87 protein-coding genes, 17 tRNA genes, 3 rRNA genes and 4 riboswitches (2 of these 111 running past the window's edge) are annotated in these 115,343 nt (G+C 37.6%); of the genes, 28 read left to right on the top strand and 79 right to left on the bottom strand.

Annotation, left to right across the window (positions count from 1 at the left end; all coding sequences use genetic code 11):
* From MHB65_RS01620 to MHB65_RS01605, 4 genes are all read right to left on the bottom strand, one after another.
* A protein-coding gene (locus MHB65_RS01620) for an ABC transporter substrate-binding protein (RefSeq protein WP_342442280.1) crosses the window boundary here: on the bottom strand, positions 1-814 show its 5' portion. It extends 248 nt beyond the left edge of the window; 814 of the gene's 1,062 nt are visible here — the first part of the coding sequence; the start codon lies at positions 812-814; the stop codon falls past the left edge of the window.
* Between the two features lie 19 nt (positions 815-833).
* Positions 834-1,520, bottom strand: coding sequence for an ABC transporter ATP-binding protein (locus tag MHB65_RS01615; RefSeq protein WP_342442279.1), 687 nt, complete (start codon positions 1,518-1,520; stop codon positions 834-836).
* Between the two features lie 3 nt (positions 1,521-1,523).
* On the bottom strand, positions 1,524-2,306 hold the full coding sequence (locus MHB65_RS01610; RefSeq protein WP_342442278.1) for a class I SAM-dependent methyltransferase: 783 nt from the start codon (positions 2,304-2,306) through the stop codon (positions 1,524-1,526).
* A 547-nt stretch (positions 2,307-2,853) separates the two neighbouring features.
* Positions 2,854-3,474 (bottom strand): TetR/AcrR family transcriptional regulator, encoded by a 621-nt coding sequence (locus tag MHB65_RS01605; protein ID WP_342442277.1) that lies wholly within the window; start codon positions 3,472-3,474, stop codon positions 2,854-2,856.
* A gap of 123 nt (positions 3,475-3,597) precedes the next feature.
* Between MHB65_RS01605 and MHB65_RS01600 the strand changes: the two genes are divergently transcribed.
* The 3 genes from MHB65_RS01600 to ugpC all read left to right on the top strand — a co-directional run bounded on the left by MHB65_RS01600 (position 3,598) and on the right by ugpC (position 7,975).
* On the top strand, positions 3,598-5,784 hold the full coding sequence (locus MHB65_RS01600) for an MMPL family transporter (RefSeq protein WP_342442276.1): 2,187 nt from the start codon (positions 3,598-3,600) through the stop codon (positions 5,782-5,784).
* 141 nt (positions 5,785-5,925) lie between these two features.
* The gene (locus MHB65_RS01595) at positions 5,926-6,786 is read left to right on the top strand and encodes a helix-turn-helix domain-containing protein (protein WP_342442275.1); all 861 of its coding nucleotides are present in this window, start codon (positions 5,926-5,928) and stop codon (positions 6,784-6,786) included.
* 106 nt (positions 6,787-6,892) lie between these two features.
* Positions 6,893-7,975, top strand: a complete 1,083-nt coding sequence (gene ugpC, locus MHB65_RS01590) for a sn-glycerol-3-phosphate ABC transporter ATP-binding protein UgpC (protein ID WP_342442274.1) — start codon at positions 6,893-6,895, stop codon at positions 7,973-7,975.
* A 119-nt stretch (positions 7,976-8,094) separates the two neighbouring features.
* On the opposite strand, the gene MHB65_RS01585 is transcribed toward ugpC, so the two are convergent.
* The 8 genes from MHB65_RS01585 to MHB65_RS01550 all read right to left on the bottom strand — a co-directional run bounded on the left by MHB65_RS01585 (position 8,095) and on the right by MHB65_RS01550 (position 16,819).
* Positions 8,095-8,976 (bottom strand): MurR/RpiR family transcriptional regulator, encoded by an 882-nt coding sequence (locus MHB65_RS01585; protein ID WP_342442273.1) that lies wholly within the window; start codon positions 8,974-8,976, stop codon positions 8,095-8,097.
* Positions 8,977-9,027: 51 nt separating this feature from the next.
* Positions 9,028-9,933, bottom strand: a complete 906-nt coding sequence (gene murQ, locus MHB65_RS01580) for an N-acetylmuramic acid 6-phosphate etherase (protein ID WP_342442272.1) — start codon at positions 9,931-9,933, stop codon at positions 9,028-9,030.
* Positions 9,934-9,954: 21 nt separating this feature from the next.
* Positions 9,955-10,953, bottom strand: a complete 999-nt coding sequence (locus MHB65_RS01575) for a BadF/BadG/BcrA/BcrD ATPase family protein (RefSeq protein WP_342442271.1) — start codon at positions 10,951-10,953, stop codon at positions 9,955-9,957.
* The gene (locus MHB65_RS01570; protein ID WP_342442270.1) at positions 10,940-11,767 is read right to left on the bottom strand and encodes a carbohydrate ABC transporter permease; all 828 of its coding nucleotides are present in this window, start codon (positions 11,765-11,767) and stop codon (positions 10,940-10,942) included. Before MHB65_RS01570 ends, MHB65_RS01575 begins: the two co-directional genes overlap by 14 nt.
* Before the next feature lie 12 nt (positions 11,768-11,779).
* The gene (locus tag MHB65_RS01565; RefSeq protein WP_342442269.1) at positions 11,780-12,727 is read right to left on the bottom strand and encodes a sugar ABC transporter permease; all 948 of its coding nucleotides are present in this window, start codon (positions 12,725-12,727) and stop codon (positions 11,780-11,782) included.
* Positions 12,728-12,813: 86 nt separating this feature from the next.
* The gene (locus tag MHB65_RS01560; RefSeq protein ID WP_243456373.1) at positions 12,814-14,106 is read right to left on the bottom strand and encodes an extracellular solute-binding protein; all 1,293 of its coding nucleotides are present in this window, start codon (positions 14,104-14,106) and stop codon (positions 12,814-12,816) included.
* 17 nt (positions 14,107-14,123) lie between these two features.
* The gene (locus MHB65_RS01555; protein WP_342442268.1) at positions 14,124-15,143 is read right to left on the bottom strand and encodes a serine hydrolase domain-containing protein; all 1,020 of its coding nucleotides are present in this window, start codon (positions 15,141-15,143) and stop codon (positions 14,124-14,126) included.
* 161 nt (positions 15,144-15,304) lie between these two features.
* Positions 15,305-16,819: a DHA2 family efflux MFS transporter permease subunit gene (locus MHB65_RS01550; protein ID WP_205446544.1), complete on the bottom strand. Its 1,515-nt coding sequence runs from the start codon at positions 16,817-16,819 to the stop codon at positions 15,305-15,307.
* A 157-nt stretch (positions 16,820-16,976) separates the two neighbouring features.
* On the opposite strand from MHB65_RS01550, the gene MHB65_RS01545 reads away from it, so the two are divergent.
* On the top strand, positions 16,977-17,888 hold the full coding sequence (locus tag MHB65_RS01545) for a TetR/AcrR family transcriptional regulator (RefSeq protein ID WP_342442267.1): 912 nt from the start codon (positions 16,977-16,979) through the stop codon (positions 17,886-17,888).
* A 666-nt stretch (positions 17,889-18,554) separates the two neighbouring features.
* Here MHB65_RS01545 and MHB65_RS01540 read toward each other — a convergent pair.
* Complete coding sequence (locus MHB65_RS01540; protein WP_342442266.1) at positions 18,555-20,198, bottom strand: HAMP domain-containing sensor histidine kinase; 1,644 nt, start codon at positions 20,196-20,198, stop codon at positions 18,555-18,557.
* The gene (locus MHB65_RS01535) at positions 20,195-20,896 is read right to left on the bottom strand and encodes a response regulator transcription factor (protein WP_342442265.1); all 702 of its coding nucleotides are present in this window, start codon (positions 20,894-20,896) and stop codon (positions 20,195-20,197) included. Before MHB65_RS01535 ends, MHB65_RS01540 begins: the two co-directional genes overlap by 4 nt.
* Positions 20,897-20,999: 103 nt before the next feature.
* Between MHB65_RS01535 and MHB65_RS01530 the strand changes: the two genes are divergently transcribed.
* From MHB65_RS01530 to MHB65_RS01520, 3 genes are all read left to right on the top strand, one after another.
* Positions 21,000-22,145 carry a DUF418 domain-containing protein gene (locus MHB65_RS01530; RefSeq protein ID WP_342442264.1) on the top strand — a complete coding sequence of 382 codons (1,146 nt, stop codon included), beginning with the start codon at positions 21,000-21,002 and terminating at the stop codon, positions 22,143-22,145.
* 208 nt (positions 22,146-22,353) lie between these two features.
* Positions 22,354-22,908 (top strand): DUF1273 domain-containing protein, encoded by a 555-nt coding sequence (locus MHB65_RS01525; RefSeq protein ID WP_205446539.1) that lies wholly within the window; start codon positions 22,354-22,356, stop codon positions 22,906-22,908.
* 100 nt (positions 22,909-23,008) lie between these two features.
* The gene (locus tag MHB65_RS01520) at positions 23,009-23,323 is read left to right on the top strand and encodes a hypothetical protein (RefSeq protein WP_342442263.1); all 315 of its coding nucleotides are present in this window, start codon (positions 23,009-23,011) and stop codon (positions 23,321-23,323) included.
* 623 nt (positions 23,324-23,946) lie between these two features.
* Here the strand turns inward: MHB65_RS01520 and MHB65_RS01515 are convergent.
* The 4 genes from MHB65_RS01515 to MHB65_RS01500 form a co-directional block, all read right to left on the bottom strand.
* Positions 23,947-25,341: an L-cystine transporter gene (locus MHB65_RS01515; RefSeq protein WP_205446537.1), complete on the bottom strand. Its 1,395-nt coding sequence runs from the start codon at positions 25,339-25,341 to the stop codon at positions 23,947-23,949.
* A 287-nt stretch (positions 25,342-25,628) separates the two neighbouring features.
* Positions 25,629-26,072: a hypothetical protein gene (locus tag MHB65_RS01510; protein WP_205446536.1), complete on the bottom strand. Its 444-nt coding sequence runs from the start codon at positions 26,070-26,072 to the stop codon at positions 25,629-25,631.
* Positions 26,073-26,165: 93 nt separating this feature from the next.
* Positions 26,166-27,116 (bottom strand): GGDEF domain-containing protein, encoded by a 951-nt coding sequence (locus MHB65_RS01505; protein ID WP_342442262.1) that lies wholly within the window; start codon positions 27,114-27,116, stop codon positions 26,166-26,168.
* Positions 27,094-27,975, bottom strand: a complete 882-nt coding sequence (locus tag MHB65_RS01500; RefSeq protein ID WP_205446534.1) for an EAL domain-containing protein — start codon at positions 27,973-27,975, stop codon at positions 27,094-27,096. Before MHB65_RS01500 ends, MHB65_RS01505 begins: the two co-directional genes overlap by 23 nt.
* A 295-nt stretch (positions 27,976-28,270) precedes the next feature.
* Here MHB65_RS01500 and MHB65_RS01495 point away from each other — a divergent pair, with 295 nt between their 5' ends.
* From MHB65_RS01495 to MHB65_RS01480, 4 genes are all read left to right on the top strand, one after another.
* Positions 28,271-28,456, top strand: coding sequence for a hypothetical protein (locus tag MHB65_RS01495; protein WP_205446533.1), 186 nt, complete (start codon positions 28,271-28,273; stop codon positions 28,454-28,456).
* Positions 28,446-29,864: an amidase gene (locus MHB65_RS01490; RefSeq protein WP_342442261.1), complete on the top strand. Its 1,419-nt coding sequence runs from the start codon at positions 28,446-28,448 to the stop codon at positions 29,862-29,864. The genes MHB65_RS01495 and MHB65_RS01490 overlap by 11 nt, the downstream gene beginning before the upstream one ends.
* A gap of 160 nt (positions 29,865-30,024) precedes the next feature.
* Entirely contained in the window at positions 30,025-31,185 is a 1,161-nt protein-coding gene (locus MHB65_RS01485) for a PucR family transcriptional regulator (RefSeq protein WP_342442260.1), read from the top strand.
* Positions 31,186-31,288: 103 nt separating this feature from the next.
* Entirely contained in the window at positions 31,289-32,185 is an 897-nt protein-coding gene (locus tag MHB65_RS01480) for a DMT family transporter (protein ID WP_205446530.1), read from the top strand.
* Positions 32,186-32,219: 34 nt separating this feature from the next.
* On the opposite strand, the gene MHB65_RS01475 is transcribed toward MHB65_RS01480, so the two are convergent.
* Positions 32,220-32,789, bottom strand: a complete 570-nt coding sequence (locus MHB65_RS01475; protein WP_342442259.1) for a YitT family protein — start codon at positions 32,787-32,789, stop codon at positions 32,220-32,222.
* 181 nt (positions 32,790-32,970) lie between these two features.
* Between MHB65_RS01475 and MHB65_RS01470 the strand changes: the two genes are divergently transcribed.
* Positions 32,971-34,260, top strand: coding sequence for a DUF2252 family protein (locus MHB65_RS01470; protein ID WP_342442258.1), 1,290 nt, complete (start codon positions 32,971-32,973; stop codon positions 34,258-34,260).
* A 617-nt stretch (positions 34,261-34,877) separates the two neighbouring features.
* On the opposite strand, the gene MHB65_RS01465 is transcribed toward MHB65_RS01470, so the two are convergent.
* Complete coding sequence (locus tag MHB65_RS01465; RefSeq protein WP_004227692.1) at positions 34,878-35,399, bottom strand: DUF2179 domain-containing protein; 522 nt, start codon at positions 35,397-35,399, stop codon at positions 34,878-34,880.
* Positions 35,400-35,610: 211 nt separating this feature from the next.
* Here MHB65_RS01465 and MHB65_RS01460 point away from each other — a divergent pair, with 211 nt between their 5' ends.
* On the top strand, positions 35,611-36,522 hold the full coding sequence (locus MHB65_RS01460) for a hypothetical protein (RefSeq protein WP_342442257.1): 912 nt from the start codon (positions 35,611-35,613) through the stop codon (positions 36,520-36,522).
* Between the two features lie 22 nt (positions 36,523-36,544).
* Here MHB65_RS01460 and MHB65_RS01455 read toward each other — a convergent pair whose 3' ends face one another.
* Both MHB65_RS01455 and MHB65_RS01450 read right to left on the bottom strand, forming a co-directional pair.
* A complete protein-coding gene (locus MHB65_RS01455; protein WP_342442256.1) occupies positions 36,545-36,931 on the bottom strand; it encodes a DUF5071 domain-containing protein in 387 nt (128 codons plus the stop codon).
* 135 nt (positions 36,932-37,066) lie between these two features.
* Positions 37,067-38,113 carry a DUF3883 domain-containing protein gene (locus MHB65_RS01450; protein WP_342442255.1) on the bottom strand — a complete coding sequence of 349 codons (1,047 nt, stop codon included), beginning with the start codon at positions 38,111-38,113 and terminating at the stop codon, positions 37,067-37,069.
* A 244-nt stretch (positions 38,114-38,357) separates the two neighbouring features.
* Here MHB65_RS01450 and MHB65_RS01445 point away from each other — a divergent pair, with 244 nt between their 5' ends.
* Positions 38,358-38,987 (top strand): hypothetical protein, encoded by a 630-nt coding sequence (locus MHB65_RS01445; RefSeq protein WP_342442254.1) that lies wholly within the window; start codon positions 38,358-38,360, stop codon positions 38,985-38,987.
* 209 nt (positions 38,988-39,196) lie between these two features.
* Here MHB65_RS01445 and MHB65_RS01440 read toward each other — a convergent pair whose 3' ends face one another.
* The 8 genes from MHB65_RS01440 to MHB65_RS01405 all read right to left on the bottom strand — a co-directional run bounded on the left by MHB65_RS01440 (position 39,197) and on the right by MHB65_RS01405 (position 47,865).
* Positions 39,197-39,604 carry a helix-turn-helix domain-containing protein gene (locus MHB65_RS01440; protein ID WP_342442253.1) on the bottom strand — a complete coding sequence of 136 codons (408 nt, stop codon included), beginning with the start codon at positions 39,602-39,604 and terminating at the stop codon, positions 39,197-39,199.
* A gap of 431 nt (positions 39,605-40,035) precedes the next feature.
* Entirely contained in the window at positions 40,036-41,334 is a 1,299-nt protein-coding gene (locus MHB65_RS01435) for a nucleobase:cation symporter-2 family protein (RefSeq protein WP_342442252.1), read from the bottom strand.
* The gene (locus MHB65_RS01430) at positions 41,334-41,918 is read right to left on the bottom strand and encodes a xanthine phosphoribosyltransferase (protein WP_205446513.1); all 585 of its coding nucleotides are present in this window, start codon (positions 41,916-41,918) and stop codon (positions 41,334-41,336) included. Before MHB65_RS01430 ends, MHB65_RS01435 begins: the two co-directional genes overlap by 1 nt.
* A 135-nt stretch (positions 41,919-42,053) precedes the next feature.
* Positions 42,054-42,155: riboswitch (purine riboswitch) on the bottom strand.
* A 164-nt stretch (positions 42,156-42,319) separates the two neighbouring features.
* Complete coding sequence (locus tag MHB65_RS01425; RefSeq protein ID WP_205446512.1) at positions 42,320-44,143, bottom strand: APC family permease; 1,824 nt, start codon at positions 44,141-44,143, stop codon at positions 42,320-42,322.
* 118 nt (positions 44,144-44,261) lie between these two features.
* Positions 44,262-44,411, bottom strand: a riboswitch (cyclic di-AMP (ydaO/yuaA leader).
* Between the two features lie 190 nt (positions 44,412-44,601).
* Positions 44,602-45,126: a PepSY domain-containing protein gene (locus MHB65_RS01420; protein WP_342442251.1), complete on the bottom strand. Its 525-nt coding sequence runs from the start codon at positions 45,124-45,126 to the stop codon at positions 44,602-44,604.
* Between the two features lie 90 nt (positions 45,127-45,216).
* Positions 45,217-45,888, bottom strand: coding sequence for a PepSY domain-containing protein (locus MHB65_RS01415; protein ID WP_342442250.1), 672 nt, complete (start codon positions 45,886-45,888; stop codon positions 45,217-45,219).
* Positions 45,885-47,180, bottom strand: coding sequence for a HAMP domain-containing sensor histidine kinase (locus tag MHB65_RS01410; RefSeq protein ID WP_342442249.1), 1,296 nt, complete (start codon positions 47,178-47,180; stop codon positions 45,885-45,887). The genes MHB65_RS01415 and MHB65_RS01410 overlap by 4 nt, the downstream gene beginning before the upstream one ends.
* Positions 47,170-47,865, bottom strand: a complete 696-nt coding sequence (locus MHB65_RS01405) for a response regulator transcription factor (protein WP_342442248.1) — start codon at positions 47,863-47,865, stop codon at positions 47,170-47,172. Before MHB65_RS01405 ends, MHB65_RS01410 begins: the two co-directional genes overlap by 11 nt.
* A gap of 210 nt (positions 47,866-48,075) precedes the next feature.
* On the opposite strand from MHB65_RS01405, the gene MHB65_RS01400 reads away from it, so the two are divergent.
* Positions 48,076-49,341 carry an Nramp family divalent metal transporter gene (locus tag MHB65_RS01400; RefSeq protein WP_342442247.1) on the top strand — a complete coding sequence of 422 codons (1,266 nt, stop codon included), beginning with the start codon at positions 48,076-48,078 and terminating at the stop codon, positions 49,339-49,341.
* A gap of 45 nt (positions 49,342-49,386) precedes the next feature.
* Here the strand turns inward: MHB65_RS01400 and MHB65_RS01395 are convergent, their stop codons facing one another.
* From MHB65_RS01395 to MHB65_RS01375, 5 genes are all read right to left on the bottom strand, one after another.
* Positions 49,387-50,076 carry an ABC transporter permease gene (locus MHB65_RS01395; protein ID WP_205446506.1) on the bottom strand — a complete coding sequence of 230 codons (690 nt, stop codon included), beginning with the start codon at positions 50,074-50,076 and terminating at the stop codon, positions 49,387-49,389.
* Positions 50,069-50,992: an ABC transporter ATP-binding protein gene (locus MHB65_RS01390; RefSeq protein ID WP_342442246.1), complete on the bottom strand. Its 924-nt coding sequence runs from the start codon at positions 50,990-50,992 to the stop codon at positions 50,069-50,071. The genes MHB65_RS01395 and MHB65_RS01390 overlap by 8 nt, the downstream gene beginning before the upstream one ends.
* Positions 50,993-51,122: 130 nt before the next feature.
* Positions 51,123-52,058 carry a sensor histidine kinase gene (locus tag MHB65_RS01385; RefSeq protein ID WP_342442245.1) on the bottom strand — a complete coding sequence of 312 codons (936 nt, stop codon included), beginning with the start codon at positions 52,056-52,058 and terminating at the stop codon, positions 51,123-51,125.
* A 4-nt stretch (positions 52,059-52,062) separates the two neighbouring features.
* Positions 52,063-52,755 carry a response regulator transcription factor gene (locus MHB65_RS01380; protein ID WP_342443687.1) on the bottom strand — a complete coding sequence of 231 codons (693 nt, stop codon included), beginning with the start codon at positions 52,753-52,755 and terminating at the stop codon, positions 52,063-52,065.
* A 154-nt stretch (positions 52,756-52,909) separates the two neighbouring features.
* Positions 52,910-54,373 (bottom strand): amino acid permease, encoded by a 1,464-nt coding sequence (locus tag MHB65_RS01375; protein ID WP_342442244.1) that lies wholly within the window; start codon positions 54,371-54,373, stop codon positions 52,910-52,912.
* An 82-nt stretch (positions 54,374-54,455) separates the two neighbouring features.
* Positions 54,456-54,632: riboswitch (Lysine riboswitch) on the bottom strand.
* A 178-nt stretch (positions 54,633-54,810) separates the two neighbouring features.
* Between MHB65_RS01375 and MHB65_RS01370 the strand changes: the two genes are divergently transcribed.
* Positions 54,811-56,019 (top strand): MFS transporter, encoded by a 1,209-nt coding sequence (locus MHB65_RS01370; RefSeq protein WP_342442243.1) that lies wholly within the window; start codon positions 54,811-54,813, stop codon positions 56,017-56,019.
* 69 nt (positions 56,020-56,088) lie between these two features.
* Here MHB65_RS01370 and MHB65_RS01365 read toward each other — a convergent pair whose 3' ends face one another.
* The 30 genes from MHB65_RS01365 to hutH form a co-directional block, all read right to left on the bottom strand.
* The gene (locus MHB65_RS01365; RefSeq protein WP_342442242.1) at positions 56,089-56,619 is read right to left on the bottom strand and encodes a hypothetical protein; all 531 of its coding nucleotides are present in this window, start codon (positions 56,617-56,619) and stop codon (positions 56,089-56,091) included.
* Between the two features lie 78 nt (positions 56,620-56,697).
* Complete coding sequence (locus MHB65_RS01360) at positions 56,698-57,744, bottom strand: nitric oxide synthase oxygenase (RefSeq protein WP_342442241.1); 1,047 nt, start codon at positions 57,742-57,744, stop codon at positions 56,698-56,700.
* A 760-nt stretch (positions 57,745-58,504) separates the two neighbouring features.
* Positions 58,505-58,576 (bottom strand) — tRNA-Glu (locus MHB65_RS01355).
* A gap of 1 nt (position 58,577) precedes the next feature.
* Positions 58,578-58,654, bottom strand: a tRNA-Asn gene (locus MHB65_RS01350).
* A 7-nt stretch (positions 58,655-58,661) separates the two neighbouring features.
* A tRNA-Ile gene (locus tag MHB65_RS01345) sits at positions 58,662-58,735 on the bottom strand.
* 4 nt (positions 58,736-58,739) lie between these two features.
* Positions 58,740-58,813: transfer RNA gene (locus MHB65_RS01340), tRNA-Gly, on the bottom strand.
* A gap of 5 nt (positions 58,814-58,818) precedes the next feature.
* Positions 58,819-58,894, bottom strand: a tRNA-Phe gene (locus MHB65_RS01335).
* Between the two features lie 6 nt (positions 58,895-58,900).
* Positions 58,901-58,993: transfer RNA gene (locus MHB65_RS01330), tRNA-Ser, on the bottom strand.
* Between the two features lie 13 nt (positions 58,994-59,006).
* A tRNA-Ala gene (locus MHB65_RS01325) sits at positions 59,007-59,082 on the bottom strand.
* 15 nt (positions 59,083-59,097) lie between these two features.
* Positions 59,098-59,174, bottom strand: a tRNA-Pro gene (locus MHB65_RS01320).
* A gap of 15 nt (positions 59,175-59,189) precedes the next feature.
* Positions 59,190-59,266 (bottom strand) — tRNA-Arg (locus MHB65_RS01315).
* Positions 59,267-59,284: 18 nt separating this feature from the next.
* Positions 59,285-59,357, bottom strand: a tRNA-Lys gene (locus MHB65_RS01310).
* A 13-nt stretch (positions 59,358-59,370) separates the two neighbouring features.
* A tRNA-Gln gene (locus MHB65_RS01305) sits at positions 59,371-59,445 on the bottom strand.
* Positions 59,446-59,454: 9 nt separating this feature from the next.
* Positions 59,455-59,530 (bottom strand) — tRNA-His (locus MHB65_RS01300).
* A 43-nt stretch (positions 59,531-59,573) separates the two neighbouring features.
* Positions 59,574-59,647: transfer RNA gene (locus MHB65_RS01295), tRNA-Trp, on the bottom strand.
* 4 nt (positions 59,648-59,651) lie between these two features.
* Positions 59,652-59,735, bottom strand: a tRNA-Tyr gene (locus MHB65_RS01290).
* Positions 59,736-59,742: 7 nt separating this feature from the next.
* A tRNA-Thr gene (locus MHB65_RS01285) sits at positions 59,743-59,818 on the bottom strand.
* Between the two features lie 8 nt (positions 59,819-59,826).
* Positions 59,827-59,902 (bottom strand) — tRNA-Asp (locus tag MHB65_RS01280).
* Between the two features lie 4 nt (positions 59,903-59,906).
* Positions 59,907-59,982: transfer RNA gene (locus MHB65_RS01275), tRNA-Val, on the bottom strand.
* Between the two features lie 11 nt (positions 59,983-59,993).
* Positions 59,994-60,109: ribosomal RNA gene (gene rrf, locus MHB65_RS01270) — 5S ribosomal RNA — on the bottom strand.
* A gap of 65 nt (positions 60,110-60,174) precedes the next feature.
* Positions 60,175-63,102 (bottom strand): 23S ribosomal RNA (locus tag MHB65_RS01265).
* Between the two features lie 181 nt (positions 63,103-63,283).
* A 16S ribosomal RNA gene (locus MHB65_RS01260) occupies positions 63,284-64,835 on the bottom strand.
* The 16S, 23S and 5S rRNA genes sit together here with 17 tRNA genes alongside, the layout of an rRNA operon.
* A gap of 410 nt (positions 64,836-65,245) precedes the next feature.
* Positions 65,246-67,099, bottom strand: coding sequence for an SLC13 family permease (locus MHB65_RS01255; protein ID WP_205446498.1), 1,854 nt, complete (start codon positions 67,097-67,099; stop codon positions 65,246-65,248).
* 164 nt (positions 67,100-67,263) lie between these two features.
* Positions 67,264-67,878, bottom strand: a complete 615-nt coding sequence (gene nadD, locus MHB65_RS01250; RefSeq protein WP_205446497.1) for a nicotinate-nucleotide adenylyltransferase — start codon at positions 67,876-67,878, stop codon at positions 67,264-67,266.
* Positions 67,879-67,903: 25 nt separating this feature from the next.
* Positions 67,904-69,373 (bottom strand): nicotinate phosphoribosyltransferase, encoded by a 1,470-nt coding sequence (locus tag MHB65_RS01245; protein ID WP_342442240.1) that lies wholly within the window; start codon positions 69,371-69,373, stop codon positions 67,904-67,906.
* 19 nt (positions 69,374-69,392) lie between these two features.
* Positions 69,393-69,947 (bottom strand): isochorismatase family cysteine hydrolase, encoded by a 555-nt coding sequence (locus tag MHB65_RS01240; RefSeq protein WP_205446495.1) that lies wholly within the window; start codon positions 69,945-69,947, stop codon positions 69,393-69,395.
* A gap of 84 nt (positions 69,948-70,031) precedes the next feature.
* On the bottom strand, positions 70,032-70,832 hold the full coding sequence (locus MHB65_RS01235) for an NUDIX domain-containing protein (protein ID WP_205446494.1): 801 nt from the start codon (positions 70,830-70,832) through the stop codon (positions 70,032-70,034).
* A 152-nt stretch (positions 70,833-70,984) separates the two neighbouring features.
* Positions 70,985-72,262 (bottom strand): imidazolonepropionase, encoded by a 1,278-nt coding sequence (hutI, locus tag MHB65_RS01230; protein ID WP_342442239.1) that lies wholly within the window; start codon positions 72,260-72,262, stop codon positions 70,985-70,987.
* Positions 72,259-73,929, bottom strand: a complete 1,671-nt coding sequence (hutU, locus tag MHB65_RS01225) for a urocanate hydratase (RefSeq protein WP_342442238.1) — start codon at positions 73,927-73,929, stop codon at positions 72,259-72,261. Before hutU ends, hutI begins: the two co-directional genes overlap by 4 nt.
* A 166-nt stretch (positions 73,930-74,095) precedes the next feature.
* Positions 74,096-75,610: a histidine ammonia-lyase gene (gene hutH, locus MHB65_RS01220; protein ID WP_342442237.1), complete on the bottom strand. Its 1,515-nt coding sequence runs from the start codon at positions 75,608-75,610 to the stop codon at positions 74,096-74,098.
* 285 nt (positions 75,611-75,895) lie between these two features.
* Between hutH and MHB65_RS01215 the strand changes: the two genes are divergently transcribed.
* Together MHB65_RS01215 and MHB65_RS01210 are read left to right on the top strand one after the other, a co-directional pair.
* On the top strand, positions 75,896-77,350 hold the full coding sequence (locus MHB65_RS01215; protein WP_342442236.1) for a helix-turn-helix domain-containing protein: 1,455 nt from the start codon (positions 75,896-75,898) through the stop codon (positions 77,348-77,350).
* 297 nt (positions 77,351-77,647) lie between these two features.
* Positions 77,648-79,153, top strand: coding sequence for a catalase (locus MHB65_RS01210; RefSeq protein WP_342442235.1), 1,506 nt, complete (start codon positions 77,648-77,650; stop codon positions 79,151-79,153).
* Between the two features lie 121 nt (positions 79,154-79,274).
* Here MHB65_RS01210 and thiC read toward each other — a convergent pair whose 3' ends face one another.
* From thiC to MHB65_RS01195, 3 genes are all read right to left on the bottom strand, one after another.
* Positions 79,275-81,053: a phosphomethylpyrimidine synthase ThiC gene (gene thiC, locus MHB65_RS01205; RefSeq protein WP_342442234.1), complete on the bottom strand. Its 1,779-nt coding sequence runs from the start codon at positions 81,051-81,053 to the stop codon at positions 79,275-79,277.
* 140 nt (positions 81,054-81,193) lie between these two features.
* A riboswitch (TPP riboswitch) is annotated at positions 81,194-81,308 on the bottom strand.
* Between the two features lie 69 nt (positions 81,309-81,377).
* On the bottom strand, positions 81,378-82,307 hold the full coding sequence (locus tag MHB65_RS01200) for an AEC family transporter (protein ID WP_342442233.1): 930 nt from the start codon (positions 82,305-82,307) through the stop codon (positions 81,378-81,380).
* A gap of 112 nt (positions 82,308-82,419) precedes the next feature.
* Positions 82,420-84,519, bottom strand: a complete 2,100-nt coding sequence (locus tag MHB65_RS01195) for a methyl-accepting chemotaxis protein (protein WP_342442232.1) — start codon at positions 84,517-84,519, stop codon at positions 82,420-82,422.
* 253 nt (positions 84,520-84,772) lie between these two features.
* On the opposite strand from MHB65_RS01195, the gene MHB65_RS01190 reads away from it, so the two are divergent.
* Complete coding sequence (locus MHB65_RS01190) at positions 84,773-86,416, top strand: S-layer protein (RefSeq protein ID WP_342442231.1); 1,644 nt, start codon at positions 84,773-84,775, stop codon at positions 86,414-86,416.
* 168 nt (positions 86,417-86,584) lie between these two features.
* Here the strand turns inward: MHB65_RS01190 and MHB65_RS01185 are convergent, their stop codons facing one another.
* Positions 86,585-87,745, bottom strand: a complete 1,161-nt coding sequence (locus MHB65_RS01185; protein ID WP_342442230.1) for a response regulator — start codon at positions 87,743-87,745, stop codon at positions 86,585-86,587.
* A 210-nt stretch (positions 87,746-87,955) separates the two neighbouring features.
* On the opposite strand from MHB65_RS01185, the gene MHB65_RS01180 reads away from it, so the two are divergent.
* Entirely contained in the window at positions 87,956-90,928 is a 2,973-nt protein-coding gene (locus MHB65_RS01180) for an ATP-binding protein (RefSeq protein ID WP_342442229.1), read from the top strand.
* Positions 90,929-91,472: 544 nt separating this feature from the next.
* On the opposite strand, the gene MHB65_RS01175 is transcribed toward MHB65_RS01180, so the two are convergent.
* Entirely contained in the window at positions 91,473-92,741 is a 1,269-nt protein-coding gene (locus tag MHB65_RS01175; protein ID WP_342442228.1) for a polysaccharide deacetylase family protein, read from the bottom strand.
* Between the two features lie 82 nt (positions 92,742-92,823).
* Positions 92,824-93,579, bottom strand: coding sequence for a hypothetical protein (locus MHB65_RS01170; protein WP_342442227.1), 756 nt, complete (start codon positions 93,577-93,579; stop codon positions 92,824-92,826).
* Between the two features lie 492 nt (positions 93,580-94,071).
* On the opposite strand from MHB65_RS01170, the gene MHB65_RS01165 reads away from it, so the two are divergent.
* The gene (locus tag MHB65_RS01165) at positions 94,072-95,349 is read left to right on the top strand and encodes a hypothetical protein (protein ID WP_342442226.1); all 1,278 of its coding nucleotides are present in this window, start codon (positions 94,072-94,074) and stop codon (positions 95,347-95,349) included.
* 222 nt (positions 95,350-95,571) lie between these two features.
* Here the strand turns inward: MHB65_RS01165 and MHB65_RS01160 are convergent, their stop codons facing one another.
* The 4 genes from MHB65_RS01160 to MHB65_RS01145 all read right to left on the bottom strand — a co-directional run bounded on the left by MHB65_RS01160 (position 95,572) and on the right by MHB65_RS01145 (position 102,562).
* A complete protein-coding gene (locus tag MHB65_RS01160; protein WP_342442225.1) occupies positions 95,572-97,494 on the bottom strand; it encodes an AraC family transcriptional regulator in 1,923 nt (640 codons plus the stop codon).
* A gap of 375 nt (positions 97,495-97,869) precedes the next feature.
* A complete protein-coding gene (locus MHB65_RS01155; protein WP_342442224.1) occupies positions 97,870-99,780 on the bottom strand; it encodes an AraC family transcriptional regulator in 1,911 nt (636 codons plus the stop codon).
* A gap of 155 nt (positions 99,781-99,935) precedes the next feature.
* Positions 99,936-100,880, bottom strand: a complete 945-nt coding sequence (locus MHB65_RS01150) for an ABC transporter substrate-binding protein (RefSeq protein ID WP_342442223.1) — start codon at positions 100,878-100,880, stop codon at positions 99,936-99,938.
* A 101-nt stretch (positions 100,881-100,981) separates the two neighbouring features.
* Entirely contained in the window at positions 100,982-102,562 is a 1,581-nt protein-coding gene (locus MHB65_RS01145; RefSeq protein WP_342442222.1) for an AraC family transcriptional regulator, read from the bottom strand.
* Positions 102,563-102,661: 99 nt separating this feature from the next.
* On the opposite strand from MHB65_RS01145, the gene MHB65_RS01140 reads away from it, so the two are divergent.
* Entirely contained in the window at positions 102,662-103,618 is a 957-nt protein-coding gene (locus tag MHB65_RS01140; RefSeq protein ID WP_342442221.1) for an ABC transporter substrate-binding protein, read from the top strand.
* A 38-nt stretch (positions 103,619-103,656) separates the two neighbouring features.
* Here MHB65_RS01140 and MHB65_RS01135 read toward each other — a convergent pair whose 3' ends face one another.
* Together MHB65_RS01135 and MHB65_RS01130 are read right to left on the bottom strand one after the other, a co-directional pair.
* Positions 103,657-104,631 (bottom strand): AraC family transcriptional regulator, encoded by a 975-nt coding sequence (locus MHB65_RS01135; protein WP_342442220.1) that lies wholly within the window; start codon positions 104,629-104,631, stop codon positions 103,657-103,659.
* 89 nt (positions 104,632-104,720) lie between these two features.
* A complete protein-coding gene (locus MHB65_RS01130; RefSeq protein WP_342442219.1) occupies positions 104,721-105,878 on the bottom strand; it encodes an MFS transporter in 1,158 nt (385 codons plus the stop codon).
* A gap of 220 nt (positions 105,879-106,098) precedes the next feature.
* Here MHB65_RS01130 and MHB65_RS01125 point away from each other — a divergent pair, with 220 nt between their 5' ends.
* The 5 genes from MHB65_RS01125 (at position 106,099) to MHB65_RS01105 (ending at position 111,862) form a co-directional block, all read left to right on the top strand.
* Positions 106,099-107,070 carry an ABC transporter substrate-binding protein gene (locus tag MHB65_RS01125; protein WP_205446472.1) on the top strand — a complete coding sequence of 324 codons (972 nt, stop codon included), beginning with the start codon at positions 106,099-106,101 and terminating at the stop codon, positions 107,068-107,070.
* A 97-nt stretch (positions 107,071-107,167) separates the two neighbouring features.
* A complete protein-coding gene (locus MHB65_RS01120; RefSeq protein ID WP_342442218.1) occupies positions 107,168-108,802 on the top strand; it encodes a helix-turn-helix domain-containing protein in 1,635 nt (544 codons plus the stop codon).
* Between the two features lie 34 nt (positions 108,803-108,836).
* Positions 108,837-110,021, top strand: a complete 1,185-nt coding sequence (locus MHB65_RS01115; RefSeq protein WP_342442217.1) for a helix-turn-helix domain-containing protein — start codon at positions 108,837-108,839, stop codon at positions 110,019-110,021.
* A gap of 45 nt (positions 110,022-110,066) precedes the next feature.
* Positions 110,067-111,065: an ABC transporter substrate-binding protein gene (locus MHB65_RS01110; RefSeq protein WP_342442216.1), complete on the top strand. Its 999-nt coding sequence runs from the start codon at positions 110,067-110,069 to the stop codon at positions 111,063-111,065.
* A complete protein-coding gene (locus tag MHB65_RS01105) occupies positions 111,062-111,862 on the top strand; it encodes an alpha/beta hydrolase-fold protein (protein WP_342442215.1) in 801 nt (266 codons plus the stop codon). Before MHB65_RS01110 ends, MHB65_RS01105 begins: the two co-directional genes overlap by 4 nt.
* A 468-nt stretch (positions 111,863-112,330) precedes the next feature.
* Here the strand turns inward: MHB65_RS01105 and MHB65_RS01100 are convergent, their stop codons facing one another.
* Together MHB65_RS01100 and MHB65_RS01095 are read right to left on the bottom strand one after the other, a co-directional pair.
* The gene (locus tag MHB65_RS01100) at positions 112,331-114,331 is read right to left on the bottom strand and encodes an ABC transporter permease (protein ID WP_342442214.1); all 2,001 of its coding nucleotides are present in this window, start codon (positions 114,329-114,331) and stop codon (positions 112,331-112,333) included.
* Complete coding sequence (locus MHB65_RS01095; protein WP_342442213.1) at positions 114,318-115,085, bottom strand: ABC transporter ATP-binding protein; 768 nt, start codon at positions 115,083-115,085, stop codon at positions 114,318-114,320. The genes MHB65_RS01100 and MHB65_RS01095 overlap by 14 nt, the downstream gene beginning before the upstream one ends.
* A gap of 199 nt (positions 115,086-115,284) precedes the next feature.
* Here MHB65_RS01095 and MHB65_RS01090 point away from each other — a divergent pair, with 199 nt between their 5' ends.
* Positions 115,285-115,343, top strand: the 5' end (the start) of a protein-coding gene (locus tag MHB65_RS01090; RefSeq protein ID WP_342442212.1) for a response regulator transcription factor. Its footprint extends 604 nt past the window's final position; the window shows 59 of its 663 coding nt (coding positions 1-59); it begins with the start codon at positions 115,285-115,287; the stop codon falls past the right edge of the window.

Below are 115,343 nucleotides of genomic sequence, written 5' to 3'. Positions count from 1 at the left end.
CTTGCAGCAATGCTACAGTTTCTGGGTGCTCTTGAATCAATGCCTTATCAACAACAATTCCTGCTTGTGGAATACGTGGAGCCTTTCCTGTTGCTGCTGCCCACTCTTCTTGCAGGCTCATGGATTTTTGTAGGACGATTCCCTCTTTCTTCGCTTTCGCAATAACAAGTGAAGCGGTATGCTCTGGTAATACAGCATACTGTGCTTTGCCTGCTGCTAATAACTGGACAACCTCCTGAGGTGTCGCTGTATATTCCACTGTTAAATCTTTTTCTATATCAAGCCCGTTTTTTTGTAATAAGTATTGAAATACTAATGCTGGCATATCTCCTTTAAATGGTACATGAACTGTTTTGCCTTTTAAATCTTCCCATGCTATTGCTTCACCTTCTGGACCAATGAAATATAAAATCCCCCAAATCAGTGTATTCACTAATTGAATGTCTACACCTTTATTATAAAGGTTAGCACCTACATAGGTTGGGACGGCAGATACTTGCACCTGACCTCCACTGATACGTGCACGTAATTCATCAGGCGTATTCCAAGTTAGAAACTCAACATCCTCTGCACCTTCTAATAATGATTCGTCATCAATCATTTTATAGAGTGGTGCGGCAATGGAAATACCTGCTGGTGCTTGAATAGTCATTTTTTTTGCCTTTGCTACTTCAGATACACTTGATTGGTCAGCAGTAGCTTGTTCACTTTTCTCTGGTTCTTGATTTTGCTTTGTTTCTTCTTTATTGCCACAAGCGACTAAAATCACTGTAAGACATAATAGTAAAAGGCTAAATATAGGCCATTTTTTCATGGTATGTTTTCTCCCCTGTTTAAAGTTGTAATAATTGATATTCAATATTTTTTATATAATCAAAGCTGCGTTGTTTTCTTGGTATATCTAAAATTATTTCCTTGTAAATTCCATCCTTTGCATACGCAATATTGACAATGCGATCTGCCACCGTTGCCGCTTCCTCATAGTCATGAGTAACATAAAACATACCCACATGCTCATTTTCTATTAAAGCAATCAGATCCTGCACAAGTTCTTTTTTTAACCAATAGTCTAATGCTGAAAAAGGTTCATCCATCATAATAAATTTAGGCTTGCATGCAAATGCTCTGACAATTGAGGCTCGCTGCTTCATTCCACCTGATAATTGCTTAGGAAACTTATCAATTTCATTGTTAAGTTTGACACGCGCCAATAGATTCATAATTTGGGCTCTATCTACATTTCCATTACAGCTAAATGTGACATTTTCATATAATGTACACCATGGTAATAGCCTTGGTTCCTGAAATACATAACCTAACTTATCTGTGAAGCATTTAATATGACCTGATGTCGGCTGTAACACATTTGTTGCTAAGTGTAAAAAAGTCGTCTTCCCACACCCTGAAGGTCCAACAATAGCCACTACTTCACCTTCCTGCAAACTTAAATTACAATCTTTAATGATTTGCTTCGTTCCAAAAAATTTAGATACTTGTTGAAATTGAACTGCTGTTTTCATTGATTATCCTTGCTTTTTTGCGATGATGGTAATGTGACCAAAGTGATGGCGAGCATGATCAAAATGCTCAATTATTTCAAGGAAATATTGCTCATCATCCGAATTTTTTCGTGCATTTTCAACTATACGTATTAAACCATCTAAGCCCTCATCTCGAATAAGCCCTACCAAAGATACTAAATGAAGTTCTCCAGTATGCACATCTACAGGTTTGAACCCTATTTTTTCAACTAAATTTCGCCAATTTTGCTTTGATAGTGGCTGTGCCTTTACAATGATGACTTTTCGAAGTGCCTTAATTTCATCAGTAAGAATTTCTTCACTTGACGCTTTAACAACTAAATCGTGTGTGGCTAAGATGCCACCTGGCTTCAAAACTCGCATATATTCAGCCAAAGCCTGTTCTTTTAATTCCTGCGGTAGCATTGTGAGCATCGCTTCATTGATAACCACATCGAAGGTTCCATCGTCGAATGGTAATTGTGTAGCATTCCCTTGCTGAATATGGACGAGATGCTGAACATTTTCACCAATAATATTTTCATTTGCTTTCTGAACTGCCTCTTTATTAATATCGATTCCACTTACTTTAGCATTGTATGTTTTGGCAATATGTATTGCTGTTGTCCCCATATTAGTAGCCACCTCTAGGACATGGCTATTTTCATTTAGCTGGCAAGCATCTAATAGTCGATTCGTTGCCTCTTTTCCACCTGGACGTAAGATTGTCTTTCCTAATTTCGCTAAAAATAGATGTGTTGGTAAACGCTGTTCTGTTGAATTCATTTTTTTCTCCTCCTCTGTCAATAACCAAACTATAAATGAGAACCATTATCAATGTATGTGACCTATATCACAATTAAAGGAGTTACCTCAAATAATGAGATAACTCCTTTCATGTTGTTTGTTGCAAAAAGATGAAGTCAACGGCAGAAAAGGCAACTTGGCAAGGTGAGGGGTTGATTTCTGTTCCGCCAGCGTCCTTTCCAGGGGGCGTCCGATGAGCCGCTCAATCCCCTAGGAGTGATGCGCGACAACACCTCTTCATAAGGAATAGTGAACACCTTCACTTTATTTGAAAACCTTTGCTAAAAAGTCAGTGGATTGGAGTGGAAGGCTACTTGACTCCCGTGGGATAGCGAGACAGGCGAAGCCCTGCACGGAGCGGTAGCGGAGGAAGCGATTCGACGCTCGCCCACAGGAAAGCAGGTAGCCTGCAACGGAAATCCATTTCTACCTTTCAATTAACTGTTTTGTTTTTCAACACTAAGAAAGGAGTTACCCCAAATAATGAGATAACTCCTTTTATAAAAAATCACATAATCATTAAGTTTTATTTATTTTCAACAGACCGCCAAAAGAAATTTGTTACTTCCTTTGCCGTCACATCTACTGAGCCTAGCAAAGTTTTACCATCGCCATCTTTAAAATACCCTACAGTCATCAATGCCATAAAGTTATGAGCGAAAAATTTTGCATTTCCTTTTCGAATTGTTCCCTTTTCCATCTCTACTTGCATAGCCTGCTCTATTGTTTGATACATATCATTTTCGGAGGCTTGGACTTGTTTCAACTGTGATTCCGATAAATTGATAGTCGCCTCTTTCATAAAATTTTTCATATCAATATCGATAGTGGCTGATAAATGAACCTCAACAAGCTGTTCGAGTCGTTCTTTAAATGGTTTAGGCTGCTCTAAAATTTGTAGAATCGATAGCTTGATACGATCCATCATCGCGATTAAAGCAGATGTATATAATTCCCCTTTTGTTGGGTAATAGTAATAGATAGTCGCCTTTGTTACGCTACAAGCTTTTGCTACATCATCCATCGAAATATTTTTGTATCCTTCTTTAATAAAAAGTCTTGTGGCCGTTTCAAGGACAATGTCTTTTGTAGGTTTCGCATTTTCATCATGGCGAGGTCTCCCGAGAACACGCGGTGATTGTTTCAACAAGTTCGCCTCCTTAATTAAGCATTCTTTTTACGCATATTATAACATATTAATATTTATAGATTGATTAATTAACCTTCTAGTATATATAATTAAATCACTTACATGAATGGAGGTCTTCTTATGAAAAAACATCCACTTGAGCAATGGGGCTCAATGGTTGCAAGTAAAAAGGGACGTTTATTAGCACTAGCTTTTTGGGTGTTATTAGTAGTTGTATTATCGTTTGCTTGGCCGCAAATCAATAGCATAGAAAGTGAATCAGGCAAAAACTTACCTGACACTGAAATGTCTGAGCAAGCAGCAGCAATTATTGCAGAGCAATTTCCTAATGATGCTGGCACACCGCTATTGCTGGTTTGGCATCGTGAAAACGGCTTAACATCGGATGATTTTTCAGCCATACAAGGTGTTTACAGCGAGCTGCAAGCAAAGCCCTTAGCCCATCAAACTATGGTTCCACCATTTGATCAAATGCCACCGCAGGCTTTAATGGCTTCCGCTTCCGAAAATGGCACAACAATTGTTACACCTGTATTTTTTGAAAAGGGTGTCGCTACAGATATGCTACAGGATAGTTTAGATAATTTGACAAAGATAATGGAAGGCTATCAAGTACAATTAGATGAGAAATTATCTAGTGATGTACTCCATGTGCGCTATTCTGGACCAGTGGGGATTGCCACTGATGCTGTCAGTTTATTTTCACAAGCAGATGTGAAGCTATTGATCGCAACTGTATTACTCGTTTTGGTACTACTTATTATCATTTATCGTTCTCCATTGCTAGCTATTATTCCTTTAATTGTTGTAGGGCTTGCCTATGGTGTAATTAGTCCAACACTTGGTTTTTTTGCTGATCAGGGATGGATAGATAAGGATTCACAGGCAGTCTCCATTATGACTGTTTTACTTTTTGGTGCAGGTACTGACTATTGTTTATTTTTAATTTCTAAATATAGAGAAATACTCTTTAATGTTGAAGATAAGGCGGTCGCTATGAAGCTAGCTATCAAAGAATCGGGTGGTGCTATTTTAATGAGTGCCCTAACGGTTGTCTTAGGTTTAGCTACCCTTAGTCTCGCCCATTATGGCGCATTTCAACGCTTTGCCGTGCCATTTAGTTTTGGCGTGCTTGTCATGGGAATCGCAGCACTTGTTGTCCTACCTGCTATTCTTGTCCTTATTGGTCGTGTAGCGTTCTTCCCCTTCACTCCACGCACGGAGGAGATGGCAAATAAAAAGGGCAAGAAACAGCATAAGCCTTCACATAAGGTCAGTCATAAAATCGGCCATTTTGTTACCCATAAACCTTGGGTCGTAATTGCTGTAACTGTTATCTTACTTGGAGGATTGGCAGCATTTGTTCCACGTATTCAATATACGTTTGATTTGCTTTCATCCTTCCCAAAAGATATGCCGTCTAGAGAAGGATTTACTTTAATTGAAGAGAATTTTTCGCCTGGAGAGCTAGCACCTGTTCAATTAGTAATAGATACAGAAGGTGCTGATATTAATTTACAGCAACAACTTGAAGCTATCTCTTATATTGATAGTGTGGCAGATGTACAAATTGGCGAAAAAAATAAGTCCATTCACTTGTACGAACTCACTTTCAATGCCAACCCTTATGCAAAGGAATCATTAGCCCATATTCCAGAACTACAAACAGAGGTTATAAAAATGCTGGAGGCACAAGGTCTCAATCATGCTGAGAAACATGTTTGGATTGGCGGGGAAACAGCTAGTCAATACGATACACAGCAAATAACTAAGCGTGACGAGACAGTGATCATGCCAACCATGATTGCCTTAATTGCAGTATTATTATTTGTTTATTTACGTTCTATTACAGCAACTGTTTATTTATTAGCGACTGTTATTATTTCTTACTTTGGAGCATTAGGCGCTGGATGGTTAATCTTGCATCACATCATGGGGGCCGAGGCTATTTCTGGAGCTATTCCATTGTATGCCTTCGTTTTCTTAGTAGCTCTCGGAGAGGATTATAATATCTTTATGATCTCAGAAATTTGGAAAAAGCGTAAAACCACTGACCATTTAACAGCTGTAGAAGAAGGTGTTGTCCGAACAGGAAGCGTTATTACATCTGCTGGACTCATCCTAGCAGGTACATTTGCTGTGCTGGCAACATTACCAATTCAGGTGCTTGTTCAATTTGGTGTTGTGACAGCCATTGGTGTGTTGCTCGATACATTTATTGTAAGACCATTGCTTGTGCCAGCTATCACGACAGTACTAGGTAAATATGCTTTTTGGCCAGGTAAGTTATTTAAAAAAGATGCCTAAATAGATAACACGGACATTAGCTAAGTATGATTGTCATACTCGCTAATATCCGTGTTTTTATATTAATACTATAATCATTTCATCATATAATTATAGTAAATTGACCTTATTACTTTCTATTCAAATAAAGGAGTGGCATGCATGGATCTTCAAAAATTACAGCAACGTTTCCCATTATTAAGCCCCTTTTCAGGTAAAACTGATGGAAACTATGTGTTTAATTTTGACAACCAGCTTTACGAAATTCCAATACACACAATGACACAAAGTGAATATGAGTTATTGCGGATATTCTCAGGACCCATTGACTTGTCGCATAACTACAATATAGTTTGGCTTGATTATCTAACAGGGAAAACAGACGTTGCCCCAGCTGTCCTTCCTATGCATCGTTTGTTATTTCTTCAATTTGACAAAGACTTTACAGCACCTACAATATTGCGTTCAGTCTTCGAAGCTTTACTGGGGAAGGATATTATACTGCTATCGCTTCATCCACAATTATTTGCCATAATCGAATGTATCGACAGCAATGAATTATTAAATTTGGCTCATTATCTTGATCCCATAATGGCTGACTTAGAGGTTCATTTTAGGATTTTTGTTTCTGATGTTATACATGACATCACCACGACCAAGGAACGATTTAACTGGTATGTTCACCTCCTACCATCCATTTGGGCTTATACACCAAAGCATGTACTCACACAGCAAGAGCTTTTAGTGCCATATGTAACGCAGCATCTAGCCTATCAAGAGAAAGAGATTTTTATCTCCTCTATTCTAAAAAGTGCCATCTCTCAGCCAGATTTACTCCACACAATCAAGAAATTGATTGAATACGAGGGAAACATTACATTAGCCTCTAAAAAAATGTATATGCATCGCAATACCTTACAAAATCGCTTAGAAAAATTTCAACAAATAACGCAAAAGGATATTCGGCAATTTTCCCATCGACTAGAAGTTTATCTCGCAATTATTTTCTTAGAATCACTTTAAGGCCAACTGCACAATTTATGACCTCAATACTGTGCATGCTTTCCATATCACTCTACTCTAAAGTCATTTACAATGAAAATATGACTTGTAAAGGGGTGTAGTGTGTATGGCGGAATTACGGTTAGAGCATATCTATAAGATTTACGATAAAAATATACAAGCCGTAACTGATTTTAATCTGCATATTCATGATAAAGAATTCATTGTGTTTGTAGGTCCTTCTGGCTGTGGTAAGACAACAACTTTACGTATGATTGCTGGCTTAGAGGATATATCAAATGGAGAGCTATATATTGACGATGTCTTCATGAATGATGTGGAATCAAAAGATCGTAGCATCGCAATGGTATTCCAAAGCTACGCATTATATCCGCATATGACAGTTTATGATAATATGGCATTTAGCTTAAAGCTACGAAAAGTCGATAAAAAGGAAATAGATCGTCGCGTTAAAGAAGCTGCTAAGATTTTAGGATTAGAGGATTATTTAAAAAGAAAGCCAAAAGCTCTATCTGGTGGCCAACGACAGCGTGTAGCACTTGGCCGAGCTATTGTCAGAGAAGCTAAGGTATTTTTAATGGATGAGCCTCTTTCGAATTTGGATGCAAAATTACGTGTGCAAATGCGTGCAGAAATTCAGAAGCTCCATCAACGAATTCAAACGACAACGATTTATGTCACCCATGATCAAACAGAGGCTATGACAATGGCTACTCGTCTAGTAGTGATGAAAGATGGACTTATCCAACAAATTGGGACACCTAAAGAAGTATACAATACACCACATAACATGTTCGTGGCAGGCTTTATTGGTTCACCATCCATGAATCTCTTCCATTGTCGTCTAACAGAAACGGAAATCCTGTTAGGTGATCAAAGCTTCCCTATTCCATCCATATACTTACCATTGTTAAAGGAAAAAAATTATTTAGGGAAAGAGATTGTTATGGGTATTCGTCCTGAGGATTTACAAATTACTGATGTTATTTCCCCTTATACGTTCAATGCAACGATTGATGTAGCAGAATTACTAGGAGCAGAAACTTACCTCTATTGTTCTTTAGCAAATCAAAATTTCATTGCACGAGTACAGGCTGATAACAATTTGCATCCATCCGATAAGGTTTTCCTAGTCATGAAGGAAGAAAAGATCCATTTCTTCGATCCTCAAACAGAGGAGCGTCTTTGAAAAAACATGCATTGCTCCCACATGAAAGAAGGGAGCCTTTTGTACCTGGCTCGTCAAAAAGCTTTGCTGAATTAAGATAAAAAACGAAGACGATGCTATGGCTAATAGAATCGTCTTCGTTACTTTATTTTATTTTTTTGTTTAGCCACTTTTTTATGCAATCCTTGAATAACTGAACGTGTTTCATCTAAATAGTTTATTGTCTGCTCATAGGCACTCGTCACGACCCCCATAAATAAAATATCAATGACAAGTAGCTGGGCAAGGCGTGAGGAGGTTGCACCACTTCTAAAGGTTGCTTCAACATTTGGAGATACATATAAACAAATATCTGCTAGGCTAGATACAAGTGAACTTCCATACCTCGTTAAACTAATTGTAGTGGCTGGTGTTTGGCCAGCTATTTCAAGGATTTTAGCCACTTCATGCGTTTCTCCAGAGAAGGAGATACCTACTACCACATCCCCTTTCTGTGCATTGACAACGGCTGTAGCTCCTAAATGCAAATCCACAAATGCCCTACTATTTTTATTGATTCGTAAAAATTTTTGATCCGCATCCATTGCTGCTATACCTGATGCACCCACTCCAAAAAATATAATTTTACGGGCTTGTGATAAGGCCGTTACGGCACGCTCTAATTCAGCAATATCTATTAAATTAGCTGTTTGTGTCAAAATTTCACTACTTTGCATCGTCACCTTCTCTACAATCGATGGCAATGCTTCATTCGCCTCAATATCCCGATCTTCCGTTTTAGCATGTTGTAAATCACCAGCAATACGCAATTTCAGCTCTTGAACACCACTAAAATTTAACGATTTACACAGCCGAATAACCGCGGCACTACTTGTATGACTTGCTTCTCCCAACTCAACCGCAGTCATTTTAATCGCCTGTGTTGGATTCTCTAAAATATAGCTTGCTACCTTTTTTTCCGAAGGTGGTAGCTTTTTTCGCATTTCTGCGAGCATAATTAAGCCAGCATTTATTTTTTCCATTTTTCTATCCCCATCCCTAGTTAAAAAAAGGTCTTCCATTCATCTCTATCATCAATACTTTTTTAATTCTACTGCTCTACGTACATGCCCTTCGGATTGAACCAGTAATTCTGCCGCTTCTTCTATTGTTGTATTTGTCAGTAACAGCACAATGGCGAGTTTTACTTGAAAATTAGTTTGTTCTAAAACACTTTCAGCCTGACTATAAGAAACACCCGTCACTTCACAGACAATTTGTTTGGCTCGCTCTCGCAATTTAAAGTTACTAGCATGAACGTCCACCATTAAATTTTTATAGACCTTTCCAAGCTTAATCATGGTTGTCGTTGTAATCATATTTAATATTTGTTTATGAGCTGTGGCAGCCTTTAGTCTTGTAGAACCTGTTAAAATTTCAGGTCCTGTAATCACCTCTATTGCAATATCTGCATGCTGACTAATGACAGAATGAGCGTTGCTGACTAAGCTGATTGTTTTCGCCCCTAATTCTTGAGCATAAATTAATGCCCCTTTGACAAAAGGTGTTCGCCCACTTGCTGCAATCCCTATCACTACATCACGGTTTGTTAGCTGTTGTTTCTGTAGTTCAACCTCTCCTAATGAAAGATCATCTTCTGCACCTTCTATGGCGATCATCACTGCATCTGCCCCTCCAGCCAATATTGCCTGGACAAGCTTTGGTGACGTACTAAATGTAGGTGGACATTCTACTGCATCTAGCAAACCAATTCGACCACTCGTCCCTGCACCTACATAAAATAATCTACCGCCATTCTTTAACGCATGCACAACAGCTGTAATAGCTTGTTCGATTTCAGGTAAAACCTTTGCTATGGCTAACGGTACTTTTTTATCCTCTTCATTCATCAGCTTTACAATTTCACTAGTGGACATCAAATCTAGATTTGTCGTATCTGGATGATAGCCTTCAGTCGTCAGTTTTGTCATTCTTTCCATTGAAATCAAATCCCTCCCACGCTATTTTTCATGGATGCTCATCCAAGTTTCTTTTACCGTTCGTTGTAAAGCCTCTGTTATTGGAATTCCTTCACTGAGAAGTCCATTAACGAAAGCTCCTATAACAGGTGGCACCTCTGGTCGTATGAGTCGATTAGGTATTGTAGCGAGGTGTAATTTTTCTCGAAAGCATTGAACAAAATAAAAATTTTCGAACAAACCTCCACATAGGACAATAGGGTAACCTTTTAGCTGCGGCTCTTTTTTCAACATTATTTGGATGAATTGAACTAAATGATGGGTAGCCTGCTCAATAATTTTCTTTGCCCTATCATTATTTTGTTCGGCTAAACGTAACACCACTCGAGCTAAGGAGGCTATGAATACACGCGGCTGTAGATGCTCATAAACATGCGTAATAATTTCAGTAGGATTTTTTAATGCTAGCTGATCCAAAATAGTCGCTGTAAATAGATCCTCATTCAGGCCAAAAGCATCATAATGTCGCGTAATAAATCGCAATGCCTCTTGCCCAATATAGTACCCACTGCCCTCATCGCCTAATAAATAACCCCATCCTCCAACACGACTAGCTTGATAATTTTTTCCGACAGCATATACGATAGAACCCGTTCCTGCTATCACAACGAGCCCTTGCTGTGTAAATGTACCGCTAGTAAGCCCCGCTACCGCATCATTGGTGATGGTTATCTTACAGGCGCTAGCAGGGAAAAGAAAGCTAATCCATTGCTCCCAGCGTTCTTTATCTACCTGGCGATCGCCCCCTGCCACGCATAAGAACACCGCAGAAATATCATTCTTTGTTGCATCTATCTTTTGTAGTAACTGAGCAAGTAGCTGGATGATTTGTAGCCTTACCTCGTCTGGTGGCGTTGATTTCATATTCGTTCCGGCTCCTTCAACAAAGGCCAGCACTTCCCCTTTTCTTGTCCCAATCACTGCACGAGTCCTCGTCCCGCCACCATCGACCCCAATAATGTATTGCCTATTTAATGGCACCAGCCGTCAGCCCCTCCATAAATTGCTTTGACGCAATAAAGAATAATAGGATCATTGGTAATGATGCTAATGTTAAACCTGCAAAAAGAGAGCCCCAATCTGCCGAATGCTCCCCAAAGAGTGACATCATTCCAACAGGTATCGTCCGCTTCATTTTTTCTGTAATAAAAATAAGTGGGAAGAAGAAATCATTCCATGCAGCAATAAAATTTATAATCACCACTGTACCAAGTGCAGGTCTCATTAACGGTAACACCACATGCCAAAGGACTCTTAAGTTCCCCGCCCCATCTATACGGGCCGCTTCCTCCAGCTCATAGGGCATCGTTTTAAAAAAGCCCGTTAAGATCAGCATGGATAATGGAATCCCTGTCGCCGTGTTCATCAAAATTAAAGACCATAAGGAATTAATCAGCCCTAAATCACGCATTAAAATAAAGAGCGGTACAATCCCAAGCTTTATAGGAATCATCATGCCTAGTAAAAAAATAAAGAATAATGCATGATTCCAAGAGAATTTAAAGCGGGCAATATAAAATGAAGCCAGTGAACAAACAACAACAATCAGTACAACAGATACAATACTGACAAACAAACTGTTTAGAAAATACGTTGTAAATGGAATTTTTGCTAATAATGTACGGTAAGTATCTAAGCTAAAGCTAGTCGGTAAGCCCAATGGATTTTTGTAGATGTCCACGCTCTTTTTAAATGAAGATAAAATCATTAATACGATAGGATATAAACTAATGGTCGCTACCGTAAATACCACTAGATAATAAAATGGTCGAACCCAAATAGCACCTTGCTTCACTATACGCACCCCTTACATTTGAACGTCCTTTTTATTGGCAAAGCGTAAAAATAGCGTGGTACAAACTAATATAAATAGGAACAGAACCGTCGCTAACGCAGAGCCTAGCCCAATAGCTGTCGCTCCAGAAGCTGTAGAGCTACCAAATGCCAAGCGATAGAAAAACACAGCTAACGTATCCGTAGAATAATACGGCTCTCCCATAGAGCCTTGCATCGCATATACAAGCTCAAATGCCTCAAAGGACTGGATAAACGTTAAAATGCCCATGATCATAATAGATGGCATCATTAGAGGCAAATAAATAGTACGTAGTAAAGTAAAGCCCTTAGCACCATCTAACTTTGCAGCTTCAACTAACTCACTTGGAATCCCTTGAAAGCCAGCAAGGAAAATTAGGACACCAAAACCTAGTCCAAACCAACAATTGACTAAAATAATGGCGATTAACGCCGTTCCGGGATCTCCCAACCAAGCTTTTTGTAAGGTTTCTAGACCTAATTTCTCTAAAATAACATTTAAAGTACCAAAATTAGGATTTAGAATGAGCTTCCATAAGAAACCTACCACAATCACTGATAATAACCGTGGGAGAAAGAAAGCCGCCTTAAAAAACGCTGCTCCTTTAATTTTTTGATAGATAATAAAGCCAAGAAAGAAGGCTAATCCATTCATAACTACCATTTGCACAACAAAATACAGGACATTATGTTTAAAGGCGTTCCAAAACATAGAGCCATAGGGTTCTGTCGTAAAAAGCGTCACAAAATTTTGGAGACCGATAAAATCGCCACGAGCCATCCCTTTCCATTCAAAAAAACTATAGGACATTGCCGCTACTATCGGATAAAGCACAAACATTCCATATACGATTAATGCAGGAATAGGGAAAAGATGAATAGTCCATCTTGCCCACGATCTCCTTTTTCTTACTGATGAAGCTGTAGATTCTCTCATCATGAGCAGCCTCCTTTACTAATAATGAGACAACAAGACCCCTAAACTCCTTTATAGCGCTTCAGGGGTCTGCTGGCTTGATGCTTTCATTATTTTTGAAATGGCGTAAACCAAGTTTTAGCGTTTTCCTGTACTTTTGTGGCCACCTCTTCAGGCGTTACTTGACCTAAATACATGCCTTGTAGCTCACTTTCAAGCAAGCTCTTTGTTGTCGGGTCCCCACCAGTAAAATTAGTTACCCACATATATGGCGTTGCTTCATTTGCAGTCGAATGACTAATATCATTGAGCAATGCATCGTCAGAAGTAATACCAGGAATGGCGCTGATCATGGAAAACTCCTTCACAAATAACTCACCAAACTCCTTTGTTGTTAAAAACTCTAAAAACATTTTAGCTGCTTCTTTATGTTTCGAATTAGCATTGATCGCAAATGAGCCATCTACCCAAGTCGTCACTGTTTTATTTCCCTCTTTAGATGGAATAGGGAAATAACCTAAATCTAAGTCTGGATTCATTTCTAATACAACAGGAATTTCCCAGCTACCTAACGGGAACATAGCCGCATCTTCCAGCGCAAACAAAGTACGAATATCATCCATTCCTAAGCCTTCAGAATTGGCTGGAAAATACTTTTTCAAGTCATTCATCACTTGTATCGATTCAATAAACTTTGCATCTGTAAAATCTCTTTCCCCCGCAAGCACCGCTTGATAGAAGTCATTGCCTTCATAAACAGCAGGACCGACAATACCGTGCAGCAATGATAATAACCAGCCTTCTTTTGTACCCATTGCAATTGGTGTAATGCCCTTTTCTAATAATTGGTCGTTTAATGCAATGAATTCATCCCATGTAGTAGGAATTTCAAGATTATTATCTTTAAAAATCTTTTTATTATAGAAAAATTGTGTAGAGCTTAAGTTAATTGGTACACCGTACTGATTTCCTTGGTCATCGCGAGAAGCCTTTAATGCTTCTTCAGGAAATACACTCAATCCATTTAAGCCGTTTATTTTCTCGACAAAACCTGCCTCCGCAAGCTTCAATCCAGCTGCATAAGGACGTAAGTGGAAAATATCTGGACCCTCCCCAGCCTGTAATGCCGTATTGAGGACTGTATTGTATTCTGTATTTTTAGTTGGGTTAAATGACACATGTATATCAGGATGTTGTTCATTAAATAAAGCAATCACTTTTTCATACTTGGCAACATCTTCTGTACGCCAACTCCCTATTGTTAGCGAAACCTCTTCTGTTTTCGGTTCCTCTTCTTTATCAGGTGATGTTGAGTTCGTTGATTTCTCACTCGTGTTACAGCCTACTAAACCTACAACGAGTAATAAAAGAAGCAGCAATAACCATTTACTCTTTTGTCTCATACCAGCAGATCCACCCTTCATATCAGTAATTTTTCATAAATCATCGTATGAAGCTTCTCTCTAATCTTGCTCATGTTTGTATTTCTCCCATAATGCACAGCATTCGTTAGTAAAATGACAAATACCTTTTGTACAGGGTCCATCCAAATACTCGTACCTGTAAATCCTGTATGACCAAATGAGCCCTTGCTCCACCTCCTACCAAAACAAAATGATGCGTCGTCCCCTCCCCATACTTCAAATCCAAGTCCCCTCGTTTTAAATGTTTTCGTATAGGCAAGCTCTAACCAATCGTATGGAATCACCGTTTGTTGCTTGATCCCCAACCAAATTTCCGCATACTTTGCTAAATCCTCTGCACATGAAAATAAACCTGCGCTACCAGCAATCCCATCTAGTAATAAAGCTTTCTCATCATGGACAATTCCCTGCACAAATTGATCTGCCACCATTTCTGTAGATGCCGCAAGCCTTCTTGTATGCTCAGGCAGTTGAAAACATGTATGATGCATGCTCCACGGCTTAAAAATCTCTTGCTCTACAAAACTTTTTAATGAATTGCCAGTAACTTTTTCAATCACCTTTCCTAGAATAATCATACCTAAATCACTATATAGCACTTGTTCATTTGGCTGACACACTACATCACTTGCCAATACTTCCTGCATGATGTCACGCTTATGATGCCTCTTAACTACAGGTGTTAAATCTGCTGGCAAACCTGAGCAATGCTGCAATAAATGCTGGATTGTCATAAAGGGATATTTAAAATCAGGCAAATAGGTTTGAACTGAATCTGTTACATTAACTTGATTTCGACTCATCAGTAGTAAAATAGACGGGAGTGTTGCAACAACTTTTGTTAAAGAGGCTAAATCAAATAACGTATTGCTTAATATAGCTTGCTCGCTGCCATCCTCAGCTGTATAGGCTCCATAGCTGCCTGAAAATAGCCTTCTTTCTTGCTGCTGAACAATTAACACGGCACCTGGAATTTCTTGTTCTTTCACTAAGTCATTTATATATGCATCTACCAAGTAAGCACCTCACCACTTAAATATCTAAATTTTCTGTAAATTAGTATTATCATATAAAATAAAATGATGAAAAATAACAATAATCCTAAAATTTTTTTTCATATAAGCTCAATTAAAAAATCCCTAGCTAGTAAATGTTTACTGGCTAGGGATTCACTTGATTATTTAGTTGGCTTTTTTAAATCCATTGACGCTGCTGCGCTTTCAACTTTTACGCGTTTCAAGAAGAATGCGAGTACCACTGCAATCACTGTTATTGCAGCTGCAATTAAGAAGGAATGCGTAATACCATCTAATAAGGCAGTTTGCATAATTTGATCTTGCATTTGCTGCATTTGCTCTGCTGTAGGCGCTGCTCCTGATTGTGCAGCATTCGCTTTTGCTTCTGCAATTAATTCTTCCGCTTTAACTTTTGTACGGTTATTCATAAATGTTACTAAGATCGCACTACCGATTGCTCCTGATACCTGCTGTAATGTATTGTTAATCGCTGTACCATGAGGATTCATCATTTGTGGTAGTTGATTTAAACCGTTTGTCATAATAGGCATCATGACCATCGACATACCGAACATACGAATTGTATACATCGATACGATATATGTGTAGCTTGAATCAATTTCTAATTTCGTTAAACCGAAAGTTGCGATTGTTGTAATCGTTAATCCAATAATGGCCAGCACACGAGGACCAAATTTATCAAAAAGCTTACCAGTGATTGGTGACATAATCCCCATGACAAGTGCCCCTGGAAGCATCATCAAACCTGCTTCAAATGGTTCGATACCACGGATAGACTGTACATATGCTGGTGTTAAAATCATCCCTGAGAACATTGCCATAGAGACAATAACTGAGATAACTGACCCTAAAGCAAACATCGGATACTTATAAATACGTAATTCCAGTAATGGCTCATCCATTTTCAGCTGTTTAACAACGAAAATAACTAAAGCAATGAAGCCAATCGTAATTGTGCCATATACCCATGGACTTGACCAACCTTTATCTCCTGCTGTACTAAAGCCATATAAAATACCACCAAATGCAACTGTTGATAAAAGGACTGAAAGGAAATCTAAGTGAACTTCACGTGTCTCCATCACGTTTCTTAGTTTCCAAACACCAAATAATAAACTAATTAAAGCAAATGGAATAATCATTTGGAAAAGCATACGCCAATCATGATGCTCCACAATATATCCTGATAATGTAGGACCGATTGCTGGCGCCATAATCATAACTAAACCAAAGATCCCCATTGCCGCTCCACGCTTCTCTTTTGGGAAGCTTGTTAGCATAACGTTCATTAAAAGTGGTGACATACTAGATGCCCCGGCTGCTTGCACCATACGACCTGCTAATAGCACACCAAAGTTAGGTGCAAAGCCTGCCATAATTGTACCGATTGTAAAGATGGACATCGCTGTTATAAATAAATGTCTATTTTTAAAGCGTGTCACAAAGAATGCTGAAGCTGGCACTAAAATACCGCTCACAAGCATATACCCTGTTGCTAACCATTGTACTTTTGAATAGGTAATCCCAAAATCTTTCATGATTGTTGGTAATGCCACATTCAACAATGTGTTGTTTAGAAAAGCAACAAAAGCACCCACAAATAGAATAGCTATCATGCCATAAGGGGGCTTTTTCATTGTTTGCTCACTATTCATTTATATCCCTCAATTCTTTCTTGTGTTTTACGATAAAACTTATTTTATACTCGTAGTCTACTTTTTTCAACAAATAAGTTTATATTTTTTATAAACGTTGATATAAATACGTTTCAAAGGTAGAATAAGAGTATAATATTATAAAAAAGGTGAGGTCATGAACAAAAGAAAAAGACAAATTATAACAGCAGCACGTGAACTTTTTATTGAAAAAGGCTTTCTAGATACATCGATTAATGACATCATCAATGCGGCTAAAATCTCAAAAGGTACATTTTATAATCACTTTCCTTCGAAAAATGAATGCTTAATCGCCATTTTGGATGAAGGGCGCGAAGAAGCTAGTAATCGCCGCCATGAGCTCATCTATGGTAAAGACCCTACAGATTTAGAAGTATTGACACAGCAAGTCGCTGTTCTCATGTATGTTAATCGTGAACATAATTTAGTACAGATATTCGAATCCATCTTCCAATCAAGAGATAAAGAACTAAAAAAAATTATTATTAATTACCATTTACAAGAATTAGAATGGCTCGCCAATCGTCTAGTACAAGTATTTGGCGAAGAGATTAGCCCTATTAGCTATGAATGTGCTGTTCAAACACTTGGGATGATTAACCTCACTCTACGTGCTGTCTTTATTGCCGATTATAAATATATCAATCGAGAAGCGATTGTACGTGTAGCATTGCGCAATATTAGCGTAATTATACCCACTATGCTTGAGTCGAAAGAGATTATCGTGAGTGTTGAAATGATCAATACCATTCAAAATGTCGTGAACTATAAAACCGTTACAAAAGAAATGGTCATTGAACAACTACAAGGCTTTACAAAGGGATTATCGAACAATGAAACAATGGAAGGTTTGGAATATGCACAATTCTTATTAGAAGAATTACAAAACGAAAAACCAAAGCTTTTTATCATCGAATCACTTCTTACCCCTTTCCGTAAGGCATTTGTCGGCACAGAACATATCGCAGAAGCCCGCGACATCGCCAATAACTTATGGCGTTACGTAAAAATTGAACAGCCAACTGAACGCTGTACGAAAAATAAATAAAAAAAGAGGTATCAAATGAACAGCTTGATACCTCTTTCATGTTGTTGAAAAAAGATGATGTCAACGGCAGAAATAGCAACTTTGCAAGGTGAGGGGTTGATTTCCGTTCCGCCAGCGTCCTTTCCAGGGGGCGTCCGATGAGCCGCTTCACTCACTTACGTTCGCTCCAGGGTCTCCTCTGTGACGCTAAATCCCCTAGGAGTGACGCTGGCTCCACTCCAATCAACCATTCTGCAAAGTGTCTTTACTTTTTTCATAGTAGCGATCAAATCGCCCATTATCTGTATTCTTAGCGGGGATAAGCTCTTATTGGGGAAGTGATGCGTGACAACACCTCTTCATAAGGAATAGTGAACACCTTCACTTTATTTGAAAACCTTTGCTAAAAAGGTAACACTTTTGTTGATTGGAGTGGAAGGCTACTTGACTCCCGTGGGATAGCGAGACAGGCGAAACCCTGCACGGAGCGGTAGCGGAGGAAGCGATTCGGCGCTCGCCCACAGGAAAGCAAGTAGCCTGCAACGGAAATTCATTTCTACCTTTCAATTGACTGTTTTGTTTTTCAACATAGTAAAGAGGTATCAAATGAACACTTTGATACCTCTTTACTATGTTGAATGAGATTAAGTTCTATGACAGAGTCCTAGAAAAGCAAGGAGATCCACACTAATGACATTGAAATTTTAGAACAAAAATTGTCCCGTCCTGACCTGAGCGAACACTAATCGTGCCATTGTGTAAATCAATGAGCTGCTTCGTGATGGCTAGTCCTAGCCCTGTTCCTGTTATATCGTCTGTCGTATTCGTACCTCGATAATAGCGTTCGAATAGATTATCGAGCTCCTCCTGAGGAATGCCAGGTCCTTGGTCAGCAATGGTAAGCATCACTTCTTTACCTGTATGTTGCGCTTCTACAATCACCTTGGTGCCTTCAGGGGTATACTTTTTCGCATTAGTAATTAAATTATCCATTATCCGCTTAAGTAAAAGCTCATCTGCTTGTAGCAACACATCACCATATACCTTCACACATACCTGTTCGTCTGCAAATTGTGGTAACCATGTTGCTAGCGGAAGTAACACTTTATCAAGCTGTATAGCTTTATTTTTTAACTGATACGTATACGTTAAATCCTGAATAAGTGCATCCATATAGGTTGCCTTTTCCTGCATGGTCTGTGCAAAAATACGCATCTCATCCTTTGTCCACTCATAATCTTCAGATGCTAGCATCGTTGAATAGCCATAAATTGAGCTTAACGGCGTCTTTAAATCATGCGATAAACCTGTTATCCACTCTTCACGTAATTGCTCTCCGTGCTTAATTTGCCTTTCATTTGAATCAAGTCTCTCCGATAAGTGGTTGAGTGACTCCTCAACAGGTTGGAATAATTTAAATTTCCTTTTCAACTTTCCTGTTTTTTTATGATGGATTTTTTTGTCACTAATTTCACTGTAATCGAATTGGGTTAGTCGCTCAATGCGCGATATAACATAGACTAGTGGACGCACGAATTGACGTGAAATACTAATAGACAAAAAGATAACACCCAACAGCAAAATAATATGCCCTCCAAAGAAGATAGAAACAAACAGTACCATTGCTTTATTAAAAGGCTCTTCAAATGGCTTATAAGACGGGTTAGGCATTCGTACAACAAATGTCACATCATTGGCTAAGGCTGCGCTTTGCTTGAGCTCCTCATGCTCAAAAATATCGTATTTTTCCTCTAGTAATTGCGGTTTATTTAGCTTCTCATACCGCTCGCCTATAACATCAATCCGATTCCATTGCTCATCATAAATTTCAACACTGGCTTTATTATCTTTTAGACGTTGCAGAGTTACAGCTGAAATGTCCCCTGTTGCCTTCCAATTATCAAGTGCCTCCTCAAAAAGTGGTTGGACAGGCGTATTCGGAATAAATAATAAGTAGTAATTCGGCAGTTCCCATGTATGCATGCCCGGTTGCTTCAATGCCAATATTTCGCTATCGGACTTTCCACATAGTCCGCATGTCTCTCCTGTATAATCAACGATCGTCATGGATGGATCAAATAAATAGAGCTGTCCTACATTTTCCTCAGCTCTCTTCACTAAATAATCAGCAATTTTAATCGTCTTCCCTTTCTCTACAACTGCATCATCTTCAATTTCAAAGGAGCTCATCACATGAATGTTGTCACCAACACGGTCATTGATAAAGATAGCAAAAAACACCAGACTTATAATAAAACCTGAAATGATTAATAGATAGAATATGATGAAATACGAAACAAAACGGAGTGTTAATTTTCCAGCAGGCTTCATGAAGAAATGTCCCCAACAAGCTTATAGCCTATGCCTCTTACGGTGATAATGCATGTTGGCTTCCCAGGATTTTTTTCGATTTTTTCTCGTAGTTTTCGTATATGTACCATCACAGTATTATCATCAAATAAGCAATCTCCCCATACGCGCTCGTATATTTGCTCTTTAGATAATACTTGCCCTGCATTGTCACATAAATATTTTAATAAATGAAACAAGCGACCACTGATTATTTCCTTCACACCGTCTACCTCGATTTCTGCTGCGTCAATATCAAATGTAAAACGGCTGCAAGTAAATACATGATTTTCTGGTACATTCTTTTTCTTCATATAACGGACTAACTGCACCTTTACTCTCGCTACAAGTTCTAAGGGGTTAAATGGTTTTGTAATATAATCATCTGCGCCATTCATAAAACCGCGAAGCTTATCTGCATCACTGCTTTTGGCTGTTAAATAAAAAATAGGCGCATCACTTTTTTCCCGAATACTATTCGCGATATCCAGCCCACTTCCATCTGGAAGCATGATATCTAATAGATAAAAGTCAAATGTTTTAGTATTCATTTCATCTTTTGCTTCTTCAATCGTGTTACATAATGTAATATTGGTAATTCCTTCTTTTCTTAAAATGATTTCAATCATTTCAGCAATGGCACGTTCATCCTCTAACACTAAAATTGATGCTTCCTGCATTTCCTCACCTACTTTTAAGATTACTTTAAGGTAGTCATTATTTCACCATAAGCTTCCCTCATTATTATATGTATAAGATAACCAATTAAGGAGATAAAACGCAATGACAACTAACCGAGTTACCTTCATTGATACAATGCGTGGATTTAGTTTATTTGGCATCTTAATGGCAAATTTGCTGATCTTCCAATTTGGGATGTATGGCAAAGATGAATTAAAAAATCTTTCTACCTTAGATAACGGGGCTTTATATTTTGTAAAAGTTGTGATTGAAGGCTCATTTATGCCCATCTTCACTATTTTATTCGGCTTCTCACTTATTAAATTAATTGAATCCATCCGCAGAAAAAAGAATAAAAGCCGCTGGTCTATTTTACGTCGTGCAACAGGTTTAATTGCCCTGGGCTTATTACATTCTATTTTATTGTGGGAAGGCGATATTCTATTTTCTTATGGCTGTATGACGTTATTTTTAGTCCCATTTATTAATCGTAAACCAAAAACTTTATTTATTTGGGCTGGTATCCTATTTGTTTTAACTACAGCGTTAACATATGGCTCTATGGAAACGTCTAAAAAAGAACAAAAGGAGACACACACATACATCGAGCAAGCGGATGATGTTTATGCAAACGGAAGCTACTTAGAAATTTTTGATTTTCGAGCTAATGCCGAAATACCAGGAGTGGATGAATCTTCCTTCATCTTCATTATATTAATTTTTGCACCGATGTTCTACGCACCTCTCTTCCTCTTTGGTATGGCGCTCGCTAAAAAGCAAGCATTTGTGGAGATGAACAAGGAAATGAAATGGTATAAGTTAGGTGCTCTCCTTGTACCTATAGGACTCATATGTAAAAGTGTAAGTTTTATAGAAAGTAAAAGTGCATTTTCTTCTATCTTATTAACGGGCGGCTCCCAGTTACTAGCAATTGGCTATGTTTGCCTCGCAGCATACCTTTATAACACCCGTCCAGTTCAACTACTGGCTCCTGCATTTGAGAGCGTTGGCAAACTATCATTAACCAATTATTTACTACAAACCATCATTTGTACAACTGTTTTTTATGGCTATGGCCTTGGCTTATACGGTAAATTAGGCGTCTTTGGTGGAATCCTTTTCGGAATCGTTGTGTATAGCTTGCAATGTGTTTTCAGCCTTGCCTATTTAAAAAAATTTAAACGTGGTCCATTTGAAACACTCTTACGCATATGGACAAATTGGTCTTGGTCTGGGCAGGTAAAGTAAAGCCCATCACACAAGCAAAATAGAAAGGAATTATTTTTTATGAATAGTGACACAAAAGAAGACTTTACTGACTCATGGTGGTTTTTAGGTATTTGTGCAGCTGTAGCAGTAATTTTAACACTATTTGCCTTTTCATAAACAATATCGTTTTCATTTGCCCCCTTACTGTATACTAGTAGTACAACTAGACAGCTTAGGGGGTATTTTGTTGTTACAGCGTATTATGATTACTGGCTATAAACCACATGAGCTTGGTATCTTTAATGATAAACATCCCGGCATTGTCATCATAAAAAAAGCACTGGAAGCTCGTCTACGTACACTGCTTGATGAAGGACTCGAATGGGTGATTATCAGCGGTCAGCAGGGCGTAGAATCTTGGAGTGCTGAAGTTGTTTTAATGTTAAAAAAAGAATTCCCGCATTTAAAATACGCCGTGATCACACCTTTCTTAGAGCAAGAGAAAAATTGGCAAGATCATAAAAAAGAAAAGTATCAAGCATTAATTGCCCAAGCTGATTTTGTCACAAGCGTGACCAAAAAACCGTATGAAGCACCATGGCAATTTATTGAGAAGGACAAATTTATTATCCAAAATACAGATGGACTTTTATTAATTTACGATGAAGAAAATGAGGGTTCTCCGAAATATATCAAACGGCTTGCAGAAAAATATATGGAATCCCATGAGTATGCTCTTTTAATAGTAACCGCCTATGACTTACAACTAGTAGCAGAAGAAATTCAACAGCAAGACTGGTAGAAAAATATTGATATAATTTTCTGACAATTATATACTAGAATTAATAAAAGCTGATTGTTCTTATGGTTTTTACCTATAATTTGAAAGGAGCTGTCATCATTTGAATAAACATATTGAAATGATTCTTGAAGCTTCTCCCGTAAATGTATCACATGATACGTATCGTAGAGAATGTCGGTATACACGGGGAATTCATATTGAAGAACAAGAATTTCTTGCTATTTTAAACACAATGAGTCATGATTCACGCTTATATTTTGATTTCCATAATCCACGAAAAGAGATTAAAAAGGGAACCTATTTGAATGGACACTCCGGTTTAGCCTACAATATTTATGATTACTATAAACAAAATTTTAATATTGAGATATCCGAATTAATCAACGGTAAAGATTTTTATGTAAAAATCGTATAAAGCTAAAGCCCCTTTAAAGTTTTACCTTTAAAGGGGCTTCTTAGTGTTGAAAAACAAAACAGTCAATTGAAAGGTAGAAATGGATTTCCGTTGCAGGCTACTTGCTTTCCTGTGGGCGAGCGCCGAATCGCTTCCTCCGCTACCGCTCCGTGCAGGGCTTCGCCTGTCTCGCTATCCCACGGGAGTCAAGTAGCCTTCCACTTCAACCCACTGACTTTTTAGCAAAGGTTTTCAAATAAAGTGAAAGTGTTTACTACTCTTTATAGAGGGGTGTTGTCACGCTTCACTTCTTCACATTGAAAATAAGAGCTCATCCCCTCTAAGAATACAGTTAATGGGCGATTTAATCGCTATGCTGCTATGAAAAAAGTAAAGACACTTTGCAGCATGGTTGATTAGAGTGGAGCCAGCGTCACTCCTAGGGGATTTAGCGTCACAGAGGAGACCCTGGAGCGAACGGAAGTGAGTGAAGCGGCTCATCGGACGCCCCCTGGAAAGGACGCTGGCGGAACGGAAATCAACCCCCTCGCCTTGCCAAGTTGCTTTTTCTGCCGTTGACATCATCTTTTTTCAACAACATGAAGCCCCTTTAAAGTTTTACCTTTAAAGGGGCTTCGTTGATCTTATAGGTCTGCTACTTGAGCACCTAATTCTTTATTATTATACATTTCTGTATCTAATTCTTTAGTAATACGCGCTGTTGTAACACCAGCAGTCATTGAACCACTTACATTTAACGCTGTACGACCCATATCAATTAAAGGCTCAACAGAGATTAATACACCTGCTAGAGCAATCGGTAAATCAAGTGCGGATAATACAAGGATAGCTGCAAATGTTGCACCACCACCAACACCTGCTACACCAAACGAGCTAACTGCTACTACTGCGATAACTGTAATAATGAACACAGGGTCAAGTGGATTAATGCCGACTGTTGGTGCGATCATAATGGCTAACATCGCAGGATATACACCTGCACAACCATTTTGACCGATTGATAATCCGAATGAGCCTGAGAAGTTTGCAATCCCCTCAGATACCCCAAGACGACCTGTTTGCGTTTTAATATTCATCGGTAAAGTACCCGCACTAGAACGAGATGTAAAGGCGAATAATAATGTTTCTGCTGATTTTTTCAAATACGTAAATGGATTTAAACCACTTAATGTAATGATTAATAAGTGTACGATTAAAACAATAAATAGTGCTACATAAGAAGCAATGACAAACTTACCTAAATTGTAGATAGCTCCAAAATCTGATGTTGCTACAGTACGAGCCATAATCGCTAGAATTCCGTATGGCGTTAAGCGTAATACAATTGTTACAACACCCATTACAAGGGCATAGATGGCATCTAAGCCTTTTTTAATTGTAGCTGCTGTTCCCTCATCCTTACGTGCCACACGTAAATAAGCAAAACCAAGGAATGCTGAGAAAATGACAACCGCAATTGTTGACGTAGAACGAGCACCCGTTAAATCAAGGAATGGATTTGCTGGGAATAACTCAATAATTTGTGTTGGTAGATCAGGAGCTGCTAAGCCCGTAGTTTTTTCTTCAAGGTATTGACCTCGTGCAGTTTCTGCATCACCTTGTAAAATTTGTGTTGCATCTAAATCAAAGACTGTTGCAGAAAAAATACCTACAGCTGCTGAAACTGCTGTTGTACCGATTAAAATGGCTAAAATAAGTGCTGCCATTTTCCCGAAATTTTTGCCAATCTTCATTTTTGTAAAGGCAATTAAAATGGAGATAAATATCAATGGCATTGCTACCATTTGGAGCAGTTTCACATACCCAGTACCGATAATATTGTACCAAGATGTTGTTTTGGCTAATACTTCAGAATCAAGACCATAAATAAAATGAAGTCCAAGACCAAGTACAATCCCTAAGCCTAAGCCGGCAAAAACACGATTAGAAAACTTAACGTGCTTTTTATTCATAACATATAAAATTCCAACGAACACAAGCAACACTGCTACGTTAAGAATGATTTGTAAATTCGACAATGGAATGCCTCCTAAGATGTTTTATAATAATGTAATCGAATTATATACCCATAATCCCTATAATTCAAGTATGTTTTATTAAGATTAATAAATTCCTATAACAAAATGCTTTCTTGCTAAGGATTATACCCCGAAAAATGGCGTAACAATCATCCTCTGGCACAGGAATAATCTTAGAAAAGAATGTTTGTAAATATATAGCTAGTTTAATCAATGCCACTACATTTGGTGACAAACGATTAACTGCCCCTAGACAGTTAAAAACTAACAGTCTAAGGGCAGCCTTTTTAAGCGTTATTTCTAATTACAAATCTTGGTTCGTAGTCACTAATGATGTCAAACACACCGTCATTATAGCAGTAGATATGATGTTCAACGGTCGGAATTTCTTTGCTTCCAATCCACGGGAGTTGGTCAAACCAATCTATATAATCTGAATTGCTCATTTTATAAAACCATTCTGCAGAAGAATTTATAGGTTGTTCCTGGGTCAAGGCTTCATTGACTTTGTCTACTAAATCAGATCGTGGAATTTCTCCAGTATAGCGGAAAGACCAAACATAATCTTGAATTGGGGACATTTTATCATAGATAATATCAACTTCTGTATTGTTTCGATCGATTAATGTTAAGCATAGTCCTAAATCTGTATAATTTAATGTAGCATTAACGATTTGGGCTCTTTCTAAGCAAGTGACAGGTTGCCAAATGTGCAATCTTCTTGAATCCATCTAATCCCCCTTTAAACAAAAAATATATCAATTTCATTTAAATCTTCATATATTTTACATATCAGCTCCAACAATCTAGCATTAAGCACTATGTTAATGGACAAAGTAGGTTTGTTGTTTATTAATGAGGTAACAGCTACCTGCGATTTTTTTACACTGCTTTTTCACATGCGTGACTGCATTGGACAATTGTTCGACAGAGTCAAAATACTGATATTCATTCGTAATTACGGCAATGGATAAGGATGTGCATGTTAAAGGTTCCAGTTCGCCTGATCTATTAGCTACCTGAACATATGCTAAATCCTCTAACTCATAAAAACTAAGTATGTTGGCATCAAAGTCATCTATGATCTTTTGACATATCTTTTCTGCCTCGTAATACGGCAGAATGGCCACAAAATCATCTCCACCAATATGTCCTAAAAAATCTTCCACCCCGCATATATGTCTTTTAAGTATATCTGTTAAATACCGTAAAATTTTATCCCCTTTATTAAAGCCATATGTGTCATTGTAGGATTTAAAATGATCTAAATCAAAATAGATTAAACTATATTGTGATAGCTGTAATGCTTCCTCTAACTTTTCATCGATTAATTTATTGCCAGGAAGACTACTTAATGGATTCAGGAAGCTTGCAATGGCTACCTGTGTATCTACAAGCTTTAACAATAACTCTCGAATACTGACCATGCCATAATATAGATTGTTTTTCGTGACGATGACATCATCATATAAATCCTCAGGAGGTCTAGCCATAGCTAATGTACTAACCTCTGTAATTGGTGTATTACGATCAACGATTAAAGGATTTTTCTTCATCATCAGCTGATTTTGTCGTCCCATTAATAAATGATAGCCATACCGAGTACCAATTTTTTGATAGAAATGTGTGCGTGTAATATGTCCAATTGGTTTTTCATCACGCACGACAACAACGCTACGCAATGATGGATTACTCGTAAAAAGTACATCTACGTCTTTATTTTTCACAAATTCATCAATACACGGAACTTTCTCAATGACTTCCCCTATCTTCATGGTCACCCACCCTTATTTTCCCCATATGTATTTCTTTTGCGGGCTTTCCTATCGCATAACCCTGTGCATAATGAATGCCAATACGATGCAAATAATCAAGCTCCTCCTGCCGTTCAATCCCTTCAGCGATGATTTTAGTATTGACCTGTTCAGCATATTTCATTAACAATGTGACGAGCTGCTGTTGCTCACTATTTTGGTCAATGAATTGAATCAATGAACGGTCTAGTTTAATGAATTCTGGCTTTAAATAGATGAGCGTCTTCAAACTATTATAGCCCGACCCTACATCATCTACTGCAATGCGATAGCCCTGTGATCGATAATGTGATAATACACGTTCAAACTCCACAAAATCTATTACAGCACTCCGTTCAGTTAGTTCAAAAACGACTTGCTGAGGTTTAATACCAAGCTCCTTTAGTAATTGTAGCGTTTCTCCACTGTGGTATTTTTTATCTAATAAAACATTCGGATGTATATTAAGAAATACTAAAAAGTTTTTATTCGCCAAATCTTTGTGTAAGCGTTCCTTGAAACGTTGTAAGGAAAGATTTCTACAAAAACATTCAAATAAAAACACGCAATCTGTTTGTCCTACAAACTCATAAAACTGATCTACACTATTAAATAATGTTGAAGGTATTGGTCGATTTAATGCTTCAAATCCCATTGTTTGCTTCGATTGTAAATCTACAATCGGTTGAAAGTATGTATGTAAATCATTATGCTGAATAATTTGTTTCAATGCTTTTAAACGTTTCATAAATAACGTATTGCTTTGATGTTGCCCATATAAATATTTTATAAAAGAAAATATATTACTCGTTTTTATGCTTTGGCCCACAGCAGACTCCATTCTCGCACCTCTTCAATTGGTTATTATGGTTCATTGTACGCTTTGATTGTAAACAGACTGTGAATCGTATGTAAAAAGAGCCAGTTCCAGCAATAGGATTTAATAAAATACTTGTCTAGTAAATATTTCTTAATATTAAAACGATTACAAATAATTTATTTGATATAAATTATTATTAGTGTATGATTGTAATAATAGGTTTATATTACCTATTATATTTTTTTGCGTTTTTACTGTATCGATCTTAATAGGGAAACCTATTTAGATAAAAATTATTCAAGGGAGGATCCTGTTAATGAGCTTGTCTATTCAACAATTATTGGAGAACAAAGGAATTACACCGAAACCTGAACACCTTGAACTATTATTAACACGCTGGGAAGGTATGCAGTCACTTCGTAGCAATTTAGAAGGTATTGCGATTGATGATGCAGATATCGCCGTACGTAGTATTCCTGGAGGTGATCACATTGACAACTGATTTACATTTAAAATCTGTTGAAGAATTGGCACCTTTACTTGCATCAAAGACGCTATCTCCCGTGGAATTAACGAAAGCTATTTTAGATTTTGCTGAGGAAAGTCAGCCTAAAATTAATTCCTATATGGCTTTCTATCGGGAAGAAGCATTAGCAAAGGCAAAAGAAGTTGAACAGGAGATTCTCCAAGGTCATTATAAAGGTATGTATCATGGAATACCTATGGCCTTAAAGGACAACTTGTATTTTAAAGATAAAATAACAACGATGTCCTCAAAAATTCATAAGGACTTCGTTTCTGATTATGATGCGACAGTGGTTGAAAAGCTTCGTGACGCTGGTGTTATTTTCACTGGTAAATTAAGCATGCATGAGTATGCTTGGGGAATTACCAATAATAACCCTCATTACGGCCCTGTTCGCAACCCATGGGATTTAGATAAAATTCCTGGAGGTTCAAGTGGAGGCTCAGGGTCGGCTGTTGCGGCTGGAGCAAGTGTTGCTTCACTAGGTACGGATACAGCAGGCTCCATTCGAATTCCATCCTCTGCTTGTGGCATTGTTGGTTTGAAACCTACACACGGTCGTGTAAGTAAATATGGCTGTTACCCACTCGCTTGGAGCTTAGATCATATTGGCCCAATGACTAAGACAGTCAAAGATGCAGCGGGCTTGCTTGAAGTCATTGCTGGTTTTGATCATCGAGACCCTACTTGCATTGATGTTCCAACAGACAACTACGTGCAGCAGCTTACTGGCAATATCAAGGATTTAGTGATTGGTATCAATGAAGAATATTTCTTTAAAAATGTTGATGCTGATGTAGAAAAGGCTGTTCGAGCAAGTATTCAAAGCTTAGTAGACCAAGGAGCAAAAGTGGAAGTAGTACGTATTCCTTCCCTACAATATGCAGAATGGGCAGAGCTTGTGACGTCCCTTTCAGAGGCAGCAGCTATACACCATTCAGATTTACAAAAGAGACCACAAGATTTTGGTGACGATATTCGCCTACTATTTGAGCTTGGCGAATTGCCTTCTGCAGTCGATTACTTGCAGGCTCAACAGGTACGTCGTCAAATCAAGCAGGAGTTTACAGAGATTTTTAATGTGGTAGATGTGCTCATTACCCCTACCCTACCTGTTGTAGCTAGTACAATTGGGGATGATTTTGCAGAGTTAAACGGTCAAAAAGTAGATTTAATTGATAATATTATCCGCTTTACAGGCCCTAGTAACTTAACAGGCTTACCTGCCCTTTCGGTTCCTTGTGGCTTTAAAGGAAACTTACCAATAGGTTTACAAATTATTGGTCCAGCCTTTAAAGAAGGACGTATTTTAAATGTAGGGTATGCAGTTGAGCAAACAAATTCACAGAGAAATAGAAAACCAAATATTTTTGCTAATATCTAAACGATAAATGCTTGAAATCTGCTCACTTCACGGTATACCGCTGAATGAGCAGATTTTTTGTGGTGGATACCCATTGGCATTAATACTAATGGTTTTTTATGAACAAGTAATTTTATAATAGAAACTAGAAGCTTACTACAGGAAAGGCAATGATGCACTCATGAATGTAGAGAATTTTTTACAACTACCTATTACAAAAGATTTCACTGTTGTTGCTGGTCACAATGGCTTACATAAAGCTGTTCAAAATGTAGAGATTTTAGATTTTGAATTTTCACCTGATATACACCATGTCAGAGATACTGTCTTTACACCCAACAGTGTTGTGTTAAGTAGTTTATTATTTGCAAAGCAAGAGCCTGAGTATTTATTAAATGCTGTTAAAAATCTAATTGAGCTTGGGGCGAGTGCTTTAGCTTACAAGCCTGTTATTTTTAAGGAATTACCTGAAGAAGTTTTGTCGTATGCGGAGCAGCAAAATTTCCCTATATTGCGCTTTGGTGGAGATGAGTTTTTTGAAAAAATCATTTTAGAAACGATGGCCTATGCTAAGACACAGGATTATTCCTACTTTTTAGAGACGATCTTACGAAGGTTAATGGAGGAAGATGTAACACAGGAGCAAATCAAATCCATTTTACAACAGCTCAATAAGCCCTTTGAGAGATATGTATTTATAGCAAATTTACGAGCAAGTGACACAATCCATCAAAGCTGGATGCAATCCTTTTATTCGTTGGAGCCACTATTAAAATCAGGTCTGATTTGTTCCTATAAACAAAGCCTTTTTATCATCATGACAAATCCATCTCAGCAGTTCCAATTTGAAAGGGTATTACATGAATGGCTAACATTATATGCCATTGCTACTGATACATTCACGTTCGGTTATAGCAGTTGCTATGATACCCAGACAGGATTCCCAATGGCATTACGCGAAGCTTTTTTTGCCAATATTTTCGCTGGAATCGATAAGCTACCTAGCTGTCATTATAAGAATCTCGCATCCGATTGTTTATTAATCGAGTTGTACCGTAAAGATGCAACATTCTCAATGGACTATGTTACCTCCTTTTTAGCCCCTTTACTTGATGATAAGGCTGATCCAGATTTAATGGAGACCGCCATAACCTATATCATTAATAAAGGAAATATTAAGGAAGTTGCTGTAGCACAATTCTGTCATCCAAATACAATCCGCTATCGCATGGCTAAAATCCGTCAGCTAGTAGCACCCATAGATAATGATTATGTTTTTTATGAACGCCTAGCTGCAGCCGTTAAATTGTACTTATTACATAGCAAAATGAACAGTGACTAATCGCTTTGGAATAAGTACAAAAAAACGCCTGAATATTTAGAAATAAAATCAAATTCTTTTCTTCCCTCTTATGCTATTCTATTGAAGTTAGGAGGAAGAAAACATGAAAACTTACATAGCTGATGGCATGCTATTAGTGACTGCAATCGTGTGGGGTAGTGGGTTTGTTGTAACAGCCATTGCCTTAGAATATTTAACAGCTTATCAAGTAATGGCTGGTAGATTCTTATTAGCTTCAATTATATTAACCGTTTTATTTGGCTCCCGCTTAAGAAAGGCTTCGAAATCAGTGGTTTGGAAGGGAGCTTTATTAGGTACGATTTTGTATATAGCGTTTGCCCTTCAAACAGTTGGACTTCAATATACAACACCATCTAAAAATGCCTTTTTAACCGCAGTAAATGTTATTATTGTCCCTTTAATAGCGTATGCCGTTTATAAACGTCGTATCGATGGTTACGAAATCATTGGGTCAATAATAGCGATTGTCGGTATTGGCTTTTTATCATTACAAGGCTCATTAACAATGAATATAGGTGATGCCCTATCATTAGCTTGTGCGGTTGCTTTTGCATTTGATATCTTTTGTACAAACCTTTTTGTTCAAAAGGAAGATGCCATTGCTCTAACCATTATTCAGTTTCTCACAGCATCCCTAATAGGTGTTCTAGTTGTCATTAGCCAAGGCGATATTCCTACGTCCCTTGAAAAAGAAGCAATCTATTCTCTTGTTTATCTAGGGATTTTTTCTACAACAATAGCTTATCTTTTCCAGAATGTGGCCAATCAATATACAACTGCCACAAAGGCTGCAATCATACTATCAACCGAATCTTTTTTCGGCATGGCTCTATCCGTTATCTTCTTGCATGAATTGCTAACAAGCCGTATGGTCGTAGGCGCAGTACTTATTTTACTGGCTATACTAATTGCCGAAGTGAAACCCGCACATCCAAAAAAGAAGCTACTGAAAGCACTCGATAATCAGACCCCCAAATAGTTTCAGTTTATACTGGAACTATTTTTTACGTTTATTAAACTCGACTAGTAATAATGCTTGTCGTAATACCCACTACTAGCACTGTAATAATGGATAATAGAAAGGTCGAGGTAGATAGGAGGAAGCCGCCTATAATAATTACGATGGAATCAATAAAAAATATTAAGATCCCAACATTGATACCCGTTTTATCACAGATAAATTGCGCGATTAAGTCTGTCCCCCCTGTGCTTGTCTGAAAACGCAGCATTAGACCAATGCCAAAGCCTACAAGTATTCCTCCAAGAATGGCACTATAAAGCGCGTCAATTTGCACAAGATTGCGGACAGGCTTTAACAAATCGATAATGAAGGAAGACGTTATTAAACCGTGTATACTATTATAAAAATAGGTTTTATATTTAAACCAAGCGATAATAAAAATCGGAATACTAATGATAATAATCATTAAACCAATTTTGAGTTTATATAAATAGTGTAATATTAGCGCTAACCCTACTACTCCCCCATCTAAAATTTCATATGGCGTTAAAAATAAGTTTATTCCTAACGACAATGAAATACTTCCTATTATAATGACAAGACTTTTTGTAAAGAAATACATACAACCCCCCTCCGTGTCTATGCATGTCTTATAGTATGAAAATAGGTTATCGAACATGTTATGAAATAACCTTAGATGATTAGCCATTTTTATCGAGTACATTTGCTAAATTTCTTCGAAACTTATTCAATTTATTTCCGTATATACAGGTAAATTTTAAATTAACAAAGGAGATTATAATATGGAGCATGCTTTATTGGAGCAAGTGAAACATACTAGAACTTTTTTAAGACAAGAACAATTAGAAACAATCTTTGAAGAGTTTGATGTTCAACGAATGCGTTTAACAGAGGTACAGCGTTTGGAGAAATACCGTAAAATGCTTGAAAGCCCATTTCGCTTTTTCCGCGGAAGTGCCTATCTATTTTATTTTGATATGACAAAATCCGCCTCAATCTTCCATACTCCTGATAGAAAACCGACTTGGATTCAAGGTGACATGCATATGGATAACTTCGGTGCTTTTCAAAATGAAGCAGGCGCCATTGTTTTTGATGTCAATGATTTCGATGAGGGCTATGTCGGCTCTTATTTATACGATATTGTTAGAATGAGTGTTAGTATTGCGCTCTATTTAGAGGAACAAGGCTTACATAAGGCAACCCAAGAAACGGCTATTCAGCATTTTCTTAACAGTTATATTGATCAGCTAAAACGATTTGAGCGTAAACAGGATGATCCTCTAACACTTATTTTTACAAAAGACAATACAAAAGGACCAGCAAAGAGGTTATTGAAAAAGCTTGAGAAACGCCAACGATCTTACCTTTTACAGGATATTACGTATCTCAATGAAGATGGCGAACGCGCTTTCTTATGGAATGAAGAAATTCAACCAGTCACTGCTGAGGAATACAGTGCCATTTCAAACGCACTTTCTACATATAAAATTCGAGACATAGCCTATAAGTATGGCTCTGGAACAGCTTCTATCGGTTTAAAACGTTATTATATTTTAGTAGAAGACGAAAAGAGTGCATCAGGTGTCGATGATTTAGTGCTAGAAATGAAAGAGGTACGCACAGCCATTCCTGCCTACTTCCTCCCTTATCAGGATCTATTTTGGAATCACTACGAGCACCAGGGAGCACGAGTAGTTGGAACTCAAAAAGCCATGCACCATTTAGAGGACCCACATTTAGCCTTTATCACGATGAATGGACAGGAATTTTATATTCGAGAACGTTCTCCCTATAAAAAGAAGATTAAGCCTAAAAACTATAAGGATGTAGAGGATTACTTTACAACAACATCACTTATGGGACAAATTGCTGCTAAAATACATGCCCGAGCTGATATCGATTATTCTCATGTTTTTACCTATCACAGCGAGGAGGAGATTTTAAAAGCGATCGGCAAAGAACGGAATGTATTTATAGAACATACAATTTTACAAGCAATGAGCTACAAAGAAACCGTCTATACAGACTTTGACTTATTTAAAAATTGGGTTGAAACAAAATTTATGTAACATGTAAAAAAGGACCTTCGCTTTTAGCGAGGGTCCTTTCTTAGTGTTGAAAAACAAAATAATCAATTGAAAGGTAGAAATGGATTTCCGTTGCAGGCTACTTGCTTTCCTGTGGGCGAGCGCCGAATCGCTTCCTCCGCTACCGCTCCGTGCAGGGCTTCGCCTGTCTCGCTATCCCACGGGAGTCAAGTAGCCTTCCACTTCAACCCACTGACTTTTTAGCAAAGGTTTTCAAATAAAGTGAAGGTGTTCACTACTCTTTAGGAAGAGGTGTTGTCACGCATCACTTCCCCAATAAAAGCTTATCCCCTATAAGAATACAGATAATGGGCGATTTGATCGCTATGCTACTATGAAAAAAAGTAAAGACACTTTGCAGCATGGTTGATTGGAGTGGAGCCAGCGTCACTCCTAGGGGATTTAGCGTCACAGAGGAGACCCTGGAGCGAACGTTAGTGAGGGAAGCGGCTATCATCGGACGCCCTCTGGAAAGGACGCTGGCGGAACGGAAATCAACCCCTCACCTTGCCAAGTTGCTTTTTCTGCCGTTGACATCCTCTTTTTTCAACAACATGAAAGGACCTTCGCTTTTAGCGAGGGTCCTTTCATATTGAATATTATTTTTGCTTGGCTTTCATACGAGCAAGTAAAAAGCCGCCTTTAAATGACTTAGGCTCATACGAGATAATAAACGCATTCGGCTCGAATTGCTCTACTATTTGAAAGAGCTCCCCTTCACGATTCCTCTTCGTTAAGATTTCATATTTATAGCGGTTACTATCTCGCCCTTCTCCGATATAAATCGTGACGGCAAATCCTTCATTACGAAGAAATTTCACAAGCTCTTCATTCTTATTTTGCGTATTAATGGTTGTATAAACATAGCCTATCGCTAGCTTTCGTTCTATTTTTGCTCCTAAAAATATACCTAATCCAAACCCAACTGCATAGACAACCATAGATAACATACTTTGCTTCCCACTGAAAACGAGTGAAAGGCCAAATACATACACCAACATCTCCAGCATACCAAATATCGCTGCAAGGAATGTGATATTCTTTACCAAAAATATTGTTCGTAATGTTAAAAAAGGTACATATACTAATTGTAGGATTAAAATTAAAACGATACTTTGCATTTGTACTAGACCTTTCTGAGAGTAGTTTTATATAAGTATATGTTGAAAGAGAGAGTTACATGCTATTTCAACAATTCTATTTTTAAATTCCCCTTTAATCTAATGTTAAACATTCCATATGACTATCTATAGTTATTTTAAAAAAATAAATTTCAACTAATATCATAATCAATAGTTAAAAACATACAATTCTACTTGAGGGGTGACTATTATGAAAAAAACCTTAATTGGTTTTATTACTGCCACTACAATTACAGCCATTATCATAACGACAAATCTAGATAAATCAAGGTCTGCTCATTGTGAAGAAGAATTGGAAATGGCTTTAGTTAAAAGTATGGAGGAAACTAAAAAGGAAAATGAAAAGATTAACGAGGTATTAAGAAAAATTTCTCAGGAGTTTAATAAAAATGGTTTCGTTCAAATAGGGTTTGATTTTTCCCCTGATGACCGTGTATTTACTATTCAAGCCAAAGATAAGGATTTTATTGATAAGAATAAGAGTATTATTGAAAATATCATCTTAAATATAGCAAAAGAGACGGATTACAAAAACTTCAAAGTGGAATACATTGCATTGGATGGTTATGAATTAAGTGAGGAAGATGGTAAGCTAAATGAAGTACTAAAAATAACCTTAGATTTATTAAAAGCGAATGGTTATGATAAAACCAATTATTCATTAACTATTGACCCGAGTAAGGGAATCATTATTGAGGTAACGAACGGGGAATTGATAAATAAGAATGAAATAGAAAAGCTTATCGCCAATTCAGTTTATTCTAATACCAGCATGAACTTTAAGGTTTTTATTAAAGAAAAAAGCAAAAGTAAAATCAAAGACCAAGAATGGCAACCTGTATTTAGTGCAATAAGAGATGAAACTAAAAAAGAATTCAAAGAATATAGTGGTTTCGCCTATTCATTTCATCCTGAACCCTTACAAATTATTATTAAAACGGACTTAGAAAAGCCAAAAGGGTTTTGGCAATCTAATAAAAAGGTAAAGCAGCTAATAGATTATGTGGATAAGATAATAGAATTGAAAAGAGAAGAACTATCCATCGAGGAAATTCCATATGAAATTATTATACGTGACAAAAATAATAACAAACTAAACTAAATATTTCTCTACATACTATTTTTTAGATTGTCTCCAAAATTTCTTTTGCAATTTCATTCATTTCTTCTGCAAGTTCATTCTGTGTAGGTCTTTCAGCCACTTTTGTTAAATAATCTTTAAACTGAACTCTTGACTCTACTGGTAATTCAATAACTAAAAAGTTTAAAATAAACCATTTCCAGTTATCGTCATCTGAAGATAAGACTTCTTGCACATGTGGCATAATTTCTTCTGGAAAAGTTAAAAGTAACTCTAATACACTTGGGGCCACTGGCCAATTCATATCTTGAACCCATTCAAGGAGGCTAGGCAGTAAAGGTATTATTTTATCTCTCTCCATTTTCTTAATCATTTCTACTCTCGCATTATCAGATTTATGTCTTGGCAAAAGATCTTCAAAGTTTTCCATCTGCATCTCTCCTTTATTTAATTATACATGGCAATCTTAAAAAAATATCCCTCCTTTTGATTTCAAATAAAAATATCCAACACCTATGATCAAGATGTTGGATGTTTTATTTAAGTATGAAATTGTTTGCATAAATTATATATATACTTCCATGGATTTAACACGATTTAAATTTTCAATGATGTTTGCTAATGGGAAGTTTTCAAGAATTACTGTTGGTGCTTTCCCTCTAATTAAATTACTCAAATAATTGACTTTTATAACATAGTAATCTTCAGCATATATTGCCATTTCTTTTAGTTCATTTCGTGAAATAAAATAATAGCCTGCATTATTAAAATTTGTTTTAATTTCTAATTTAAAGGTTTTACACTTAGTAATAACACGTATATCATGTCCTAATGATTTATCAATGAAATTAGCCGTGTCTTCCTTATAATTATCGTTATCCCATTCCACACTCAAAATATCATCAGGATTTTTAATACCTAATTCAGCAAATAATTCAACATTACGTTCATTCAATAAGTTAAATACGTACTCTTCACCCATTAAACCTAGTAACTTTTGTTTTTTTTTACTTAATAAGTTCACTTCTCTTTCCGACTTATTGGATTTTGAACTCAAAGACTTTTTACCGTCTCCCTCTTCCCGCTTTCTAGTAATTACATTAGCGGAATTTGGTAACTCAATCTCTTTTTGATTCAATTTATCAAATAAATCTTCGACTAAAGAATTTAAATCTACTTGTGCTATTTCTAGTTCACTTTTATTTTCCTTAATTACTAATGAACCATCATTCCTCACTTTTAAGTAAGTACCTCCACAATGATTTTTGATAATTTGGATTAGTTCCTCTTCCTCGATTAACTTCGGACCTAATTTCGTTCGTGTTATACGTTCGTTAAGAATCCACTGCCTAAACATTTCATAACCGTTATGGAAGATTCTATTCGGAACACTCGGCAAAATGCTATTTAGTTTTTCACGTTTGAATGTTAAACGCAACTTATTTTCTAACACAAAGACACTTTCAAATTCTACAATCAATTCAAAATCAGGGTCGTTCCAATTTTTTTCTCCTATTGTTAAATCAACATACTTAGCACTCAGTACACCTATCGAGTCGATCACTTCGTATTCTTCATTATCCCTTGTAATAAAACATACATAATCTCCCACAGACATTGACTCGAAGTTCTTTTCATTCTTATCCCCTAGTCGGAATGCCCAGTAACTAACATTTAATTCATTTCCATCAAATGTTCTACGATTTAAAATTAACGTTGCATGTTCATAACTTATAAGTTTTTACACTACATGAGTATAAATTTTGAATTTTGGATTAAAAAAATGAAATATTTGTTGCTTTACTTTAAAATAGATTGAAAGGTTACTAAATTTTAACAGAAAAGGAGAATTAAAAGTGAAACGTAAAACCAGTTTTTTTGTTGGATTAATTTTATTATTGTGCATAATCAATACACCTGAAGTAAGTTCAAAGGCATCAGAAGGATTATCTCAAGCACAAAAAGAGCAGTATTACCAAGAATACTTAAAAATAGGAGAAGAATTACGAGAAAAATATCCTGATTCACTACCTTTTAAGGTAGACGAAATTGAAGAAATTAAAGATAAAGATTGGGTGGTATCGAAAGAATATCGAAATAAAATCATCCCTATCATCACTAAAGAAAAAGGGATCGTTGATTTACCTTTTGTCTCTTTTGATGTTCAGGCACCTTCTAAATATCAACAAATTCTAAGTAACGATACTGTACTTGCGAATATTGTTATTACTTCTACTGTTACAGTTTCTTATGATTCTGATCTAGGACAACCGGTTATTGAAGATATAAGCAATGTTAAAAGTTACACGATGACTGGCTTTACTCATTGGGGACAAGTAAGTTCTAATTTCTTTAACTTAAATAACAATAATAATCTGACTGTTTTGGGTAATTTATCAGTCGGTAAAGCTCTCTTCCCTAATATTATAGAAGTTTCTTATAGTTTTAATAAATATGGTTTTATTCAATTATCAAATTTAGAGTGATACAAATTATAAGACATAAAACACTAAAAATTCTTAAAAATTCAGATTTTTTAGTGTTTAACATATTTTTTTCATTGATGTATTGGATAGCCCAGCTTGTTTTACCACTTCCCATAATCGAATCGATAATGCGTATTTCCGTATGTGTAGATTTCTTGCTTAGCATTTATACGTTATCTCCTTTTCCATGTGTTTGTGTAAAAATGTTCTTACATAGGGACACTTGCATAATTCACATGAAAAAGGACACGTACTGAATACCTTTTTTTATAAATGAATCTTATACCATCTAATACCCCATCCCCCTTTGTTTCCATAGTTCTTGTAACGATTGGTTTATCGTTAATTTTTAAAGAAAGTAAATTATTTATATACTTACTAACTGTTTTTCTATGGACACCAATTCGTTCGGATAATTGCCTTTGTGTTGGGCAGCATTCTCCTTTCTCATTGACGTATGAAATAAGTGCCATAAGTGTAGCAAACTCTTGTACCCCAATCTTTGCGATTAGACCATTGTTTAAAATATTGGCAATTACTTTGATGTAGGTTTCTTCGTGTACCTCACCTCTAGCCAAATCAGTAACCATTTCATGTTGTAGTGTTATTTTTTGCATACTAAATCAACCTTCTTTTCTGTTATTAAGGGAAATAAATATCTCCCTAAAATTACACTTGCAAGTATCGTCAGAAATAGTACATATAAATAAAAAAGCCGTCCGATTATCCGAACGACTTTGCAATAAATAACACTTTTTAAGTTATAATCAGTAATCTCTAACCAATTTGTGAAAAAGCGATAATGTTCTATATACGTGACTAGTGTTTTTTCTCGAATATTTTCAGTCTTTTTAGCCGAATAAAAATAGTCATAAGCCTGCTGTAGAGTAAGTGATTCAGTATCATCATTTGTATCATTCCTCAATAGGTACCCCTTTTTCCGCATAAAAAAATGCCACCTCCTCAAATCTATAGCAATAGATAAAAGCAGGTGACAATATTGTTTTAATTAAAAATGGAGCACTTAGATGATTTTTAATATTTTTCTTTACACTTCCCCATGCATCGGGTCTTTTTTATGCTTCGGCCCAATCATGTTGAATAAAATATTAAGGATAATCGCTGTAACCGAACCACAGACGATACCGTTAGATGTTAGAAGAGAAACACTTTCTGGTAGTGCATCAAAAATACCAGGAACAACGGATACACCAACACCCAAACTTACTGCCACAGCAGCAATCATCGCATTTTCTGCTGATTCATTCATAACTGGTACAAGCATCCCCATACCTTGTGTAATCACCATTCCGAACATCGCAAGCATCGCTGCACCTAGTACGGATGTTGGAATAATCGTTGTTAACGCTGCGATTTTGGGTAGGAAGCCAAGTGCTACTAGTAAACCACCTGTGATGTAAATGACTTTACGGTCCTTAACGCCTGACATACGCGTAAGTCCCACGTTTTGTGAGAATGTTGTGTATGGGAAGGCATTGAAAATACCACCGATTACTGACGCAAGACCTTCTGAACGATAGCCGCGAGCTAAATCTTTTGAATCTAATTTTTTATTACAAATATCGCTTAGTGCAAAATAGACACCAGATGATTCTACTAGGGATACCATTGCTACAAGTGTCATTGTAATAATTGCCGTTACATCAAATGTTGGCATTCCAAAGTAGAAAGGTTGTACCATATGAAGTGCATCGGCTTCAGAAACCGGGCTAAAGTCAACTTTCCCCATGAATGCACCTAAAATTGTTCCTACTACTAATCCAATCAGAATAGAAATGGCACGAACAAAGCCTGTAGAAAAACGATAAACGATTAAAATGATAACCAAAGTAATAAACGCTAAAGCTACATTAGAGGCAGAGGCAAAATCCTCAGCACCTTGTCCACCTGCCATATTGTTTAATGCTACTGGTAATAAGGAAATACCGATAATCGAAACAACTGACCCTGTTACGACTGGTGGGAAGAATTTCACAAGCTTACCGAAGAAGCCTGCAATAATCATTACAATTACACCAGAAGCAATAATAGAACCATAAATGTCCGTAATACCTTGGTCTGGGTTTGTACCTATCGCAATAATTGGACTTACTGCTGTGAATGTACAGCCAAGCACTACAGGTAAGCCGATACCAATGAATTTACCTGAATAAACTTGTAAAAGTGTAGCGATCCCGCACATCATAATATCAATCGCTACTAAATACGTCATTTGTGTTGAATCAAAGCCAATTGCCCCACCGATAATCAGTGGCACTAAGATGGCTCCAGCATACATTGCAAGTAAATGTTGAATCGCTAGCGCAGACGATTTAAAGGTATTCATTACGCGCGAGCCTCCGTAGCAAATGTTACTTTGCCATCTTCAAGAGAATCTACAATTGCTAATGACTCAACGCGAACACCTTGCTCACGCAATAATTTTCCGCCATCTTGGAAGCCCTTTTCAATAACAATTCCAACTCCCACAACATTCGCACCTGCTTGTGCAGCAATATCAAGTAAGCCTTTGACAGCTTCACCATTGGCTAAGAAATCATCTACAATTAAAATATTGTCATCTTCACTTAAGAAATTACGTGAGACAGAGATCTCATTTGTTTCATTTTTTGTGAATGAATGTACCTTTGATGAATAAAGGTTATCTGAAAGCGTTAATGATTTACGTTTACGAGCGAACACGACAGGCGCGCCAATTTCTAAGCCTAACATGACAGATGGTGCGATACCTGAAGATTCTATTGTTAAAATCTTTGTAATGACTTGATCAGAGAAACGATTTGCAAATTCGTGACCAATTTCCTTCATTAGCATCGGATCAATTTGATGGTTTAAAAATGAATCAACTTTTAATACGGATGAAGATAATACTTTACCCTCTTGTATAATTTTGTCTTGTAATAACTTCATTTCTTTCATATCCTTCTTTCGTAAAAAATTATAAAAAAACGCTGAATACTTTGATTCCATTCTGCTACGAGTGGAGCAAAGCATTCAGCGTAAAAACGTCGAAATGAATAGAAAACATCATTAAAATTGAAGCTCTCTAAAAGCATTGCTACCCATAGTCGATTCATTTACGGTAAATCGGTAGAAACTCGCGAGCCCTATTCTCGCTATTATATGAGTGGATTTGTATGAAACTATCAGAATAACCAATTTATCACTTTATTCGGCAAGAGCTACTATCTCTCACTAAAAAAAGTTTGATTTTTCGGAATTTAATGGTATTCTGCAACTTTTTAATTGTAAACGTTCGTGTTTTCAATCAACGTACTGATTATAACAGACTATTTTCTAGCTTGCTAGCATTATTTTGATAAATGAAAAGGTACTGTCATAATGACGACATTTCTGTGAAATAACAGTGTCGTACGAATGAGAAGACTCGATTGGTTGTGTAGCATATGGTGCCACCCTTTTTTCGGTAAAAATTGAGGGATAACAACCGTTACTTTATGACCTGTCTTCGTACATTGATGTTCAACTTTATCAATAAATTTAATCAATGGCTGTGTAATGCTGCGATATGGTGAATAGTAAGTAACTAACCGTACATCCGGTTGCCATGCGTTCCACTTCTCTTCAAAGGCTTTTGCATCTGCTTGATCGAAAGCTACATAAAAGGCGATCACTTTATCCACCTTAAGTGATTTAGCATAATGTAGGGAATTTTCAACCACCTTCGTTATCCCAGCTACTGGCACAATGAAAACATTCCCCTCAATAGTAGCCAGCTCCTCATGATTCAATCTTAACTGTTCTCCAACGGCTTGGTAATGGTGCTTAATACGATGGAATACAAAAATTATAATTGGTAAAAAGATAAACACAGGCCAAACTTGAGGCATTTTTGTCACAAAAAACATCATTGCCACGATGAAAGAGATAGCTGCTCCTATTGTATTGATTGTAAATCTCGCTACCCAACCTTTTGGTTTTTCGCGCCACCATTTTCGCATCATTCCCGTTTGCGCTAATGTAAAGGGAATAAATACCCCTACTGCATAAAGCGGAATTAAATGCTCTGTGGCCCCGTCAAATAGTATAATTAAAACAATGGCTGCAACACCTAGCATTAAAATGCCATTTGAATAGCCAAGACGATCGCCTCGAATTTGGAAGATTCTTGGGATAAAACCATCCTTCGATAAATTCACAGCAAGCAATGGAAAGGCTGAATATCCTGTGTTTGCCGCAAGTACTAATATCATTGCCGTAGTTCCCTGTACAATATAATAAAGGAAATTGCGACCAATACTAGCTTCTGCTAGCTGGGATACTACTGTTGCTTCTGCTGTTGGTGCAACCCCATAAAAATAAGATAGGCTAACAATCCCGATGAATAAAACGGCTAAAATGGCGCCCATTGCTAAAAGCGTTTTAGCAGCATTATTAGGGGCAGGATTTCTAAAATTAGGAATTGCGTTAGAAATAGCCTCTACCCCTGTTAAGGCTGAGCTTCCTGAAGCGAATGCCTTTAATAAAATAAATAGGCTAATCCCTGCCACTGGTGTGCCAATCTTTGGATGTAGCTCTGCTGGCACCTGCCCAGTTGCCACATTATAAAGTCCAATCCCAATTAACAATAGCATAACGCCTACAAATAGATAGACTGGATACGCCAAGATAGAGGCTGACTCCGTTACACCTCGCAAGTTTAAAATCGTTAAGAAAATCACAAAAATGATAGCAATGGGTACATTGTAAGGGTGAAGACTTGGGAATGCCGATGTAATGGCATCTGTTCCTGCCGACACACTTACTGCTACCGTTAAAATATAATCAACAAGCAAAGAGCCCCCAGCTACAAGACCTGCATTCACGCCTAAATTCTCTCGTGATACGACATAGGCGCCTCCCCCATGTGGATAGGCGAAGATAACCTGACGATAGGATAAAATCAGTGCCACAAGTAGAACAACCACTCCAGCGGCAATAGGTAAGGAATACCAAAATGCCATTGTACCTACCGTCATCAGGACAATTAAAATTTGTTCTGGCCCATAGGCTACTGACGACAACGCATCAGACGATAATATGGCCAATGCCTTTGTTTTACTTAGCTTTTGTTCCCCTAACGCATCGGATCTTAATGGTTTACCGATTACATAACGTTTGAATGAGGATTTCATTGATAAACACCTTCTAGTTTCATAGAATGTGTTTCGCCTTTCTAAATAACATCAAAAAACGCCTACAAGTCATCACTAAATAAGACTTGTAGACGCTCATCCGTCTGCCAAGCTCCACTTTTCTGCTCTTAACGCTTACGAGGTTAGCTGTCGGATTCGGGCCTGAGTAGCCCTACTCCTCCAAATGGAAGAGATTCACCCCAAGAATGGCTATGCCATCCGTCAAAATTGGTTCCCCCGCGTCTAGTTGCTTCAGCGATTTAGAAATTTGAAACTTTTATAATGATGTCATATTACGCCTGCCGATTAAAAAAGTAAAGAAGAAAATTTTTCTTTTTTTTGAGCAAAAGCATAGGTTTAAAATAACCGCTTCTTAAATAAAATTTCTTGAATACCCGCAGTATATACAACAAAAACTGCCTTAAAAGTATGTTCTACCTTTAAGACAGTTCATTAAATTAGTCATCATAGCCTTGTTCAAAGTCGATAATGTTCCCAGAGACTGCATCTACTTCTACTTCGTATTCATATTGACCGTCTTTCAGTTCAATTTCATATACACCATCATCGAGCTTAATTTTTGTCACTGTGCCCTTTGCTTTCGTTTGGGCTGTCTTGATAGCCTGCTCTTTTGTAATTATTTTTGTTGTCGTAGTGGTAGTTGGAATTTGATCATCCCAATCATCATCATCTAGACGTTCTTTTTTCTGTTTGAGTAATTTTCCACTAAAAGCATCAAACTTTAAATCATATTCTTCTGTATCTGTATGCACCTCTACTTCATAAATAGAGCTAAACTGGTTTTGGTCAAATTCGATATTTGCCACTGTACCATCAACTACTGCTAGAGCTTTCTTCTCAATTTCCTGCATTGATAAAACCTTTTTTTCTTGGGCATTTCCTGATAATAAAGTCGTCGAGCCAATCGCTGCTCCCACCCCAAGAGTAATTACTAGTGCTGGAATCATAATCATTTTTTTCATGTTCATCTCTCCTTTGTTTTATCTAAACTTAGCTTACCAAGTGAAGATGATAGAACTATAAGAGGAACATTAGAATTTCATGAGAATGATTTATTGATCGTCATCCCATGTAACAGACAACACCTTCCCTGAAACAGCATGAATTTGAAAAGTAGCCTCGTCCTCCTGTGTTTCGATTTCAACTAAATAGTAACCACCCTCTGAGGTTTCCTCAAAATCAACTGAATCCACTTCACCCTTTAATTGCTTAAGAGCTATTTGAATGGCCTGCTGTTCAGTAATAATAGGCTCTTCGATAGATTGTCCTTGTAGTTCAACCTTTCTCTCTGTCAGTACATCACCAGTATAACCATCAAGCGTTAAATCCTTTTGTATTTTCTCATTTTCAACACGCACAGTATAAATTGAATCTGTTAGCATAACACTTTCTACATCACCATATTCCTTTTTAACCATTTGTCTGATCTGCTTTTCTGTTAACAGTAATTTACTTTGTCCTTCTTTCATTATTAGATCAGTCACCTGCTGTGTCGTAACATCAAGTATGGCTGCATATTTAACATTCTCCCGCGTAAATAGCATTTCAAAGGTATTTCCTTGTTTCTTCACTTGTGTAACATGACCATTATAGATTGTTTCAATATGGCGAACAGCCTCCGCTTCACTAAGAGGTTGAACGTAAAAATAACGATTTTGAATAAACCAAATTACTCCACTACAAAGAAGGATAATAACAACAATTATTAATATCCACTTTTTCATTGCTGTTCCTCCTTTGGTATATATAAAGTAAAGCTTGAGCCTTCCCCTAGCTTACTTTTCACATCTATCGTTATGCCTAATTGTTGTGCCAGCTCATGTGCTATTGCTAGCCCTAGCCCTGAACCGCCTGTCTTACGATTACGATCCTCTGTTACACGATAAAAACGCTCAAACAAATGAGGAATATGCTCTGCAGGAATACCCATACCAAAATCTTGGATGGTAATACGTACTTGATTAGTTGTTTCTGTGGCTAGAATACGTACTTCATCCTCACTATATTTCCTCGCATTATCAAGTAAAATAAAGAGTAGTTGCTTCAATATTTTTTCATCACTATAAATAAATCTTGGAATCGTCGCATCCATTCTAAATGTTCGATGATATGCCTGCTCCATTTGTGAAGCTACTTTATTTAAGAACGGGGCAAGCTCTAGCTGCTCGAAATGAACGTCCAAATGCTCATTATTTTTAGCTAGTTCTAGCAATTGCAGCACCATTTCATGCATACGAGATGATTCATTAGCAATGGCTTGTAAGGATTCCTGAGCAACCTCCCGATTATCAAAACCTCTTCTTAGGAGTAATTTTGCATAGCTTTCAATAACAGTTATAGGTGTTTTCAGCTCATGGGAGGCGTTTGATACAAATTCTTGTTGCTTTTGATAATGCTGCTCAAGCTTCTCCATCATCATATTGAAAGTACGATTAATATTTGTTAACTCGTCTCCACCTTTTTCTGCGATATCTATTTTTTCATATTTCCCAGTAGATGCACTTTTGCGCATGGTCTCATTTAAACGTTCTAGCGGTAATAAAATAAGACGCCCAAGTACTAAGCTCGCTAGGAAAATCGGAACTGTTGCCATAATCGATACAACAATCAATATGACCTTTAACAAATCTAATGTCCGCTCTACTTCTTCCATAGATTGCTGTAATGTTATGTCCACAACCGTTCCGTCTATCCAAATAGCAGGCATTGTGTAGGTAATAGAAGGACCTTCTTGCATTTCAAGAGTAGCCTGAACCTTTGTTTTCAAACGCTCACCTTCATAAATATAGACAGCGCCATCTGTTGGCATATACGCTCTTAATACTTGCTGTAGGTTGGTTTGTGCATTTAACTGACTCAGTGTAGCGCTTAAATCATTTGCCCGTGTCTGGAGCTGATTATATTCCGTATCATAGGCAAATTTCTCATACAACAAATAAATTCCACTATTTGTTGCCACTACTATAACTAGCATTAGCAATGTTGTTAGTAGATGAATTTTTGTTTTAAGTCTCATAACTGTGTTCCTTTAGCACATACCCAACACCTCGAACCGTTTGAATAAGAGGTGTAGCATTGGCAGCTTCAAGCTTTTGACGGACATAACGTATATAAACATCCACAACATTTGTATCCCCATAATAATCATAGCCCCACACAGCCTCTAGTATTTGCTCTCTTGTCAGTACTTGTTTGGGATGTTTCAGTAAATAGAACAGCAAATCATACTCACGAGGTGTCAGCTGAATTTCCTTATCAAAATAGACAACTTCCCTTGTTTGCTCGTTTATCGATAAATGGCCAAATATAAGGGCAACTTGCTTTGGACTGACCTTCTGCGAAAATCGTAAAGCATTGCGAATACGTGCCAGCAGCTCCTCAATTTCAAAAGGCTTTGTCACATAATCATTGGCTCCTAAATCCAAGCCCTTTACCTTATCCTCTACCTCGCTTTTGGCAGTCAACATGATAACAGGCGTCTGGGATTCTGTTGCACGAATCCGCTTTAGCACATCAATACCGCTCATCTCAGGTAGCATGATATCAAGTAAAATTAAATCCCATTGCTGCTCACGGTATTGTAGTAAGCCTTCTGCTCCTGTATGGGCCATTTCTGCCTCATACCCTTCAAATTGAAGCTCCAGTTGTAGCACTCTGGCAATATTTTCTTCATCTTCAATAATTAAAATTCGATGCGTCATGTCGAATCCGTCCTTCGCCTTTTCTTTTCATCGTATACGATACAAGTGGTGAAAGTCTAATTAGAAAATGATGAGAATGACACATACTTATAAAGAAAGATAAAACAAACTACTTCACTTTTTTTATTCCTAGCGTTAGAATACTAATATCTTATTTTCCTATAGGAAACTTTATTTCGTTAATGATACTTTTTGAAACGAGGGAACAATATGGTTTACAAAAAAGTCACAAAACCGTCTGCAGAGGCGGTTTTAGATGGAGATATAAAAGGTTGGCGACGATTTTTACCATTTTTAGGACCTGCTTTCATTGCAGCAGTCGCCTATATCGACCCTGGTAATTTTGCTACAAACATTACAGCAGGTTCTCAATACGGCTATTTGCTACTTTGGGTTATAGCCTTTTCTAATTTAATGGCCGTGTTAATTCAATCCCTGTCTGCCAAGCTTGGCATTGCGACAGGAAAGAATTTACCTGAAGTAGCACGCGAGCATTTTTCTAAAAAAACATCTATCTTTTTATGGATACAGGCTGAATTGGTCATCATTGCCACTGACCTCGCTGAATTTATCGGGGCAGCATTAGGGCTTTATTTACTTTTCAATATTCCTATGCTTCCCGCAGCATTGATTACAGCGGTGGGTTCATTCGCTATTTTAGAGCTGCAAAGAAGAGGATTTAGAGCCTTTGAGGCAGGTATCTCAGGCATGGTTTTAATTGTTGTATTAGCATTTGCCTTCCAAACATTTTTAGCCCAGCCAGCATGGGGCGATGTAGCGATTGGCATGTTCACGCCACACTTTGAAGGTGTAGATTCGCTATTACTAGCAACAGGTATTTTAGGTGCAACCGTTATGCCTCATGCTATTTACTTACATTCTTCGTTAACACAAAGTCGTATTATTGGTCGTAATGAGGATGAAAAGAAACGTATTTTCCGTTTTGAATTTATCGACATTATCATCGCTATGATTATTGCTGGTGCCATCAATATGAGCATGCTCATTATTGCCGCAGCAGTATTCCACACACAAGGCATGGTAGTAGAAGATTTAGATGTAGCCTATAATGGCTTAAAAGAGGCGCTCGGCCCAATGGCAGCTATTTCCTTTGGCTTAGGTTTACTCATTGCAGGGCTAGCTAGCTCCTCCGTAGGAACTTTAGCAGGCGACGTAGTCATGCAAGGATTTATTCAAAGAAAAATACCACTTTATTTACGAAGAGCGATTACTATGGTGCCTCCGCTAGTCATTATTGCATCAGGGGTGAACGCAACCTATGCTCTCGTTCTAAGTCAGGTTGTGTTATCTTTCGGTATTGCATTTGCCCTGGTCCCACTTGTCATGTTTACAAGCAAACGCGACATCATGGGCAGTTTAGTCAATCATCGTATTACAACTATTTTAGGTTGGTTTGTAGTTGTCATCGTTGTGGCATTGAATATCTATTTACTGTGGGAAACAATATTTGCGTAATAAAAAACCAGGTACTCTTAAAAATTGAGTACCTGTTTTTTTCGATTACACATCAACCTTCTCAACATTCCGTATGGCTAAATAGGCAATACCAAGACCCACGATTGCTAAAGTAATTGGAATAATAATAATATCGTTTAAAGTAAAGTTACCTGAATTAGACGAAGTTACAGATACAATTATAATAGATGAAATAATCGTTGTCGGTATGGAGTATTTTCTCATCCCGAAATACAATGGGATTAAAGCTATACCTGAGGCGGCAATCGCATTCATCAATATAGAAGGTATGTGCTGGATAATTAAAGAACTTGATAGTACATCAGGAATTAATTCATATCGATCGCTAATGACACAAAAAATTGTTGTAATAAGAGCATTGGAGATAATGATCATGGTGAATGTAAATAGCATGACAATGGCAAGCTTTGCGACCATTAATTTCTTTCTACTTATAGGATACATAAAGGCTAATGTGATGGTTTTAAATTTATATTCTCCGATGATTAACTTAGCTATTAACGTAGAAGCAAAAATAATAAAAACTGCTCTTACAAAGGAATCAATGACACTTAAAGCAACCTCATAATTTTCAAGCCCTGGATCTCCCTCTACTTTAGAAATAAATAAAATCATAAACAAAAACCCAAGAATAACAAAATTAGCAATAATGGCTCCTTTAACATAGGACCCTAAATGAAATTTTTTCATTTCCAAACGCATTAAATTAAGCATGAACAACGCCTCCATTGATTAGCTTTAAGAAATAATCCTCTAATGAACTTGTTTTTTTACTAATCTCCTCAATCTCAACGCCATGTTCAATTAATGCTCTAGATAGGGTTTGCTGGGATACTGTTGAGTCATAAATACGTATAGAGTTATCATCCATCAGCTTGAAATTAGTAATCTTCAATTCACTTTCAATAATAAACGCTGCCTTTTTCCCATCACTTACGATCACTTCCGTATAATTGACCTGATCACGATTGATTGTATCCATTGCTACCTCAGTGATGAGCCTACCATTCTTAATAACACCTATCGTATCGACCAATTGTTCTATTTCAGCCAGAATATGACTAGAAATAATAATGGTTATGCCATACTCCTTACAAAGCATCTTGAAAAGCTCTCTTAACTCCTTTATCCCTACTGGGTCCAATCCATTAATGGGTTCATCTAATATAAGTAACTCTGGCTTTGTAATAATAGCTCGTGCAATGCCTAATCTCTGTTTCATCCCCAGAGAAAAATCTTTAACCTGCTTATTTTCTGTATTCGATAACTTTACTAAATTAAGAACATGCGCAATTTCTTTCTTATCATAATAACCCATGTATTCACAATGTAGTTCCAGAGTCTCACTAGCCGTTAATTTTTCATAGAAAATAGGATATTCAATAATTGATCCCATTCTTTTTAGTATTTCATAGGATCGGTCTGTCAATTTCTCCCCTAAAATCTCTACATCCCCACTTGTAGGTTTCGTTAGATTAGTTAGCATCTTCATAACAGTGGTTTTACCCGCACCATTAGGACCTAAAAATCCATAAATCTCTCCCTTCTTAACGTTCATATTGACAGCAGAAACAACTTCTTTTCCATCGTAGACTTTCGTAAGCTGGTTTGTTTTTACAATGTATGTCATGTAATTCTCTCCCTCAATTGTGACTACGTTCATTATAAAAAATGAAACTCTCTATTTTATTACTGCATTCTTACAAATTTCTTAAGTAAAAAAGCCTGCAAAGCATTAAAGCTCTACAAGCATAATGGATTCAATACATCATTCGTTTTAACGAAATGGTAAAAATGGTTTTTTCATAGGGAATACTCGATAACCGAATGGAGCCATTCATTATTTCTACTAGTCGCTTTGTAATCGTTAGTCCCAAACCACTACCTTGGAAGGATTTATTTCGAGAATCCTCTAGTGTATACATCCTTTCAAAAACGCTATCGATATGATATTCATCAATGCCCTTGCCACAATCCCACACATCAATATCAATATTGGCTTCATCATTTCTTACGGTAATTCCAATGACATGGCCATCTGCTCCATATGCAATAGCATTAGACAGTAGATTGTTTAGGGCTCTATCTAATGCTTCTTCATTACCGAGTGCATACATAGGGCGCTCTGGGATATCAATCTTAATATCTAATCCCATTGAGGTAACCAGATCATAAAAAGATAATATATTTTTACGACAGATTTCACTGACATTGATTTTAGTGATTGGATAATCTGTATCTCCAGCCTCTAATTTCGCCAGATCAAAAAATGTATGAATAATTTTTAATACTTCTAAAGTTTTAGCATGAACACCCGTAAGTAATCGTTGGCGTTCCTCCTCACTAATCGAGCTCTGAAGTTGAAGCATCTCAATATAGCCTAATACAACCGTTAAAGGCGTTTTAAGATCATGCGAAATGTTTGCCAACATCTTTTTCATGGAATTTTCCATTTTCTGATGTGTTGCTTGGATTTTTTGATGCTGATCTAGTACGGTATTCATTGTAATAAGTAACTGTTGAATTTCTGAATTTGTAGTTGCTACTAAAATCTGTTCATAAGTCTGTTCATTCACAATTACTTGTAATTTTCTATGCATGTATTGGATAGTGCGATCTTGTTCCTTTTTGACTTTCCATTGAAAAATAATAATCCCCATTAGCAATACCACTATTAGTAATAGAAATATCATCATATTCTTAACCCTCAAACTTATAGCCGATTCCCCATAGGGTTTTAATATATAGAGGATTTGACGGGTCATCTTCTATTTTTTCGCGTAGTCTTCTTATATGTACATTTATAATATTTTCATCGCCGTAGTAAGCATCTTTCCATATCATCTGATAAATTTGCTCTTTGGTAAAAACCCGATGACGATTTGTCACAAACAACTTTAAAATAGAAAATTCCTTTGATGTCAGCTTTACCTCTTGCCCGTTCTTTGCTATTGCGTAATTAACAATATCTATCTTTAAATTATCAATTTCTAGGACATCTTGCTTTTGGTTATCCTGACTAGAGTATTTTGTAGCTCTTCTGATAACAGCCTTTACACGTGCCGAAAATTCTAGCATAGAAAAGGGTTTAGCAATATAATCATCTGCTCCTAATCCTAAGCCCAATGCTTTATCAACATCGCTGTCTTTTGCAGACATAATAATGATAGGAAGTGCTGCCTGCTCTCGAATAATCTTTAATACTTCTAATCCATTTAGTTTAGGAATCATAATATCTAGGATGATTAAATCAAAGGTATTTTCTAAACAACTTCGTAATGCTTCTTCGCCATTGGTCGTTGTTGTGACAGAGAAACCTTCCATTGTTAAGTAATTATCGACCATTTCACGAATGGCTTCATCATCTTCTACGAGTAAAATATGCTTTTGCACTATCATACACCTCTCCCTGCCAACTCTAAATTTCCATATCTATATTACATTACCATATTTATGATGTTTATTTTGAGAGATTTTGTTCATGAGTGTCGAAAAAGAGCTGTCCTATAAACCCATCACTCTTTGGTTTACAGAACAGCTCTATTATTTACTCTTCAACTTTTAAATCACAATCTTTAAGTGGCAGCATTTTGGTTTTGTGCTTTATTTTATAGCCAAACCATAGTGCTAAAAATAGTGGAATCCCGATATACGAAACAAGGATGCCATACCAATCAATTTTATCACCTGTAAAGGCTGTGTAATTTTGTCCAATGACTACGATCATACAAACGGTAAAAGCAAATAATGGTCCAAATGGATATAATTTGGCTTTATAAGGTAATAACTTTGGATCTAAGCCCTGTGCATCAAACGCTCGACGGAAACGATAATGACTAAATGCAATACCCAGCCATGCAATAAAGCCTGACATTCCAGAGGCATTTAATAGCCAGATATAAACCACTCCATCACCAAAGAATGACGCTAAAAATGCTAAACAACCTACAGCTAATGTTGCCATCAGTGCATAAATCGGAATACCTCGACGACTTAGCTTTGCGAAAAATTTAGGTGCATGTCCTTCCACCGCTAATTGCCATAGCATACGAGAAGATGCATACAGGCCTGAATTTCCTGCTGACAGCATAGCCGTTAAAATAATGGCATTCATTAATGAAGCAGCAAAGGCAATACCTAGGCGGTCAAACACTAGTGTAAACGGTGATACTGCGATATCTTCTGATAATAAACGTTCATCTGTGAATGGAATCAGCATCCCAATTGCACCAATCGCTAAAATATAAAACAAAAGAATACGCCAAAATACAGATTTAACAGCCTTCGGAATATTTTTACCAGGATCATCTGTTTCACCAGCTGTAATTCCAAGTAATTCTGTCCCTTGGAATGAAAATCCAGCAGCTAGGAAAATACCAAATGTAGCAAGGAAGCCACCATGGAATGGCCCATCACTAATAAAGAAATTAGTGAAACCTACAGGAGCCTGCCCACCTAAAATACCAAAAATCATTAGTAAGCTAATGATAATAAAAACGATGACCGTTACGACTTTAATCATGGCAAACCAATATTCACTTTCACCATAACTTTTTACGGATAGTAAATTAAACGTCAGTACAACAGCAATAAATAATACTGTCCACAGTGCTGATGAGCTATCTGGGAACCAATATTTCATAATTAATGACACGGCAGCGATTTCTGCAGCAATTGTGATTGCCCAGTTATACCAATAGTTCCAGCCTAATGCAAATCCTAAAGCAGGATCTACAAATTTGGTTGCGTAGGTACTAAATGAACCTGATGATGGCATATACGCAGCCATTTCCCCTAAGCTCGTCATTAAAAAATATACCATAATACCGATTAAGGCATAGGCCAGCAATGCGCCCCCAGGTCCTGCCTGTGCAATAGCACCACCACTGGCTAAAAATAGCCCCGTACCGATTGTACCGCCTAAAGAAATCATTGTAATATGGCGGCTTTTTAATTCTTTTTTCAGCTTCGGTGCTTTATGACCAAGCTGATTTACTTTTATTTCACTCACGATATAGCTTCCTTCCTATTTATGAGGCAAAAAAATGCCATCACATATACACTGTGATGGCTACGTTAATCCTCAGTTTTTCCTAAATGATAGCTCAACACGTTGTGCAAACGTGACAGTTCTGTTCCTTTCGGAGACAGCCCCAGCATGAGGTTTTCAAGTCCCCTCACACTTCGGCAATATTTCCTTTCAGCTAATTTCATCAATGCTTGTCATTTCAATTAGCATACTTATAAATATCGCGACCTCTACCTCAATACAAACATGAGGCATATAATTATTAAATTTATGATGTTTATTATACTAACATAAGACCATAGACATTTCAATATAACGGAAAATGTTCTGTATTTTATGAATCTTCTACTATTTTTAATAGTGTGATAAAGTGTTATAGTAGTTCAATTAGAATGGTTATGATTAGGGGGGATTTTATTTTGACTACAAATGATCATTCCGCTAGTTATCCTAGTAAAAAAATTAGCTGGAAAGGAACAACCTTACTTTTAGTTTTCGGAGTTATCTTTATAGCCTCTACATTACGAATGCCACTAACTGTTGTTGGCCCAATTATATCCTTTATCCGTGAAGATCTTGGGATATCTAATGTATTGGCAGGCTTTCTAACAACGATTCCATTGCTTGCTTTTGCTATTATATCTCCATTTGCACCAGTTGTAGCACGCAAACTAGGGCTTGAGCTAACATTATTTTTATCAACTTTTCTATTGGCCTTTGGGATTGTCCTACGTTCACTCGGTACAACAGAGTTACTTCTATTAGGTACTGTGCTAATTGGCGTAGCCATTTCTTTTGGAAATGTACTTATTCCAGGATTATTAAAATTAAAATTTCCATACCATGTCGGTTTATTGATGGCCTTTTTCACCATGTCCATGAATTTAACTGCTGGTCTTGGTGCTGGTATTAGCTATCCTATAGCCAATTCATCGTTAGGCTGGCAAGGTGCGCTGTCCATTGCACTCGTACTCGTTCTCATTACAATCTTAATTTGGATACCTCAATTAAAATCAAATAAACCCGAACCAGTTACTACATCTAAAAAGACAGGTACACCTTTATGGAAATCACCTGTTACTTGGGCTGTCACAGGCGCAATGGGGTTACAGTCTTTATTATTCTACACGACTGCAGCTTGGATTCCCGAGATCTATATTGCCCAAGGGCTAGCTCCTGACAAGGCCGGTTGGATGTTTTCCATCATGCAATTCTCACAAGTACCAATGGCTTTAGCTGTGCCTATAATTGCAGGTAAAATGACTTCACAACGCCCCCTTGTATTGATGTTTACATCTTTCTATTTAGTAGGGTTTGTTGGTGTTGTCATGGAATGGACTAGTCTTGGTGTACTGTGGATGGTCCTTCTAGGGTTAGCAGGAGGTTCTTCATTCGCCCTAGCAATGATGTTCTTCACTCTCCGCACTCGTACTGCATTTGAGGCAGCTGATTTATCAGGCTTTGCACAATCTTTGGGTTATTTATTTGCCGCAATTGGTCCTATTCTTTTTGGCTACTTGCATGATTTCTTTGGTGGCTGGAATATTGCGGGATGGCTCTTTGTCGTTGTGGCAATATTACTCTTCTTTTGCTCAATGAGAGCCTCCAAGGATGAATATGTGCATTAATAAATAAAGCAGATGGTTCAGGTTCCCCATCTGCTTTATTTCTATATGGTGTATACGTTTACGCATTGTTTAATGGTCAGATTGCTGTAGTAATGTTAGCAATTCTGCAAGACATTCTTTTGCTTCATTACTATGAACTGTCATAGCAGAAAAAATAGGAATAGCCTCTTGTAGGAGTAAATAACTAAAATAATAATAGCCTACAAAAGCTTGCTGCCCATAGCCCTTTGGCGTTTCTTCCTCCCACTCCTGCTCATCATTGTCCTCATTTTCTGACCATAAATAGTTAGTATCTAATAGCTCCTGCATGGTTTCAACAGTATTGACTGAGTCTAGATAATCCTTTGTAATAGCATGTGCCACAGCCAAATATAACTGTAATTCTTGTAAGGAGATATCCTCCGTATTTTTACTAGCTAGCTTTTTTAAAAGAAGAAGCAAAACCCAGGGTGTCACCTGCCATAGTGTACCTTGATGTTCAATTAACGCAGCTAGCTGTGGATATTGCTCCTGTTCAATCAGCTGAGGGATGGTTGTTCCTCTACCATAAGGTGTCGTCAATTGTCTCCATGGGATATTCGGGATTTGCTGGTCTAACATAGTAAACGCCCTCTCCTCAACATGTAATTTGGAAATTAATTTTCAAAATTATTAGGAAGGTAAACATCTCCTTTACTGCTAATAGCACGGCTTTTGATAAAAATAATTTGGTGTATGATATATATTTACATAGGGTTTATGGAATATATGAGTCGTTGCAGGCGAAAGTGGCGGGATTAACCATGTCCAGTTGCCTGTAACTTCTCTTTCTGCTGATTTTTCTGCTTCCTCAAACAATTTAAATTGCTGAGCCGCTGTATGATGATCAACAATGCTCACACCATCTTCTTTAAATGAGTGAAGAACAGCAATATTAAGTTCCACTAATGCACGATCACGCCAAAGAGACGCTTGTTTGGTTGTATCAAGATTAAAAATTTCTGCAATAGCAGGTAGCATGTTATAGCGCTCATGATCTGCTAAATTGCGTGCACCGATTTCTGTTCCCATATACCAGCCATTAAATGGAGCAGCTTGAAAATCAATACCTGCCATTTGAAAACGCATACTCGAAATTATGGGTACGGCATACCATTTCATCCCTAACTTCTCCACATCCACTAACTCTGGATGGCGGATTGAGACCTCTACTATATATTCTTCAGGGATTACATACATTTTGGGAGCGCGATCATCCACCTGTATAATGAGTGGTAGCACATCAAAAGCCGTTCCTTTACCTTTCCATCCCAGAGATTTACATACTTTTGTAAACTCAATGGATTGCGAATCTCCAATAACGCCTGCTTCTGTTTCATAGCCTGCATAACGGATAAGTTGATGATTCCAAATCCTTACTCTATCTGAAGCAAACACTGTTATAGTTGGACGGATCTTCCCACAATTTGTTGCATAATCAATATGTTCTAGTAATTTTTGAAAAATATCCTGTTCATCTAAAACATCACGTGCATCTACCACATGCAGTGACTGCCAAAATAGACGTCCGATACATTTATTGCTATTACGCCATGCCACTCGTGCACCAAAAACTAGCTCCTCAGTTGTTGGGTAATATTCACCTGCATTTTCAACTTCCTGTAATCTATTCTTTAACCAAAGTTCTGATTTATTTTGTTCTGTCTGGTATAAACTTAAAAATTGCTGTATCTCCTGTATATTCATATCGATTCCTCCACTTATCCTCATATTAGAGGAACAAAACAACAAGCACCATGAAAATAGTACTTGAAAAAACATACATATTTTATATATGAAATAGTTTGTTCAAATTTAATCTGTAGATTCTCTTTCGTAAAGAGAATCTACATAGTGTTGAAAAACAAAACTAACAATAGAATTTTTGTGAAAGGTGAAAACGGATTTCCGTTGCAGGCTACTTGCTTTCCTGTGGGCGAGCGCCGAGCCGCTTCCTCTGCTACCGCTCCGTGCAGGGGCTCGCCTGTCTCGCTATCCCACGGGAGTCAAGTAGCCCTCCACTCCAACCTACAAAATGTTAACTTTTTTAGCAAAGGTTTTCAAATAAAGTGAAGGTCTTCACTACCCTTTATGAAGGGGTGTTGTCACTACACAATGAAAATAAGAGCCTATCTAATTATACAAATCATGGGCTATTTTGATCGCTACGGTTAGTATGTAAGATAAGGAAAAGACACTTTTGCACATGGTTGATTGGAGTGGAGCCAGCGTCACTCCTAAGGGATTTAGCGTCACAAAGGAGACCCTGGAGCGAACGCTAGTGAGTGAAGCGGCTCATCGGACGCCCCCTGGAAAGGACGCTGGCGGAACGGAAATCAACCCCTCACCTTGCTAAAAGGTCTTTTTCTACTAATGACATGATCTTTTTTCAACAACATGAAAAAGGAGAATGTACTTAAAGAAAATAGAAAAAAGCATGTAACACACATCTGTGCTACATGCTTGATGACCCGTACGGGATTCGAACCCGTGTTACCGCCGTGAAAGGGCGGTGTCTTAACCACTTGACCAACGGGCCGTGGCTCCGAAGGCAGGACTCGAACCTGCGACAACCTGATTAACAGTCAGGTGCTACTACCAACTGAGCTACTTCGGAATAATGATGGGCCTAAATGGACTCGAACCATCGACCTCACGCTTATCAGGCGTGCGCTCTAACCAGCTGAGCTATAGGCCCATTTTGGAGCGGGTGATGAGAATCGAACTCACGACATCAGCTTGGAAGGCTGAGGTTTTACCATTAAACTACACCCGCAATAATGGTGGGTCAGGACGGAATCGAACCGCCGACACTTAGAGCTTCAATCTAATGCTCTACCAACTGAGCTACTGACCCGGAAAATGGAGGAGGTAGAGGGATTCGAACCCCCGCGCGGTGTTACCCGCCTGTCGGTTTTCAAGACCGATCCCTTCAGCCAGACTTGGGTATACCTCCAAAAATATTAAAATGGTGGAGCCTAGCGGGATCGAACCGCTGACCTCCTGCGTGCAAGGCAGGCGCTCTCCCAGCTGAGCTAAGGCCCCATTTATCATGAAAGATGGTCGGAATGACAGGATTCGAACCTACGACCCCTTGGTCCCAAACCAAGTGCTCTACCAAGCTGAGCTACATTCCGTAAACGTGAATTTATTGGCGCGCCCGACAGGAGTCGAACCCATAACCTTCTGATCCGTAGTCAGACGCTCTATCCAATTGAGCTACGGGCGCATATTAATTAAAAAATGATGAGCCATGAAGGACTCGAACCTTCGACCCTCTGATTAAAAGTCAGATGCTCTACCAACTGAGCTAATGGCTCGTAAAATAAAAAATGGCTGGGGTACTAGGATTCGAACCTAGGCATGACGGAATCAAAATCCGTTGCCTTACCGCTTGGCTATACCCCAATTTTGAAATGGGGCGACTGATGGGAATCGAACCCACGAATGTCGGAACCACAATCCGATGCGTTAACCACTTCGCCACAATCGCCACTATAAAATAATAGCTATATATGAACGAGTACCTCAATACCTGGCAGGGGCAGTAGGAATCGAACCCACACCAAAGGTTTTGGAGACCTCTATTCTACCGTTGAACTATGCCCCTAAAATGGTGGAGGGGGACGGATTCGAACCGCCGAACCCTAAGGAGCGGATTTACAGTCCGCCGCGTTTAGCCACTTCGCTACCCCTCCAAGGGAATGGTGCCGGCGATAGGAGTCGAACCCACGACCTACTGATTACAAGTCAGTTGCTCTACCAACTGAGCTACACCGGCAATAATAATGGCGGTCCCGACCGGGATCGAACCGGCGATCTCCTGCGTGACAGGCAGGCATGTTAACCGCTACACCACGGGACCATAATGGTGGAGGATGACGGGCTCGAACCGCCGACCCTCTGCTTGTAAGGCAGATGCTCTCCCAGCTGAGCTAATCCTCCACAAAAAATAAGCGAAGCGATGTCCTACTCTCACAGGGGGAAACCCCCAACTACCATCGGCGCTAAAGAGCTTAACTTCCGTGTTCGGTATGGGAACGGGTGTGACCTCTTTGCCATCATCACTTCACTTATTCAGTTGAAAGACTTATTCTTTCAAAACTGGATAAACGTGCATTGAATGTGTCAAACGTTTTGGTTAAGTCCTCGATCGATTAGTATTCGTCAGCTCCATGTGTCACCACACTTCCACCTCGAACCTATCTACCTCATCGTCTTTGAGGGATCTTACTTACTTGCGTAATGGGAAATCTCATCTTGAGGGGGGCTTCATGCTTAGATGCTTTCAGCACTTATCCCGTCCACACATAGCTACCCAGCGATGCCTTTGGCAAGACAACTGGTACACCAGCGGTGTGTCCATCCCGGTCCTCTCGTACTAAGGACAGCTCCTCTCAAATTTCCTACGCCCACGACGGATAGGGACCGAACTGTCTCACGACGTTCTGAACCCAGCTCGCGTACCGCTTTAATGGGCGAACAGCCCAACCCTTGGGACCGACTACAGCCCCAGGATGCGATGAGCCGACATCGAGGTGCCAAACCTCCCCGTCGATGTGGACTCTTGGGGGAGATAAGCCTGTTATCCCCGGGGTAGCTTTTATCCGTTGAGCGATGGCCCTTCCATGCGGAACCACCGGATCACTAAGCCCGTCTTTCGACCCTGCTCGACTTGTAGGTCTCGCAGTCAAGCTCCCTTGTGCCTTTACACTCTACGAATGATTTCCAACCATTCTGAGGGAACCTTTGGGCGCCTCCGTTACCTTTTAGGAGGCGACCGCCCCAGTCAAACTGTCCGCCTGACACTGTCTCCTGCCCCGCTAAGGGGCATGGGTTAGAATTTCAATACAACCAGGGTAGTATCCCACCGACGCCTCCTTCGAAGCTGGCGCTCCGAGATCTCTGGCTCCTACCTATCCTGTACAAGTTGTACCAAAATTCAATATCAGGCTACAGTAAAGCTCCACGGGGTCTTTCCGTCCTGTCGCGGGTAACCTGCATCTTCACAGGTACTATAATTTCACCGAGTCTCTCGTTGAGACAGTGCCCAGATCGTTACGCCTTTCGTGCGGGTCGGAACTTACCCGACAAGGAATTTCGCTACCTTAGGACCGTTATAGTTACGGCCGCCGTTTACTGGGGCTTCAATTCGCAGCTTCGCTTGCGCTAACCACTCCTCTTAACCTTCCAGCACCGGGCAGGCGTCAGCCCCTATACGTCACCTTACGGTTTTGCAGAGACCTGTGTTTTTGCTAAACAGTCGCCTGGGCCTATTCACTGCGGCTCTCATGCGCTTGCACGCTCAAGAGCACCCCTTCTCCCGAAGTTACGGGGTCATTTTGCCGAGTTCCTTAACGAGAGTTCTCTCGCACACCTTAGGATTCTCTCCTCGACTACCTGTGTCGGTTTGCGGTACGGGCACCTCTCACCTCGATAGAGGCTTTTCTTGGCAGTGTGAAATCAGGAACTTCGTCCATACGGACTCGCCATCACAGCTCAACGTTACAGTGTGCGGATTTGCCTACACACACGCCTTACTGCTTGGACGCGCATATCCAACAGCGCGCTTACCCTATCCTACTGCGTCCCCCCATTTCTCAAACGGTGAGGAGGTGGTACAGGAATATCAACCTGTTGTCCATCGCCTACGCCTATCGGCCTCGGCTTAGGTCCCGACTAACCCTGAGCGGACGAGCCTTCCTCAGGAAACCTTAGTCATACGGTGGACGGGATTCTCACCCGTCTTTCGCTACTCATACCGGCATTCTCACTTCTAAGCGCTCCACCAGTCCTTCCGGTCTGACTTCAACGCACTTAGAACGCTCTCCTACCACTGACATCGTAGATGTCAATCCACAGCTTCGGTGAATCGTTTAGCCCCGATACATTTTCGGCGCAGCGTCACTCGACCAGTGAGCTATTACGCACTCTTTAAATGATGGCTGCTTCTAAGCCAACATCCTGGTTGTCTGTGCAACGCCACATCCTTTTCCACTTAACGATTACTTTGGGACCTTAGCTGGTGGTCTGGGCTGTTTCCCTTTTGACTACGGATCTTATCACTCGCAGTCTGACTCCCGTGTATAAATATCTGGCATTCGGAGTTTGTCTGAATTCGGTAAACCGGGATGGCCCCCTAGTCCAAACAGTGCTCTACCTCCAGTATTCTCATCACGAGGCTAGCCCTAAAGCTATTTCGGAGAGAACCAGCTATCTCCAAGTTCGATTGGAATTTCTCCGCTACCCACACCTCATCCCCGCACTTTTCAACGTGCGTGGGTTCGGGCCTCCAGTAAGTGTTACCTCACCTTCACCCTGGACATGGGTAGATCACCTGGTTTCGGGTCTACGACCACGTACTATTTCGCCCTATTCAGACTCGCTTTCGCTGCGGCTCCGCCTTCTAAAGCTTAACCTCGCACGTAATCGTAACTCGCCGGTTCATTCTACAAAAGGCACGCTATCACCCATTAACGGGCTCTAACTACTTGTAGGCACACGGTTTCAGGATCTCTTTCACTCCCCTTCCGGGGTGCTTTTCACCTTTCCCTCACGGTACTGGTTCACTATCGGTCACTAGGTAGTATTTAGCCTTGGGAGATGGTCCTCCCGGATTCCGACGGAATTTCACGTGTTCCGCCGTACTCAGGATCCACTCAGGAGGGAACGAACTTTCGACTACAGGGCTTTTACCTGCTCTGGCGGACCTTTCCAAGTCGCTTCATCTAACTCGCTCTTTTGTAACTCCGTATTGAGTGTCCTACAACCCCAAGAGGCAAGCCTCTTGGTTTGGGCTCTTCCCGTTTCGCTCGCCGCTACTCAGGGAATCGATTTTTCTTTCTCTTCCTCCAGGTACTTAGATGTTTCAGTTCCCTGGGTCTGCCTTCAAGACGCTATGTATTCACGTCAAGATACTACGCGATTAAACGTAGTGGGTTCCCCCATTCGGAAATCTCCGGATCAAAGCTCACTTACAGCTCCCCGAAGCATATCGGTGTTAGTGCCGTCCTTCTTCGGCTCCTAGTGCCAAGGCATTCGCCGTGCGCCCTTAATAACTTAACCAAGTTATTAAGCCTATAAAAAACTTAAAAAATAAATGTGTTTGTTACAATTTCAATGTCGTTTTATCCAGTTTTCAAAGAACAAGTTTTGAAGTGTTTCATTCAGAAAGAATGAACCTTCAAAACTGAACGCAAAACGTAATCTTACAAACCCAAGGTTTGTATTCCGAAATAATCCTTAGAAAGGAGGTGATCCAGCCGCACCTTCCGATACGGCTACCTTGTTACGACTTCACCCCAATCATCTATCCCACCTTCGGCGGCTGGCTCCAAAAGGTTACCTCACCGACTTCGGGTGTTACAAACTCTCGTGGTGTGACGGGCGGTGTGTACAAGGCCCGGGAACGTATTCACCGCGGCATGCTGATCCGCGATTACTAGCGATTCCGGCTTCATGTAGGCGAGTTGCAGCCTACAATCCGAACTGAGAACGACTTTATCGGATTAGCTCCCTCTCGCGAGTTGGCAACCGTTTGTATCGTCCATTGTAGCACGTGTGTAGCCCAGGTCATAAGGGGCATGATGATTTGACGTCATCCCCACCTTCCTCCGGTTTGTCACCGGCAGTCACCTTAGAGTGCCCAACTAAATGATGGCAACTAAGATCAAGGGTTGCGCTCGTTGCGGGACTTAACCCAACATCTCACGACACGAGCTGACGACAACCATGCACCACCTGTCACCGTTGCCCCCGAAGGGGAAACTATATCTCTACAGTGGTCAACGGGATGTCAAGACCTGGTAAGGTTCTTCGCGTTGCTTCGAATTAAACCACATGCTCCACCGCTTGTGCGGGCCCCCGTCAATTCCTTTGAGTTTCAGTCTTGCGACCGTACTCCCCAGGCGGAGTGCTTAATGCGTTAGCTGCAGCACTAAGGGGCGGAAACCCCCTAACACTTAGCACTCATCGTTTACGGCGTGGACTACCAGGGTATCTAATCCTGTTTGCTCCCCACGCTTTCGCGCCTCAGTGTCAGTTACAGACCAGATAGTCGCCTTCGCCACTGGTGTTCCTCCAAATCTCTACGCATTTCACCGCTACACTTGGAATTCCACTATCCTCTTCTGCACTCAAGTCTCCCAGTTTCCAATGACCCTCCACGGTTGAGCCGTGGGCTTTCACATCAGACTTAAGAAACCACCTGCGCGCGCTTTACGCCCAATAATTCCGGACAACGCTTGCCACCTACGTATTACCGCGGCTGCTGGCACGTAGTTAGCCGTGGCTTTCTAATAAGGTACCGTCAAGGTACAGCCAGTTACTACTGTACTTGTTCTTCCCTTACAACAGAGTTTTACGAACCGAAATCCTTCTTCACTCACGCGGCGTTGCTCCATCAGGCTTTCGCCCATTGTGGAAGATTCCCTACTGCTGCCTCCCGTAGGAGTCTGGGCCGTGTCTCAGTCCCAGTGTGGCCGATCACCCTCTCAGGTCGGCTACGCATCGTCGCCTTGGTGAGCCGTTACCTCACCAACTAGCTAATGCGCCGCGGGCCCATCCTATAGCGACAGCCGAAACCGTCTTTCAGTGTTTCACCATGAGGTGAAACAAATTATTCGGTATTAGCCCCGGTTTCCCGGAGTTATCCCAAACTATAGGGTAGGTTGCCCACGTGTTACTCACCCGTCCGCCGCTAACGTCGAAGGAGCAAGCTCCTTCTCTGTTCGCTCGACTTGCATGTATTAGGCACGCCGCCAGCGTTCGTCCTGAGCCAGGATCAAACTCTCCATAAAAGAAATTTGATTAGCTCAAATTGTTTTGCTGGCATCAATTTTGATGTCCAAAATTTTTGTTTCGTTCACTCGCCGAAGCTAGCTACTTAAAACTTTATTGATTACGTTTTGCTTGTTCAGTTTTCAAGGTTCATGTTTTGCTTTGTTTTAGCGTGTCACCCTGGCGACTTGTATAATACTACACCCTTATTTTAAAAAGGTCAACACTTTTCAAGAAAAAAATTTAACTTTTTTATTATCAAAGAAAAACTTCCTATATTAACAACTGCAAAAAGGATGATTAAAAAAATCTACTCCATAAGCTAGTTCAATGTTATACCGCTAACTAAAAAATAATTTTATCATAATTTCCTACAAAAAAATAATAGATCTTTTTATAAAACAAAAAACTCGGTAGAGAAACCGAGTTTTTAAAATGGGAAAAAGAATGGGATGGCGATCATCATGACAATAAACATAACAATTTGTAATGGTACCCCTATTCTTACAAAATCCATAAATTTGTAGCCCCCTGCCGTCATTACCAATGCATTAGTAGGGGAAGCAATTGGCGTAGCAAACGCCATACTTGCTGCGACTGCTACTGCAATCATAAATGTTGTGGGACTAACCTCCATTGCAATGGCAGCACTCATGGCAATCGGTGCAAACAATACAGCAGTTGCCGTATTACTAATAAATTGACCGAAAATGGCTGTCAAAATATAAACGCCTATAAGCACGCCATATGGTCCGAAATCACCTAAGGCATTAATAATACCATCGGATAAAATGGTCATGCCTCCTGTTTTTTCTAACGCTGTCGCCATTGGCAACATGGCAGCCACTAGCACAATACTTTCAAAATTCATATTACTATAGGCATCTTCCATGTTTCTCAAGCAGCCTGTTAAAATCATAAGTACGGCACCAATCATTACAGAAATTACAGCAGGGAAAATTTCAAATGCCATCAAAATAATCATGAACAACATAATAATCCCTGCAATTCCAGCTTTGCCTGTAGCTGCTGCTACACTTGCATGTTCTTTCGGCTGCCCGACAACCACGACATCCTGAGTTTCTCTTGCTAATAAAAGAATTTCATCCCATGCTCCCTGAACTAATATTGCATCTCCAAATTTTAATTTGTGAGACACCATATCCTGAAGCTTATATCCACCCTTGCGATTAATGCCAATGATATTTAAATTATATTTTTCTCGGAATCCGAGAGAGCTAACCGTTTCATTGATAAAGCTCGAATTGGGTGTGAGCAATACCTCCGCAATGCCAAGATGCTTCGATACCAGTTCATCGGCTTCCCCTTCTACTAATCCTTGCATCTCAAGATGATAATCCTCAACAAAACGACGAATATCCTCTACCTCTCCTTGAACGTATAGCTCGTCCTTAGCATGAATGACACTAGTTGGGCCTGCCATTTCTTGATAAGTCATCGGTAGTAAATTAATACCCTCCTGTGATTTACGATGAATTTTCATCATACAGAGCATATACTTAGCTGGCAGTTTTAATTCTGCTAAAGAGGTTTCAATAATAGGTGACTCATCAGGAACAGAGATTTTAAATAGACGATTATTTAAGTCATATTGCTTAATAATTTTCTTTGGTGAAAGTTTATACCCTTCATTAGTTTGTGTACGGTTTTGATCCTTTGGTAATAGAACATTCCTTACAAGCACTAAATAGGTAATGCCTGCAATCATCCCCACAATACCGATAGGGGTCACTTCAAAAAAACCAAGCTTGTTATAGCCTCGATCAACCAATAACTGACTGACAATTAAATTAGTTGGTGATGCAATCAGTGTCATTAGACCTGAAAGACTTGCTACATAGGAGAGTGGTAGTAGAAATTTTGAAGGACTAACTTTCATACTAATCGCTATACTTACAACGATCGGCATCATTAATGCTACAGTACCTGTATTACTCATAAAAGCACCAACAGATCCTACAATAATAAGTAGTAGCACAAATAGCTTCAGCTCACTATTGCCCGACCATTTAAGCAAAAGTTGCCCTGCCATTCCTGCCAGGCCAGTACGTAAAATTCCTGCACCTACGACAAATAGCCCTGCAATCATTAAAACTACAGAGTTTGAAAAGCCAGCTAATGCCTCTGTTGGCGTTAGAATATCCATAATGACAAAAGCTAAAAGTGACACAATGGCTACAAGATCTGCTCGTATTTTATTGGTCACAAATGTGAAAATTGTTGCTCCTAAAATAAGAAATGTTAATGTAAGCTGCACACTCATGAATTCCTTTCTAACATTAATCATTAATAATTATTAACGACGAAAAAATTATATTCCATTGCTATGTTTATTATAGCTTACCCTGAGCCACATATGATAAAATTCACCATCTTTTCAAAATTAAAAAAGTGTGGCACGTAACCACACTTTTAAACTTTCTTTCATTATTTTAGATAAAGGTGATGCTCTTTAATATAGTTGTAACAAGCAGTAGGCAAGAGGTATCTCGGTTCTCCCCCCATAGCAAATTCTTCACGAATATAGGTAGAGCTAATTTCCATCGCTAGCCCTTTATCTATAAGATGGAATCTTCCATCATCATTATTTCTTAAAATAGGGGAACGACTAATGGTAGATAGCATATCGATGCCATGTCTTGCCATTACAATAAATTTATTTTCCGCTACTAATGCGTCGCCCTTTCTCCATAACCCTGCACCAATATCCACTAGTAAATCAGCACCCATTATAAAATGTACCTCATCCTCTGGGTTCTTTTCTCTAAAGTATTTCATGGTGTCATATGTGTAGATATTCCAGCCTTCTTGATCCATCTCATAGGAATCTGCTATAAAACGATCGTCTTTAGCAATGGCTAACTGAAGCATATTCCAACGATGTGTATCGGCTGTTTTGATGGTTTTATCTTTGCGTTTATTTGAACAAGGCAAAAAAATAACTTTATCTAACTTACAACGGTGCGCGACAGTGCTTGCTGTCCAAAGATGAACATTGGTAATAGGATCAAATGATGAACCATAAATGCCTATTCTCGCCATCGTCTCTACCTCCTACCAGCTACTTTTAAAATTTCGAATTGATTCCTTGTGAAACCTTTTCTTTTATTGATTGTATGCTTGCCATTTTATTGTCCCAACATGCTTGACTTAAATCGACAGGATATTCTTCAGGATTCATTGTTCGTTTGTATTCACACCACAGTAAATGTAAATTTTCCTTTACATATTTTTGTGTTTCTTGAATAGTTGGCTCCTCATAAACAAGATTTCCGTTTTCTACGATGCTTTCATGTAACTCTTTTGCCGTAAAATTCGTAACAAATTTACTAATATACGTATGAATAGGGTGGAACATTTTCAATCTTCCTTCTTGCTGTATGTTTTCACTATCTAATGCAATATAATCTCCTTCAGCATGACCATTCTCTGTATTAATAATACGGTAAACACGTTTACGCCCTGGGGTAGTTACTTTCTCAGGATTTGCTGAAATTTTAATGGTATCTACCATTTCTCCACTTTCGTTTTCTATCGAAACTAATTTGTATACTCCACCAAGAGCTGCTTGGTCATAGGCTGTAATCAGCTTAGTTCCGATTCCCCAAGCATCAATTTGCGCCCCTTGCGACTTTAAATGCATGATTGTATACTCGTCTAAATCATTCGAAGCCATAATTTTAGCTGCTGTAAATCCTGCAGCATCTAGCATTTTTCTTGCCTGTTTTGAAAGATAGGCTAAATCGCCACTGTCTAAACGGATACCAATAAAATTAATTTGATTTCCTAGCTCCTTCGCTACACGGATAGCATTAGGAACGCCAGAACGTAGTGTGTCATAAGTATCTACTAAGAAAACACAGTCTTTATGTGCTGCTGCGTATTTTTTAAACGCAGTATACTCATCTCGATAGGTTTGAATCATCGCATGGGCATGTGTTCCTGACACAGGAATGCCGAATAATTTCCCTGCTCTTACATTGCTTGTTGAGGAGAGTCCGCCTATATAAGCAGCACGAGTTCCCCAAATAGCAGCATCAAATTCGTGTGCGCGTCTGGTACCAAATTCCATTACAATATCCTCACCTGTCACTTGTTTGATACGTGAAGCCTTTGTCGCGATCAGCGTTTGGTAGTTCACGATATTTAACAAGGGCGTTTCAATTAATTGGGCTTCTGCTAATGGGGCTTCTATTCGTAGGATAGGCTCGTTGGCAAAAACAAGTTCTCCTTCTCTCATCCCCTTAATGCTCCCTGTAAACTTAAGCTCTTGAAGGTATTGAAGAAAATCCTCTGGATACTGCCCCTCTTCTCGCAAATATTGAATATCACTTTGAGAGAACCCAAAGTTATTTATAAAATCAATAACCTTTTTTAAGCCAGCAAATACCGCATAACCATTGCCAAATGGAAGTTTTCTAAAATATAGCTCAAAAACAGCTTGACGTTGATGAACATCATCTTGCCAATAAGTTTGCACCATATTAATTTGATATAAATCTGTGTGTAACATGAAGCTATCATCCGCATATTTCATATTTTCCCCTCCATTCATGTCAAATAACAGTAGCACCTAGTGTATGCTCGAAATGATTCAATGCCCACTCATGTCCTGTTTGATTAAAGGAGGCGACAGCATTTTTATGAATGACGATATCGAACCCTTTATTATAAGCATCTACTGCTGTATGAAGAACACAGATATCTGTACAAACACCGATTAAGTGAAGCTCAGTAATTCCTCTTTCACGTAATTTCAATTCTAAATCTGTTCCTGCAAAAGCAGAATAACGCGTTTTATCAATGTAATAGACGTGATCTTGCTCTTTATTTGCTTCATATAATGGTTTTAATGCACCATACAAATCTCTCCCCTTTGTATTTCGAATATTATGTGGTGGGAATAGCTTGGTTTCTGGGTGGTATACATCCCCTTGTTCATGAACATCGATTGCAAATACTGTAAAATCACCACTCTTGATAAATTCCTTTGTTAAATCAACATTTGCATGTTCGAGCAGCTGCCCAGGCTCTCCACAAGTAAGAGCTCCATCTGTCGCAACAAAATCCACTGTATAATCAATATTAATTAATGCGCGTTTTTTCATCATCGTATTATCACTCCAATTTATTAATTAGTAATACTAAAATTACAAATTACTTTATTTAAAGCAATCAGGAAAGATGTCTCTTTCCTAATGATATATGGACTCCACGATTTCAAAATCATTGAATGTATAAAGTTGTGAAGGCCTAAATGAATTTCGCTTGGTTTTCTTTGGGTTACCTTCCTCATCCAACACTTTTTCGATAAAAGGTAATTTAGGTGCTTTTGTAAAAAATACTGAATCATTTGATATCCGGGGATCTTCTCCAACCGTCAGGAGCACCCGCTGTAATTCAGATAAAGTAAACGCTTGTGGTAAAAAGTTTTTGGCAACAGTTGTTTGTATCATATCCCTTTTAATAAAATGCAACGCATCAGAAATGATTTTTCGGTGATCAAAAGCTAATGGAAGTGTAAATACACTTTCTATGTCAAACAGTTCTACATCATCTGCATCATCATTCGCTTTGCGTTGCTCAATATATGCCTCAGGAACAATGGCATAAAACGCATTCGAAATCATCCAACCGCGTGGGTCTCGATCGATTTCATCGTAAACACCAAAATGTTGAACATGTAAACCTTCTACATTTGTTTCTTCTTTTAATTCTCTCTTTGCTGCAATATAGGCCGTTTCTTTTTGATTGGCATCTACAAAGCCTCCTGGGAGTGCCCATTTCCCTCCTTCAATATTGGGATTTCCAGCTGTATCCTTAGTAGCACGTTTAATTAACATAATCTTTAACGTCATGTTTGGCGGTGCCTTTTCCTCTGTTTTCTCTGAAGTAATTGTAAAAATGGCAATATCTGCTGTATATCCATCAGGTGTTTGATATTTTGAAGAATCATAATGTGCAAGCACTTCTTCTTCGGTACGGAATTTTGTCATTGTATAACCCCTTTAATAATTACAAGGTTTAAGTAATTTGTAATTCCTAAATTACTATTTATCAAAATTATAATCTTTCAACAAAACATTTGCAACTTATTTATAAAAAAAGCATAAATAAAGCATCTCCGCCTTATTTATGCCCATTATTATTATTGATCTTTCAGTAGAATTCCGTTTTGTACAACAACTTGCCCATTTTTGATTACTGTATGTGTATGGTTCATGCCGTAGAAGTATTGCAGCTGCTTGTAATTCGCAACATCAAGGATAAGTACGTCTGCTTTTTTATGTGCTTCAAGGGAACCAATTTGCTCGCCTCGATTTAGTGCATATGCCGCATTAATCGTTGTTGCCGTTAATACTTCCTCCAATGTCATACCCATATGCATGCAAGCTAGATTCATAATAAAGGGTAGACTCATTGTTGGGGATGATCCAGGGTTAAAGTCTGTTGATATCGCTACAGGTACTCCTTCGTCAATCATTAGACGCCCTCTTGCGAAAGGTGCACGTAAAAAGAATGCAGTCCCTGGCAGCAATACAGCAATTGTACCCGCTTCAGCCATTTTTCGAATTCCCTCATCAGAAGCAACTAACAAATGCTCTGCCGAAATGGCTCCTACTTCCGCAGCAAGCTCTGCACCTTGATATGGCTCGATTTCATCCGCATGTATTTTTGGTGTTAAGCCAAGTGCTTTTCCAGCCTCTAAAATGCGTTGAGATTGTTCTGGTGTAAAGACGCCTTTTTCACAAAATACATCATTAAATTCAGCCAACTCTAACTCTGCCACTTTTGGTAGCATATCATGGATCACAACATCCACAAATTCATCCTCACGCCCCTTATAATCACGAGGAACTGCATGGGCTCCCATAAACGTGCTAATGACATCAATATTGTGTGTAGCTTGTAATTCTTTTGTGACCTCTAGCTGTTTCTTTTCCGTTTCCCAGTCCAAGCCATAGCCAGATTTTGCTTCAACTGTTGTTACACCATGCTTTAAAAATACATCTAAATGCTGCATCGTCTTTTCATATAATTCATCAAAGCTTGTTTCTCGTGTACGCTTTGTTGTAGCATGAATCCCGCCACCTGCATTCATGATTTCCATATAGGTAGAACCATTTAGTCTCATATTAAACTCTTGCTCGCGTGTTCCACCGTGCACTAAATGTGTATGACAATCCACTAAGCCAGGCATAACAATCTTACCAGTAGCATCAATCGTTTCTGCTTTCTTTATTAATTCTGGGAAGTCGGCTTCTAATTGTTCATAAGCTCCAACTGCTACAATCCGCTCTTCCTCAATAAGAACACTACCATTTTCTATTACTGCAATTTCCTGCATTTGTTCTTTTGTACGTGGCCCTTGTGCATTACTTTTTAAGGTAACTACTTCATTGGCATTTTTTATTAGAATGGTCACTTCACATCACCCTTTAACATTGGTATATGGACACCTTTGTTTTTCGCAGTATGAATGGCAATATCATAGCCTGCATCAGCATGACGAGCAACACCCATTCCAGGGTCCGAAACTAATACACGGGCAATTTTTTCGGCAGCAAGCTCTGATCCATCTGCTACTAATACTTGACCTGCATGTTGTGAATAACCCATTCCTACACCACCACCATGGTGTACACTTACCCAGCTTGCACCACTCGCAGTATTAACAAGAGCATTTAAAATTGGCCAATCCGATACCGCATCCGAACCATCTAGCATTCCTTCTGTTTCACGATTTGGTGATGCTACAGAACCTGAATCTAAGTGATCACGACCAAAGACAATCGGTGCTGATAATTCACCATTTGCAACCATTTCATTTACCTTTAATGCAAAACGATGACGATCACCATACCCTAGCCAGCAAATTCGTGCAGGTAACCCTTGCCATTTCACCATTTTTTGTGCCATATCAATCCAATTGACTAGACCCTCATCTTCAGCAAACATCTCTTTCGCCAGTGCATCTGTTTTATAAATATCCTCAGGGTTTCCTGAAAGCGCCGCCCAACGGAATGGGCCCTTTCCTTCACAGAATAACGGACGAATATAGGCTGGTACAAAGCCTGGGAAATCAAAGGCATTTGTCACACCCATTTCTTTGGCATAGGCGCGAATATTATTCCCATAATCAAATACTTCTGCGCCCGCCTCTTGAAACTCTAGCATTGTACGAACATGCTCTGCCATTGTTTCTTTTGCTTTACGCTCATATGTTTTTACATCCTCTTTACGAAGTTTTAGCGCTTCTTCCAAGGTCATACCATTTGGTACATAGCCATTAATCGGATCATGTGCAGATGTTTGGTCTGTCACAAAATCTGGAATAATTCCTCGGTTCAACAGCTCACGATTAACGTCCGCACAGTTCCCAACAAGACCAATGGATGCCGGCTCTTTTTGGTCACGTAATTTATTGACTAAGGCAATGGCTTCATCTACAGTTTCTACAATATAATCACAGTAGCCTTCTTTAATTTTGCGCTCAATGCGAGCACGATCCACTTCAACAACTAAGATTACAGCACCAGCCATTTTCCCTGCTAATGGCTGTGCACCACTCATACCACCCATGCCACCTGTAAGGATGAATTTACCACGTAAATCCGCAGTACCAAATACCTTTTTCCCTGCTTCTACGAAGGACAGGTAAGTGCCTTGTAAAATACCTTGAGCTCCAATATAAATCCAGCTCCCAGCAGTCATTTGACCATACATCATTAAATTTCTTTCCTCTAATTCGTAAAAGTGATCCCAATTTGCCCATGCTGGTACAAGGTTTGAATTGGCAATCAGCACACGAGGAGAATGCTCATGTGTACGGAATACAGCTACTGGCTTTCCAGATTGGATTAATAGTGTCTCATCATTCTCTAATTCTTTTAAAGAAGCAATAATTTGTTCATAGCTTTCCCAGTTACGAGCAGCCTTACCAATACCACCGTAAACAATCAGTTCATCTGGGTTCTCTGCCACCTCTGGGTCAAGATTGTTCATTAACATACGCATTGCTGCTTCCTGTGTCCATCCCTTACAAGTTAGCTCATTTCCACGTGGTGCACGAATGTCTGTCTTAAATACCATTAAAAACACGCTCCTTTTCCTATTGAAAGTAATGTGAGTGATACAGCTTTAAAAAATACCGAATATTCAGACTTGCATATTTAAATAATTTCTAAGCAGAGGCTACTCGGAAGAAAACCGAGCCATGCCTCAACTTTTGCTATTTCATATCAGGATTCAACCAAATTTACACATACTCATTTACTAAATCATTACTTGAAAGTAAATATTTAGCCAATGCTTCAATTTCATCGCCAATTGGTTGATCGGCTAATAATGGTGGACAGAATTCACGCACTTTCTTTAAGAATTTACCTGTAGCTGGCGATAACTGCTCTTCTGCCTTGTCTAAATGGATAGCCTGTGATGCACAAATCAATTCGATTGCTATAACGCGTGCAGCGTTGTGAACAATCTGACGTACTTGACGTGCCGAAGTTGTTCCCATACTTACATGATCCTCTTGGTTACCTGATGTAGGAATAGAATCTACACTAGAAGGATGTGCTAAAACTTTATTTTCTGAGACAATGGAAGCTGCTGTATATTGAGCAATCATAAGCCCACATTCAATCCCAGGGTTTGTTGCTAGGAACGGTGGTAGCCCTTCATTAAGTTGAGGATTTACCATACGTTCTGTACGGCGCTCTGAAATATTTGCCCACTCACATACACCTATTTTCAAAAAGTCCATTGCTAAGGCTATTGGCTGTCCATGGAAATGCCCACCCGATAATACCTCCCCGCTTTCTAACACAATCGGATTATCAGTTGTAGCATTCATTTCAGTTTGAACCCGGTCCTGTGCATAGAAAAATGACTGCCAAGAAGCACCATGTACTTGTGGAATACAACGGAGTGAATAAGCATCCTGCATGCGAATTTCACCTTGCTTTGTCACACGTTTACTGCCATCAAGCCACTTACGAATACGCCCACCCACCAGTTCTAATTCTGGATGTGGTCTTACTGCTAAAAGTGCTGGATCAAATGCTGAGGTAATACCCTTTAAAGCTTCCAATGTCAAGCTAGCTGCCATATCCGCTGCAAGCCCAATCCGTTCAGCTTCATTGACCGTTAATACACCTATACCAGTCATAGCTTGTGTACCGTTAACTAGTGCCAGCCCCTCTTTAGCTTGCAGTCTAACAGGTGTTAACTCTGCTCGCTTTAGCGCCTCACTACCACTCATAATTTCTCCGTTAAACTCTGCCTTACCTTCTCCCACTAACACTAATGCCAAATGTGATAAAGGCGCTAAATCGCCACTTGCTCCAACTGAACCTTGTGACGGAACAATTGGATGAACACCTTTATTAATAAAATTCAATAATAGTTGGACAGTTTCCTCACGAATACCAGAAAATCCTCTGGCTAAAGCATTGGCACGTAACACCATCATTGCACGTACAACATCTGTTGGGAATGGTTCACCAACACCTGTTGCATCTGATCGCAATAAATTTAGCTGCAATAGCTCAATATCGTCTTCCTCTATTTTTATATTGCTGAGTTTACCAAACCCTGTATTCACACCATAAATGGTTTGGCCTTCTGCTAAACGTTTTTCAATACGCTCTCTACTTAAACGAATACGTTCTAAACTCTCAACAGAAAGAGCAACTGTTGCTTGCCCCTTAACGATTTCCTCTATTTGTTGTCTTGTTAATGTATTGCCATCAAGCTCGATGATTGATTTCACATGACATCCCCCTATTCCCTATATGGCTATGTAAATAAATTCTCTTCATTCATTTTTTCGTAATATCTAAAACATCAGTATTAAACTTCTTTTAAGCGTTTTCATAATAAAAGTTGGTTTCTGCTGATGGTCAATTACTCTATTTACATTGTACTAACAACCTTTTTTCAGAATATAGAGAATTTTAAAAGAGAAAACAAGACTTTTTTCAGATTCCTATGTTATTTTTATTAATATAACCGTACTTTTATATGAAACTAGAATATTTTAAGAAAGGTTGATGGTATGAAGCTGTTATTAATTGATCGAGATCCTACCGACCTAGCAGGTATAAAATGGTTTTTACATACATATTTCCCTGGAGATGTTTTCATTGAAATGTGTACAAGTATTTCAGAGGTGCCTCAAAGTATTCGGCAATTTGAGCCAGATGCCATACTGCTAAATATCGATTTATTTCCTAATAATCGTTTAGCAGCTCTTTATCGCGATTTACAAAAACTTTCCGGTGCGATTTTAGCAATGACAACAGAGCCATTATTTAAAAATGCGTTGAAGGCAATTGATTTACAGGTAGCTCATCTTTTTGTGAAGCCTATTGATTTAGAGCTATTAAAGAAAAAACTCACAGTCATTTCTCTTCGCACACCACAAGTTACGGAAGATGAGCAGGAGACTACGAACGATTCCTTCTATAATCAATTATTTTTAGATAATAAATCTAGCTCAATTGAAACAACGATACATTTTACAATGATTGAACCCGAACATATCGAAACGTTCAGTAAGCTTTACAATTGGCTTCAACAAACACCCATTCACTTTCATATGAAAACCTATCCTCTATCTAATAGAATCGTATGTCTTTTTCAAACAAATGATATAAAGATTGTAGAGAAGGATGTACGTACACTTATGAAGGAATGGCGATTGATTAGTAATAGTTCTTTAAATATCGGGATATATGACGGAACACCTACAACCATTAAAGATATGTATACATTAACAAAGCGTGCACTACATCAAAGTTTTTATGAAGGCTTTGGCCATATTTTTTATGCGAGCAAACAATTTGAAACACAGCCCTTTGATCCTTTACTAACACCAGAAGAGCAACAATTATTAATAAGTAGTTTGGAAGATGGGAACTTAGAGGCCGTTAAAACTTTTTTATATCGACTTTCTAATGAAGGCATCTATTACGAGCAAGATGACCTACGTATTCATCTGACGAGTGTTTTAGCACAAATTCGGCGCTTTATGCTGAAATATAAATTACATGAGAAAGCAGTTATCGAACAAAACTATCGTCAGCTATTTCACTTAATCATTGAGCATCCTATATTTTATACGATTCTCAATGGGATTATTTCTTTTACACAGACATTAATTGAATTAGCAAGGGAAGCTCGAATGGAGAAGCGAGCCGATTATGTTGAACTAGCTTTAGAAATAATTGATCAACACTTTAAAGATAGCGCATTGTCTCTTCCCTTTGTCGCTCATAAGCTCGGAATAAGCCCCAATTATTTAAGTACAATTTTTTCAAAGAAGCAAGGCTTGCCATTTCAGCGCTATTTACAGCAAGTAAGAATTCATCATGCCACAAAAATGCTGCTAGAAACAGATTTCGCAATTAGTGAAATCGCTCATTTAAACGGTTTTGATGATCCAAATTATTTCATAAAATTATTTAAGCAACAAATTGGTATTACACCTAACCGATATAGAAAAAATTAAAAGTTTGATTAAAATAATTTTCATTTAGTTGATTTTATTTTCAATAAAGATTTGTTCGATGAAGTCATTATCTTGAACTTTGCCTTACAATTGTTTTTAAAATTGAGATTTGAAAAGATAAATTAAAGTTAAAAACTATGTATAATCCGCATGTCTAGCGCATATATTTATAGTTTATACTTAAATATAAAAATTCTTTAACGATAATTATTACAATGTACTAGCAATTCTATTTTATATTTGTTATAGTTATAGATGAAGAGTTTGACTCACATTTTTTTCAGGAGGTAAACTAATATGACAAACGCAAATGATCGTAGCCGTCGTTTTACAACAGCAGGTGGTGCTCCAGTAGTAAGTAACCATGACTCTATGTCAGCAGGTCCACGCGGCCCTCTTTTACTTCAAGATGTATGGTTAGTTGAAAAATTAGCAAATTTCAACCGTGAAGTAATTCCAGAACGTCGTATGCACGCAAAAGGCTCAGGTGCATTTGGTACTTTTACTGTAACGCATGATATTTCACAATATACAAAAGCGAAAATCTTCTCAGAGATTGGCAAGAAAACAGAAATGTTCGCACGTTTCTCTACAGTTGCTGGTGAGCGTGGCGCAGCAGATGCTGAGCGAGATATTCGTGGCTTTGCCCTTAAATTCTATACAGAAGAAGGGAACTGGGATTTAGTAGGGAATAATACACCTGTATTCTTCTTCCGTGACCCATTACACTTTACAGATTTAAACCACGTGGTAAAACGTGACCCACGTACAAATATGAAAAATGCCAACTCTAACTGGGATTTCTGGACTTCATTACCTGAAGCACTTCATCAAGTGACAATTGTTATGTCTGACCGTGGTATTCCAGCTGGTTACCGCAATATGCACGGTTTTGGATCTCATACGTATAGCTTTATCAATGCTGATAATGAGCGCGTTTGGGTTAAGTTCCACTTCCGTACAGAGCAAGGCATTAAAAACTTAACTGGTGCCGAGGCGAATGAGATTATTGGTCAAGACCGTGAATCTTCACAACGTGATTTATATGAAGCAATCGAAAAAGGCGATTTCCCTAAATGGAAAATGTATATTCAGGTTATGACAGAGGAGCAAGCTCGTGAGCTACCATACAACCCATTCGATTTAACAAAAGTATGGTATAAAAAAGATTTCCCATTAATTCCTGTAGGTGAGTTTGAGTTAAATAAAAACCCGGACAACTACTTTGCAGAAGTGGAACAAGCTGCATTTGCACCATCTAACATTGTTCCTGGCATCAGCTTCTCACCAGATAAAATGTTACAAGGTCGTATTTTTGCCTATGCGGATGCACAACGCTACCGTTTAGGAGTAAACCACTATATGCTTCCTGTCAACGCACCAAAATGCCCATTCCGTACTTTCCACCGCGATGGAGCAATGCGCTTTGACGGCAACCTTGGTTCAACATTAGGCTATGAACCAAATAGCTATGGTGAATGGGAGCATAACTTAGACCATAAAGAGCCTGAATTACGCATTGATGGTCATGCAGGTATTCATGACTTCCGTGAAGACGATAATAATTACTTTGAACAACCAGGTAAACTATTCCGTCTATTGACTGCGGAAGAGCAACAACGCCTATTTGAAAATACAGCGAATGATATGGCTTCTGTTGAAGAATTCATCAAGCGTCGTCACATCCTTCACTGCTATCTAGCTGATCCAGCATATGGTGAAGGTGTTGCAAAAGCGATGGGTCTTTCATTAGAAGGTATGGACCTTACAAACCCATATGTAAAACAACCAACAAACGTTTAATATTCCACTTATTATTGATATCCAAATCCAACTTTTACTCCATGTGAATCCATCATTCACATGGAGTTTTTTGATTAAGAAAAGGCCTATGTCTATAATTTGACATAAGCCTTTTCTTTCATTATTGGTAAATTTGACTACCTGCTTTTTTAAACTCCTCCGCCTTATCCTTCATACCTTGATGGATCGCTTCAGTAGTATTTAAATCCTTTTCTTTAGCATAATTACGGATATCCTGTGAAATTCTCATACTACAGAATTTAGGACCGCACATAGAACAAAAGTGAGCTGTTTTTGCTCCCTCTGCTGGCAGTGTCTCATCATGATATTCCACTGCGCGTTCTGGATCTAATGACAGATTGAATTGATCACGCCAACGGAATTCAAAACGTGCTTTAGACAGTGCATCGTCTCGTTGTTGTGCACCAGGATGCCCTTTTGCTAAATCAGCAGCATGTGCAGCAATTTTATAAGTAATAACGCCCACGCGAACGTCCTCACGATTCGGTAAGCCAAGATGCTCTTTCGGTGTCACATAACAAAGCATCGCTGTACCAAACCAGCCAATCATCGCTGCACCAATGGCTGAGGTAATATGATCATAACCCGGAGCAATATCTGTTGTTAGTGGGCCTAATGTATAGAAGGGCGCTTCCTTACAAACCTCTAATTGCTTATCCATATTTTCTTTAATGAGATGCATCGGTACATGACCTGGCCCTTCAACCATCACCTGAACATCATGCTTCCAAGCAATTTGCGTTAGTTCACCTAGTGTTTCAAGCTCTGCAAATTGTGCCTCGTCATTGGCATCTGCAATTGAGCCTGGACGTAAACCATCACCTAAGGAAAAAGCAACATCATAAGCTTTCATAATTTCACAGATTTCATCAAAGTGTGTATAAAGGAAATTCTCTTGATGATGATATAAACACCACTGTGCCATTATAGAACCCCCACGAGATACAATGCCTGTTACACGATTTACCGTAAGTGGTACATAGCGTAAAAGGACACCTGCATGAATAGTGAAATAATCAACACCCTGCTCGGCTTGCTCGATGAGGGTATCACGATATACCTCCCATGTTAAATCCTCTGCTATGCCATTCACTTTCTCTAAAGCCTGATAAATTGGCACAGTTCCCACTGGCACTGCAGCATTTCGAATAATCCATTCTCTCGTTGTATGAATATGCTTACCTGTTGAAAGATCCATAATGTTATCTGCACCCCATCGAGTTGCCCACGTCATTTTCTCAACTTCTTCTGCAATGGACGAAGATACCGCCGAATTCCCAATGTTTGCATTGATTTTCACATGGAAATTACGGCCAATAATCATTGGCTCTGCCTCAGGGTGATTAATATTAGAAGGCATAATAGCTCGCCCTGCTGCAATTTCTGAACGAACAAATTCAGGGTCCATATTTTCACGGATGGCTACGAACTCCATTTCAGGTGTTATAATGCCATTTCGCGCATAATGAAGCTGTGTTACATTTTTACCTTTTTTAGCACGTAAAGGCTTTCTTGCTAATTCAGGAAAGACATTTTCATGATTACGCGGGTCATCTGCACGACGAAAACCATTATCCTCTGGTTTAATGGAGCGCCCCTCATATTCTTCTACATCGCCCCGCTCTTGAATCCATGAACTTCGTAAGGCAGGTAAACCTTTCGTAATATCTACTTGGTAGGCTGGATCTGTATAGGGCCCACTCGTATCATATACTCGAATAGGTGCATTTTCTTCATCCCCAAAGCTACCTGTTGTGGGACTTAATGCGATTTCACGCATAGGTACTAAAATATCGGGGCGCGATCCTTCCAAATACACTTTTTTGCTTCCTTCAAAGCTGGACATAATCGTAATATTCTTTTCACTAACTACTGACATGAGCTACTTCTCTCCCTTAAATGTATTTTGATACAAGGACCGAATCTAGCTCACCCCAACAATCAAATAAATAAAAGCCGAATCCAAAATAATTATTTGGATCCGGCCATGAATGTAAAGGTCTATTAATTGCATACTCTGCAATAGCTTCTTAACTTTCCCACGCTGGTATGAGCCAGATCAGGTCCAAAGGGTCAAGAAACCTCTAAGCGTTTCTCTCTCAGCCTGACTCATCAGACTCCCCTAGTTAATACTATTTAGTTTGATGCTAGTGTAGCAGATATTACTAAGAGATGGAAGTTATATTTTTTATCTTTCAACTAACTAGGTAAATAATACTTCTGCAAAATAAATCACAATTGTTACGGTTATACAGCTCACAATAGTTGAAAATAAAACAGCTTGCGCGGCTGTTGCTGATTCTACATCATATTCCAATGCTAGACTAGAACTATTACGAGATGTTGGAAAGGCACTGGCTATAAACAGTGATTGTGCGACGACTCCATCTAATCCCAATACATAAATAATGACTAATGCAACAGCTGGTCCAATAATTAATCGTGTAAAACAGCTGACAAAGACCGTTTTATTAAACATTGATTTGATCTCAAGTTGTGACAATTGCGCACCCAAGGTAATTAATGCCACAGCAATAAATCCATCTGCCACATGCTCTACCGGTATTTTGATAAACTGCGGTATACCAATATCAAAATAGTTCATAGCAACGCCTATAATCAGTGCATGAATAATGGGCATTTTAAAGAAATCTTTGATGATTGTCATACCCGACTTCGTAGAGGAAATTAAATTGTACAAACCATATGTATAAGTAGTCATATTTTGAAAGATTACAAGCATGACCTGAATGGCTACGCCAATAGGTTGCGTAGCAAAAATCATTTGAGCCACTGGAATACCGTAATTGCCAGAATTAATAAGCACCACACTATTTTTAAAGACTGCTGCCTCTGTTTTGGCTAAACCTAGCCCTTTCGCCATCAAATGACTGAGTATCATTTGACTACCGATAAAGAGCACAATAAATAATCCGACTTCTCCCAGAACAGATAATTCTACATGTGTTTCATATAAATTTACAAAAACAGCCGCTGGCATAAAGCAATATGTAATAAGCTGAGACAATGCTTTTAAGTTAAAGCGAAATTTCTTTTGTAGTATAGCGCCTATTACAAGTAACACTAAAATAGGTACAACAATTTGAAAGAAAATCATTCCGAGATACATCATATCAATGTCCCCCTTCCAGTGTTAATAGTAGTGCTGAATTCTTTTTAGGTCAATTTCTCTTACTTTCACAATAAAAGAAAGACTGCCTCTATATTGAAGGCAGCCTTTCCTTTTAAGCAAGCTTAAATCGATTTACAACTTCTTGTAGCTCATTTGAAATATCGTTCATACTTTGAATAGACTCTGCTACTTTTTGTAATTCTGCTTGTTGATCCATCGCAGAAGCACTTACTTGTTCTGCAGAAGCTGCTGTTTGCTCTGAAATAGCCGAAATACTTTGGATGGACATGATTGCCTGATTTTTATGCTCTAACATACTAGATAGTTTATTCATTAATTCACTAATAGAATTCGCAATTGAACCTGACAAGTCACTGCTATCTTTAAATGCTAGTTGCGTGCTTTGTACTGACTCATTTTGAGCGTGCATTAAATCTGCATTAGATGCAATGACTGCAACCGTTTGCTGAGAATTTTCAAGAATGCTTTCTACTGTACTCTTAATAATTTCTGTTTCATTCTTAGATTGTTCCGCCAGCTTTCTAACTTCCTCTGCAACTACCGCAAATCCTTTACCATGTTCACCAGCACGTGCAGCCTCAATACTTGCGTTTAAAGCTAGCAGATTAGTCTGCTCGGTAACGCTCTGGATTGAAGCAATAATCTGATTAATATTCGCAATATTAGAGGCCAATGATTCCATTTGCTGCTGGATACGCCCATTCATCTCATTTGTCTCCATATTACGCTCCCGTAAGCTTTCAACTTCATGCAATCCTTTTTCTGTCGTTACACCTGTTTTATGAGATAGCTCATCCATTTCGTTGGAAAGAGCCGTAATGGCATCAATTTGATCAGATAAATCCATCATTCGATAATTTGTTTCTTCTGTATCCTCTGATTGCTTCGAAGCTCCTTGTGCAATTTCATTGATAGCTACAGAAACCTCCTGACTAGAAGCAACTACTTCATTAAACGCCTCATGTACCTGATTAGAAGATTGGTTCAATAACATCGTAGAATTAAGCACGGATTGAATCGCACTATTGGTTTTATCTAGCATATTATTATAAGCAATCGCCACTGCACCAATTTCATCAGACTTAATATATTTCTCTTCTACCTTTTGTGTTAAATCTCCCTCAGCTGCAGTTTCAATCGATGCACGTAAAAATTTAAGTGGCTTTAACTGTTTATAGATGAATAACACACTTGCTGCTGTCATCAAAACAACCATAATAATAGAAGCAATAATCGTAAATACAAATACATGATTATATGTCTCTAGAATCTTTGATTCAGCTAGCACGACTTGAACAGTCCATGTTTCGTCAATATCCTCTAAAATCATTGGAGCAAAAACATTATATGCTTTTTCCTTCAGCTGATTAGAATCAACGTATATACTTGTTAGCTCACCATTTTCCATTGTCTTACTAATACTTGTCCAAGTAGGATCCTCTTGCATATTGCGCCCAACTAGCTCTTCACCAAAACTGTTAGCTGTTAGCACACCTTTATTGGTAATAATTGCTGCGTAACCGCCTTCTGGGGCATTCGATTTTGTTAAATCATTTAAAAAATCTATCGATACATCCGCTGTCAATACACCGAAAAATGTTCCAGAAGCATTGATTAATGGCACCGAAATGGTTGTCATTAAAACGCTTTGTCCGTTTACATTATACTCATAGGGCTCCGTCAAAACTGCACGTCTCTCTTCTTTTGGTACCCAATACCATTCAGAAACACTCTTATCATCAATACCTTCGATTAGAGCAGCCGTGATATCATTTCCGTTTTTACTTAAATAAGGCATAAAGCGCTTTTTAGTATCTATTAAAGCTGCCTCAGTTGGTTCTAGAATAATAGAATCTTGCTCAAATATTGCTCCTACCCCAAGAATGTCATTATTGTTAGCTAAATTATTTTCCATTATGTCTATGACACCTTTGGTAGACAACGTATTATTCTTCTCCAGGCTTTCTATGATACGCTTTGTTGTTTGTAATGTCGTATTGGCTTTCTTAAAGCGTTCACTCATAATAGCGGCAGAAGATTCAGCTGTTTGCAATGTTCCATGCTCTGCGTCTTCAACACTTTGCTTTTTTATAATAATCCCTGTTGTTACTGTATAGGATAAAAATAAAATAAGAAATAATCCTATTATTAGGGAAGAAAGTTTTAAGGCAATTCCTCTTGATTTTTTCATAACTAACACCCCACTTTTATACTAATAATAATGGATGGATGATTGTATCACAATAAAATAATTAGCGAATAAAGTAGAAAATTTACAGAATTATAGAGAAAAATACCGATGCTTCATCAATCATTTATTTTTCAATACAAAGGACTAATGACTTATTTGAATTGAGATTCATAGTAAAACATCCTCTTCGAATTCTAAATTATAGAAGAATATGATATATTAACTATTAAATAGAATGATTGGAGTGACTTACATGAAAAATAAAGCGCTATCAACATTAATGGCCACGGCTATTACAGCGACACTAGTATTACCAATGTCTACTGCAAATGCCGCATCATCTCAAATTCAATCAAATTTATATGAGACACAGGTAGCAGCAGCAAAAAAGGTGATAGGTGAATCCGTAACTATCAAAAACATTACAAAAGATACTGTAATAACATCTAATGGTACATTTAGAATTCATTCGGCATTAAAGCCCCTATTTAATACTTCAAATAAAACAGCTTTAACAAATGCCCGAGCTACTATTGTAGTGAAAAATGGTCAAATTACCGACGTTACCGCATTAATATTAAACAAAGCAGGTACAAGCAAAAAATCTGTCTATTTTGATGGAGGTGACGCACAAATCTCTGGAGATCTTACAGTAAATGCAGACTATGTAAAGATTCAAGATGTTAGTGTGGATGGTCAGCTTATCATTACAAACAGAGTAAAAAAAGCCGTTACACTCGATGAAGTAGCAGTAGATGAAACAATTACACTAAAACCAATTGTAACGAAAAAAGTAAGTTGGCTATACGTTACTTTAATCGATATGAAATCATCAAACATCAATTTGGAACGTACGAAAGTCAATGTATCTTCTGACCAAACTCTTTCCAAAGTAGATGTAGTAGGTAAAGTTGCATCTTTTGAAGCTATGTCTAATATAGAAAAGCTTACAATTGATGTGGCGAAAGATTTCAACCTTTATGGTGAGGGTAAAATTGAGCAAATCGTTGTAAAAGGCGGTACTAAAGTAGCTTTAGATTCAGGACATCTTGTAAACAATGTACAAGTAGACGATAGTCGTGTCTCCGTAACGCTCCCTGTAATTGATAAAAAAGAACTCAATACACTAATCGCATCCCCACCATATGTACAAGTATCAGTAAACGGCTATGATATTTTAAATACGGATAAATGGACAACACAAGCAGACCGCACAGTGTTTGATTCTGCTGTAGCAAGTGCAAGAGTCATAGCAAATAATTCAAATGCCTCACAAGAACAAGTGAAGAATGCCATTAATCAGTATAAAAATGCACTAGCAGTCTACCAAGCTGCTCAGAAGAGTGGTACAAAATATGGTTATGGCGATAAAGCTTCACTACAATCTTTAATTAATTCTGTTCAATATGTTACGGTTTCTTGGGACGGATCAAATGTACCTTATAATTCTCCTTGGACTACACAAGCAGAAAGAAACGCAATCGAATCTGCTGTTTCTTCTGCACAGTTAATTGTCAATAATTATTATGCGACTCAAACTGATATTGCCAACGCGACCAATAATTTAAACAATGCTATTCGAACTTATAAAAATGCTTATAAGTATGGCACAAATGGTGGCTATAATGTCGATAAATCTTATTTAGAGTCACTTATCACTTCAGCCTATAATGACCTTGTTTCAATTTCGTACAATGGCGATGGCAGTGATGTACCTTATTACTCAAAATGGACTTCACAAAATGAGTGGATCTATATAAATAACTATATTGAACAAGCGAAATCAATTGTAAACAATTATTACGCAACTCAACTCGAAGTCGTAAATGCTTATAATAATTTAAACGGCGCAATGAGCTATTACAACTCTGCTAAGCGTGATGGTTTATTACACTAAAAGAAGAGGCTGGGACAAAAAGAAAAAATGTTAGACCAAGATATAATTGGTCTAACATTTTTTTGATTTAGGAAGGCATATTTAACTTCTTAAAGTGAAAAAGCTAATATCCATTTTTATTGTTTTTCAATATAATCGAGTTCTGTCCCAGCCTCTTAAAAATTTTGACTAGTTAAAAGCATCTACATGAGACATGGTATTTGTCTGTTTCCAGCTTCGATACCAATCCTCAACCTCTTCACTTGGTTCCACCGCCAAATGCTCTTGAAGCATCTTTTTTAACAGCCAGTATTGCTCCTCAACGGCGGCTGTATTATTAAGTAGATCGTAAAGCTTCATTAAAGTAAAATAGTTCTCTTCTGCATCAGAGAATAGTGCTTGCACTTTTTCCTGCACCTTTATGGCAGCAATGTAACTTTCATTTCTTATGTAAAACTCGCTTAGTTGCTGAGCATGATGCAACCACAGTCTCCTTAAGCGTTCTCTTTCACTTTCCGCCCATAAATAATCACAATCTCCTAAATAATCACCCGTATATATCTGGAATACCTGTTCATGTTCATCTACTGTTGTCTGCTGTATTGGCGGTAACAATTTTAAGCGAGATAGCCATTGTTCTACATCCACCACAATATTTTCAACTACTAGTTTGTAGCCAGAATTCAGCAAAGGACTTGAAATTTTTATGCCATCTACCCCATAGTTTTTCAATGTTTTCCGTATTGTATAAATGGCTGTATAAAGTTGTTTAGATGCTTTATCAATATCAGATTCTGGCCAAAATAACTCTAGAATCGTATCACGATAAATCATTTCATTTCTATGCTCTAGCATGTATGCAAATAGTTCTTTAGCTTTAGATGTCCGCCATTTCATGTACTGTGTATGACCGTTAGGAGCAACAACATTAAGCCCTCCAAAAAGCTTAATAACTGTATGTTTAGTTGTGATATTTTTATGTTTATTATTAATTTGTTCAAGACGTTCTAAGGTCTTTTCTAACCGGATTTTTTGTATAGGTTTTAATAAATAGTCAATAGCATGTAAATTAAATGCATCTATTGCATACTGATCAAACCCTGTTGTAAAAACAAATTCCACGTCAGGCATTAATTCTTGTATTTTTTCACCCAGTGCTAAACCATCAATATTGGGCATCACTATATCTAAAAATACAACATTCGGTTGTAGCGTCTGAATTTCTTCAATTACTTTTAGAGAATCGGTGTATTCTCCCACTATTTTAATTCCCGGGACATTACTATTTTCTAGTAAGTTTTTTAGTCTCTTTAATGGTAAAAGTTCATCATCTACTAGCACGATTCTCATATTTGCTCCTCCTTAAAAACTAATCCTCTACTTATTATCGTTTATTTTTTGAAATAATTGATAGAAAAACCGTTACCTTTGGAGGGAATTAAGCCTATTTGTCGAAATCTATTATTTATAATGAAAAAGAAAATATTTTCCAATAATTTTACTATTTTTCTAATTGCAGGTTTATTTTTTTGTTTTCTAACTCTTACACGCTTCACTTGGATGAGTTTTACTAACACTTCAACGGGAGTCGCAGCTATTCAAGGGATTGTTGATTTAAGAAATGTTGATACAAGCCAAAATTTTAGTATTAAACTACAAAGTGAATGGGAATTTTATCCTAACACCCTTCTCATTTCAGAAAATACCAAATCATTTAAACAAAACAAAATTTATACGAATCAGCCAGAATCTTGGGATCAGTATTTTGAAAATAATGATGAAATTCATTATGGTTCTTATCGTCTAACTATTTTAAAAGAACATATATCTTCTCAGATGTATGGCATTACAATACCTGAAGGCTTAGCACCTTATGAGCTTTATATAAACGGTCATTTCATTGGAGGACTTGGAAATCTAGCGACGAACAATACTCAAATTGCCCCTATTGGTAGACCCTCAACCTATTATTTTACGCTCAACACTACTAAAAGCGAAATTATTATACAAGGTGTTCAAGCTAATCGTTATGTACAAGGTGGATTTCAACGAGAAATTATTTTTGGCGATTTGCATTCAATGGAGCGGTCAAAGTTTTTTTCCATTTCAACTCAAATGGCCGTTTGTTTAGTCTTTTTCTTTTATCTATTATTTACGATTTTACTTTGGTTTATAGGCATTCGAAATAAATCTCTTCTTTACTTTTCCATGATTATTATTTCGACTTGTGTGACGATACTTGTTTCTAGTAATAAGATTTTATTTAGCTATATTTCTATTAATTGGATTTGGGCAAATAAACTATATTATTTTTCTTACATTAATAATATGATGTTTTTTGTTTTATTTTTACGTGAATTAATGAAAGAATACTCTAAACCTAAAATATTGACGATCGTCCCTTTGCTATGTGCTACCTATTTATCTTTTATTGTAATAGCTCCAATTGAATATATTTTTAAAACCAAAATTATTTTTACAATACTTTTTATTGTCTCTCCTACCATTATAACTATTTTCACATTCAATATAGTTATAAAAGGGCAAAAGGGCGTAATATTTTTATTATTAACAGGAACAGCTGTAGCAACCAATTCATTATTTTTCTCTTTACAGCAAAATAAAGTCTTGCCTTATAGTCATTACCCTTTTGATTTACTAATCGGTATTACTGCATTATCAGCATTTTGGTTTACACGTTATTTTCAAACAACCTTACAAACAGAAAAACTTTCTGTGAAATTGCAAAAGGAAATAAATACAAAAGATGATTTTCTCGCAAATACCTCACATGAACTCCGTAACCCTTTACATGGCATGATGACTATTGCCCAAACCATTTTAGCTAAGCAAGAACATAAAGGAGCTCAAAGCGATTTAAGACTACTTGTAAGAATCGGTAATCATATGACCCACATACTAGATGATTTATTGGATTTAGTGAAATTAAAGGAAAAAACCCTTCGACTGCAACCAAAACCTTTGAATGCTTATAACCTAGCAAGTGGCGTAAGTAATATGTTTCGTTTTATGCTGAAAGGGAAACCAATCGAGCTTGTTGTGCGCATACCAATCAACTCACCACTTGTTTTAGCCGACGAAACAAGATTAATTCAAATCTTTGCAAACTTAATTCATAACGCCATTAAATTCACTGAGCAAGGTTCCATTACGATTGATGCCGAAGTAGTCGGTAAAAAACTATATATTTCAGTTGCAGATACAGGAATTGGTATTGAAAAAGATATCCAAGAAAGAATATTTGATCCTTATGAGCAAGTTGATTCAACAATGACTTCTATAGGTGGTGGACTTGGATTGGGTTTAAGCATTTGCCAAGAACTTATAGCCTTGCATGGTGGGACAATATCGTTAACCTCTTCTGTTGGAAAGGGCTCAATCTTTACTTTCTCTTTACCAGTAGCAAAAAGTCAGACAGTAGCGGACAGAGATTTAAATGTTGAGAAGGATACAATGTTATTAAAATATTCTTCATTGATGAATGGTTTCACGCAAATAGAACAAAGCATTGCCACTTCCACTGAAAAGCATACCTTGGTGTCAAGCCATGCACGAATACTCATTGTTGATGATGATGCTGTAAACTTGCAGGTCCTCGTTAATGCATTTTCAACTGAACCCTTTGAAATTGAAACGGCTTTAAGTGGCGCTGAAGCTCTGGAAAAACTACAAGAGAATAGTTTTGATTTAATTATTTCTGATATTATGATGCCACATATGTCGGGCTATGACTTGGCAAAGCACATTCGTGAAAAATTCTCTATATCAGAACTACCATTATTGTTTTTAACTGCTCGACAGCAAAGTGAAGATATTCAACTAGCCTTTCTAAGTGGGGCAAATGATTACATCAAAAAGCCCATGGAATATATAGAGCTTAAATCACGGGTTCAGGCACTGATACAGATGAAGCAATCTAGTGAGGAACGTCTTCGCATTGAAGCAGCATGGCTTCAAGCACAAATTCAGCCTCATTTCTTCTTCAATACCTTAAACTCTATTATCTCCTTACAGGGTGTAGACAATGAAAAAATGGAGGAATTATTGCTTGCCTTCAGTGATTACCTACAAATGAGCTTTGATTTCCAAAATGTCGATTTAACGGTGCCAATCGACTATGAATTAAAGCTGGTCAGAGCCTTTATAGCAATTGAACAAATTCGCTTTGGCGACAGAATACGAGTTGAGTGGGATATTCCTAATCAGATGAAGTTGTTTGTTCCTCCACTGTCGATACAAACTCTTGTCGAAAATGCTATTCAGCATGGCATTTTACCACGTCAGGAAGGTGGCACTGTGACCATTTACATCGAAGAGAAGAAGGAGAACTTTACAATAGCCATAACTGATAATGGTGTTGGTTTTGAAACAAAGACGTCTAAAGAGAAAACGAGCGTTGGTCTCATCAATACGGAACAACGCCTGAAGCAATTATTTGGCGTGGAATTAGCGATAGACAGTGTTATTGATCAAGGTACAACCATTTCCTTTTCCATCCCTAAAAAAATCTAGTGTAGTGTGTGTCGTTCTATCCATCAGTTCCGGAGGTTAATCCGTCACTTTCAGCGCTTTATCCATCTCTCGCGGGATCTTATCTGTTGCACTAATCAAGAAAGACTAGGCTCACAAAAGAAGCCTAGTCTTTCTTGGTTTGTTTAAGATTTAAGACATTGACAAGATTACATAAAATAGTTTACTACAACATGCTGAACAAGTTCTGAACATCTATATCATTTAGCTACTACATCTGTCACTTTGCCTGTAAATGTTCTATTGTCATGTATTACCGCCACTAAGTTGACACTACAAACACATCATGCACTTGTTGAGTTTCGTATGTACTTGTTACAACAAAATATTTTTTGTATTTTTCAAAACCTAGTGATTCCGTACATTACCTTTCGTTGCACCTCTAACAACTGAGAAACATTCTTACCTATTTGATATTTTTTCCATGCTGCCAATGGGGATTTTTTCATATTTTATGATCCTAGCAACAACTTAAATGACTATTGTATAAAGCGTAGACATGTGAATCCGTATATTTATTCGCAATCTATTGTAAAACTACAAGCTTTATATCATGTTGCTTGAGATATTCAAGTATTTTGGGCAATACTTCAACAGTTTTACTTGTTTCATGGAATAAATAGATCGAACCTGACTTGCCATTTTCTCGTATATATTCGATAATTTCTTCTGAATCCTCTACTCTCCAATCTTCAGGGTCCCGATTCCACATAACCATTTTCATATTTTGATTACGAGCATTTTGTTTCAACTGTTCATTAAAGGCCCCGTATGGAGGACGAAGTAATGTCACAGGCTCCCCTATTATAGAAGATAGTACTTCATTTGTTTTATTTAAATCTGTTATTTGCTCACTTGAAGATACTTCTGATAGTTCTTTATGCTCCCAAGAATGACTCCCTATAGACATTTGTTGTTGTTTTGCATATGTTACGTACTGAGGGTAATTAACTGCATTTTGGCCTATAAAAAAGAATGTCGCCTTTATATCCTGATCGACTAAAATATCAACAATTTCCTTCGTATATTTAGATGGACCATCATCAAAAGTAATGGCTGCATACCCCTCAGGTAGACTATATGTCATTTCAGATTCGGTTATAAAATAATCCTCTGCATTGACCTTCTTAATAGGTTCCTCATTCAAAACAACATCAGTCTTACTCACCTCATCACCCTTATTAGTATTAGCTGCAACAGAATTCATGTTTTTTTCCGAGCTAATCTTAACAACCTTTTCATTTTCAGTAGTTTCTGGGAATATGTTTACGTTAATCATGATGTTGTTAAATGCAATAAAAAAGGTTACTAGAATGACAACAACACCTATGACCATTTGAATGAGATGTTTAATCCTTTTTTGGGGGATCTTTTGAGAGTCTCGTTTTTGCTTGGTACGCTTTTTATCTACTTCAGAACAAATTGTAATAAATTTATATTTCTGATCAATAGAAAGTTTTTTTGCACTTTGAATAGTATTTAGCTGATTTAATATTTCAACATATTGTTCAGAACACTTAAAATCATACGATTCAATAATAGAGCCGTTACTTTTAGTAATTGTACTTAAAAACTCGTTTCGGAAAGGATCCCACTTTGACCTCAAAGAAAGCCGATAGCGAGAATAATTATCAAAGATAACAAGCTTCTTAAATTGATCATATGTTTCACTATCAATTTCTAATTCTAAGAAAACAGTTTTCTTATTTAAGATTGTCTTTACATTCAACAAAAAAAGTATGGAATCACTTCTAATTGAATGTAATTCAATTATATTAGTCTTATAGTTACTCATATTGGGTCTCCTCTGCTATTGGGTCTCCTTTTCTATTGAGTCATCTTGCTACTTATAGAACAGCATGACTTAGAGCAGTATGCTATTCATTCCTCTTGTCTCTTTTATAATCTAAAAATGAGGCAGACATTCTATTTGTGAAATCACTTGCCATGCTCATTAGATATTCGTTTTCCTTACGAATGTGCTCATTTTGTTCTTTATAATTCGCATTTTCAGATTCTAATTTTAAGATTATATCTTCCTTTTTCTTCAATTTATTTACCCAATCTAAAGTTTCTTTCTCATATTGTTCATTAAAGGATTGATACTTCTTGTTTTCTACATTAATAATATTTTTTAATTCTTCAATTTCATTCGTTAATGAAAATTGCATTTCTTTATAGTCTTCCATATGCTGATCTAATTGTAGATTTTTATCGGTTATTTTCTTTTCAAGCGTGTCTATTCTACTTTCTTTACTTTCTATAATCTTATTTAATCTATTAACTTCTTTGATTCTTTCAGATAATTGTTCTGAGGTATGTTTATATCTGTTTTGTAGCTCAATATATCTATGTTCAGACATTTGATGTTGATGAGCAATTTGCTCGGTAGAAACGATTAAATCCATCACAGCTTTATTATTTTTAATACTACTAGGAATATGAAATAAGCTTTGTGACTCAGGTTCATTCTTTTCCTCTTCATTAGCATTATTTTGTTCTTCTTCATCAACTTGTTGCTCAGTTATTGCGTTAATTTCATTCGTATCAGCCTGATCTTTTTTCTTTAGAAATTGAAATCTACTAAGCATACTATCATTCACCTTCCCAAACTGTTGTTCAACAAATTTCATCTAATCAATCCTTTTTCTTGGTGCCTTTATATCAAATACACTATTTTCCAACATTATTTTTACAAATTAACAAAAATCTCTACAACAATAGACAATTTTAAATTATTTTAGCAATCAGAAATATACAATATCTATACCAGACATCTACAAAACATCTACAATCTTATTTCATGGTATATATTAGGAAGATTTGCTTATGTCATCAAAATATAGTACTAAAAATGCAAATTTCTTGAAGAAGCCCTTTTTTAAAAAGAACAGAAATATAAAAGTTAACCTTGAAAGGAAATACTTCACATACAATGAATGTTCCTTTGTCTCTCCAACGTTTTTAATTTTCTACTTGCTTAGAATTTGCAATATGAACATCACTAGTTTGTCTAATAAATACAAAAAAGATTCTAGTCTATGTTAAGATTGAATTAACACCATATATTGTATATATTCCCTTCGATTAACCAAAAACATTAAACACAGGAGGATTCTTACATTATGAAATCTAACAAAAGACTTGTCTTACTGTCTTTAGTGGCAGTTCCCTCACTTCTATACAGCGCGTCAGTATCGGCTGCTGAGATACCAAAACCAGCCTACATAACTGCTAACTACAATGCTAACGTGTCAAATGTTGTGCAACTTATTAACAACATTAACAATACAACCGCTACCTTCCAGACAAATTTAGAGGCAGCTCTGAAGGCTTATAATGCTTTAACAGCAACAGAAAAACAGTATGTCACGAACTATTCCACATTATCAGCACACCAGCAGACAAGAATAGCTTATCGTAAGCTTGCAACACAAATTGAAGAGAAATTGTATTCTGTGGATTCTACATCCTCAAATTATTATCAAAATGTTATTGAAACAAGAGATTGGTATAATACCTTGAATGCAGCACAAAAAACTTTTGTAAGTGCATCTGCGCAAAAAATATTAACTTCCAATATTGCACCAAATACATCTGTTGAAAAAGTAGTCAATAAAATTCAATTAATTAATTCATCTCGTCTCTCGTTCCATAAAGATGTAGCCGATGCCCGAGCAGAGCTTAATGTACTGCGTAAGTTTTCTAATGTTTCTTTACCTGTGGGTATTGAACAGCTGTTACTTGATGCTGAACAGCTTGTCGTGAAGGATAAGGCAGCGGCTAAAGAAGTGGAAAACGCAATTGCAGCTTTATCACCAAAAACGTCGACAGCTCTGGATGTACAGGCGGTCAAAACATCTTTTGAAGCATTAACACCTGTCCAACAGCAACTTGTGCCAAACGTTTGGACTTTAGTGGATTTTGTACAAGGAAAATATACACTTCCTCCAAAGGACAGCATACCTAAAACACCTACATTATCAGATACTGCGGCTATTCCAGGCAAAACGACAGCAATGACAAAAAATAAAAACACTTATAAAGCCAAAATTAATGTAGCCGCATCAGAAAATGACACGGAACGTTTTATTCTAACAACAAAAGACAAGATGACCATCATCATTCCACCACTTTATACACTAGTGAATGAGGATGAAGGTGTCATGGATATCCAAGTAACGAAAAAAGCAAATCGTATTACACTTCAAGCTACATTGAATAAAAAACCAGTAACATTCGATGCAAATATGGAAATCATCATTGAAGGTTTAAGAGCTAATTCATCCATCGTCCGTTCAAATGATTTGGGTAAGCGTGTACCTGCCGATTTCATCATCAGTGGAAATCGCCATATTATCCAAACAACTGCATCTGACACATTCCAAATCATAAACAAGTAGATTAAAAGCACTAAAGAAATACCAACGAGAAACTATGTTGGTTTCTTTAGTGCTCTCTTTTTTCCTCTCAATTAAGGATAGCTTTGAAAGAGGAGATCGTCAGCTTTCTGTATTATTGGAAGTGGGCCATAAAAAAGGAATAGACAAAGTCAAAAACCGACTTTGTCTATTAGTAACTGAGACATCAATAAACATTTATGGGGCAAATCATCCATTTTTAAATTATTTTGTCGTAGCTACTAGTTGATCCACAATGAAGTCTAGCTGTTTTGACAATGAATAAATGTCGTTATAGTAACAAAAACCAAAATCCATTTCAATAAGCCTTCCTTCTTTAATGGCAGGAATATTAGACCAAACTGGATGATCTGTTAAATCTACCATTCCGTCATAGGATGAACGGAACACATAATCACCTGCATAATCTGTTAATACTTCTAAAGAAACATCGATCGCCTCATCGGTGTTGTTTTTATCATCAATTTTCTTTTGAATAATGTCTGGTGCTTTCATTCCTAAATACTCATAAATAGCTTGTGAACCGCGTCCAAAGGTATAGCTTGTCACAACTGACATTTTCCCTTTGCCGCCCTCCATAATACTAACTGTTTTATCTGAAATACCTGCCTCTTTTAACTGCTCTTGACTATCCTCTACTTTTGTATAGAAATTAGCTAATAGCTCTTTTGCTTCTTTCTCTTTCCCTAGAACTTCACCAATCTTCGTTAAACGTTCATCTAGTGATGTTGAGAAATCGATCATGACAGTAGGTGCAATTTTTTGCATTTGATCGTAAAGCTCATCCTTACTTGGAATAATGATGACATCAGGTTTTAATTGAATCACTGCCTCAACATTCGGTTCAAACCATTCACCTAAACTTTCAACTGTTTTTAATTCTTCCTCAAATGCTGCTCCCTCTTGTATTTTAGAGGAGCCCACTGGTGTCACATCAAAAGCTAGTACATCACCTGTATAATACATCACCACTACTCGCTCAGGGTTAACGGGTATTTCTACGTCTCCTTTCATAGTAGGGACCATTTTTGTTTGTGATTCGCTGGCTGCTTGTGTAGTAGAGACTTGTTTTTCTCCGCCTCCTGTATTGCTTGATGTTCCGCTACTGCAAGCACTTAGTAAAAGCGTCAGACAAAGGAAAAGTGTTGCAATAGCTGATAATCCTTTTTTATTCATTGGTTCATACTTCCTTTCATTATATTGATAACCATTCTCAATATAATCTTGGAAGCTCCAATCGACAATGGAGTATCTTTCAGACATTGAAGGACTATCCTTTACCAGATCACTTACTTGTTTCTTTTGACGGAATTTTGTTGGTGAGACGCCTACTCTCTTTTTGAAAAGTCTACTAAAATAATAGGCATCGCTATAGCCGACACCCATAGCGATATCGCGTAGGCTAGCATTCGTCTTCTCAAGCAAAATAGAAGCTTTTTCAATACGTAGCTGAATTAAATACTCAATAGGGCTATAACCTATTTGTTGCTTGAATTGAATGGATAAATGAGATGGACTATAGCGCAATGCCTTCGCAATCGATTCTAAAGTCAATGGCTGCGCATAATTTTGTTCTAGATAGGCTTTAATTTGACTAGAGACATTCAGTTTTTGAATGTCGACACTGTCCTGATCTAACTGCATGAAAATTTCATTTAATAACTGATAGAATAGCGATTTAACAGTAAATTTGCTGAGGTTATTGGCATTTTCCCACTTCATATACATGTAATATACTTTTTCAAACATTGTAATAGGTGAGTTAGGAACAAGACTGTATTGAAATTTGAAAGGATTATTTCTTTGCATGGCTCTGGCTATCATTTTATTTGGGGTTAAAGGAATGGAAGCTCGATAAAATATTAAAAAATATTCAAAGCCTTTGTCTGTAGCCTCTATTTGTAGAGTTGAGCCCTTTCCACCGTGAATAAGATGAAAACCCTCTAGTGTATAGCTTATTAAATCAATTTGAACTTCCGCACCACCACCTGTGGCATAAAGAAACATATTAGCAGGCAATTTATATGATTTTCCGATTTCCTCAGGTTTGAATAGCTCATATCTTATATCGAGCACTTTAATCGTTGCATGATTCCAGAGAAAAAGAAACTCCTCCTTTGGTAGCATCCTACATCATTCCTTCCCATTTATCACTTCATTCAAGTTTATTATAATTGATAATCGTTCTCAATATAATTTTCTAACAATCTTACATGAAGCATAGAAAACACAAATCAATTGAAAGTGTTCACTACTTTTTATGGAGGGGTGTTGTCACTGATGATTATCCTCATTGAAAATTAGAGCCTAACCTTTCTCTAATAGATATTTTGTTCACTACTGTTAGTATGAAAGAGGAAAATACACTTTTGCAGAATGGTTGATTGAAGTGGAGCCAGCCCCTCACCTTGCCAAAAGATCTTTTTCTGCTATTGATCTTTTTTCAACAACATGAAAATCACTCAAGCAATCTAATACTTGAGTGATTTTAAGGGAATTCATTTATTTTTCTTTTGCATGCTGTACTAGCATTTCTGTCACTTCTTCAATCTGACCTCGGATTGAAATAGGATCTGAAAACCAGAAACTCCAGCCATCAATTTCAAAAATTTGATCATTTTGCACAGCATCTAGCGTTTTCCAAACTGGTTCGTTTTTATAATCATATGTTTCTGTCGCTTTATCAACAGCCACAAAAATATAATCACCTGCATAATTTGGAAGTAATTCAGGCGATAATTCCAGCCACGGCTTTTCAGGATCAATTTCCTCTACTACTTTTGCGGGTGGCGTTAGTCCAAGCCCATCATAAAATGATCGCCCTGTATAACCATTACCGTATAATGTTATATTCTTTGTTGCTCCACCATCAAAAACCGTCACCGTTTGATCCTTACCAATGATATCTTGAACTGTTTGTCTCGCTTTTGCTACCTTTTGATTATAGTCATCTAACCAAGCCTTCACTTCTTCCTCTTTATCTAAAATTTTACTAAACTCCTCCAATGTTGCATCCATTTCTAAATTAACAGGTATTAAGACTGTTGGCGCTATTTTTGCATATTCTTCGTATTTCTTATCATCCCCAGTAATGATAAGGTCGGGCTTCAAATCAACTACTGCTTCAAGGGATTCTTCAAAATAAGTAATTCCTTCATTATGCTCCTTCAGGTAGGGGCTTTTCATATAAAGCTCCTGTGTTCCTACTGGTTTAATGCCCATAGTTAATAAAAAACCTGGATAATAATCGGTTACGATACGTTCTGGGTCAACAGGAATTTCGACATCCCCCTTCACAGTGGATACAATTTTTGTTGTCGACTGTACTTCCGTTGACTCATTAGCTGGTGCTTTTGTTTCTACATTATTAGAAGCAGTAATGGCAGTACCAGAACATGCACTAAGCAATAAAGTGAAGCATAGCAATAAAGTTGCCATCATAGAGGGCTTTGTTTTTTTATTCATCGATAAATCTCCTTTTGTTTTATATTGATAATAATTATCATTATCAATATAATGTCGTATCCACTTTTTATCATTAGACAAAGAAAGCCGATACATAGGACGATACGATTTATGCTTATCTGGCTGTTGTTTAAATTGCATTGGGGTTTGCCCACTGTACTTTTTAAAGATACGGATAAAATAAGAGACATCTTCATAGCCAACACTCGAAGCAATCTCCTGCAAGCTCGAAGTTGTATGTATTAACAACTGCTGTGCTTTTTGTATTCTTATCTGAATAAGATAATCAATGATACTTCTACCCGTCTTCTGCTTAAATTGCTTAGCTATATAGGGTACACTATAATTTAACATTTGGGCAAGCGACTCCCGGGTGATGGGTTGACTGTAGTATTCTTCTATATAAATTTGGATTTGCTCCACAAGATCTGGCTGTTGAACAATGACATGCTGTTGGCTTAGTTGCTGCAAAAACTCATAAACACATTGATAAAAAAGTGCCTTGACATGAAAATGCTCTAGATTGTCCTGTTTGAGCCATTGCTGGTACATCGTTTCAACTTTTTGTTGTAATGTGAGTGCATTCGAAACTTGAAAAACATATTGAAGCTGAAAAGGTTTTTCACGTTCCCATATTGCTAGTAAACCTTTTCTATGGGGAAGAGGTAGCGTTGCTTTATAGAGAATTAAATAGTACTCTACTATATCTTCTACAGCACTGATGTGTAGACAACTTCCTTTACCAACATGAGCTATATAAAAATTTTCTATCTTATAGGATTTACTATCCAACAATATAGTAGCTTTTCCTTTTATTGTGTACAAAAAACCGCTAGCTGGTAAACGATAGGAGCTAAGCTGTTCATCACGTTGCATCTTTGTATAACGAATATCCAACACTTGAATGGATGCTGCTTTCCATAGAAGGATATGATCATCTATATTCACTATTTGTTTTCACACCTTTCTAGTCAAATCATAGAATGGGTCCCTTGTGAACATTATAAATGATAAACATTCTCATTAATATCTTTAATTGAAATAACAAAAAAAGAAGCACCTTCATTACTAAAGATGCTTCCTCTTTTCCCAAATTATTTAGCTTATTTTTTATTCGTTAGCCAGTTTGTTAATTCCTCTACTTGAGCCAACACGGCTGTTGGGTCGTAATACCATGAACGCTCCTCAGGCCAAATATAAAGGTGATCATTTTTTACTGCAGGCAGGCTACCCCATATTGGATCGTTCTTAAAATCTTCAACTGTACGATCATCTGAAGTCAAAATAATGTAGTCTCCTGCATAATCCGCCAGCACCTCTTCGGAAATTTCAGCCCACTGCTTTTCCATGATTTCATCTGCTACTTTAGCAGGTGGTTTGCGACCAAGTGCCTGATAGACTGGTTGTCCACCACGTCCAAAATTATCACCATATGCATAATAAGTTTTGCCTGCATCCTCTATAATAGAGAAGCTTGCATCCTCTGGAATAATCGCATCTACCTGTGCTTTGGCATCGGCAATCTTTTGATCATATTGCGCCAGCCAATCCTTAGCTTCTTGCTCTTTGCCAAGTAACTCACCAAAATAGGTAAGTTCTTCGTGTGCATCCTTCAATTCACCATAAGGAATGACAACTGTAGGAGCAATTTTACTTAAAGCATCATAATTTTCCCCATTGCCAGTAATAATCAAGTCCGGCTTAAGCGCTATAATCCTCTCAATGGACGGTTTCCCATAATCGCCTATTTCTTCTACATCCTTTAATGCATCCTTTAAATAATAGTTTTCAAGAGCTAACCCAGGAGCCCCCACAGGTTTCACATCTAATACAAGTAAACTAGCAATATACTCTTCTGCTACAAGACGCTCTGGATTAGTCGGAATAACAACCTCACCATTTGTCGTCTGAACCGTTTTTGTCTCTGCTTCTTTTGTATCTTGTTCTGCAGTCGGACTAGCGGTCTTTTCCTTTTCACCACAAGCCGTTAACAGAAGCAGTAATAGAAGAAACAATGGTACTATGAATTTTCTATTTTGTTTAAGCAATTTTTTCCCTCCATACATTTCAGTTGATAATCATTCTCAATAATTGTAGAAGAATGTTAAATAACTGTCTATGCATGAAAGTGATTTGTTCCCCTGTACATTTATGATGTTAATACTTCCATTAATTTTTGCAATTGAGTAGCTGTAGATAATGGATCATAGCCATAAAATATTTCATACTGATTCATAAAATACACCTGTTTCTTTTGCACTGCTGTAAGTGACTGCCATTTTTCTGAATGTAATACCGTTAAGAGACGCTCTTTTCCAAAATCTTTTGTAGGAAGAGCGGTGACAAATATATAATCAGCTGGATAGTGAGCAATATCTTCAATATCTACTGTTAAGTAACCTGTTTGTTCAATATTTCGTGTGACAATCGCATCTGGTCGACTAAAGCCCAAATCTTCGTACAGTATATGACTCCCTCTCCCATGACTACTATTTAAACAATACGCTTGATGACTTCCTATTTCCCAAACAATAGCAGTACCCCTTGCCCCAATTTGTTGGTCAAGAATATCGTTACATTGAGCTATCTGTTCATCATATTGCTGGAGCCAGCTCTTACATACTTCTTGTCTATCAACGATATTGGCAATCAACCCAAATTGCTCTCGCCAGCTTAATTGTCTACATGGTAGCTCGAATATAGGAGCTACTGACAGTAATGATTGTTTTTCATTACCACCACTGTAGTTAATAATGACATCTGGACATGCTGCGGTGATCTCCTGATAATTTGAAGCAATACCATACTCATAGATACCATACTCATAGCCTTTAAGTTTCTGCGAAGTAGAGACAGGCTCGATACTCTCTAGAAATGGGGAGTATACACCCAACACTGGCGTAATACCAAGAGCTAGTAAGCATGCTGTATGATTGGTATTGAGCGCAAGGACACGCTTTGATTTCTGATAATAGGCTGTTGGTGATACACCCACTAATTCTTTAAATTTCCTACTTAAATAAGTCCCCTCATTGTAGCCAACTTCCTGAGCAAGCTCATCTAATTTAGGCATTGTAAACAATAGCCTTTTCTGTGATTCTCGTATTCTTAGCAACGTTAAATATTCACTATACGTATAGCCTGTATGCTTATGGAACGTACGAGAAAAATGCTCTGGACTTACTTGTGCTTTTTCAGCCATCTGCTCTCTTGTTAATTCTTCACGGAAATATAGATTAATATAATGAAGTACTTTATCAATCCATAGTCCTTCTTGTTGTTGTTTATTATCACGTAAATGGCTGTACAGCACTTCTAGCAATTCACCGAATAATTTTTGTAAACGAAACGGATTATTGCCCTCAGCGTTCGCTTCCTTTTCTACTTCTTTAGCTAAATTCATAAGTCGATAGGAGCATTGCTCAATTAAGATAGCATCTTGTAATAAACGATCCGTTTTGCAGCCATATACACGATATTGAATGACGATTCCTTTACTTTCACATGTTTCAAGTAGATGAAAATCGTCAGTATCATCTAAAAGCATAACAGAATTTGGACTAAGCTGAACGTGCCTACCTTGAAGCGTACACTCTAAATATCCCTCATACACGATGACCATAAATGGGTGGATGGATTGTGTTCCTATGTCACTTAACATTTCATTTAATTTCACTATTTGTATAGGTTGATAAAAAAGATGGGACAGTAACTGATTGTCTTTGTACATTTTAGTTCTATCTCCTAAACATCAAATTGATATTGATTATCATTTTCATTATAATGAAATAGAATGATAGAAATCAATTGAAATAGGAGGCTTATAGCTTTGAAAAAATTTATAAAAAAGAATGCCTTTTTAACTGGCATTTTAATTATTTCCATCCTTTTGGCTGCATGTGGAACTCAATCTTCTTCCACAACAGAGAAAACAAAGGAAGAAAGCTCCAATCAAGTCTTAACAGATTCAATAGCCCATGAAGTGACCATTCCTAAAAATCCCCAACGTATCATAGCTCCCTATCTAGAAGATCACCTTGTAGCATTAGGTATAAAGCCCGTTGCACAGTGGTCCGTAAAGAGTGGGACATCTATCCAAGATTATCTTCAGGATTCATTAAAAGATATTCCAACGATTGAATTTGACCTTCCCTATGAAGCTGTTACAAGCTTTAATCCAGATTTAATTGTAATCGGTTCTCCTGAAATTGCTGAAGGTGAAAAATATGAGCAATATAGCAAAATTGCCCCTACTTATGTAATGGGAGCAGAGGATAAAAATTGGCGCAATAAACTATTAAAAATGGGCGAAATTTTTGGTCAAACAGATAAGGCAAAGGAAGTCCTAGCAGATTATGATCAATTCGCTAAAGAGGCAAAAGAAGAAATTCACAACAAAGTCGAAAATCTTTCAGCCACTGTGATCTGGAATATTAAAAATTCAATCTACATGGTAAGTGACACAGCTTCTAGTGGTGTTGTTCTTTATGAGGATCTTGGGTTACAAACTCCAAGCCTTGTGAAAGAGGTGTCAGCATCTGCTGCTGGTGATTGGTCACAGGTTTCTTTAGAAAAATTCGTTCAAATAGATGCTGACTATCTTTTTGTTATTAACAGTGATAGTGCAGGTAGCTCTGAATTGCTAAGCGATCCTCTTCTAGCTAATATACCAGCCATTAAAAATGGTCATGTTTATGAATTCGAATCAAGTTCAAGTTGGTTATATTCAGGTGCTATTGCCAATCGCCAAATTATTCAAAATGTATTGGCTAGCATAGTGAAGTAAAAAAAGTCCCTTCAGCTTTGTCCAAAAGCTGAAGGGTTTTATTGTGATCTGTATCTGACAAAGTCTCGCGGATTCAGCCCATATTTCTCCTTAAAAACCTCTGCAAAATGACTCGGATTAGAATACCCAACAGCATTCGCTACTTCCATAATATTCATTGTCCCGCTTTGTAATAAATAACATGCCTTCTCCAAACGTTTTTCACGCAAATAACCAAATACTGTTGTGCCATACATTTCTTTAAAACCCTTTTTCAATTTATAATCATTTAATCCAACTAAACGAGAAAGCTCCATTAACGATGGAGGATTCAGCATATTTTCTGCCATAATGATGCGTGCTTGAACTAGTTTTGCTCTATCATCCCGTGAGAATTCCATTGGGTTTGTTGAATGAGGAAAAAAGGTTTGGCATGTTCTTGTTAAAAGCTGTAAAGCCGTACTTTCTAGCTCCAAATTAGTCAATCGATTAGCTGCTAGCGCTTCTAACAATTGTTTTACCATAAGCATATCTAGTGGATTAATATTCTCCTGAAAGAAACGAAAAGGAGATCCACCAAGAACTGTTGAAAACTTGGTAGAGGTACCATCATTCCCATTAATTTTTTCCATGTAATGATTAAAAGTTGTTACAGGGATACCAATGCCAACCATCTGATAAGACTCATCTTTATTAAATATAAAATTTGCCTCTACTTGCTCCATCAATTGCATTGTACATGTCCCAGCCGTTACTTCAAACTCACAATTGGAAATATGTACACCTCGCGTCCCTTGCAAGCAATAGCTAATTTCCACCATTGGCTTTGCTGTGGAGACATTCATTCGATGTTCCTGATGAAAGGAATAATCCGATACAACTACCTCTAAATCTGTACGAGGTATAAAACGATGTATTGCCCCTTCCTTCAAAGTTGATTGGAATGACATATATTGTGTTGATTTTTCCTGCGGTTCTAGTATTTCAAGCGCATGAAAAAATTGAGCAAAATTTTGATGAAAATCCACACTCATAGCGTTCACCATCCTTCAGCACTTTATTGAGAATAATTATCAATAATCAACTAAAGTATAGCAAAGAGACATCCTTTCCGCTATGAAAATTAGCTTTCTTCTGTAGTCAGCGAAAATGCTAACAAGATACCTAAAAAGAAAACTGCCGCTCCAAAGCCATAAGCAACTGAAAATCCTCCAGCATGCTCAATTAACCAGCCAGCTAATCCTGGCCCCATCATTTGACCTACTGCATAAAAAATTGAAATAAACCCGATAGCCGATGCAACATATTGGGGCGATACTTGCTGACTGGCTTTCATCTGTATCAGGACAAGAACACCACCAAGTGAAGAACCCCAAATAATAGAGGATAGTATAAACCCTCCAATGTTTTCAAACATCATTGGCAATAAATCGCCGACAACTGATAGTAGTAATGCCGTTGTTAATGCTTTTTTAACACCCATTCTATCTGCTAACATTCCCCAGAATGGAGCGCCTCCAATCGACACAATTCCAGCAATGGCATAAATGGAGCCTGCTAGCCCATTGGATAGTCCAAGACTTTTCATATAACTTGTTTGGTATAGATTAGGAATAAGATAGACTAAACCAACGGCAAAATAAATACCTGCAATGATATACAGCTGCTTACTGCGCCATGTTGTTGTTTTTTCCTGTACGGTATCCCTCTCGACAAAATTTGGTTGCTTTATCGCCCAGGATGCTAGCAACACGACGATCAGTGTCAAAATCGCAAAAACTAACCAAGCTCCACGCCATCCTAGCGTAGGAAATCGTTGCAGCATAAAGGGTACAAGTAAACCTGATAATAGCATCCCTATCCCGGCTCCACTCATTAACAGCCCCATGACTGTACCTCGTTTTTTAGGATACAGGTTAATGGCTATCGATAGTAATGGCGTATAGACAAGTGCACTCCCTGCCCCTGCAAGGAACAGTGTGATGGCAGCCCACGAGAAATTTGTGACGAACACCAGTCCCATTAACCCTAAAATGACACAGGCTCCCCCTACTAACAGAACATTTTTTGCACCAATATGTGTTGTAAGTACTCCGGAAAGCCCTACTGTTAGTAAATAGCCTAAAAACAACATTGTTCCTAAGTAACCAGATTGAGAGGTTGTAAAACTCAATCCCTCCTGCATAAATGGCAAAATAATTCCATATGCCATACGACCAAAACCCGTAGTTGTAACGATTAATAGCATACCTGTTATGACAAACATCCAAAAATTCTTCATCTTTAAACCCCTTTCATTACACGAATCTTAATCCAATGAAAGGTCCATTCTCCACCAATGGAAGGATGCTGATACGGTAAAACGGATTTTATTTTAAAGAGACAGTTAGATTTTTGGATAAACCTTAATGACCCCTTTTCAGTTTGTCCATTGTCCTAGGCCACAGACTAATTTATGCTAGCCTATATCGATAATGATTATCATTTACGGAGGAAGAGACATGAAAAAATTAAATCGACATATGCTCATTTGTAGCCTATTATTGCTGGTTGGAATCATGCTGGCTGCTTGTGGTTCAACTAATGAAGAGACAAAGAAAGAAGAGACGAAGAAAGAAGAGGCAACAACGTCAGAATCAACAACTCGTGTTTATAAGGATTATTTAGGTCATGAGGTTGAAATTCCAGTAAATCCTGAGAGAGTGGTTTATCATGGAGAAGGATACGGTGATTTACTTGCATTAAATATCAAAACAGTTGGTGCTGGCTTCTCTTGGATTACAAATTATGCTTGGGAAGATCGTGTAAAAGATGTGGAGGACGTTGGTTTTCCTATTAATGTTGAGAAAACATTGTCATTAAAGCCTGATCTTATCATTATTGGTACTTCAGATGATAAGACATATTCACAGCTTTCTAAAATCGCTCCAACTATCGTGTTTGATACTTTCGCGCCATTAAGCCAACGTTTAACAGAGCTGGGCGATATACTTAATAAAAAAGAAGAAGCAACTCAATGGATGGATGCTTATACAGAAAAAGCGGATAAAATGTGGGAGTCGCTTGTAGCTGATGACATCATTAAACCAGATGAAACGGCATCGGTTTTAACATATTATCCAGGAGATCGATTATTTGTCATGGCACGTGCTGGACTTTCTCAAGTTTTATACGATTCAAATGTTCTTAAACCTGGTGACAAAATACAAAAAATACTTGATGATGGAACAGGCTTTGCTGAAATCTCCACAGAACTTCTTCCGGAATATGCTGGTGATCGAATTTTCATCCTAACACCAGTCGATGATGAAGCAAAACAATCGACAAAAGAAATGATGGAAAGTCCAATTTGGAAGAACCTACCGGCAGTGAAGAACGGTCATGTCTACACATTTGATATTGAAAAAAGTGATAGCGATGCCTCAACAAGAGAATGGCTGTTATCACAATTACCTACTATTTTAAAAAAATAACTAACAAGAGACATTTCATCTTTGTTGAAATGTCTCTTTACTTTTTATACAATACAGTTAATTGATAATCATTTTCATTTACTAAGGAAGTGAACAGATGGAAGACAACAAATCAGCTTCTATTAACAATGATTTACTATTTCATTTAGAAGATATTGACTGTATTTCGCAGAGCTATCCGTTTATCTCGACTGCTCATCATACGATGATACTTTTTACAGATGGCTGTGGGACATTAACGATTGATGATATACCCTATTTGGTGACGAAAGGAAAAATTTTTCTTGTACAGCCCCATTCTATGATTGATTTATCGGATATAAATCATGGTTACCGTTTCTATAAAATTGCCTTTTCAGCCTTTCAGCTAAAACATAAGCACCCTTCTCCACATCTAGGATCTATTTTTTCTGATGAAGTGGAATATACAATTTATCCTTATACACGAATAATTCGTCTTACCGAAGATCTGTATAATTTAAATCCTAAATTGGATTTTCTTAAACAACAAGGAGTCTTGTATGAACTATTAAATTTATTATTTGAACATCAGCTTCATATAAACTACCAGTTGACAATGACAAAGGCAGTTGAAGAAACTATCGACTATATACATAACTATTTTCAACAGCCTTTAACAGTGAAAAAGCTAGCGGAGCTCGCCCATATAGCTCAATGGCAATATAGTACGATCTTCCAAACCTTAACTGGGAAGAAACCGCTAGATTATATTACAGATTTACGTCTTACAAATGCCAAGGAATTATTACTACAAACAAATGAGCCATTAAAAGATATTGCGCAGCAAGTCGGATTTGATGATGAATATTACTTTAATCGCCGCTTCCGACAGGTAATTGGGATTCCTCCAAAACAGTTTGCACGACAATATAAACAAAAAACAGTTGTAAAAGATTGGACTGGACATGAGGTAGCCATTCCTTGCTCACCTCATCGTATTATTTATCATGGAGAAACGTTTGGAGATATGTTGATTTTTGATGTGCAGCCAATAGGTGGTGACAAAAACTCTATTAGTAAATCCTTTTATAAAAACCATGTTCCTTATATTCAAGATGTTGCCTTTCCAATCAATCTTGAAAAATCTTCGAAGCTGAATCCTGATTTAATTATCTTTACCAGTAGTGACGAGCAGCAATATCAAGCGCTATCATCTATTGCACCAACGATTACCCTCAATTCCTGGGATTCATTAGAAGAGCGTGTTCTTTTATTAGGGCAGTGGCTTAACCAACAACAGCGTGCAGAAGATTGGCTAGAACATTTTAAAATCCAAGAAAAAACTATGTGGCAGCAGCTACAAACAGTTGTAGAGCCTGGTGAAACGGCATCAGTTTTGACTTTTGATCATGGCAAACGCCTTTATATTATGGGCTGTATAGGACTGTCCCCTGCCCTTTTTCATCCAGATGGATTTCAGCCTCACCCACAAGTCAAAAAACTACTTCAAGCAGGTGAGGGGTATAGAGAAATACCAATAGATCACTTACCTCAGTATGCTGGTGACCGCATCTTTATGTTGTTATCTAATAAACCAGAATCGCAAATGGCTACGATGGAATTGATTAATAGCGCTATTTGGAAAGGACTCCCTGCTGTACAAAATAACCATGCTTATTTAGTAGATGCAACAAAGTGGAATTATGGTGATGCCTTTACAAGAGAGAAGTTACTCGGTGCATTACCAAAGCTATTGGTTACTGCAAAGTAATTCTCACACTTATAATAAGGGGTGACATTAAGATATGAAAACGGAAAGTATGACAGATATGACTACTCAAATATCATTAAAGGATATACGAGATTATATTGCTAAAAACCATCATCAACCTCTCACAATTGAGCATCTAGCACTCATTTCTGGTCTGAGTTCCAGCTACTTTGGAGAGGCCTTTAAAAAGGCATTCGGTCAAAGTGCCACAGATTATTTAACGGCGCTACGCATTGGACATGCCAAGCAATTACTGCGTGATACTGATTTATTACTTCGTGAGATTGCTAGAAAAGTTGGTTACAGTGACGAATTTTATTTTAGTAGAAAATTTAAAAAGGAAGTTGGAATTTCACCTTCTGCTTATAGTAAAATGGCTCGCCAGCGAGTTTCTACTTTTTCGGTATCCGCTACTGGAAACTTATTAGCGCTTGGTATCATACCAGTAGCAGCTCCGCTGAATGCTAAATGGAGTCCTTATTATTACAATCATTACCAAGAGAAAATTCCAGTGCATGTTAATATATTTGATGCAGAATCAGAGGACAACTTCAAAAAATTAGCCTCTGCTAAGCCAGACATTCATATTTTTCAAGAGGAACCCTCCCTCTCCATGCTTGATTGGCTTCAAACAATCGGCATCAAAAATGTCTATATACAAGCAAAGGATTGGCGAACACAACTGAGAGAAATAGCTGTAGCTGTCAAAAAGCAAAGCGTGGGTGAGCATTTCATTCAAACATATGAACAAAAGGTATTACAGGCAAGGTTAGAAATTAATCAAGTTACTGGAAACGATACTTTTGCCGTTCTTCGTTTATGCGGTGATCAATTATTTTTATATTGTAATAAAGGGATTCAGGATGTACTGTTTACAGATTTGCAGCTTCGTCCTGTCAATGCGCAACAACAAACATATAACGAGCTTATTACACTTGATCAGCTAGTCAATTTAAACCCTGACCGTTTGCTATTTATCATTTGTCCAGATTCGCCAACTCGAAATTATTGGCTTACTTTACAATACCTTGATCGATGGAAAGAGCTCCATGCCGTAAAAAATGGACATGTCTATGTTTTACCTTCGAATCCTTGGTTTGAATACTCAGCTATTGCTATAAACCGAATGCTAGATGAAATGTTGCTTATGCTAACCGGAAAAAATCCAAATCCTTTTCCTGTCCCCGTCCATGGTAACGTATCTGACGGTGATTTATAATTCTATTTGAGAATGATTATCACCGGAAGGAGACTTTGATGAACAATGAAACAAAATTGTCGTAATCAATGTCATACAATTATAAAATCTGCCTATTTATTAGCTATGTTTTTGCTAACGATTGGCATACTAACGGCCTGCAATACCCAATCAAGCAATAAAGAGGAACAGGTAGAAACGCAGGCAACCTCCGAAAGTACAAAGGAGCAAAGTGTTTATCCGTTAACACTAAAAGATGAGGTCGGTAATGAGGTAATACTACCAGCTAAGCCTACTAAAATTTTTGCACCTGTCATGGAGGATTCGTTATTAGCTCTTGGTATCAAGCCTACTATGCAATGGTCCAACGGTGTTAAACCACAGCTCTATTTACAAGATCAGCTACAGGGTGTACCTGAAATTAGCTTTGCAAGTGGTCCCCCATCAGCCGAAGCAATTATGGCAGATAAACCAGACTTAATTATTTTGCACAATTCATTTTATGTGGAAAATGGCACATATGAAAAATACGCAAAAATCGCACCAACCTATGTTTTCAATAATGCCGCAAGTGATTTACAAGGCTCTATTAAAGTTTTAGGGCAACTACTTGATGAAACAGACAAAGCTGAGCAGGCTTTACAGGGTTATCAAGAAAAGGTGGATGCAGCAAAAACAAAGCTAGCTTCCATAACAGAAGGTAAAAAGGTCGCGTTAATTCGCTTTAATGCAAAGGGTATGTTTTTTATGACGGATGAGTATTTCAGTGGGTATGTCTTAACACATGAATTAGGATTTGAACAAAGCAGCTACGTGAAAAATGGTGCCTTCGAGGTATCATTGGAGATTCTACCTGAACTAGATGCAGATTATATTTTCTTAATTAATGATGGTAGCCTAGGGGATGAATTTTTAAATGAGTTGAAGAATAGTCAAATTTGGCAAAGTACGTCGGCATTCAAAAACAATCAAGTATTTGAAACATCCGAGGATTATTGGCTAAATGGTGGTATTCATGCACAAGGTAAAGTGATAGAGGATGTATTGGAGTTTCTAGCGCCATGACAATAATGACTAAGAAACCATATACATCCGAAAACTACTTTGAATATGCCATGACGTCTCGTCAACAGCTAGACTATCGCATTTTAATTGCAGCCCCAACAGATGAACCACCAGCAGATGGTTATACTGTTATTTACGCCTTAGATGGGGATGCCCTTTTTCCAACGCTTGCAGAGGCAGTGAAATTACAAACACGTAAACCAAAAGGCTATGATCCCATTCTTGTTATTGGCATCGGCTATCCCTCAAAGGAACCTTTTGATATGGAGCGACGCTGTCACGATTTTACACTACCTGTTAGTGAAGAACATCTGCCACCACGTCCAGATGGAACGCCTTGGCCTCCAAACGGGAAAGCCAATGAGTTTCTAGACTTTATTGAAGATGAGCTCATGCCTGCTGTCGCAAAGGAATGGCCAATCAATAAAAAGAAACAAGCGATTGTTGGTCATTCCTTAGGTGGTCTTTTCACACTATATGCTCTATGTGCTAGACCCCATTTATTTAGTCATGTAGTAGTCGGAAGTCCCTCTGTTTGGTGGGCTAACAATGCCGTACTAAAAGAAATAGATCGATTTGCTGAAGCTTGGAAAAGTCAGCATACTATTAATCTCCTACTTACAATCGGTGCTAACGAGCTGCCAGATATGCTTGAAGGAGCTGATCAAGCGGCTGAACGAATGAAACGTTTAAGCAACCAAAACATTCATACTAATTATGTGAAGTTTGATGAGGAGGACCATGTGAGCGTCCTACCTTGTATGCTTAGTCGCCTTCCCCGTTTTTTAGATTCCTAGCAGAAAGCCCAAGTGGTAATCATTCCACTTGGGCATTTTTATACTATTTACTTCTCTTTCTCTAAACGATCCTTGAGCATGCTAGCGATTTCCTCAACCTGTGATTCTACAGCAATTGGATCATAGGGCCAGAAACGTTCTGGGTTTAAGTTGAATACTCTATTATTTTTAACTGCTTCAATTGTCAATTGTACCGTGCATTTATAAGAAAAATTGTGAGGAACCAGTCATTTAAAAACGAAAGTTAGTTCTAAGATCATTTAACCAAGAATAATGCTTTTTTAAACTAAATGGCTTATTAATTTTTTGCATTCTTTATTTTCTTTTTACGGATAACCTTAAATAAAATGGTTACGATGATTATGATCATTATAAAACTTAAATATGGGATCCACCATTTAATAGTTTCAATTATTCCCTCCGATAATCCAAAACCCATTAGAAATTCAGTCATATTACCTACTCCTTTTATTTAAGTCTATTGTCTAAAATTACTTGTTTTGCACTCTGATAAGTTGCAATGAAATATATTACATATAGCAACAAAATAATACCAAAGCTTAAATACATATTCTGTTTGATAGAAACTTCAAAAAATGGTTCTAATTTTTCTAATACAACCTTAGTAGTAAAGATTGATATGAAACTAGCTAAAATTAAAGGTGAAATAAAATAAAATCCAATTTGTCTAAATAACAACCTATTAATCATTTTTTTATCTGCACCAATTTTCGATAATGTCAGGTATCTTTCTTTGTTATCCTGGGTTTCTGTTAATTGCTGTAATGCTAGTATTGATAACGTGACAATCATTAAAATTATTCCTAAGTAACTGCTAATAAAAGCTATTACTCCAAATACGCCAAAGTAAGTGTCTTGTATCACACTCTTAGTTACATAATAAATCTCTCCATCAAGAGATTTTTCAACCCATTTATTATTCATTATTTTATAGACCGTGCCCTCAATTTCTTGAGAGGGAAAAACACCATTCAATAAGAAACTATCAGGATTCATATAATTTCTCATATTGTCTGGAACAACCACTGTTCCTACATCATTTGCCCTGGTTGAATTTGTTAAGTAAGTAATGTTACCAAATATTTTTTTGTTTGCAGGAGTAAGCTCCTTGTCACCAATTCTTATTTTCCCCTCTTTATTTAAGAAATTTTGAATATGTTTATTAAAGGGTTCATAGTTTGCATTAATAATGAATTTATTTTCTCCCAACCGAATTCCTTCTTCTCCAGATAGTTCCAATATTTTATTGTAATCTGTTTCAGTTATTAAAGTAACTTGTGACATAAGTATCTCTTGTTCTAAATCAGATAGTTCTACTTGTTGCTCTTTAAACAATTCTCCATAAGTTAAATCTGCATTAAACAACATTATCTCTACATAACTTTTAAGATTTTCTTTGAGTGGAATGCCATCTTGTTTTGCTGTTTCTAAAAGATTTTTGTTATCCTCATAGGGTTTTACAATTGTTAAGTCAAATGGAGTTGCCGTGGTAACTTGTTTATTCATAGAACTTGTAACACTAAATCCTGTACCTAGAACTACTAGTGAAGCTATCAGTAATGCACTTAAGATACTTATTACTAGAAAATTAATTTGCATTTTACTTCCGAATTGTCGAAACAAAAATGAATTTAGTTCTTTAAAATACAGCTTTTTGTTTCTTTTAGCCAAGAACACCATCACACCGGAAATTGTATAATAAAACAAAATAATACCAAAACCAAGAAGCGAGACTATCACAGTTAAATAATTCTTATCAAGTCCGAATTTCATCAACAATAGTATTCCAGTAGTTATTAAAGTAATTGCTACTAAAAAAAGGCTACTTGTCGCCCATTTGTTATAGACCTTTAACTCTTGATTTTTACGATTCGCAATTAATAAATCGATAAGTTTAATATTCATAATATTACGAGCATTAAAAAGTGCTACTATAATATAAATAATAGAAAAACTTATAATAGTTTCTTTTATAGCTTCTTTTGATAACAACAATTTATATCCTACTGCATCACCTACAAACATTTTTAAAGCTAATATCGAGATTACTTGTGACATTAAAAATCCTAGCCCAAGGCCTATAATTAAAGCAAATAACCCTACCAAAAAAGTCTCACCTACAAAAATAAAGGATATCCGCCATTTACTCATCCCTAATGTCATATAAATACCCATTTCTTTTTTTCTTCGCTTCATTATAAATTGATTGGCATATATGATAAGAAAAGCAAAAACAATTGCAATAAACCTTGTTAATAGTCCAATATACGTAACTAATGCATCCCCAAAAATCTCCATAGAATAATTTAAATCATTTAAAGCTGGTTGAGATGATACTGAATTAAATGCATAAAATAGGCTAACACCTAAAACAAGAGTTAGAAAATAGATAGCATAATCTTTAATACTTCTGCCTACATTTTTATATATCAATTTAAAACTCATCATTGATATTTCCTCCTAGTAGTGCAACAACCTCCATTATTCGATTAAAGAAAGTTTTACGATCATCTTTTCCTCGTATTAGTTCATTAAAAATTTCTCCATCCTTTAGAAAAATAATCCTTCTGCAAAAACTTGCATTATAAGGATCATGAGTAACCATCAAAGTTGTGGCATCTTGTTGCTGATTTAATATTTCTAAATTTTTCAGCAACATTTTAGCAGATTTACTATCAAGAGCCCCTGTTGGCTCATCGGCTAATAATAATGTAGGCCTTGTAACAATTGCTCTCGCTGCCGCAATTCTCTGCTGTTGTCCTCCTGACATTTGATATGGGTATTTGTACAATACTTCCTTTATATCCAAAGCAGCGGCAACTCTATCGACTTCATGTTCAATTTCATTCACTGGATAATTAATTATAGATAATGCCAAAGAAACATTTTCAAAAGCAGTTAGTGTATCTAGTAAATTATATTCTTGAAAAATAAAACCTAACTTCTCACTTCTAAATTTTGATAATTTATGGCCCTTTAATTTTGTGACATCTTCGCCATCTATAAATACATGACCAGCCGTAGCAGTATCAATGGTTGAAATACAATTAAGTAAAGTCGATTTACCACTTCCACTTGGTCCCATAATTGCTATAAAATCGCCTTTTTGCACTTCAAATGAAATGTTTTTTAATGCATGGGTTACATTACCCTTATTACCATACACCTTTTCAATATTTTCAACTTTTAATATTGTATTCACTTCCCAATTCCACCCCTTTTATGGATGACTTATCCTTTTGCTACCATAATATTACCATTCAATGAATTAACAAAAAATCGATTATTGTATCATAATATTACCGTTTTGTAAGTTTACTTACTATGCACTATAATATAATTAAAAGATATAAATAATGGAAATAAAGACATTCATTGGTTCAATTAAGGGGAAATTAAAAATGAAAATATTCATTATCGAAGATGATCCAATTATCAGAAAGGAACTTTTTGATTTTCT

Source organism: Lysinibacillus sp. FSL K6-0075 (assembly GCF_038592945.1).
GTDB classification, from domain to species: domain Bacteria; phylum Bacillota; class Bacilli; order Bacillales_A; family Planococcaceae; genus Lysinibacillus; species Lysinibacillus fusiformis_F.
Note: the sequence above shows the minus strand (reverse complement) of the source record. Positions and strands in the feature narration are given on the sequence as shown.

What these genes read in the sequence shown, in the direction of transcription:
- MHB65_RS01610 (WP_342442278.1), bottom strand. Translation starts at nt 2,306, where the DNA reads ATGAATTCAACAGAACAGCGTTTACCAACACATCTATTTTTAGCGAAA.
- MHB65_RS01200 (WP_342442233.1), bottom strand. Translation starts at nt 82,307, where the DNA reads ATGATGTATCTCGGAATGATTTTCTTTCAAATTGTTGTACCTATTTTA.
- MHB65_RS01455 (WP_342442256.1), bottom strand. Translation starts at nt 36,931, where the DNA reads ATGGAAAACTTTGAAGATCTTTTGCCAAGACATAAATCTGATAATGCG.
- MHB65_RS01255 (WP_205446498.1), bottom strand. Translation starts at nt 67,099, where the DNA reads ATGAGTGTGCAGCTTACATTAACATTTCTTATTTTAGGAGCAACAATT.
- nadD (WP_205446497.1), bottom strand. Translation starts at nt 67,878, where the DNA reads ATGGCGAGAATAGGCATTTATGGTTCATCATTTGATCCTATTACCAAT.
- MHB65_RS01135 (WP_342442220.1), bottom strand. Translation starts at nt 104,631, where the DNA reads ATGAGTGTGGATTTTCATCAAAATTTTGCTCAATTTTTTCATGCGCTT.
- MHB65_RS01510 (WP_205446536.1), bottom strand. Translation starts at nt 26,072, where the DNA reads ATGGATTCAAGAAGATTGCACATTTGGCAACCTGTCACTTGCTTAGAA.
- MHB65_RS01430 (WP_205446513.1), bottom strand. Translation starts at nt 41,918, where the DNA reads ATGAAGTTATTACAAGACAAAATTATACAAGAGGGTAAAGTATTATCT.
- MHB65_RS01410 (WP_342442249.1), bottom strand. Translation starts at nt 47,180, where the DNA reads ATGAGACTTAAAACAAAAATTCATCTACTAACAACATTGCTAATGCTA.
- MHB65_RS01160 (WP_342442225.1), bottom strand. Translation starts at nt 97,494, where the DNA reads ATGCTACCAAAGGAGGAGTTTCTTTTTCTCTGGAATCATGCAACGATT.
- MHB65_RS01360 (WP_342442241.1), bottom strand. Translation starts at nt 57,744, where the DNA reads ATGAATATACAGGAGATACAGCAATTTTTAAGTTTATACCAGACAGAA.
- MHB65_RS01395 (WP_205446506.1), bottom strand. Translation starts at nt 50,076, where the DNA reads ATGCTTAATTTAATGCGTTTGGAAATGAAAAAATTTCATTTAGGGTCC.
- MHB65_RS01175 (WP_342442228.1), bottom strand. Translation starts at nt 92,741, where the DNA reads ATGAGTAACTATAAGACTAATATAATTGAATTACATTCAATTAGAAGT.
- MHB65_RS01120 (WP_342442218.1), top strand. Translation starts at nt 107,168, where the DNA reads ATGGAAGACAACAAATCAGCTTCTATTAACAATGATTTACTATTTCAT.
- MHB65_RS01365 (WP_342442242.1), bottom strand. Translation starts at nt 56,619, where the DNA reads ATGTTAGACCAGCAAATCCCGAATATCCCATGGAGACAATTGACGACA.
- MHB65_RS01235 (WP_205446494.1), bottom strand. Translation starts at nt 70,832, where the DNA reads ATGACAAAATTCCGTACCGAAGAAGAAGTGCTTGCACATTATGATTCT.
- MHB65_RS01165 (WP_342442226.1), top strand. Translation starts at nt 94,072, where the DNA reads ATGAAATCTAACAAAAGACTTGTCTTACTGTCTTTAGTGGCAGTTCCC.
- MHB65_RS01425 (WP_205446512.1), bottom strand. Translation starts at nt 44,143, where the DNA reads ATGAAATCCTCATTCAAACGTTATGTAATCGGTAAACCATTAAGATCC.
- MHB65_RS01195 (WP_342442232.1), bottom strand. Translation starts at nt 84,519, where the DNA reads ATGAAAAAATCAAGAGGAATTGCCTTAAAACTTTCTTCCCTAATAATA.
- MHB65_RS01600 (WP_342442276.1), top strand. Translation starts at nt 3,598, where the DNA reads ATGAAAAAACATCCACTTGAGCAATGGGGCTCAATGGTTGCAAGTAAA.
- MHB65_RS01485 (WP_342442260.1), top strand. Translation starts at nt 30,025, where the DNA reads ATGAATGTAGAGAATTTTTTACAACTACCTATTACAAAAGATTTCACT.
- MHB65_RS01115 (WP_342442217.1), top strand. Translation starts at nt 108,837, where the DNA reads ATGAAAACGGAAAGTATGACAGATATGACTACTCAAATATCATTAAAG.
- thiC (WP_342442234.1), bottom strand. Translation starts at nt 81,053, where the DNA reads ATGTCAGTAGTTAGTGAAAAGAATATTACGATTATGTCCAGCTTTGAA.
- MHB65_RS01550 (WP_205446544.1), bottom strand. Translation starts at nt 16,819, where the DNA reads ATGAATAGTGAGCAAACAATGAAAAAGCCCCCTTATGGCATGATAGCT.
- MHB65_RS01440 (WP_342442253.1), bottom strand. Translation starts at nt 39,604, where the DNA reads ATGCAAAAAATAACACTACAACATGAAATGGTTACTGATTTGGCTAGA.
- MHB65_RS01595 (WP_342442275.1), top strand. Translation starts at nt 5,926, where the DNA reads ATGGATCTTCAAAAATTACAGCAACGTTTCCCATTATTAAGCCCCTTT.
- MHB65_RS01125 (WP_205446472.1), top strand. Translation starts at nt 106,099, where the DNA reads ATGAAAAAATTAAATCGACATATGCTCATTTGTAGCCTATTATTGCTG.
- MHB65_RS01210 (WP_342442235.1), top strand. Translation starts at nt 77,648, where the DNA reads ATGACAAACGCAAATGATCGTAGCCGTCGTTTTACAACAGCAGGTGGT.
- MHB65_RS01530 (WP_342442264.1), top strand. Translation starts at nt 21,000, where the DNA reads ATGACAACTAACCGAGTTACCTTCATTGATACAATGCGTGGATTTAGT.
- MHB65_RS01145 (WP_342442222.1), bottom strand. Translation starts at nt 102,562, where the DNA reads ATGTACAAAGACAATCAGTTACTGTCCCATCTTTTTTATCAACCTATA.
- MHB65_RS01465 (WP_004227692.1), bottom strand. Translation starts at nt 35,399, where the DNA reads ATGCAAAGTATCGTTTTAATTTTAATCCTACAATTAGTATATGTACCT.
- MHB65_RS01470 (WP_342442258.1), top strand. Translation starts at nt 32,971, where the DNA reads ATGGAGCATGCTTTATTGGAGCAAGTGAAACATACTAGAACTTTTTTA.
- MHB65_RS01240 (WP_205446495.1), bottom strand. Translation starts at nt 69,947, where the DNA reads ATGATGAAAAAACGCGCATTAATTAATATTGATTATACAGTGGATTTT.
- ugpC (WP_342442274.1), top strand. Translation starts at nt 6,893, where the DNA reads ATGGCGGAATTACGGTTAGAGCATATCTATAAGATTTACGATAAAAAT.
- MHB65_RS01190 (WP_342442231.1), top strand. Translation starts at nt 84,773, where the DNA reads ATGAAAAATAAAGCGCTATCAACATTAATGGCCACGGCTATTACAGCG.
- MHB65_RS01415 (WP_342442250.1), bottom strand. Translation starts at nt 45,888, where the DNA reads ATGAAAAAGTGGATATTAATAATTGTTGTTATTATCCTTCTTTGTAGT.
- MHB65_RS01245 (WP_342442240.1), bottom strand. Translation starts at nt 69,373, where the DNA reads ATGAAATATGCGGATGATAGCTTCATGTTACACACAGATTTATATCAA.
- MHB65_RS01495 (WP_205446533.1), top strand. Translation starts at nt 28,271, where the DNA reads ATGAGCTTGTCTATTCAACAATTATTGGAGAACAAAGGAATTACACCG.
- MHB65_RS01185 (WP_342442230.1), bottom strand. Translation starts at nt 87,745, where the DNA reads ATGAGAATCGTGCTAGTAGATGATGAACTTTTACCATTAAAGAGACTA.
- MHB65_RS01475 (WP_342442259.1), bottom strand. Translation starts at nt 32,789, where the DNA reads ATGTATTTCTTTACAAAAAGTCTTGTCATTATAATAGGAAGTATTTCA.
- MHB65_RS01100 (WP_342442214.1), bottom strand. Translation starts at nt 114,331, where the DNA reads ATGATGAGTTTTAAATTGATATATAAAAATGTAGGCAGAAGTATTAAA.
- MHB65_RS01545 (WP_342442267.1), top strand. Translation starts at nt 16,977, where the DNA reads ATGAACAAAAGAAAAAGACAAATTATAACAGCAGCACGTGAACTTTTT.
- MHB65_RS01390 (WP_342442246.1), bottom strand. Translation starts at nt 50,992, where the DNA reads ATGACATACATTGTAAAAACAAACCAGCTTACGAAAGTCTACGATGGA.
- MHB65_RS01385 (WP_342442245.1), bottom strand. Translation starts at nt 52,058, where the DNA reads ATGATGATATTTCTATTACTAATAGTGGTATTGCTAATGGGGATTATT.
- MHB65_RS01130 (WP_342442219.1), bottom strand. Translation starts at nt 105,878, where the DNA reads ATGAAGAATTTTTGGATGTTTGTCATAACAGGTATGCTATTAATCGTT.
- hutU (WP_342442238.1), bottom strand. Translation starts at nt 73,929, where the DNA reads ATGGTATTTAAGACAGACATTCGTGCACCACGTGGAAATGAGCTAACT.
- MHB65_RS01540 (WP_342442266.1), bottom strand. Translation starts at nt 20,198, where the DNA reads ATGAAGCCTGCTGGAAAATTAACACTCCGTTTTGTTTCGTATTTCATC.
- MHB65_RS01480 (WP_205446530.1), top strand. Translation starts at nt 31,289, where the DNA reads ATGAAAACTTACATAGCTGATGGCATGCTATTAGTGACTGCAATCGTG.
- MHB65_RS01435 (WP_342442252.1), bottom strand. Translation starts at nt 41,334, where the DNA reads ATGAATACCTTTAAATCGTCTGCGCTAGCGATTCAACATTTACTTGCA.
- MHB65_RS01500 (WP_205446534.1), bottom strand. Translation starts at nt 27,975, where the DNA reads ATGGAGTCTGCTGTGGGCCAAAGCATAAAAACGAGTAATATATTTTCT.
- MHB65_RS01420 (WP_342442251.1), bottom strand. Translation starts at nt 45,126, where the DNA reads ATGAAAAAAATGATTATGATTCCAGCACTAGTAATTACTCTTGGGGTG.
- MHB65_RS01105 (WP_342442215.1), top strand. Translation starts at nt 111,062, where the DNA reads ATGACAATAATGACTAAGAAACCATATACATCCGAAAACTACTTTGAA.
- MHB65_RS01535 (WP_342442265.1), bottom strand. Translation starts at nt 20,896, where the DNA reads ATGCAGGAAGCATCAATTTTAGTGTTAGAGGATGAACGTGCCATTGCT.
- MHB65_RS01615 (WP_342442279.1), bottom strand. Translation starts at nt 1,520, where the DNA reads ATGAAAACAGCAGTTCAATTTCAACAAGTATCTAAATTTTTTGGAACG.
- MHB65_RS01215 (WP_342442236.1), top strand. Translation starts at nt 75,896, where the DNA reads ATGAAGCTGTTATTAATTGATCGAGATCCTACCGACCTAGCAGGTATA.
- murQ (WP_342442272.1), bottom strand. Translation starts at nt 9,933, where the DNA reads ATGGAAAGAATGACAAAACTGACGACTGAAGGCTATCATCCAGATACG.
- MHB65_RS01560 (WP_243456373.1), bottom strand. Translation starts at nt 14,106, where the DNA reads ATGAGACAAAAGAGTAAATGGTTATTGCTGCTTCTTTTATTACTCGTT.
- MHB65_RS01460 (WP_342442257.1), top strand. Translation starts at nt 35,611, where the DNA reads ATGAAAAAAACCTTAATTGGTTTTATTACTGCCACTACAATTACAGCC.
- MHB65_RS01400 (WP_342442247.1), top strand. Translation starts at nt 48,076, where the DNA reads ATGGTTTACAAAAAAGTCACAAAACCGTCTGCAGAGGCGGTTTTAGAT.
- MHB65_RS01170 (WP_342442227.1), bottom strand. Translation starts at nt 93,579, where the DNA reads ATGAAATTTGTTGAACAACAGTTTGGGAAGGTGAATGATAGTATGCTT.
- MHB65_RS01585 (WP_342442273.1), bottom strand. Translation starts at nt 8,976, where the DNA reads ATGGAAAAAATAAATGCTGGCTTAATTATGCTCGCAGAAATGCGAAAA.
- MHB65_RS01405 (WP_342442248.1), bottom strand. Translation starts at nt 47,865, where the DNA reads ATGACGCATCGAATTTTAATTATTGAAGATGAAGAAAATATTGCCAGA.
- MHB65_RS01565 (WP_342442269.1), bottom strand. Translation starts at nt 12,727, where the DNA reads ATGATGAGAGAATCTACAGCTTCATCAGTAAGAAAAAGGAGATCGTGG.
- MHB65_RS01505 (WP_342442262.1), bottom strand. Translation starts at nt 27,116, where the DNA reads ATGAAGATAGGGGAAGTCATTGAGAAAGTTCCGTGTATTGATGAATTT.
- MHB65_RS01110 (WP_342442216.1), top strand. Translation starts at nt 110,067, where the DNA reads ATGAAACAAAATTGTCGTAATCAATGTCATACAATTATAAAATCTGCC.
- MHB65_RS01180 (WP_342442229.1), top strand. Translation starts at nt 87,956, where the DNA reads ATGAGTTTTACTAACACTTCAACGGGAGTCGCAGCTATTCAAGGGATT.